Raw genomic sequence first — 115,343 nt, 5'->3', positions numbered from 1 at the left:
GTTGTAGGACATTCACTACTGAAATAACAAATAAGAGAATGGAATCTCGCAGTTACGTCCTGCTTATGTCCATAGACATTTACATACATCCTCCATTCCGTACAGCAAAAACGCAGCAACCTATGTAATTTCATCATTAGAAAAGGAAGCGACGCCTTCGCATCAGCATCGCTTCCTTTTCAGTCACTGCCATTCCCTACATTTACGTCACATACGTAATTCACAGCACATACGCAACTCACAACACATACGCAACTCACAGCTCATACGCAACTTACAGCATATACGTAATGGACTACTCTTACATCGTTTGGAGTTCATAGATGATTTACTGTTTCGTTGTCCACATCCAGGCATCTAGCGCCGCTTACTTAAACTCCGCTTTGATCAACGAAGGATCAACTTCTTTCAACAGACTCAGATCATGATAAGAAGCTGGAGCCGGAATCGATGTAATATTACCAACAGACAACAAATAGTTGCCAACCGCTGCGCCGTTACTTCCATTGACATACGAATCGTTTACTTCCATCGAGTACACATTACGCTTCATGATCTCGGTCAGCTCAGCTTCTGACAAATGCAGCTCTGGTGCCAAAATTTTGATCGCATCCGCACGGTTGTCATTGATGTACTTCGTCGCTTTGTCGAGTGCACGCAGGATCGCTTTGATCGTGTTCGGATTTTCTTGCAAATACTTATCTGTTACCTGCATGGTCGTATGTACGCTCATCCAGTTCACATCGCCTTTTTTGTCAGGCAGTTCGCTTTTGGTACCACTGAACAGGAACTTGCCGCCACCTTGAATCGCTTTGGTGATAAATGGTTCCCATGCTGCCATCGCATCGATAGAACCGTTTTGCAGTGCAGCTACTGCGTCACTTGGTGCCAGATTAACAAATTTGATTTTGCTCACGTCTACGCCAAGCTCTTTGCCCATATTGTCGATGGCAATTTTTACATCAGCCCCGTTCGGGATACCGATCGTTTTGCCTTCCAGATCTTTAGCTGAATTGAGCTGCAATTTAGCGGACCCTACAACTGCCTGTGTACCGGCAATCTGTGCGAGTGGCGCTACGATTTTCACATCGATATTGTTGGATTTCAAAATGATGTCCATAAAGTTCGTTTGTACACTGACCGGCGCACTGCCACCCGATACCATTGGACCGATATCCGGGCCGCTCTCGATCAGCTTACTTTCTACATTCAGACCTTCCTCTTTAAAATAACCCAGCTTGTCTGCGATGATCTGCTGAGAAGAAATTTGCGCATCCCGTACACCGACGAGCGTCACATCCGTTTGTTCCAAACCGCTGCTTGCGGAAGCGGATGAATTGGCCGCTGTATCTTTAGTGCTCGTTCCTCCGCCTGAACATGCTGTTGCTACGAGCGCTACCATCGCTACCCCTGTCATCATCTTGAACCAGTTTGTTTTCATATCCTTACCCCTTCCAAATGTCTTTTTATGTGTACATGTATATGGATACCGGCTGGGTGAGTTGGTGCATTCTGTGATGTGGGTATGCCTTTTAATTGTTGGTGTGAAACGTTGGAACATGAAATGCACTATGCCGGATCAGCCTTTTGTCGTTCTTACCTTTTCTACAGCTTGACCCATACCGCCTTTACGCCAGCCTAGAACGCGGCGTTCCAGTAGTTTGAGCAGCATAGCGAAGATACTATATTCGATGCCGATGAGGATGATGGCGACGAACATGTTAGTGACTTTAAAATAGTTACGAGCATCGACGATCATGTAGCCGAGACCGGAGTCGGCGCCCATCATTTCGGAGACGATCAGGGCGGAGAACGATAGACCTAGACTGATTTGTGCGCCGATCAGCAGATTAGGGACTGCCGATGGGATCATGACTCTGGTGAATACCTGGCGCTGGGAAGCACCGAGGCTAAGGGCGGAGCGGATCAATGTCGATGGTACAGATTTGAATCCGTCGACCGTGTTAACGAGCACGGGGACGAATGTTGTCCACGCGATAAGCATAATTTTAGGAAATTCGCCGATACCAAACCAGATGATGAACAATGGTAGTAACGCGAGCGATGGGATGGGACTAATCAGTGTCAAAATAGGGGATACCCAGCGTTCTAATGTAGCAAATTTGCTGATCAATACGGCTAATATAACGGCGGCAATCGAGCCGATGACAAAGCCTGCAAGAATGCGTCCAGAGCTGGCGATAATACTGTCCAAAATGACGCCTGTTTTGGCAAGTGCCCAACCGTCGTGTACAAGTGTAGACGGGGCAGGTAGAAATAATGGGTTGAACATTTCTATACGCATATTCAAGCGTGAGAAGGCTTCCCAGGCGACGAAGAACAATACGTAAGGGAGCGCGCTTTTTAGAAACGACCAGTCGGCATTTTTGTTGCTTTTCGGTGTAGACAGCAGTGCTGCTCCCGTAGCCGGCTTCGTTTTCGTTAATACGTTCGGTACTTCATTCATACTAATACCTCCTCTTCGTCTTCCATTAACAGTCGTTCGATCTTCGCCATCATCTCACCAAAGCCCGGTGTTTCGAATGTACGTGGATGCTGCAAGCCTACTTCAAAAATCTCAGCGATCACGCCATGCTTCATCACGACGATACGATCAGCCAGATAAACCGCTTCGCTAATACTATGGGTTACAAACAGAATCGTTGTTTTCAACTTTTCATAAATACGGCGGAGTTCGCGCTGCATTAGATCACGGGTAAGAATATCCAGTGCACCAAATGGCTCGTCCATTAATAACACTTCCGGATGACTTGCCAGTGCGCGAGCGATACCGACGCGCTGCTTCATACCGCCAGACAGATCGGCTGGATAATGAGAAGCATACGCATCCAGTCCGACCATTTTCAAAAAGTCCATCGCCATTTCACGTGCCTGCGCTTTCGGTGTGCCCTGTACTTCAGGCCCGAATGATACATTTTCGAGTACGGTACACCACGGGAACAAGGCATGATCCTGAAACACCATCCCGCGTTCTTTCGCCGGCCCTTCAATCGTCTTACCGTTCATTTGTAGTGTGCCTGCATCAGGGAACATGTAGCCGGCAACCATATTTAGCAGCGTCGACTTCCCACAACCACTATGACCTAAAATACAAATGAATTCATTGTCATTCACCGTCAAATCGATATCCTTCAAAATCGTCCGTTCCCCAAAACTTTTCTGTACATTATTAACGGTTAATTTCATAGTTCCACTCCTTTGTACTTGTTTATTTTTGCGATCCATCGATCGGCGACAATACTGAATCCAAGATTGTATACAATGTTGTGCACAACGCTTGTCGTCCTAAACATTCATATTTCTTTCGTTGATGTTCGTCCATCCTTTGTTGTGTTTATGACGGACAGGCTACGATCGGGTCATATGCGTTTGATGCTGTGCGATCATGAACGTGATGTTGTTCATATGATGAATGACTACCTGCGCTTTATGAATGTTCACATAAGCTTTACGAATGACGAACTACACTTTACGAATGGCTACCGCTACCTACACGGCTACGCCTATTGGCGAATATATCGGTTAACGATAGCGGACGTTCATATTGCTCTTCAAAATGTAATGCCTGTTCAATTTCATCCAGATGCTCAATCATTAGCCGTTCCGCGATATCCACATTCCCTTGCCGGATTGCATTTAAAATGAGCTGATGATCGTCGCAACACTTCGTTTTCTGCTCTCCATACAAAGCAATGATGACATAAGATAAGGAAACCAGTTCTTCCAAATAACGATGATAGTAACTATTACCAGAAGCTTCAGCCAATTGAAGATGAAAATCGCCAGTAATTCGAATCGCTTCAAAAATTCGTCCGCCATGCTGTGCCTGATGCTCCTCCTGAATGAGCCGGGCAAGCAATTGATATTGTTCATCTGTTAGATGGGTGCATACTTTGCGTACAACCGCTACTTCGATCACTCGCCTCATTTCGAATACCTGTCTCGCTTCATGAATGGTTGGACAGGACACGAATGCTCCTTTATAAGGAATGATCGTAACGAGCTTCTCGGCTGCTAGCCTTCGTACAACATTGCGAACCGGAGTCCGACTAACGCCAAATGATTCAGCCAACCCTTCCTCAACTAGCTGCATATTCGGGCGCATCTTCTGTTCCATGATCGCCTGCTTAATTGCTTGATATATTTCCTGTTCTTGTGGACTGGCCATATCGTATCCCTCACGATCCGGGTGCTTTTAATTGCGTAGTTGATAGTTATTCGCAGTTGATGATGAGTTGCATCGTTTTGATTCGATTTATTTTTCATGTTTGGTTTTGTTACATGAATTATAGAGTCATGTCATTTTATAAGTCAATATACTTCACATATATAATCGTTATTTTCTATAATCATGCACTAATGAAACGGATTCGTTTTGTTTATTTGCTAAAAATATCGTTAATGTTAGGTATTTTTACGTTAATTCCGTATGATGAATAGGTTTGTTTTGCGAAATAAACGGATATCGGTGGATAAAGGAATAGTCGAAGTTAAAGCGGAGTTGGGTTGTAATCTATTTATTGATGTCAGTTTATATTACATATAAAGGTTTTATATGATTAGCTGTGGCGATCAGATAGGTGATCATACGATTCTGTTTAAACATCATTTTTAATTTCAAATGTACTTTTGACTTGAACCACTAATACAATTCTATTAAATGTGCATACTATTATAGGTTCGATCTATATGTTGCATCTATATATTCCATCTAACCATCCGATAGCGATTCGGACATTAACAACGCATTGACTCTGTTCCGCTTCTACAATTTCGCTTACCAGCTTTACGTATGTAAAAATATGCTTATTTTTCTGACGATAAATTGACTAATTCCCATTCAAATCCAAACATTTTTTGATATACTAGAAGCTAATTTCCGGTTTTTGTTGCTGCATGTTTACATTACAGGCTCAGATTAAAGCTGTCTGCTGCTGATCCTATCTAACAGCACACAAGTACCGACCGTATCATTACATACTATACAAATAGCAAAGGAGTCCTGTACGTGTCTTCAAGCAGTTTGCCCAAAACGAGTGCCACGCCGCCGTCGGCGTCCACTTCTGATGATGCCAAACGCACGATATTTAGCGTGTTGCTGGCGATCTCACTAGTTCATTTATTTAACGATTCGATGCAGTCGGTTATTCCGGCAATTTTCCCGATTTTGAAGGAAACGATGCAGCTTAGTTACACGCAGATTGGCTGGATTGCATTCACGATCAATTTTACCGCTTCGATTATGCAGCCGTTTGTCGGATTATTTTCAGATAAGCGCCCGACTCCAGCCTTGCTACCGCTGGGGATGGCATTTACATTTACCGGGATGCTGTTGCTTGCTCTAGCGCCTAGCTATACAGCGGTGCTCGTCGCTGTTGTATTTGTCGGACTCGGCTCGGCTGCTTTTCACCCGGAAGGCTCCAAAGTATCCAATCTAGCCGCAGGCAATCGGCGCGGATTGGCGCAGTCGATCTTTCAAGTAGGTGGTAATGCCGGGCAATCACTTGCGCCACTGCTTACTTCGCTGATCTTTGTCCCATTTGGGCAATTTGGTGCGATTGGTTTTACCGGTGTTGCCGCGGCCGGGATTATTGTACAAATTTTCATTGCCAGATGGTACAGCGGAACATTGAAAAGTGGCGCGCTGAGCAAAAAAGCTCGCGTAGCGAGAACGATCAAGCCAGAGCTGAAACAACGGATTCGTTTTGCGATGGTTGTGCTCATTCTGCTCGTCTTTATTCGTTCATGGTATGTATCGTCAATCGGCAGTTACTATAGCTTCCTGCTCATTGATCAGTTCAAAGTCGGTGTCGGTGAAGCGCAGCTCTATGTATTTCTGTTCCTTGCTGCTGGTGCGGTAGGCACGTTCTTCGGTGGGCCACTTGCTGACCGATTCGGTAAACGAAATCTGATCTTTATCTCGATGGCAGCTGCGGCACCACTAGCATTGTTTCTGCCTTATGCCAATCTGTTATGGACAGGTATATTGCTCGCACTCGTAGGCTTTATCGTTACGTCTAGCTTCTCCGTTACTGTCGTATACGCGCAAATGCTCGTGCCCGGACGGATCGGAATGGTATCCGGTCTGATCACAGGACTTGCCTTTGGACTGGGCGGTATCGGTGCATTGGTACTCGGCAATATGATCGATGCGATCGGAATTTCGCCCGTGATGCAAATTTGTAGCTTCCTGCCGATGCTTGGCCTGCTTACCTTTCTGCTTCCTTCGGATCAGAAGCTGAGTGAATGGACGGATGGCGCTTCAGATTGATTATAAGACCAGGGAAAAAAGAAACATCGCTGCAATCGTGTAGGTATGATGATGCACATTCATATTTATATTTATATTCATATTTAAATTTAAACTTTTGCTCTAATAAGAGCATATGATACGTATTGCTATTGAACGCACGCCTAAGAAAGCAATGCTCCATGCAAGCAAGTACGATCCATATTTTAAATAATACCAACATCCCAAAATGCTAATATCCGCACCAAAAAGCCCCTCTCCATACGGACAGGGGCTTTTCATTATGGTTACGCTAACGCTAAGCACTGATCGATTCCTTCATCTGAAGTGACCCGTCATGCCAAACGTCGATAACTTATTTATTGTTGGGCAGATGCAGCAGATGCGCCGGAAGCGGAGCTGTTAGCGATATAGCCTTTGCCCATTGCGTCTACTTTTGCTTTTTGTACATAGTACTGCATGCCTGTCAGTTCAGCTTTTGCTTGAGAAGCATCTACCTGATACTGATATTTTTGCAGATCGTACTTCGTGACAACACCTGCATTGAAGCGGATTTGCATATTTACGCCATCCACCGCTGCATCCTGTGCCTGGCGTTGTGCTGTTTGTACCGCTTTGTACGCTGTATCCATATCTTGCAAGTTAGACTGGATCGCTTTCGCATACGTTACTTTACCTTGTTCCAGTTGTTGGGCTGCGATATCGGTTGTTGCTTTGTTTGCTTGCTCCTGGAAGCTATTGTCTGTGATCGCTTTTTCCTCGTCTTCACGCGCTTTGTTCAGGCTATTGCCCAGCGATTGGATCTGGTACGATTTGCCAAGCAGGGTGTCTGCATCTACTGTTGGTACTGGATCAAGTTTAATATCCAGTGGTTTCAGTTGGATATTCGGATCGTACACGATACCGAGATCATAACACAGTGTAGACAGTGTTTCTTGATACGAGTCTTTCAGCTTCGTCAGGTTATCCTGTTCTGCTTGCAGCGCACGATTCGCTTTGTCGATATCTTCCTGTGTGCCGGAGCCGAGACTTTGCAACGTTTGTGCACGTTGTACGTCACGTGTCAGCACTTGAATGTATTCTTCAGATAATGCGATTTGCTTTTGCGTGGACAGCAGTTGTACGTATTGTCCAGTCATCGCCAGACGCGTACCTTCTTTTGCTTCATCCACTTGCAATTGTGTGTTCAGCTTCTGGTTGTCCAGATCACGGATGTTGTTATCCAATGTCTGTCCTGTTTGAGAACCTTGAGACAGAGACACTTCATTGCTGCGATTTGTCGTTACATATTTTAGACCTGGAGATGCGTTCAGGTAATCGACATAGTTCAGACCGAGACTGGCATTTTGTTGATCCAGTACGCGGTATTTCAGTTGCAGCAATTGCAGATTGTATGAATCATTGATCGCCAGATCGATGACTTTATCAAGGTCAAGACTATCGACCTTTTCCGGTGTACGTACACCGGAAATTTGAGATTGTGGTGCTTCTACTCCTGTAGCATTTGCAGCAGGTGCTGCTGGATCTGTAGTAGCAGGTGTAGTAGTTGTAGCTGTTGGAGTTGCAGTTGTATTTGTGCTGTCCGCAGCGTGTACGAGTGCAGGCTGTGTTGAAGCCAGCAGCATGGCGAATACGGAGGCACCGACGATTCCTTTTTTCATTGTACTAATTCATTCCTTCCTATATTTCAATAAACCGATCACCGACAAATGAAGAACCTCATCAAAAAAAGTTAGTAATACTAATAAAATTAATTTAGCATTCCTAACAAAATAAATCAACCTTTAACCGCACACTCGTCTAATTAAAAACAAAATAAAAAGGCAGCTTATGATGCTACCTTCCATTATATAGAAGTATAATGTACAGAACCAGGTTTCATTGTATAATATTGGTATCTACTCACCATTGCCACTCGATGAACAGCACTGCCGTAACAACAAGCACAATAGCGGCAATCAACAACTGGGTACGCTCACTGGATATGGACGGCTTGACGGCAAAATCACTCGGCTGATGCTTCTCTGCATACGTTCCTTCCAGATCATGGTGCGGATCATCGCCTGTTTTCATTGGTCATCCCCTTCTTTCCATATTCTGTATACCAATTATACACGAATTGCCGCCCTCGTTCACAGTATTTTCACAAAATCATCGGCGCTGCTCGTTCATTCTTTTCTATATACATAGATACACTGCCAAAATGTTTTGCTTCGCAACGATAACTTTTTGTTGAACCTCGTGTTAGAAGATCACTAACACTGGAAAGGGTACGATATTTTGCTTTTGCAAAAATCACTTTTCGTTGAACCTCGTGTTAGAACATCACTAACACTAGAGCTATACACTATTTTATTTTACCAAATCACATTCTATTTCATCGGATGCTAGCCCAGCACCAACATGGTAAATAGAAAACGTCACGTGCTGTTATTTTCCAATTTATTCCTTCGCCTCCGCTTCAAGGCTGATTTGTTAGTTAAGCAATCTCCACCCGTGGATTGAGTACACTTTAAGTAAGTATTGTTACAATTGACAAGTAGTCTGAATTAATTCTATAATTCAGCCATGAACTAGAGAGTATAAAAAAAACTGGAGAGTTTAGAGGGGGAACCTGTAACATGAAAAGAAGTTGGCCTCTGGCCATTACAGCCATGTTGCTTGCTGGAAGTCTGACAGCATGTTCGACAGCGAACAATGCTGCTGTCGAGCCGGCAACGACGACAGTCGAAGTGACGACAGTCAAAGAACAACCGCTTGATGCGGTCTATGACCTGTCTGGCACACTTGCTGCTTATGATCAAACACCCGTATCTTTCCGCATCAACGGAACCGTCGCTTCGGTCAACGCTGATGTTGGGGATCGCGTCAATAAAGGAGCTACGCTGGCAAGATTGGATACTGCCGATCTACAACTTCAGGTTGAAAATGCCAATCAATCTGTCGCTGCTGCCGTTGCTTCGCTATCCAGCGCCAAAGCATCGCTGACCAATGCACGAGCAGGTCAACAAGCTGCTGCCGCCGGTGTCGCGTCTGCAAGGGCACAAGTCGAAAGTGCACAGGCCAGTCAGCAAGGTGTACTGGATGGTGCCCGTCCGCAAGAACGCGCACAAGCACAAAATGCAGTCAACAAAGCACAGATTGCCTACGATCAAGCGAAAACCGCTGCTACCCGCGCACAAACCCTTTTCGATAATGGTCTGCTCACTCAACAAGAGAACGAACAAGCACAAACCACACTTGAAAATGCACAGGCTAGTCTGAAAGATGCACAGGAGCAACTGTCACTCACGCTCGCTGGTGCGAAAAATTCGGATCGCGCTTCTGCCGCCGCTGCGGTAAAGCAGGCACAGGTTGGTATTGAAAATGCACAGGCAAGTGTAGCTCAAGCGAATGCTGCCGTCGAGCAAGCGAACGCTGGAGTAGAACAAGCGCAGGCTAGTTATGACCAGGCAGTCATTTCTCGCGATACCGCTCAATTGAATTTGACCCGTGCAGGCTTGCAAGCTCCTGTTTCCGGTACGATTTTGACTAAAGCGATTTCCGAAGGTCAGACGGTAAGCGCAGGTACAGAAATGTACACGATTGGTGAGATCAACCGTCTCAAAGTGATGTTGCCTGTACCGGATAGCGAAATTAATCAATGGCGTGTCGGTCAGCAGGTAAGTATTAGCCTGTATGACGAAGTACGCACAGGTAAAGTGACGCTGCTGTCTCCACAAACGAATGCAAATACAGGTTCGATCAGCGTTGAGGTTGCGATCAGCAATCCGAAGCTGGATTGGAAGCCCGGTCAAGTCGTGAACGCTTCCCGTCAAGCTTCTTCCGAAACAGGACTTCTCGTACCTGCACAGGCAGTCGTTAGCTCGGGCAGTGAGCCTTATGTATTCAAAGTCGTGAACAAAAAAGCTGTACAAACGACTGTGAAGCTTGGCAATCTGTACAACAATAACTATGAAGTGACCGGTGGTCTGAAGGTGGGCGATAAGATCGTAACCCGTGGTGCTGACCGTCTCTTTAATGGTGATGATCTGAAGGTAAGTGAAGCTGCGGCAACCAAAGCACAGGGTACAAGCGGTAATGCCCCGTCGGGTGCAGCTTCAACCGATGCAAACGGTGAGGCTAGCGCCAATGATTAAATATTTCGTCCAGAAACGCAAAATCACATTATTATTCTTTGTGATGCTTATTCTGTTCGGACTGGTACAGCTCGGGCAGATGCCGAAGCAACTGATGCCGGATATCGTGATCAAAACTGCCATTGTAACTACCACGTATGCCGGTGCCAGTCCAGAACTGATGGAGCAGACCGTTACCGAAGTGCTGGAGCAAAAGATCAAAGAGGTCACCAATCTGAAAACGATCGCCTCCACTTCAGGTAATGGCATTTCCTCCATTACGGTTCAAGCCGAAGACAATGCCGATGCGAAAGACACATGGAATGAGCTACGCCGGAAGGTTGAAGATGCACAGGCCGAGCTACCTGCCGATGCAGACAAGCCAACCGTCAATGACAATCTGACGCAAACCTTTGTGCAATCCTTCGCAATCTATGGCAAAACCAAAGAAGACATCTACGCACAAAGCGAACTCATGAACACATGGCGCGATCAATTGCGCTCGGTTCCAGGTATAACCAATGTGGATATCAAGGGGATTCCCGATCAGCAAGTACGTATCGATGCCAATATGTCGAAACTACAGCAATACGGTATTTCATGGGAAACGGTAAGACAGGCGATCCAATCGGAAAATAACCGCGTACCTACCGGTAATATTACGTATCAGGATCGTAACTATCAGCTTACCGTCGATAAAGCGACCGATTACAATACATTAAAAAATATCGTCGTTTCGCAGACTGATGCAGGTATTCCTGTTTATTTGAAGGATGTTGCTGATGTCGAGCTGACGAAAGAAACCGAATCATACTTAAGCTACTACAATGGCGTTCCCTCCATCTCGCTTGATGTGAGCAGTCAGACCGGTTCTGACGTACCTACGATGAATGAACGTTTGACCGCGAAGATGGATATTTTGAAAAAAACATTGCCTTCTAATGTCAAAATCGTCTCGCTGTTCGCACAAAACGATGAAGTTAATCGAATTTTCGGTGATTTGATTCGTGAGATGTTTATCGCGATCGCTGCCGTTATTTTGATCTGTACGCTCGGTATGAACTGGCTGACCGCTGGGTTTGTCGCACTGGCGATTCCGATCTCGATTGCACTAGGTGTCATCTTCTTGCCTGGACTGGGCATTTCGCTCAATCAGATTACGATTGTCGGTCTGATTATCGTACTCGGGATACTCGTCGATGACGCGGTCGTCGTCAACGACAATATCGAGCGAAGGCTATCCACACTTGGCGAGAGTCCGACTGAAGCTTCATTAAAAGGAACAAAAGAAGTCGCCATCTCGATCATTACTGCAACACTGGCAACGATCTCTGCCTTCCTGCCATTGATGGTATTGCAAGGCGATATGGGCGCATTTATTCGTCCGATTCCGACGATTATCTCGCTCTGTATGCTCGCTTCCATGATCATGTCCCTGACGATCATTCCTATCTTCCGTGAATGGTATGAAAATCGTCAGATCGAGCGTGGACGTCGCCGCAAAGATCGTCCGGCAGGTCTGCTTGGCAGACAAATTCAAGCGGTAAGCAACGGCTATGCGCATCGCCTGATGCCCAAAGTGTTAAAGCGTCCGTTATTGATTGCTTTGATCGGTCTGATCGTGAGTACATTTGCGTATGGACTGGCAGCATTCACACCGATCGAGCTGTTCCCAACTTCGGAAGATCCACAAATTACCGTTAATGTGCGTATGCCTTCCGGTACATCACTGGAAGAAACCGATAAGGTTGTACACGGCATCGCCGAATGGCTGAAAAAACAACCGGAAGTGGAAAATATGGCTTACGCTTCCGGTGGTGCTGCACCACAATTGTTCACCAACCTGAGCGTATTATCCGGCAGTGGTTCCAGTGTCGGACAGATTCTCATTACCGGTCAGCATGGTATGAATGTGAAACAAACGACCGATCGCTGGGCAGATCAAATTGATAAAGACTATCCAGGTATCCAGACGACAGTAAGCGGTACGGCTGTCGGGGTATCGGTTGGTAAAGCGGTATCTATTCGTATACTCGGTGACGATATCGAAGAAATCCGTTCCCTGTCGAACCAGATCAAACAGATCATTGGCGATACACCAGGAACATACGGCATTAGCGATAGCATGGGGATTGATAACTATGCACTCGACTTTGTTGTGAATAAACAGGCGATGGATCGTTATAAAGTCACCTATTCGAACCTGACGCAAACGCTCCTGATGATGGGTAGCGGCATGAACGTTGGTAACTTCGATAATGGCAAAGATCTCGTTGATATGAAGCTGTATATGAAAGGCTCACAAACGGTGAGTCCGACTACACTGCTACAACAGGTCAATGTGACGAACTCGGCAGGAACACAGATTCCGCTATCACAGTTAGTTGAACTCAAACCGACCTTTACGATTCAACAGATCAATCGCTATAACTTACAGCGTGTAAATACGATCGAAGCCGATGTGACGGGTCGTACCGCTACAGAAGTGATGCAGGATATTACGCCGAAACTGCAACAGATGAATTTCCCGGAAGGTTATACGTATGAGATTGGTGGCGAAACGTCCGACCAAGCAGATACGTTCGGCGATCTGGGTAAACTGTTCGTTGTCGCTGTCTTCCTGATCTTTATTCTGATCGTGATTCAGTTCTACTCGCTTTCGATTCCGTTGATCATTATGACTACGGTCTATCTGGCAGCAGCAGGTGGTATTCTCGGTCTATTCCTCACCCGTACACCGATCGGCTTTATGTCCGTGATGGGGATTATCGCGCTGGCAGGTATCGTCGTGCGGAACGGTATCGTATTGATCGAATTTATCGAAGATGCGCGTCATGAAGGCATGGAATTGAAAGAAGCTGTCATTCAGGCCGCTTCGGCTCGCTTCCGTCCGATCCTGCTCACATCGCTAACTGCGATTGTGGGTATGATCCCGATTGCAACGATTGGCGAGTTGCTGTTCCGTCCACTCGGCGTTGTCATTATTTTCGGTCTGATCTTCTCGACTATCCTGACCCTATTCGTCGTGCCATCGCTGTACATGGTTGTCGCACGCTGGAAAGAAAAACGTCAGGTACGCAAAATCGAACGTAAACAAAGACGACTGGACAAGCTGAATGCTGCTCCCAAACTGTAATTAAATAATCGATCGTGCTCCACGTAGCCGCTTTTTTCAGTCGCGGATTGCATCTGTGATAGACAGCATGCATAATACGGAGTAACGTATCAGTTAGCGAGCAAACGGACAGAATATTGTCCGTTTGCTCCATTTTCATCACCAAATGCAAGCTAGACAGCATGCGATTCGGATGGACATCGATATCGTAGAAAGCCAGGAGGAAGCGCCCTTGAAAACAAAGGAACAGGATATTATTGAAGCGGCGGTTCGGCTTTTCTCTGAAAAAGGATATACCGCAACCTCAGTTGATGAGATTGCTAAAGAAAGTGGCATGGCAAAAGCTTCGTTTTATAAGTTTTTCCAAAGTAAAGAAGATGTGCTCATTGCAACGGTGAAAGAGCACGGACGAACCATTAGCGAAACGATTGAACGACTGTATGCCGCAACTGATCAACCACCAGAGAAACGACTTGCCAGCTTTATCGATCTACAGCTCAACAGCGTACTGGAAAGCAAAATTCATTCCATTATGGTTTCGCTTCATGACAAAAGCATTTTGCAAAATGAGAAGCTATTGCATGCTTGCCTGCACATCGAATATCAAACGAACCAGTGGTGCACCGACTGCCTGAATCGGATCTATGGATCCAAAGTAGACCCTTTTGTGTATGATATTATTTTTATGGTGCGGGCAATGTTGATGCAGTTTATGTTTTTGCCGCTCATTGGTATTCGGCCACAAATTCCAACCCGTGAATTAGGCGACATGTTAACGAAGCTGGTTGATCAGATGATCCACAATATGATTCAGATGGATTATAAACCGGTCTGGGATTGGACAAGTGTAGAAATGTCACCGGATCGCATTGAGAAAAGCCCGGTTTTTCAAGGGATTCTTATCCATGAGCTGCTAATTGCTATCAAGCGTGCAATTCCTGGTATCGAGGTAGAAGAACAGGAACGCGAGGAATTATGGCAGGTGCTCGGCTCGCTTGAGGAAGAGATCACACGTATGGAGCGACGTTCCGGCATGATCCGTGCTTTGCTTGATTTTCTAACAGGATATGCAGCGCTGGAAGAATATACATTGAAGCTGCAACATGTACTTTCGTTGCGGTAAACGAAGCGTTGTCGAGTGTTATAGTATTATGTGTACTGGACTACAGTGCAAGTGCAGCCGTATGTGGAAGACGATACGATTGATAGTTATAGTGTTATGTGTACTGGACTACAGTGACTCGTTATCGCTATATCGTAGATGTGGTAGATGATCTGTCATCTGTGCCATCGTTAGCGATCGGCTGGACTATAACATACGAAAATATCACAAAAGGACGATTCTACTTCAGATTATTGAAGTGAGAGTCGTCCTTTTTGTGTATCTGCATCATCGGCATGAAGCGATTGCTGCATAGCCAGCTTTCAACATACTACACTTAAGTGATGCAGCAACGCTGTATGGCGATCGTTTATCATTTAATAGGTAGGGTGGTCGCCGCGTTGCTGCTCGTCCAAACGGGCCTTCATCTGAGCAATTGTACGTTCCAGACTGGTGATCGCTTCAGTAACAACTGCACGGTCTACCCCATTTTCCAGCGCACGGGCACGAGCAAATGCACGCTCCTGTTCCGCTGCCGCACGTTCACGCTCCAGTGAAGCACGTTCTTTCTCATGCGTCTGACGGCGCTGTAGCTCATTATATTTATCCAGCAGATCGGTAATGATTTTGTAAAAACGCTCGTAATCTTGAATGACATCATCGAGGAAATAATCGACTTCTTCCTGTGAATAGCCACGCATTTTGGTCGGAAAATCCTTTTCATGAATCGTAAGCGCATCAAACTTGATGCCTAGCTGCTTGAATAAACGCTTCTGGTCCTCCAGCTTGCGCTGATAATTTTCATCTACAGCCATTTTCATCAATCCCCTCATTCCTGTTCGCGTGCCTTGAGCCGCTACTTTATCTGTGTATTAATGTATCACAAACGATGCGTTTGGCAAAATATCGTGCTACCGTTTTAGTGCTGCCCTGTTCATTCGTGTATGTTTGCGGCACAATAGAAGCAGCTCATGTAGTCCTTAATAATAGGATGTAGTCCTTAACGATATAATATAATCTTTAATGAAAGTGGCTAGGAAGGGTGAAGGATAGTATGTTTTTGAAAAAACAATCTATGCAGCGTGCTGGTCGGAACTATACGTATTATCGACTGGTGGAATCGTATCGCGATACGGACGGTCATACACGTCATCGAACGATCCGCTATCTAGGGAAGCTTGATGATCAGCAAATCATGCTAATCCGTGAGCACTTGAACAAGGGACATGTAGATGAAGCGAGTATCGAGCGAATTGTGCAGGGGGAGTATAATGCGATAGCAGGTAGCGCAGAGCGCGTTGGCGATGCTGAGGATGGTGTTGCAGGTATAGCAAGTATAGACAATGAAGGCGAAGCTACTATTGCTGCGAACAATCGCCGCAGTAGCGGTCAGATAGATGGTGAGATGACCAATCATCATAATTGTAAGGAAAATGTGGGAGCGTATAATCGGGCGAGTGCTACTGCTGATCCGATTGCTGGTATTGGTACTGATACTGGTATCAGCTCTAGTGCTATCTCTAGTTCTGCTTCTGCTTCTACTTCTGCTTCTGCTTCTACTTCTACTTCTACTTCTACTTCTACTTCTACTTCTAGCTCTAGTTTACCTAAAAATTCAAGTTTCTGCTCCAGCTCAAATTCTAATTCTAGTCTGAACTTTAGCTCTACTTCGAATTTAAATATTGTTTCTACTTCTAAACCGAGCACGTCCACTCTATCCGCTTCTCTCCCCATCTGGATTCCCGTATCGTTTACGAGTTTACATTTCGAATCCATCAATGGGCAGGAATGGATTGTAGCGGATGAGGATACGTTATTTTTTGTACATCATGGTCAGGCGGAAGTAACGATTCATGGACGTCCTATACTGATGACATCGCAGCAGATCTTATTTTGCCCGCATCAGACAGGTGTGCATATAGGTAGTATGGATGGGCAGCCGCTAGTCGTATATCGGCTCGTTTTGCGCCAGACTGCTTCAGCAGCGGCTGCTTTTGGGCCTATGGATAATATACTGAGCGAATCGATAAGTACGGCGGTCATACTACCTATTCAGTCACCCGCTGAGATTTTGCGATTGTGTAAAGAGCTGGAAAGCTATCCTATGGATGCAGCGGATGCTCAGCAGCCTGTTGCGCTGCTGGCGATGTATCGCTGCTTTTATGAGCTATTGCATCTGCTGGCCGTGGAGACAGCAGCAGCGAAGCGTGATGAGCCATTGTCCTTTCAGCAAATGCTTCAGTATGTGCAAACTCATTTCCGCGAGGATTTACGGCGTGATGAGCTAGCACGCAAAATGGGTATGACACCGGAGCACTTTTCACGTATGTTTCGGAGCCGTCAAAATTGTTCATTTAGTGACTATGTATCGCAGTTGCGATTGCATCAGGCACGGCTGGAGCTGCAACTATCGCAGACAAGTTTGGAGGAGATTGCACGGCGTTGTGGGTATAGTGATGTACACTATTTTAGCCGTAAATTCAGGCAGCGATTCGGCATGCCGCCCGGACAGTATGTAACCGCGCCCAAACAATATGTGAGCTGGAATAGGCCATTTACTGCGATGCTATTGCAGCTGGGGATCGTGCCTGTTGCCGGGCAGATCGATATGGAGGTACTGCGCCATTTTCCCGAGCTGGTAAAGCTTGTAGAGCAGGCAGATTGGACGCTGTCGAGTGGTCATGCAGAATTAACAGGCACGCACACAACGACAAAAGATGCAACGAATGGAGTGGCTGCTCTACTCCCTGCACCTTCGCTTAGTTTACTACAGGAGCGACAGCCAGATCTTGTATTTGCTTATCATGATGATCCGCAAAGTGAACAATTGCATACTTATGCACCGGTACAACGATTGGAGATCGAGCAATATAACTGGCGGCGACAATGGCTCTGGCTAGCCGAGCGAGTGCAACGCAGGCAACAGGCGCAGGACTGGTTACAGCAATGGGATATGATGCTACAGCAGGCAAAACAGCAAATGCAGAGCTGGCTGGAGCGACACCAGACAGTGGGCATTTACAAGATCGTGTCAGAAAAGGTATACGTATATGGCAATCTGCGCAGTATGGGCGGGCCGCTCATTTATGATGGGCTTCATTGTGAGCCGCCTGCACACGTACAGCAACAGCTGATCGATACGGGGCGACTGAATATAGAGGTGCCATTAGAACAATTACATCATTATGCCGCTGATCATATGATCGTGATTCATTATCCAATGGAGCATCAGAACGGAAACGCATACGGAACAGAGCGACAGGCAGCAGCTTCGGTGATGACATCTTCATTCTGGCAGCAATTATCGGCTGTTCAATCTGGACAGCTACATGTTATGGATCGGCATCTCTTTTACGGATTCGACCCGCTATCTCAGCAATTACAGCTTAAAGCATGGTTGAACAGCATGGCATCATATTTGTGATAGCAAGTGATCATCATTGTCCATAGACGTTCCGGCAAGAGGTTGATATGATTCTATTTGATAATCATTATCAATTAGCAAATTGGAGGAATGAATATGAACAATCGGCTGTTTTCCAAATCAGCCTGTATGATAGCGTTGATAGTCGTGCTATGCATGCTGCTCGCTGCCTGTGGAACAGAGAATACTCCGGCATCATCCGGCTCAACTGCGACGACATCATCAAGTGAAGCAACGACAGACGCTTCTGCTACACACACGATCGATACGGCGAAAGGCCAGATTACGATCCCTACCCATCCACAGCGCATCGTATCTACCTATTATCATGGTACATTGATCGCGCTCGGTCTCAAGCCTGTTGGTGCCAACAAAGAATGGTGGATGGGCAGTCCATTCCTGAAGGAACAGGAGCAAGGCATTGAAGACATAGGGGCACCGACATCGATGGAAAAGGTGATTGCGCTCAATCCCGATCTGATCGTAATTAATGACTTTGATGTGAAAGCCTATGATGAATTAAGCCAAATCGCACCGACACTGTATGTTCCGTATACCGCCTACAAAAATCCGAAAGAAGAAATTGCACTGTTTGGCAAGCTGCTCGGACGCGAACAACAGGCGGAGGCATGGCTGAAGCAATACGATGAAGCCGCTACCGCTGCGCGTGCCAAAATAAAAGATGTTGTAAAGCCTGGCGAAACCGCAGTCTTAATCAATGTGCGTGAAAAAGACGTTGCGATTCTTGGCGACAACTATGGACGCGGTGGATATGCATTATACGATGGACTGCAATTCAAACCACTGGCTAATGTGAAAAAAGAAGTGATCGACAGCGGCAAGCAAATTTTACAAATTCAGCTTGAAAGCCTGCCGGACTATGCGAATGCCGATCATATCTTTATCTGCTTTAACGATGGCACGACCGAAGCGCAGAAAAATACGATCCTGAACAGCTCGATCTGGAAAAACCTGCCCGCTGTGAAAAAGGGGCAGGTGTATGATCTGCCCTATGATACCTTCTCCTATTATGATCCAGAATCGATTATAGGACAGATGGGCTTGCTGGCTGATATGATCGTAGCTAAAAGCAAATAATGATGCCGATTCGTAAGGATAAACCCTTTTATGAGTAGCGATTGCGTCTACTACTCTTCACTCTAAAATAGCCTGATCCCGCGCCTGGCTAGTCGCTGCGGGATCAGGCTATTTGAATATCGTTTATCCGCTCCAGATCATATGCCAATGAGCATATATAGTTAGCTTACTGCCGCTGCTTGCGCTGGAATTGGAGATAGATCGCGCATGAACAGCTGATCTTTGCATAGGATATACATGATCGCTACAGATTCCGTTTGATGATGTGCTTATTTTGGTTTATTACTTTTACTCTTACCCTCACTATTACTTTTACCCTTACTTTTAATTTTACTCTGACTCTTCCCCTTCTTAAACTGCACTATTTAGCTCGTGTACAAACGGAATACATGCGCGATTGGTGCTTCTGCTTCGGTTACGGCTGCTGGTAGCTCTACTTCAAGTCCTTGCTCGGTGGTGCGGAAGGTTAGATGACTTAGCACTGCTTCACCTAACAGATCAATCGATTGTACTTTGCCATGATACGGGATTAGATGTACGAGCGGTACAGATGTATGTTCGCTGGCATACAGGTAGCTGGCATATACGCGCTGTTCTGCGGCGCGTTTAGTAAATGCCCAATGATCCGCATACACAGGTTCGCAGCTACGTGTTTCATAGACGGCTTCACCATACGTATTCAGCCAGGCGCCCAGCCCTTTAATACGTGCAATAGCTCCAGCAGGTAATCGGCCGTCAGGTTGAGGGCCTACATTTAAAGCCAGATTGCCGCCCTTAGATACAATCTCCAGCAGCAGATGAACAAGTTCACGTACTGATTTGTATTCGTCTTCATAACGGAAGGAGAATGAGGTGCCCATCGTGACACAGCTTTCCCAAGGAATCGACATCGCGTGCTCTGGTACGGTCTGTTCAGGTGTGACGATATTTTCGTACGCACCGCCTACGGTACGGTCAGCAGCGAGTAGCCACGGCTGGTGCTGTCGCATCCGATCAACAATTTCACCGAGTCGAATATCCTGACCACCTTTGCCCGGACGAACCCAGCCTGCATCTAGCCAGAGCACGTCCACACGTCCGTATCGGGTTAATAATTCCTCGATCTGATCATGGGTAAACTGTACAAATTGCTCCCACAGCCACGGATATTGATGTGGATCATAGCTCGGTCCGCGCCAGCTATGATCGCCGCGCTCCATCCCATCTGTCCAGTAATATGGCGTATGCCAGTCTGCTTTGGAAAAGTAAGCCGAGATCGCCAGCCCTTGCTGCCGGAATGCTTCAAACAGATGACCTACAATATCTGCATAACGATGCTGGTGAAAAGGCGTGTCCCTGCCAGTAATTCGATAATCGGTCGTATGCGTATCCCACATACAGAAGCCGTCATGATGCTTGGTCGTAAAGTTCAAATAGCGAAAGCCGCCTTCCTTCGCCAGCTCTGCCCATACGTCCGGCTGAAAGCGAATCGGATTAAAGGTACGATTTAAGCTAAAGTATTCACGCTTGAGCTGCTGCGGATCGGATTGCCAGTCGATACCATCACGTGACCAGTCACCATCGTCATCGCTTAGTGCCCATGACTCGACTACACCGAGCTGAGAGTAAGGTCCCCAGTGCATCATGAGTCCGAGCTTCTGATCTTTGAACCATTCCAAGCGCTCTAGCAAATATGGATTTTCCGGCTTTACCCATGATTCTTCACTGCTGTAATTGTGAACCCCATCTTGCACTTCCAGCAGCTTGTCGGTCTGTGGCTGCTCCTTGTCTGGCACCTGCTGTTCGCTCATCGTATGACCTCCTTGTTCTTATTCATTCATCACTGTTGTACAAGGATAATGGACTATATGTTTCTTTCGCTCGGAAATAGGTGGCGATCCAATAGCCTATTGAGGAATAGATGCAAATAGGCGAACCTTTGCACCTATCTGTAGGCGTCCAGTGTAACATCATGCGTGCAGTGTCCATTATGCATCCAGCTTACATTGATCATCTGGCATACCGTTACACATTTAGCGTACCGTTGATTCCGTTAATTCAACATATCGTTCATCCAGCATCCTATTCCGCGTCCAGCAACCCTTTTTGTAGCGCTCGATAGACAAGATTAGCGAACAGACTATTCGACCAGGCAAACCATGGCCTTGTAAACGTATATGGATCATCCGCATGAAAGCCCTCATGCATGTAACCCGTATCTGCATCGGTCGCTTCCAGCGTATCGATCATAGACAACATTTCCTCGTCGCTGGATGCGGTCAAGCCCTGCATCGACAAGCCCATATGCCATACGTATTGTGGTGGTGTGTGTGGACTTCCCATCCCACTCGCTGCTTTGCCTTCAAAATAAAACGGATTTTCCGTACTCAAAATAAACTGACGGGTACGCAAATAGATCGGATCATCCGACGCACAATAACCGAGATACGGCATCGATAACAGACTCGGTGTACCCGCATCGTCCATTAAACAATAGTTGCCTAACCCGTCTGTCTCATACGCATAAATAAGTCCATGCTGAGGATGGCGATACATACCATATCGCTCAATCCCATGCTGCACTTCTTCCTCCATCACAGCCAGTTCCTCGGCAAATGCCATATCCCGATACACGAAGCGTACCATCTCCTGCATCTGCCGCAGACAGACGACAACAAACATATTAGCCGGAATATTGTAATGCAGCTCGCAAGCATCATCACTTGGACGAAAACCAGACCAGATCATCCCGGTATAGCTCACCGGCATGCCCATACCGCGATTGCGAATCGTATCAATCGCTGGACAATTGCGGCGGGTAAAACGGTACGGTGATTCCTCCATATGACGCTGCTCTGTCCGCCACAGTTCATAGATCGTGCGCAGTCCTTGCTTAAAGCCGCTATCAAAAATATCCGTATTTCCACTTGTTTTCCAGTAATGATACGCTAGTCTGATCGTAAAACAGAGCGAATCCAGCTCGAATTTACGTTCCCAAACCCACGGGCCCATATCGGTCTCATCGGCAGGGTCCCAGTGCCAGTCATTCGCCGTTTCATTAAATGCGTTGGCATATGGATCAATCGATACATAAAACATATGCCGCCGGATTAACCCGCCGATGATGCGTTGCAACTGCGGATCATCACCGCAAAGTGGTACATAATGCATCAATTGCTCGACCGAATCACGCAGCCATAGCGCTGGAATATCGCCGGTGATCACAAACGTCGTTCCATCATCGAGCAGCTTGGTCGTCGTTTCTAACGTGCTTGGAAAGCAATTGCGAAATTGCTGCGCCAGTTTGGGACGGTTCTGAAGGCGGCGATTCGCTTCCTCCAGCACCGCCTTGACCGCATCCGGCAGTTCAAACGATGTCATCGTAATATTCGCCATACTCTGAGTCATTGTTTATGCACTGCCTTTCCATTTCAGCGTTTTGATCTCATACGGTTTGAATGTCAGTTCCAGTCGCCCATCCTGCGTTTCCAGACGTTGCTGTTCGTCTTCCAGCAGATTGGTCAGCAGCCAGTGACCGTGTTCATGCTGGGCGGTTTCGGGTATCGTCAGTACCGCCTTACTGCGGCTACCGGATGATTCATACAGACGGAAAATCGTACCATCGCCATCTTCGGCAGGCTTGATCGTATCCAATACAACATGCTGACTGCTGTAATACAGCAACGAAACGCCTGCTGGCTTCGAATGCGATTCGCTAGTATCCTGTCCGAATGATACCGCTGCAGGAATCGTTGTAGACCGTTTCGCAACCGTAGACGACTGGAAAGAACTTGCGTTTGCTATGCCAGTTGCCTGCATGGTGTTGGCGATACTTGCTTTATTTGCCATGTTCGCTGTATTTGCATCCTTAGCCGTTTGAATGTGCATCGTGTCGTTATGTTGACTGTGTATACTACGTTTATCGTCGCTGCTCGATGTAAGCGAACGAGCATGTACACTTGTCGCAGAAGATGAAGCCTGATTGCTTTCACTGGTGTGAACCGGGGCAAGCAGTCGCACGGGCACCTGCTGATTCAGTTCAGCCGCTGCACGCACAATATGCGCTTCACGCCAGTTACCGCCATGTGGCAATAACGAATACGTGAATTCATGCTGACCGATATCTGCCGCATGATCCGGCCATTTGGGTGCGCGCAGCAGCGATAAGCGCATATGACCGTCCTTGATGTCATAGCCGTATTTGCAATCATTCAGCAGACTGACTCCATAGTCACCTTCTGACACATCGGCCCAGCGATGTCCACACACTTCAAATTGCGCCCGTTCCCATGAAGTATTGTTGTTCATCGTCCGCTCCAGTGCGCCAAATGGAATTTCATAGGTTGCCTGTTCAGCGATCAGATCAACCGGAAAGCTCACTTTGAGCAGCTTATGGCTTTCCTGCCAGTCTACTGTGGTGCGGAAATCGATGCGGCGGTGGGCAGTGTACAGGTATATGTCCTGCGTAATCGTCGAACCGCCTACCTCCCAGCGAAAGCGCAAAATATCTCCTGTCCCCCCACGCATGACTACCTGAGAAAAGAGCAGATTAGCACGTCCTGCCGACTGCGCAGCAAACTGTGGATCGATATCCCACGCATCCCACAACGTTGGACGGTCATGATAATAGCCAAATACGTTGCCGGCATGTTCTGGCTTGAGCACTTCACGTTCAAATTCCTTATCATACAGCGAAGCTATTTCACCCTGCTCATTAAAACGAATCGTATAAAATGGCGTCTCCCAAACGACCGGAACCTCCGCACCGAGCACAATATCTGCCGGACTGCTCACATCATCCTCGTGCTCATATTCCTGCGCTATAGGTGCGCTAACTTGCATCTGCTCCGCTTCACGCAGCCAGATGATCGTATACCCAAAGGCGGGAATCGATGGGATATGAATACGTAAGGCAAACTTTGAAGCTGACGGCTGTTGATTTGCTGATGAAGTCGGTGCTGCTAATTGTTCTGGTTGCTGTAGATGCTCTGATTGTTCTGATTGCTCTACTGGTTGTAATTGATCTACTCTTTCTAATGGAGTTGGCTGTTTTGCACTGCCATTAGCATGATAGATATGTGCTCCTACTGAAGCGGAATCCGATGATGACGATGATGCACTTTGCGATAATGCACCTTGTGATGATAATCCATGTTGCAGCGGAACGAGTCCGGGCAGTTTAGGCCGCGCCACGTTAAAACGGGCAGACGGTGCTGCGACAGGCGGTAGCTCTGGCTCGGCAAGCTCCAGCACAACGATATCGCAAGGTAGCGCTTGTCCATGTTCATCAAAGGCAGTCAATCCGCGCAGCTCATCCCCACCGCGAATTTCAATCCAGTCTCCACGTTCCCAACCAAGACTGTTGAATACAACATAAGGGATACCCGTGTGTGTATCTGTTACTGCTTCCGTCTCTGCTTCTATCTCTGTATCCTTTAACGAACTCGCGGCTAGCTTGCCGTTCATATCGTTTTGCAAAATAGACTGTGTCCATACATCGAGAGCCTGATGGAGCGCGGCTTGTCCGATACGCAAAATCTCTTCATATTCCACATCGGATGTACGATACACTTCATGGATCGCTGAACCTGGCACAATATCGTGAAATTGATTTAGCATCATGCCAAGCCAGCCCTGTTTGAACAATGCTGGTGTAATCGGTTGCTGATCTACGCCCTCTGCACGATGAAGCAGCAACGGACTGACAGAGTAAGTCGCTGCCTCCGCATCACGCGCTGCTGCCTGACCGGAAACGGAATAAGGTTGCTCTGATGAGACATACTTGCTTTCATTTGGACGAGAATCGCCATCTGTCAGGTGGTGTTGATCGTTATTCATTGCTTGCGCTTCTGTACTGTCCTTCTTTACGTTCGGTTCAGTCACATGATCGTCCGTATCGTCTGGAGCCAGACTGCTCACGCCCAGCCGCAGCATCGCAAGTCGCTCCCATATTTCAGCTTCACGGTACAAAATTTCGGCTTTGCGATTATAGCGTTTGTTCCATGCCTGCGTCGTATACGTACCGCGATGCAGTTCCAAATACAGATCGCCTCGCCAGACGGGTAGCTCTGGCTCCTGCTGGCTAATATGTTCAAAAAATTGCTTTGCCGTTCCAAATTCTGCTTTCGGCTGACCGATCATCCATTCAGCATGTTGTACATATTCCACCATCGGCTCGGTCACACCGCCTCCACCATCACCATGTCCGTACAGCAACATTTGCTCGGGATGCACTCCCTTTTGCCGAAACGATTGCCAGTGCTCGTCGATATCTTTGACCGTCGTCGACTCGTTCACCCCATGATTCAAATAGGACAGAACGGGCGTACCATCGATCCCTACCCACTGAAACAGATCATATGGAAACACATTGGTATCATTCCAGTTCAGCTTGGTCGTCATAAAATAATCGATCTCTGCCTGTCTGAGCAGCTGTGGCAATGAGGCGGCATAGCCGAACGTATCCGGTAACCATTCGATCGAGGACGTCTGCTGAAACTCCTCCCGATAAAAGCGCTGTCCATACAATAGCTGACGAGCTAGTGATTCGCCGCTTGGAATATTCAGATCCGGCTCGATCCACATGCCGCCGACTAGCTCCCAGCGTCCTGCGGCAACATATTGCTTAATTTTGGCATACAGTTCAGGATAGTGATCCTTCACATAAGCGAATAGCTGCGGCTGACTTTGGGTGTATATAAATTCAGGATAGTGCTCTAATAACGTGCACATCGTAGAAAAGGTACGACTCGTTTTGCGTACCGTCTCACGTACAGGCCATAACCACGCCAGATCGATATGTGATTGTCCGACCATGATCATGCGTCCATTCGTCTCTGCGTCCGGCGCATACGCACCGACACGCTGACGTAGCAATTGCTGAAGCTGCTCCCACGGCTTGGATAATTGCCATGATTCCTGGGGTAAATCATATGCCGTGCGCATACATTCTTCCAACGCCTCATAAATGTCATGACGGCGCCGTTCGCCTTCTGGCAAGCGCTGTGCCGCATCGACAAGCAGACGAATGCTGTGCATAAGACTCCGTAGTCCCTTATTGATCCGAACGATGCTTGATATAAAACCGCTCAGCGGTGCGACGAACTCCGGCTGTCCATTTAACGGATCACGCGGCTCTGGAATCGGATCATATAGCTCGATCTCGATCTGGAGCGGCTGTCCGATATGGCTGACACGTAGGGGAATAAAGGTATGATTTTTGTCCAGTCCATGATAATGCTCACCGTTGATGTTCAGCAGTCCCTCTCCGCCACCTGCATGAAACAAAAGGGCGGTCGGATTATCTTTCCAATCCGCTGGCACGGTAATTTCCGTTTCTAGCCTATACGTGATGCCATGTGTATTTTGGAGTGTGCGGTCACTGATTTTGCGCGGTGACAATAACTCATACTGTCCAGCAGTCACATAGCGTACTTCTTCTATCGTCCATCGTTCCAATTCCACCTGTTCCAACCACTGTCCATTGGCGAGATGCTTAAGAAATCGTTCCATCCGATGCATAACGAAATGAGCCTCCTGTGTACCTGCTATCAGGTATATTCGTAGTGTGCTGTGACGACAATGGGATGACATGTATGCTCTGATCAGACAGGCGCTATAAAGACCTGGATCGAGCGGTAAACTTAACGGCATTATGCTATAGCAGGGCTGGGGGCGCAATATGTGAGATATGATAGGGTATGTGTGATATGCGCTTTCAGAGCTGTAAAATAGTTTGCTTCGCAAAAATCGCTTTTTCATTGCACCCCGTGTTAGAAGATCGCTAACACTAGAAGTTGTTCTTTTCCTTTATTTTCTTGCCTGCGTTCTGTGCGGCTCGAAACATTTTTAAATACTGGTGTACATGATCAAGTTGCTTTTTCGATCTAGTTTAGTTATATGCTTCAAATCAATAAAATAAATAGCTAACCTGGATCGAGCAGTAAGCTGTACTCTATCACTTTGGATGTAGGCAATATGCAAAAGTGACCCACTCAACGATGTAGCCATCTTGTTTGGAAATCCTGGCACTGCGCTGTACACAATTAAAAGCTATGCCTTCACGGTCAACAAAATCGTCTTCCCCTCTGCGGAGTGGCTGCCAAGTTGGAGGCGGAATTCGCCGGGTTCTATCATACGTTCCAGATTACGGTCTAGCATTTCCAGGTGTTCGGCGGTGATTGGAAATGTGACGGTTTGGGTTTCGCCGGGTTGTAGATGAATTTTATGAAAGCCTTTTAGCTGTTTGGCAGGGCGTGTGGTCGATGCGACGACGTCGGTGATGTAGAGCTGGACAACTTCGTGTCCTGCTCGTTGGCCGATATTGGTAATCTGTATGCTGACCTCGGTTAATGTATCTGCATAGGCTGGAGTTGTTGGCTTGGCAATGCTGGCGATGTCGATTGTTGCTCGTTCGATGACAGGCTCGCTGTATTGGAAACGAGTATAGCTTAGTCCATAACCAAATGGGTAGGCAGGGGTCAGATCCATTTCCAGATAGCGTTTGCCTCGTGTTGCACGCGCATTGTAGTAGATCGGCAATTGACCGACATGGCGCGGCACGGACAGCGTAAGACGACCGGACGGATTCACATCTCCGAACAAAATATCAGCTAATGCATGTCCCCCCTCCTGGCCGGGATACCATGCTTCAATAATCGCATCCGCCTGCTCATCGATATATCGTTCAACAACAGGGCGACCGTTAATATAAACGATGATGATCGGTTTGCCCAGTCCGTGTAATTGACGGAACAGTTCAAGCTGTGCGCCTGCCAGTGTCAGATCGACGCGGTCAATGCCCTCGCCGCTCTCCATATCGCTTTCTTCGGATTCATGCACAAGCGATTGTCCAGTGCGTAGATCGATCGTACCTTCGCCAAAATCGCGTGCACTTGATCCGCCCAGCACGAGCACGATCGTATCTGCCTGTGCCGCCACTTCCAGTGCATATGGAATACCTTCCAGCGAGCCATCTTTGATGCGGCATCCCGGTGCATACAATAAGCGCTCTTCCTGACCCGCAGCAGCTAGATGTGCGCGAATGCCTTCCAGCGGCGTGACGATTTTGCCCGCAGGCTGGGGAGAGGTGTAATCGCCGAGCTGATTGTATGGCTTATTCGCATTTGGACCGATCACAGCGATTCGTCCGGATGCCGTCGCAGGGAGCGGTAATAGCTCAGCATCATTTTTCAGCAAAATCATACCTTCACGCGCTACTTCGCGCGCCAGATCGATATGTGCCTGTGAATGAATGACCTGTTCTGCTATCTGTGGATTGACATATGGACGATCAAATAAACCGAGCTTGAATTTCATGTCCAGCACACGTCCTGCCGCCCGATCGAGTTGTTCCATATGAACCAGACCTTGTTCCAATGCCGCAGATAAGTAACGGCTGAACATATAGCCAGACATTTCCAGATCAATCCCTGCTGATAGCGAAATGGCAGTCGCCTGCTCTCCCGTCTCGACTACATTATGCCCATGATCCTGCATCAGCATATTCATCGCACTGGCATCCGTAATCACAAATCCAGCAAAGCCCCATTGTTTGCGTAGCACCTCATCCAGCAAATAATCATTCGATGTGCACGGCACGCCATCGATCTCGTTATATGCAGTCATGACCGAAGCTGCTCCAGCTTCAACTGCTTTGCGAAACGGCAGTAAATCAATCTCGTGCAGCTCGCGCAAGCCCATATGTACCGGTGCCCCATTGCGTCCTCCCTCCGATGCACCATATCCGGCAAAATGCTTCAGTGTAGCAATCACACGATCCGGCGCCGCCAGCGATTCGCCTTGCAAACCACGTACCGCTGATACAGCCAGCTGTGCTGCCAGATACGGGTCTTCGCCATACGTTTCTTCCGTTCGTCCCCAGCGTGGGTCGCGCACGATATCCAGCACAGGCGAATACGTGGCTACGCCGCCCTGACTGCGCGTTTCCAGCGCTACCGCTGCACACATACGCTCATATAATTCCGGGTTCCATGTGCTTGCCGCCAGTAGCGGCACCGGATACACCGTTGCGCCAATCGCCATATGTCCATGTGAACATTCCTCGCCAAACATTATCGGAATGCCGAGCCGTGAATGCTCCATCGTGTATTGCTGTATCGTATTCAAAGCTTCCGCGCCTTCACGCGGAGATAGCCCGGTTTCCAGTGTCACTTCTGTCCACGGATCAGCACGAAGCGCCGCATAAAGCGCGCCAATCCGTCCCTCACGTACATCCTGCTGAAACGCCTCGGTTAGTGTGATGCTGCCATCTTCATTTTTCGTAAACATCTTCCAGCCAAACGGCTGTACCAGTTGCCCGATCTTCTCATCCGTCGTCATCTGTGCCAGCAGGTGTTGAACGCGCTCCTGCGGCGAAAGTGTTGCATCCTTGTAGCTCATAAATGAAGTCACCCTTTCCCTTTCGCGGCGCTATGCGCCAAAATGTACAGGCGGATTACTTAACGATTTAACGATTCACATCGTCCTCAGCACTCCGTCACAGTGTAGTAGTTCGTTTCTGTGCCACGGATACCTGTCCAGCGAGAATTAAAATTTTATTATTTTCTATAAAAATAATTTTCATAATTATCGAGAAAATAAGAAAAAATTATTTATTTATCACCTTATATGGATATAAATGGTTTTAATTAAAAAGAGACGGTTGTATATAGGAAGTTATGCTTCTGTTTTTATTGATTCTGTATCATTTAAACGAAGTTCTTTTCGCAAATTATTTCAAGCTTTTTCATACAACAGCCGAAAAAAATTTATTATGTAGAGGAATGTGAGCATAAAAAAGAAGCTGCGTATCCGAAGATCGCAGCTTCTTGCTAATATCGATAATAAGGGTATACTTTATATCCACTCTTATTTAGGGCATGTACGCCAACTCGTATACGTGTAAGCTGTGCTTCACTGCGAGAAGTAAATAAGGGTAAGGACGACTTACAGGGTTAGCGATGTTCTAACACATCGTTCAATGAACATGTGGTTCAATGAAAAATGACTTTTGCGAAAGCAAACTATCGTTATTCTTCCCAGCACGGGAATCTACACTATACTCCTAATCGATAGATTCCTGTGCGAGACGGGAGTCCGTCCCCTTATTCTTTCTCGGAGTGGTTGATGCCCCAGTAAAACAGTTTTCGTCGCCCCTGGTACCCAACGAGCACACAGCCAATGCACTGCTCGTATATACGTTTGGCGATGCATTCTGACATGGATACATATCTTATACAAATGTAAAAATTAACTTCATCGCTAGCTAACAACAACTTATTGAATGTACGATCCAGCTTGCTGCACTGTTTCCTTCGTCATGAGCTTATCCAACATTCATAGTCCGTACCTGTGTTACTCATCTCATGCTGATCTACCGCTCAGTACGCCCAGTTCCCTTTACGGAACACCGGCTCCAGCGTACCATCCGGCAGCTCACCATCAATATCCAGCTCTGCTGAACCGACCATAAAATCGACGTGCGTCAGACTCACATTGGCGCCATGTTGTAGCAGTTCCTCCTTGCTCATCTCGGTGCCACCGTCCAGATTGGTCGGGTACGCACTACCAAGTGCAAAGTGACACGACGCATTCTCATCGATACCGGTATTGTAGAAAATACGATTCAGATTGGAGATCGGAGAATCATGCGGTACAAGCGCCACTTCGCCCAGATACATTGCGCCTTCATCCGTTTCTAATAGTGAGGTCAGATGCTCCAAACCGGATACCGCATCATAAGCGGTCACTTTGCCTTCGCTAAATGTCAGCTGAATGCCCTCTACAAGCCGTCCATTCAAATTCAGCGGCATCGTACTCGTTACCGTACCGTTCACACCGGTACGATGTGGCATCGAATACACTTCTTCGGTCGGCATATTGGCGATAAAATATGTACCTTCCGCATTCGGACCGCCCGCACTTTTCCATAGATGCCCTGCCGGCAGTTCCACACGCAGATCGGTGCCTGGGGCGCGGTAGTGCAAGCTTTTATAACGTTTGCTGTTCAGACGTTCCTGTACTTTTTGCAGACGTGCTACATGTTCATGCCAGTCAGCTACGGGATCATTGTCCGGTTTTACACGGTTCATCATAAAGATCGCATCCCACATCGCTGTGATCCGCTGCTCTTCCGGCAGATCGGCGTATACTTTGTTTGCCCATGCCACAGTCGGTGCTTTAACAAGCGCCCAGCTGATGCGGCTGTTGCGTGTGTAGTCACTGTATTTTTCATTGGCGATCGCTGCTGCCTTTACCGACTTGGATACTTTCCACGAATCGATACCGCTAAACAGCTCTGGATTCGGGACTTTAATACGCAAAATCGCTCCGCCTTCGGCAGCGAACTTCTCCATCATATCCGCATGCCATGTCGGATAATAATCAAACGTATCGTCTGCCGCATGCTCGTAACGAATACGGGTGATCGCTTCATCATCCCAATCGACCATCACATATTTAGCTCCTGCGTCATACGCTTCGGCAACGATCAAACGTGTCAGTTCAGCCGTTTCCAGCGGTGCGTTAACGATCAGCACCTGTCCAGGCTGAATATTCACTCCGATCTGGACGACCAGACGGGCATATTTTTCAAGCATGTGTGTAAATGAGTTCATTGTGAGTCTCCTTTGGTGTCTGTTGATTTACGCGGTCTCTGTCATCGTGTCGTTCTACTCTATTTTACATAAAATAACGCGATATATAAAAAGGACGAACGATTCCGACATCAGCACGAACTCATCCAGTATACCGTGTAATGAATCACATGAACATGAAACCGTCTATTCACCGATTTCCGTAATGCCCGTATTTACAAAAGGAGGCACCTTCTGACCGTCTGTGATCGCAAGCAATGTGTTCATAATCGATTCGCCCCAATGCTGTTCATTCTGGGAGATGATCCGCGTAATCTGTCCGTTCACGAGTGATTCTTGCACCGCTGGTGTCAAACCGAGCGCGATATTGTACTGCTTTAAGCCTTTCGCTTTCCAGACAAGGATCGAACTGGAGCTGGATACCGGGTCCAAATTGATCAATGCACTAAAATGCGGATGAGCGCTAATCATCCGCTCTAACTGCTCGGTTGCATCTTCCTCTGTGCCATCATTGTTGCTAATCTCCAATATATCGATCGTCGTATGGCTACTCAAATATTGCTTCAATCCGTCTAATCTCTGGCTTAGCCCTAACATATGCGGCATGCCTGACTCTACAATGACCATCCCTTTACCATCTAATAGCTTGCTGACCGACTTCCCGATGGTTACCCCGGTTTCATAATTGTCTGCACCGATAAAAGCAACTCGTTTGCTGGTTGGAGCGTCCGATTCAAAGCAGACGACCGGAATGCCTTTGGCGACCGCTTTGTCGATCACATCAACAAGTGCCGCAGAATCGACCGGATCGATGGCAATACCATCCACCTCCTGCTTGATCATCATCTCCATGATGCGGATTTGTTGTTCCAGATTCGCTTCATCCGGCGCTTGAACGATCAATTTAACCGCATGATTTACGCTGGCTGTTTTCAGGTTTTCGGTAATGATTTCATACGTTGGATTCACCGTCGGATAAATAATACCAAACACGAGTGGAGCGTGAGCAACGGTAGTGGCAGGGGGCGCGGTTTCTTTCGTTTGCTTTGTACTATCAGGAATCATGTTGCTGGCCGTATTCCCTTCACATCCACTCGCTACTAGCAGGATCATAAGCAGCGCATATAAACGAAAAAGTGGCATGATCCGACTCATCGTTGCTTCTTCCCTTTTCCCACTTGTTCCGTCTGTTGTTCAAAGCTATGTTTTCTGTATTCGGTAGGGGTTAGACCGGTAACTTTTTTAAACAGATTAGAGAAATAATGCGGGTCTTTGTAGCCGACTTGAAAAGCGATTTCGAACGTTTTATGGCGCGTCAGCTTTAGCAGTTCTTTCGCTTTGTTGATGCGGATAAGCGTTAAGTAATCGGTCATCGTTTGCCCTGTTTCCTGGCTGAAAATTTTACTAAGATGACTGGAGCTGACAGCCATTTGCTTGGAAATATCAAACAGAGACAGCTGGTCATCCTCATAGTGCTGGCGAATGTAAAGTTTGGCGGCATGGATCAGCTCACTGTACTTGTCTGTACCTGCTTGCCGCCATGTCCATAATTGATCTAGCAAAGACAACAAATAATGCTGACAATCATCATGACTTTTAATATGCTTGATCTGCTGTTGCAGCGCTGGCAGCACATCGTCGGTAGGATGATTTCTCTGGAAATATTGCTTCGCAGCAGCGATCATTTCCACGGTTAAATCATGCATTAAGTAATACGCATACAGCGAATCCCAGTTAACATTATCCAGTCTGGACGTAAACGCACGCACAAAATCAGGAGCGTCTCTGGAACAACCAAGCTTTAGAAAATCAAGTAATTCATTTCTGTCCAGCAGTACGTTCTCATCGAAACCACCAGCAGAAGTGTGCAATAAAGCATCTTTATTTTGCCGCAACATTCTTCGTTCCAGATGGTCGGCTTCTGCTTCCAGGTAAGAGATATGAATGCCTTGCAGCCTTTCTTGCACACCGCCAACAGACAGGGTCAATTCGCATTGGAATTGGGCGTGTAGAAGGAGCTGTAGATCGTTTACTCGTGCTTGTAACTGAAGCGATGGTTCCTCCGACTGCTGGCATTTGATAATCAATACCGTTTCGGTACGGCTTCGTTTATACATAAAATAATCGATCTGTTCGCAAAGCTGCTCATGAATCCAGCGTCCAGCCTCTGTACATCTAGCTGGATCAAGCTCCGGCTTGGTCGGATCAGTAGACGATAACGTAAGGATCGCTACGGCATAGTAGGACGTCATTAATTGTAGTTTTAACTGGTCTGCTACTTTGATCGCAGCCGCTGTGCTGATCAGACCGCCGCACAGATCGGCAAAAAGCTTCTCGGCCGTATAGGTGTCTCTTTTCTTCTCATTTTCCTCCCTATCGATTGTATCGCTTACGGTACGAAGAAGTTGAAGTAAATCCGCCGCGCTAAATGGCTTCAGACAATAATCCGCTGCACCGAGTCGCAAAGCGGTCTGTGCATAATGAAAATCATCATGTCCGCTAAGAATAATGACTTTAATGTGCGGAAAACGCTCCCGAACGACAGAACATAGCTCCAGCCCGTCCATAAAAGGCATTTTAATATCGGTAATCAGAATGTCCGGCATATGCTGTTCAATTAACGGTAATGCCAGCTCACCATCGGCAGCGTCGCCACAATAGTGGAAGCCTTCTTTTTCCCAGTTCACACGCTCACGTATTGATTCACGGATCAGAATTTCATCATCAACCAACATAATTTTTTTCATGTACGCGACCTCCTATGCTTCGGAATACGGATCGAAATTTCCGTCCACTCTCCTGCTACACTGTTCAATTGCACACCATATTCTTCTCCAAAATATAGCCGCAAACGTTGATGTACATTCAACAATCCGAACCCTCCCTCATACGAATCATAATCTTCTGCGTGTAGGGGATGATCCAGCTCCTGTCGAAGAGCGACAAGTCGTTCAGTTGTGATACCTGCGCCATTATCCGTAACGGTTAATACGACGACAGCGTCATTTTCCTCATAACCGCTGATCGTAATCGTGCCTTTACCTCTTTTGTTTTTGATTCCGTGGTAGATGGCATTTTCGATCAACGGTTGCAACGTCATGTTCAAAATCGGATATTCTTGCAGCTCTTCGTCCACGTCGATGTCGTATTCCAAAATATCGTGGTATCTCATTTGTTGAATGATGAGATAGCTTTGCGCATGAGCAAGTTCAGTGCGAATCGTCACCCAGTCCCTGCCTTTGTTCAAGCTAAGTCGGAAAAATTGAGATAATGCTTTCACAAGCTGGATTACACTCTCATCCTTCCCTGCTTCCGCCATCCAGACAATCGAATCAAGTGTGTTATATAAAAAATGCGGATTGATCTGTGCCTGTAAGGTACGTAGCTCTGCTTTTTGTAATAGTTGCTGCTTCAAAATGCTCTGGTTTAACAGTTGTTTGATTTTCTCCACCATAATATTAAAGCTCTGACCGAGATCGGAAATTTCATCATTGCCAACAGGTTGAACTTTGGCTTCCAGATACCCTTCTGCGGTAAGCCTCATCTTATGTTTGAGTAACTGAATCGGTTGTGTCAGTCGGTACGTGAGAAAGAAATAAATAATGATCACAAATAAAATGCTCAAAATAACACTGAAAATAATAAGCTGCCGAATCCGATCGGCTTCCGACACAATTTCCTGTAATGGTGCAAGACCGACAATTTTCCAGCCGGTCGTGAGCGAAGAACTGAACACGACAAACCACGGCTTGCCCTGTGGGTACAGTACAAAACTGTCCGCGCCCGTTTGCTCGGCGGCAGGTAAACTTGCCAGTGCCAGCTCTTCCAGCTTCTGTTGATCGTCTGACAGCTTGTAAATCGGCTGACCGGACTGATCAATGACGCTAAAAAATCCGGTCTTGCCAATCCGAATATGGTCATCAAATTGTTTGATGAATGAAGCGTTCAAATCGATAATAATAAACCCGATCACTTCATGCGTAATTCGCTGCTGTACAGTCGCAATAATAGAAATAACTTCTTCCTGGGGATAAGTAAATCCATCAACATGGTCATAGTCGGATGCCATCGATGGTGGAATTCTCAGAACGATATCCGGGTGCTCGGTTAGTGTCTGGAAATGAGGATTGCGCAGAGGGTTAATATTAGACTGGAACACACCTTTTCGCTCGCTGATCCCTTTACCGTATAAATTAATAAAGCTAATATTCATCACATCTTCGTACTTGTACGTATCCCGATAAAGGGCAAATGTTTGCAAAATCTCTTTCGCTTCTGTATACGTTTCGGATTGGGAAAAGAGGAAATGAATGACCTGCGGATTATTACTCAGCTCCAGCAATCGCTCAGTGTCATCAAACAGATTGTTAATATTTCTGCTCAATTCTTCCGCCTGCAACATGCTTGCCGCTTTGCTATATTCCGCAATCGATTCATAGGATTTTTGATAGGAGATAATCCCGACCGTAATTAATGGGACGGTCGTTAATACGGTGAACAGGACAAGCAGTTTTATCCTCAGGCTGGCAGACATCAAACGGATCAACCTCATCGATCATCGCACCTCATCATCTAAAATAGGGTTCCACCTGTAAGATGTACAAACCGAAGCCTACTTGTCAAGCAAAAAGAAAGCGCTATCAAAAAATTACACCTTTTAACTAAAATTATACACCTTTTACCGCTAACTAGGCACTACCCTTCATCCAAAATGTGAAAAACCAAAAAAATTAAAATAAATGACCAAATGCGTCAATATCTTATCTTTTTGAAAGCGCTTTATAATTAACTCATCACCAAACGATGGTACACGATAAAGGGGAGGAATAAGGAATATGAAAAAGTTCGGCAAAATGGGAGCGGTTCTGGCACTGACACTGTGTATGACGGTACTGGGCGCATGCGCCAACAATGGAAACAATCAGGCAGGTACTGCAAGCGATGGTTCAGCAACAAAAGCAGGCAACAATATTACACTCGGCTTCTCACAGGTCGGGGCAGAAAGCGGCTGGCGTAGCGCAAACACCAAATCGATCCAAGATTCCGCCAAAGAAGCAGGCTATAATTTGAAATTTTCCGATGCACAGCAAAAGCAAGAAAATCAAATTAAAGCGATTCGTTCCTTTATCCAGCAAAAAGTAGATGTGATCGCCTTCTCTCCAGTTGTCGAATCCGGCTGGGATACCGTACTTAAAGAAGCTAAAGACGCTGGCATTCCGGTCGTGCTGACTGACCGTGCTGTCGATTCCAAAGATACATCGCTGTATGTGACATTCCTCGGTTCTGACTTTGTAGAAGAAGGTCGCAAAGCCGGTAAATGGCTGTCCGAACAATATAAAGATACAAAAGAAGATGTGAACATTGTCGAACTGCAAGGCACAACCGGTTCCGCACCAGCCAATGATCGGATGGCAGGCTTTGCCGAAGTGATTGCCGCGAATCCGCATCTGAAAGTGATCGCTTCACAAACAGGCGATTTTACACGTGCCAAAGGTAAAGAAGTGATGCAGGCGTTCTTGAAAGCGAATAAAGATATCGATGTGCTGTATGCACACAACGATGATATGGCGCTCGGAGCGATTCAAGCGATTGAAGCAGCAGGTTTGAAACCAGGTCAGGATATTAAGATCATCTCTGTCGATGCGGTCAAAGATGGCATGCAAGCTGCCAGCGAAGGCAAAATCAATTTTATCGTGGAGTGTAATCCGATGCTTGGACCTCAATTGATGGAAATCGTTAAAAATGTCGTTGACGGCAAATCGGTAGAGCCGCGAATCGTCACAGAAGAAACGACATTCACTTCCGAACAGGCGAAAGAAGCATTGCCGAATCGCGCGTATTAATCGGTCGTCGACTATCCATTTTGCCACTCCGGTCGCCTGGGTCGCTGCCGGAGTGTTTGATTTTCAACTTCAATCAGAGGAGTGAATACTGAAATGAACACGCAGAAGCCCGTGCTTCAGATGAAGCACATTCATAAACGGTTTCCAGGCGTCAACGCACTAACCAACGTAAGTCTGCGCCTATTTCCGGGCGAAGTTCATGCACTGATGGGCGAAAACGGCGCGGGCAAATCGACACTGATCAAAGTGCTTACCGGCGTCTATTCCATCGATGAAGGCGTTGTAGAAATGGACGATGTACAAGTTTCGATGCAAAGTCCGCTGGAGTCGCAGGCTGCCGGCATCAGCACGGTCTATCAAGAAGTGAATCTATGTCCGAACCTAACGGTAGCTGAAAATATTTTTATCGGCAGAGAACCAAGACGGTTTGGGCGTATTGTATGGAAAGAAATGAACAAACGTGCAGAGCAAATTCTGAGTGAGCGTTTGAATTTACGGATCGATGTGACCGAGCCGCTATTTATGTATTCGGTGGCTGTACAGCAACTCATCGCTATTGCCAGAGCGCTTAATATTTCAGCCAAAGTGCTGATCCTTGATGAACCAACCTCCAGTCTCGACAAAAACGAAGTACAGCAGCTATTTCGTGTCATTCAGAAATTAAAATCCGAAGGGCTGGCGATCTTATTTGTCACGCATTTTCTGGATCAGATGTATGAAATCTCGGAGCGGGTCACGATTTTGCGAAATGGTGAATTGATCGGCGAGTATATGGCTAAAGATCTACCGCGACTGGATCTGGTGCTCAAAATGATCGGCAAAGAGCTGAATTTGCTGGAACAATTGCCACAGCTCGTGGAAGATCATGAAATCGCTGCAAATGAAGTGCTGGTAACCGCAGCAGGACTCGGTCGTAAAGGCGCGATCGAACCGTTCGATCTGGCGATTCATCGAGGCGAAGTCGTTGGATTAGCCGGGTTGCTTGGCTCCGGTCGCACGGAAACGGCGCGCCTGTTCTTCGGTGCCGATAAAGCGGACTCCGGCAAATTAAAATTCGCCGATGGCGGATCAGGTGTACAAACGCCGCGTGAAGCAATTAGTCATCGGATTGCGTTCTGCTCGGAAAATCGCAAAACGGAAGGCATTATCGGCGATCTGAGTGTGCGGGAAAATATTATTCTCGCCTTGCAAGCGAAGCAGGGCATGTTCCGTACCATCTCTCGCAAGCAGCAGGAACAGTACGCGGATGAATACATTCGCATGTTAAATATCAATCCTCCGAATCCAGAGCATCTGATCAAAAACTTAAGCGGTGGCAATCAGCAAAAGGTTCTGCTCGCTCGCTGGCTGCTCACCTCCCCTCAACTGTTTATTTTGGATGAACCGACACGGGGCATTGACATTGGAGCCAAAGCAGAAATTCAGAAGCTTGTGCTCTCTTTATCCCGTCAGGGCATGTCATTCCTGTTCATTTCCTCTGAGCTAGAAGAAGTGCTGCGGGTAAGCGATCGGGTCGCCATCTTGCGTGATCGCCATAAAGTGACAGAGCTTACCGATACGAATATGAGCCAGCAGCAAATCATGCAGGCAATTGCAGGAGGTTGAGCAATATGAGCAAAGTGTATAAGCATCATCTATTCTGGCCGCTATGCGTACTGGCTGCATTGCTGCTATTTAACTTGCTGTATTCGCCAGATTTCTTCTCGATTACGCTGCATGACGGTCATTTGTACGGCAGTCTGATCGATATTCTTAATTTTGGCGCTCCGCTTATGCTGGTCGCCATCGGGATGACACTCGTCGTCGCGACTAAAGGAATTGACCTTTCGGTCGGCTCGATTGTGGCGATATCCGGAGCGATCGCCTGCCTGACGATCAGCAAAGGGGCAGATCAAAATGCGTTCGGATTGGTTACGTTCTCGATTCTGCTCGCTGTCGGTCTATCCGTTATTCTCGGTGCCTGGAACGGTCTGCTCGTATCGGTGGCAGGTATTCAACCGATTATCGCGACGCTCATTCTGATGGTGGCTGGACGCGGAATCGCGCAACTTGTAACCGATGGACAAATTATTACGGTAACGAGCAGCAGCTATTCGTATATCGGCTCCGGCTCATTGGCTACACTGCCATTTTCCATTTTCGTCGTGGCACTGGCATTGATTATTGCGCTCGTGTTAACACGTAAAACATCGCTAGGTTTGTTTATCGAATCGGTCGGCTGTAATCCGACGGCAAGTCGAATGGCAGGTATTCGAGCTACAGTGGTCATTTTCTCGGTCTATATCTTTTGCGGTGTGTGTGCAGGGGTAGCTGGATTGTTGCTCAGTTCCAATGTGTCCAGCGCGGATGGCAACAACGCAGGCCTCTGGTATGAGCTGGATGCGATTCTTGCGGTCGTGATCGGCGGAACTTCGTTGAACGGGGGTCGCTTTTATCTTGCCGGTACAGTGATTGGCGCATTAATTATTCAAACGCTAACGACAACGATTTATATGATCGGCGTTCCACCAGAAATCACGCTCGTTGTCAAAGCATTTGTCGTACTGGCAGTATGTCTAATTCAATCCGAGACATTCCGCTCGTCCATCCGATATCGTCGGCAGAAAAAACAGGGTTCAGTGAAAAAGGAGGTCGCCCGTCGTGTATCTTAATCGTAAATACATTCCGATCGTCGTTACGATCATGCTGTTTGTGCTCATGTTCGCTGTAGGGTCATTTCGATATACCGGGTTTTTCTCATTTCAGGTGCTGATGAATCTGCTGATCGATAATGCGTTTCTGTTCATTACTGCTGTCGGGATGTCGTTCGTCATTTTATCAGGTGGCATTGATCTGTCTGTTGGCTCTGTGATTGCACTTTCCACGATGATTTCCGCCAGTCTCGTCCAGCAGCATGGATGGTCACCCGCTATCGTTATTCCGCTCGTACTGATGATGGGTGCATGTTTTGGCAGTGTGATGGGCGCGATCATTCACTATTTTAAAATTCAGCCTTTTATCGTCACACTGGCAGGTATGTTTATGGCTAGAGGTCTTTGTTATGTGATCAGTATCGATACGATCACGATCGATCATCCGTTTTATACAGCGATGGCACAGACCAAAATCCCTTTGCCTGGCGGAAACTCGCTCTCCATTAGCGCTGTGATCGCGCTGATTGTCGTCGTGATCGCCATCTATGTTGCTCACTATACCCGTTTCGGTCGCAATGTATACGCACTCGGCGGTAATGAGCAGTCATCGCTGTTGATGGGACTTCCTGTAGCGCGCACGAAAATTTTGGTTTATACTCTGAGTGGATTCTGTTCGGCGCTCGCCGGAGTCGTATTCACCTTTTATATGCTGTCAGGCTACGGACTGCATGCGGTAGGGTTTGAACTGGATACGATTGCTGCGGTGGTCATTGGGGGCACATTGTTAACCGGTGGCGTAGGCTACCTGCTCGGAACGTTCTTCGGCGTTATGATTCAGGGCATTATTCAGACGATCATTAGCTTTGAAGGTACATTAAGCTCCTGGTGGACGAAGATTGCGATTGGCCTGCTGCTGTTCATCTTTATTTTGCTGCAACGGATGTTAAGCGCCAGGCGCTCGGCACAGAAACAATCGTAGATTGTACTTGTATTGGGAAAGGGTACACCTACGAAGTAATCATACACTACACTTACATTGGGAAACACATGAACGTGTTTCCCAATACTTTATGTTCATTTGTATTTTACCTGTGATGCTAATTCGATTTAATGTTTGATCATCCTTATTTTCTAAACAATACACACAAGCAACATCCCGTCGATCTGCATCTCAAAACCAGGTACACATCTATAACGAATGCAAGTCAGGGCAAATCTACCGATCAATAGAGAGGTTACTTTCTAAATTGGGATTTGGTCATGTTCATTTTGAACGTTTTTCTGGGCAAAGGCTATTTTACAACCAACATCCAGATATATTTTCCTTTTTTTGAAAACGCTATCATTAAGGAGGCTCTGTATGAGATGGGTGAACTGGTGTTTGCTGCTGGTGCTGTTCTTATCTGGCTGTGATGGGGGAAGCAGCGAATCGAAGCCAACGACGATGTCAGCGGATGAAGTGTCTGTCGTCACCGATTATGAGTCGCCCATCCATTCGACAACGACAAAGCCGATCGTGCTCGGCTTTTCCCAGCTCGGCTCCGAAAGTACATGGCGGCAGGCAAATACCGCCTCTATCAAAGAAGCGGCGAAAGAAGCGAATATTACGTTAATTATGACGAATGCGGAGCAGGATCAGAACAAGCAATTTGAAGCGATTCGCTCCTTTATTCGTCGCGATGTGGATATTATCGCGATTGCACCGGTCGTTCAAACGGGCTGGGAAGGGATTTTAAAAGAAGCGAAAGCTGCGGATATTCCGGTCATTATTATCGATCGATCATTACATATCAGCGATAGCTCGCTATATGTGACATTTATCGGTTCTAACTTTTATGAAGAAGGGGTTAAAGCGTCCAAATATATGATCGATCGCATGCGCCATCATGCAGGCACGATTCGTATCGCTGAACTACAAGGAACGGTCAGCTCCACGCCTTCGGTCAATCGAGGCTTAGGATTTCGAAAAATGATTGAATCGGACAAACGATTCCAAATTACGCAATCGAAACCAGGCAATTTCACCCAGAGTGGCGGTAAAGAAGCGATGCAAGAATTTTTGCGCCAGCCCCGGAAAAATTGGCCCCAGGTATTATTTGCCCACAATGACGATATGGCGATCGGAGCGATCGAAGCGATGCAGGAAGTTGGCTTGAAGCCGGGGAGCGACATCATTATCATTTCAGTAGATGGCACCCGTCGTGCATTTGAACAGATGGTACAGGGACATATTAATGCGGTCGTCGAATGCAATCCGCTTCTTGGCCCACTGGTGATGCAGGCAGCAAAAGAGATTATGGCTGGTCGCACATTGCCCAAACGAATGATCACACCGGAAGATATTTTCACACAGGAATTAGCTGCGAGGGAGTTAGCGAATCGTAAATATTAGGCGAATATTAGTAGGGTACATTGTGGTTCATCCTTTCTCCTTATTCCCTTCGTGCCGTAACGTGTGACTCAAACTATAAAGCGTTGCTTAAACTATAAAATGTTGCTTAAACGATGAGCTTTGATGTGCATGTGCCAGTATGTTCACCTACTCCAATGCAAATGCGGATAGATGGATGTAGCACAGGATAGAGGCAGGAAATAAGAGGTACGAACGAGCTTTGAACGCAGGAATTGACAACGTACTCCTTGCTTCCACTCCATAGACTCTTGTCCGAGACCGGCACGTATACTCTTATTGCTTGCCAGAGAGATGTCTATCCTAGCAAAAATAGTTTACGGACACGCCCTGGCATCCAACACAAAAAGCAGATGATCCACTTGATCCAAGTGAGAGCCATCTGCTTTTGATGTGTATAGATGAAAATTAAGCCGACTCACTCAATGGAGCGGTCGTCTGCTTCAGCCAGCTACCACGCCATTTGCTTTGCATAACCGCCAGCAAACCGAGTGCACAGAAAGCGACAATGCCCAGTACGATAAAACCGGATGTATACGAGCCTGTCGATTTGTACAGATTACCGAGAATCATCGGAAGCGCATAGCCACCCAATCCACCTGCCGCGCCGACAATTCCTGTCACGAGACCGATCTCATTGGAGAAACGTTGCGGCACTAGCTGGAACACCGATCCATTGCCTGCACCGAGACACATCATACCGACGAACAATAAGGAGACGACAATCGCAAGCGGTGGCAAAAATGATACGCAGATCAGCATAGCGCCAGCTCCGCCGTATAAATACATCAACATACGTGTACCACCAATTTTATCAGCCAGATAGCCACCAACTGGACGGAAAAAGCTGCCCGCGATCACACAAATGGTCGCGATATCCGCTGCATGCACCGCCGACAAACCGTATTGCGCATTAAAGAAAATCGTCAAATAATTCGCCAGACCTACAAAACCACCAAAGGTCACACAATAAAATGCACAGAACACCCATGTATCTCGTTGCTTCAGTACCGATGCATATTGCGTCATCGTCTTCGGCGCCGGACGATTCGGGCTATTTTTCGCAAAAATACTAAAGTAGATAAACACAATAATCATCGGAATCATCGCCAGACCAAACACGATTTCCCAGCTACCAAAATGCTGAGCGATCCGGTTCGCAAACAATGTCGCCAGCACCGTTCCGCTGTTACCCGCACCCGCAATGCCCATTGCCAAACCTTGATGCTCCTTCGGATACCACTGACTTGCCAGCGGCAACGCAGCCGCAAATGAAGCACCCGCAATACCGAGCAGCAGTGCAACAACATACAGCTGATCGAGCGATTGCACCCACTGCCAGCCAAGCAACAGCGGCAATAAGGTGAACAACATCCCCATCTGCGCCGTCCGTTTTGGCCCAATATGATCGGACAGGAAGCCAAGCAACAGACGCAGAATAGAACCGCCCAATACCGGCAAAGCGACAAGCTGTGCCTTCTGCACCGGATCCATCGGATAATCCTGTGCAATGACCACGCTCAGCGGCCCAATCATCCCCCAGATCATAAAGCTGATATCAAAATACAAAAACGACCCGAACAACGTAGGCTTATGCCCGCTCTTCCAAAAACTTTTTGCCTCCATCCATTCCACTCCCTCTTTGTCTTTACGATGATTCATAAGCACTTATGGACCACAATCCACAAAAAAGCCGCAACTCACCCTGGACTCCAGAGCGAAATTGCGGCATCTTTGCCTGCAACAAGCACATCATTGTGATTGTTGATGTTAGCTTATGAATCACCGAACAGTGAATTTGATTCAAATTATAGAAATAAGTTTGGATTGTGTCAACTTATTTTACTTAAAATTATGAAAATAAATTTTTGTGATTCGATTTCGTGGTTTGGATATGGCTTAAATACTGACTTTTGTATATTTTTTCATGAATATATTACATATTGAGTTATTTTATATAACATTTATTAAGTGGGTGTGTAAGTGTGACTGGATGTGCTGGAGCATACACCACTCCGTCAAGGAATAAGGGGACGGACTCCGGTCTCGCACAGGAATCTACGGAGTAGGAGAGAATGTAGATTCCCGTGCTCAAAGGTCGTCCTTTCCCCTTATTTCCTTGCCTCCGTTCTGCACGGATCGCAACCAAAGTATGAATACGAATATAGTGCAGGCTTTTATTGTACAGATGTTCAATTTAGGTGAGGTTGATTATTAGAACATGCAAAAAAAGGTCACTCTCGCACGGAGAGTGACAAAGGGATTCGATATTCAGCAAGATTTAAATACGATCTTTCAATCCACACTCTCGCACGGAGAGTGACATCGTTTTACTGTAGAGGAATATGAGTTTTCCGATGAACTTTCAATCCACACTCTCGCACGGAGAGTGACTCAAATTGAGGTTGATTTTGGTGATCCACAAGTACTTTCAATCCACACTCTCGCACGGAGAGTGACTCCATTCCCCATCGCGTGTAACACGTGGCTATGGGCACTTTCAATCCACACTCTCGCACGGAGAGTGACAAAGAAGGATCAAAGCTATTTGATCAATAATCACTTTCAATCCACACTCTCGCACGGAGAGTGACACGTTTTTGAAAATAATGAGCTGTTAGGAGCAATCTTTCAATCCACACTCTCGCACGGAGAGTGACGCAGATATGAACAGTACCTATGAAGCGCATACCGCTTTCAATCCACACTCTCGCACGGAGAGTGACACAGCCAGTCATGGAATGTGACAGCTTGGCAGATCCTTTCAATCCACACTCTCGCACGGAGAGTGACAATCATTCTGTTATTCTACTGTATTCCATATTCCTTTCAATCCACACTCTCGCACGGAGAGTGACGAAGTTGATCCCGTCTCCATTGCGATAGTATCTATAAATCTTTCAATCCACACTCTCGCACGGAGAGTGACAAAGTCAACATTAATTATTCGTTAAGTATTGACTCTTTCAATCCACACTCTCGCACGGAGAGTGACATGTGTACGCGGCAGAATTCAGCAAATCCTTCGTACTTTCAATCCACACTCTCGCACGGAGAGTGACCCGTGGTGCTCTTGGTTGTGACATGTTTGACAATCCTTTCAATCCACACTCTCGCACGGAGAGTGACGGATGATGAAGAAACAGACCATAAGTACGGTAGCCTTTCAATCCACACTCTCGCACGGAGAGTGACGGATGATGAAGAAACAGACCATAAGTACGGTAGCCTTTCAATCCACACTCTCGCACGGAGAGTGACGGATGATGAAGAAACAGACCATAAGTACGGTAGCCTTTCAATCCACACTCTCGCACGGAGAGTGACTTTTTAACCGTGGTAAGTGTCATACATTTACGCTCTTTCAATCCACACTCTCGCACGGAGAGTGACAATTTACTCGTTTACGATAGATAAAGTGCTGCGTACTTTCAATCCACACTCTCGCACGGAGAGTGACCGTACATTAGGTAAGCCGTTATTCGATGGGTTAAACTTTCAATCCACACTCTCGCACGGAGAGTGACGATGCTGACTTTACTGTAGATAGCTTCAAATATACACTTTCAATCCACACTCTCGCACGGAGAGTGACTCTCCTTTCACTTGTTCCTTTCACTTGGGTTGTTCTTCTTTCAATCCACACTCTCGCACGGAGAGTGACACAGATCGTACTCGAACGTGGTGCGGTCCATGTACTTTCAATCCACACTCTCGCACGGAGAGTGACCGGATGTGGCATATGATAATAACACCATTACCGATCTTTCAATCCACACTCTCGCACGGAGAGTGACTAAACCTTGGCATCAACGTAGGGTCATTTTGGAACTTTCAATCCACACTCTCGCACGGAGAGTGACTGCATACCTTTTCAGCCCTTTCATATCAAGGGAAAAACAGTTCAAAATCGCGAACCTCTTTTTCAGGGTACTGGAAGCAAGCATAAAATACAACAAAAACTCTCAAATCCCTTATGTAGCAAGGAGCGCGAACCTCCCAGGGATTTTATGTGAGCTTGGGGTTCGCACTTTATTATGAATGTTATTACGTATCTGCCCCTCTTTGCCTAATCGTCATTTCAAAAATTCCAAACGGCTACAACTACGAGCTTGCTCTAGTTCTTTAAAATATATTATTTCTTCACAAGCTCTACATGTTATTCAGGTCTATTCGAATTTGGTCTTTGTATTAAAATCCCCTGGTCACATATTGAGCACGGTTACACATCCAGCATGCAATTATTGCTGTCAACGATGCAACAAGCACAGAACGGAGGGAAGGAAATAAGGGGTAAAGGCGACTTTTGAGCACGGGAATCTACATTTTCTTCTACTCCGTAGATTCCTGTGCGAGACGGGAGCCTGTCCCCTTATTCCTTCACGGAGTGGTGTCCCTCTTCACCAAAACAGCTACATAATAGCATATACCACTCATTATAATGTCCAATATTGAACAAAATTCCACTAATGAATAAATTCCCCCACAAAATTCGTATTATTTTGAACATTTTTGTGTACATTTTATGATCATTTGGCTAGAATAAAGTTGAATTCAACAGCTTTTATGAAAAGAGGGATATTATGGAAGCGGTGCTTCGGAATCTGTTTCAATCCCTGGCGAAAAATCCGTCGGCGAATCGGATGGCGAAGAAGTATGGGCTGCGGTTTGGAGCGAAGCGGTTTGTGGCAGGGGTCACGATTAATGAAGCGGTGCAGGCGGTGCGGCAGTTGAATGTGGATGGACGGCTCGCCACGTTGGATCATCTGGGGGAATTTATTTCAACACGGGAGGAAGCACAGGAGTCGTTGGACATGTGTCTGGCTACACTGGATGCGATTTATGAGAGCGGTGTCAAATCGAATCTGTCGCTGAAATTGACCTCGCTTGGACTGGATATTGACCGTCAGCTCTGTCTGGATCATATGCGGCAAATTGTCGGGCGAGCGCAGCAATACGGCAACTTCGTTCGTATCGATATGGAGGATTATTCGCACTGTCAGCCTGCACTTGATCTGTATCGTGAGTTGCGAAAGTCATATGACAATGTAGGCATCGTGCTACAGGCGTACCTGTTCCGTACTTCACAGGATGTGGATGATCTGAATGAGCTACACGCCAATTTACGACTCGTTAAAGGTGCGTACAAAGAACCCGCTACCGTCGCTTTTCCAGCGAAAGAAGATGTGGATGCCAACTACCGCAAAATCATTCTCCAGCATCTGACGCACGGTAATTATACAGCGATCGCTACCCATGATGAACAGATTGTACAGTTTGTCAAACAAGAAGTAGCGCAGCGCGGCATTCCGCTAGAGCAATTTGAATTTCAAATGCTGTACGGCATCTGCGAAGATTTGCAAAAGCGGCTCGTTAAAGAAGGCTATAAAGTACGTGTGTACGTCCCCTACGGACGTGACTGGTTTGGCTACAATATGCGCCGTCTAGCAGAGCGTCCTGCCAATGTCTGGTTCGTGATGAAAAATCTATTTCGCTGAACATACAAAAAGCCATCTTTCCCCCATGTAAAAGCTTACTGCACAGGGCAAAGACGGCTGAACAAAACGCCATTGCATACTATAGTTACCTCATCCACTCATCATCCACTTCATTACAGGCAGCTGTACCGAAGCGTGCAACCACCTGAAGACTGTTGGACGATGATATATGACTACGCATTACGTAGATGAATAGCTATATGCACGAAGTAGGCTAGCATGGAATTACTGGATTCATGAAACCTATGACATGATGGTCTTCGATAAGCGAAGGGAATCCACAATGGTGCTTCCTGTAGCACAATACCACAGCTAGCCAATCGCATCTGTACTCTACGAGTTCATCCCGTGCTTGCTCATCTTGTTATACAGCGTACCACGCGAGATGCCGAGCATACGGGCAGCGATACTTTTGTTGCCGGATGCCTTACGAATCGCTTCTTCAATCCGTGCCTTCTCTTCTTCATCCGTAATGCGAGCTTTCAGTCCTTGATGCTGAATTACAGGCTGCTCGCTCTGACGAGGGTGAATGGGCAAATGAACGGGCGCTGAAGAAGGGAAATGCAGCAGCTTTTGAAAATTGTCCGGCAACAGCTCAGGATTCAATTCGTCGCCATCGCTCAAAATGACGCAGCGCTCAATCACTGCACGCAATTCGGCGACATTACCGGGCCAATCGTAACGGGCAAAGGCGAGCATCACATCTGGCGTGGGCTTCGGTAACGGTCGATGATATTGCATCGCAAATTCGCGTAAATACATGTGTACGAGTATCGCAATATCTTCTCTGCGTTCACGCAGCGGAGGTACAGCGATCGTTACGATGCCAAGCGCATAGTACAGCTCTGAGCTGAACTGTCCGCTGGTGACCCGTTGTTCCAGATCGTGGCGGCTGGCGGCGATCAGTCGGCAATGAAGCGGCAGTTCTTCCTGCCCACCATACCGACGGAATACACGTGTTTTCAGGGCACGGCAGAGCTTGTTTTGCATTTCAGGAGTCAGGCGATCGATCTCATTCAGGAATAGCGTACCCTCTCCTGCCTGCTCCAACTTGCCTGCTTCCTGAATATCCTGACCGGAATACGTGCCACCGATAAAGCCGAACAGTTCACTATCCAGCAAGCCCGGCGGAATAGCACCACAGTTTACACTTAAAAATGGCGCTTCCGCACCGCTACCAGCCAGATGAATCGCCCGTGCCAGTTGCTCTTTGCCAGAACCTGTCTCTCCATATAACAGCACAGGCGTATTCAGCTCAGCGACCTTTTTGCCGATACGTACCACTTTGCTAATGCTATGACTTTGTCCATCCAGCAAAGTGAATGGATCATCACCGCGCGGCAATGTCTCATGAATGTTTGCCTGGGCGGTCGATAGTTCCTGATTAAGCTTCACAAGATGGGTAATATCTTGCTCGGAAGCCAATCCGCCCACAATCGTACCGGATGCATCCATAATCGGTGAAGCGTTGATCAGCACATGGGTGCCTTCCGACGACTGATGGTACATGTTGCGCACTTTGCGACCTTTATCGAGCACATGGAGCAGCATCAGTGATTCTGGATCGAACAATTCGTCGATCGTACGACCGATAATGCGCTCATGCGGAATATGGTACATTTGCGCCGCTGTATCGTTCCAGCAAATGACCGTTCCGTTGCCATCGACAGCGGTTACCGCATCGGTCACGGTATCGAGTAATGCATCCAGATATAGCTCAGCACGTTGCTTCTGACGAAGAAGCTGAGCTGCTAGACGATCCGCAGTCAGCCAGCCCTGCGGTACGCCGTCTTCGTTCACCAGGATAACAGGACGATTCATAGGCTGGGGTACATGCTGTAGCACCATATACTCGTAAGCAGAATCGCTCCAGCCTGTCGGTTGAATGACGATCGACGGCTCAAAACAGCTCACACCAGCAGCCAGATCGCCATTCCATTGACGCCAAAATCGCAGATCCGCTTCTGTAAACACATAATGTTCAGCCCCATGCTGTAACCATACCGCTGGCTGGGATGCCAGCAATCGCAACAGGTCATCACGGTCTTGTTCCGGCTGTAAGTGCGTCCATTGTTTCTCTATTTGAATCTGTTCATTATTGAACATGACAACCTCTCACTTCATGTTATTTTGTATTCATTTTACATGAGCGCTTGTCGTGTTACAACCGATTTGATACTTGTCAGTCTAGCAAAATTGCCGTTTCTTATTTTTCGTCCATGCTTTGTTCACTTGCCGATCGAATTGAACAGTTTCGGTCGATGAGTCAGTTTACGTTTAGACGATTGGAGTTAGATAACGCTTGTTCTAATTTGAGAGGAGAACTGACGATGAATAAAATGACCGATATTAAACCTTTTGCTAATGAGCCATTTACCGATTTTAGCCAGCCTGCCCATCGTGAGGCGATGAAAGCTTCACTGGAACGTATTAAGCAGCAATTGGGACGTAAAATTCCGCTTCATATCGGCAAAGAGCACGTATTTACGGATGAGGTGATCACATCGATCAATCCGGGACAAACCGAGCAAACGATCGGGCTGGTAAGCAAAGCGAATCAACCACTTGCCGAGCAAGCGATGCAAACCGCACTGAACACATTTGAACAATGGAAAAAGGTGCCTGCTTCCGAACGGGCTGACTATCTGTTCAAAGCGGCTGCACTGATGCGCGAACGCAAGCATGATTTCTCTGCGATGATGATTATGGAAGCTGGTAAAAACTATGCGGAAGCAGATGCGGATACCGCCGAGGCTATTGATTTTATGGAGTTCTATGCACGTGAAATGCTGCGTCTGGCTCGTATTAACGAAACACAGCCGCTCACTCCGGTTGCAGGTGAGCAAAACCAACTGACCTACATTCCACTTGGTGTCGGCATCGTGATTCCACCGTGGAACTTCCCACTCGCGATCTGTGTCGGAATGACAACAGCTGCGATCGTATCCGGTAATACGGTACTGCTCAAACCAGCCTCAACTACACCGGTTATTGCGCATATGTTTGTAGAATTGATGGAGGAAATCGGATTGCCACCGGGTGTGATCAACTATGTACCGGGTAGTGGCGCGGAAGTTGGCGACTACTTGACTACACATCCAAAAACACGTTTTATTAGCTTTACCGGCTCCAAAGAGGTCGGTTTGCGTATAAGCAAGCTGTCCGCAGATACGGCAAAGGGTCAAATTTGGATTAAACGACTGGTCGCGGAAATGGGTGGCAAAGACGGTATCGTTGTGGATGAAACAGCCGATCTGGATGCAGCCGCTCAAGCGATCGTCGCATCGGCATTCGGCTTCCAGGGTCAGAAATGCTCTGCTGGATCACGCGCAATTATCGTGCAATCCGTCTACGATGAAGTAGTGCGTAAAGTTGCCGAGCTGACAGGCAAACTATCGATCGGGCTGCCCCAGGACAACTATCCGATTGGACCGGTTATCGATCAAGCCTCCTGCGACAAAATTATGAGTTATATCGAAATCGGCCAATCCGAAGGGCGCCTGCTCACTGGCGGACAACGTGCAGCTGGGAATGGCTACTACATTCAGCCGACGGTATTCGCAGACGTAAAGCGTGATGCACGTATTATGCAGGAAGAAATATTCGGCCCTGTACTGGCACTCTGTTCAGCGGCAGATTATCGTGAAGCGATCGACATTTATAATGATACCGAGTTCGGGCTGACCGGCTCCTTCTTTTCCAAAGATGAACAACGTATTACTGAAGCGCTGGAGATAATGCACTGCGGTAATATGTATATCAATCGTAAATGCACAGGCGCACTTGTAGGCGCGCATCCATTTGGCGGCTTTAATATGTCCGGAACGGATTCCAAAGCAGGCGGCCATGATTACTTGCTGCTGTTTACGCAGGCGAAATTGACTTCGCGCAAGCTGGGGTAAAGGTTGGAGTGATGCTAAACGGAGTGGCTGAACGGAGTGGGTAAAGTAAATGAATAAACTAAGTGACTAAGCGGAGTAGCTGAACTGAACGATGGATGAGAACACATTAGATTAAAAATAGCATAACGTATACAGGGCAGCGATGAATCCTATACTGTGTAGGAAGCATCGCTGCCTTTTTGAATCGAAGATGAGTATAGAAGAAGAGCCTATACGTATAGTTATGGCTGAAGCCATTTACAGTAATAATTCCATTGCAGTGCGTTCTTTGTCCGCAATTTCGATTAATAGCGCAGATGCCTGGCGTAAATATTGTTCATCCGCTGTTTGGCCTGCCTGTTCGATCGCTGTGGAAACAGCAATCCACAGTGGAGCGATCTGTACAAATAACTGATACGCTTGTTCGATTTGACGATCGGCTAACAGGTCGATACATTCTCGTAGAAAATCGCGGTACAAATTCCGAAATAAAGCTCCTCCTGTTCCTGCTCGCTCCATCAGCATAGCAGTCAGACCGAAGTGACCTTCTATATCGGTAGTGCGAGCAGGCCACGTTAAAATAGCTTTACTCATTTTGATTATGCCGTTGTTACCGATATTACGTATGGGCGCGTTCAAATACGTATGGGCATTACTCTTTAGTGCCTGACGAATCACTGGCGCAAGCGGTGGTAACGGATCGATCGGCTCAAGTGTAACCGAACGATTGCGCGAACTCATTAACCCTTTCGCACTTCTGGCCGCAGATAAGCTGGTGCGTCTCGTTTGTACGGAGCCACCCTGTTGCTTCGTGTCTGCCATATAAGCATAGTCATTGTCAAAACCGTAAATAACCGCATAGTGACCAGCAAAATGGACTTTGTTGGTAAAGTAATCCAGGTCATACGCATCTAATTTGAGTGCGACGGGTATTCCGCGTTCAAGCTGCGTCTGTACGTGTTGCCATGCTTTAGAAATCGATGACGTTTCTTGCACATGGATGATCAATCCAAGCCCTTCGGCAAGGTTCGTGATGACGGTATCCGGTTTACTGCGTCCTCCGATAAAAGGGAACGCCATCGCTTTCGAATCCCAATAAATAAATCCAAGTCCCTGTCCCAATCCGAATAGCATCGGCTCAGATAAATGAATGCCAGTATGTTGTAATAAATTACCGATCGCAGTCGTCTCGCAATGATTACCAGCATACGGTGTAAAGCCTTCAATCATGATATGAGCAGTATTGGCGGAGGTGTTCATCGATGTATGCCTCACCTTCATGTAGCTGTTCATTGCTACAATGCCGGCTGCAAGCCCTGTTCCATCCAATCTTCTCGTGTTGGCCCATAGATGCTCGGTACACGCAATCCAGCCTGACGCATCAGTATGGACATTTGTCCTCGATGATGGATTTCATGTACGATGACAGCGCGCAGGGTGAGTCCATTTGCCCATTGTTCACCATACATATGACTCATTTGAGTAAGATTGGCATCGGTCCATTGATGCTGAATCGCTTCCAGCATCGCATGCGATACCGATCGATACGCATCGGCAATTTGTGCTGCCGAGGATGGTGCTTTTTCCCCACCTTCGGGTGCAGCAAATTGCAGTCCGGTACGCGAAACCATTTCATGAATCGTGGTGGTGATATGCCATGCGATCTGTCCCAGTGGTCGGACGTTAGACTCCCTTCCCTGATCTAACGAATCATCGGTTAGTGTATCCAGTACATGCTGTGTAGTGCTGGACATACTGCTCCATTCGTCTGCAAAAGCTTGAATTGTTGTAAACATAATCGGCCTCCTCTGGGATCACGCCCTCTATCGGCGAGTAGTAACCCCATTGTAGACGATCTCCACTGACAACTGTGTGTCAGTGTTTTTCGGTATACAATTCTACGATTTGCCGGGCTTTTTGTTTGACGATATCGGCAATACGAATAGGCGCTACAATACGTAGACTCGGCCCGTAACTGAGCAACATATGATATAGCCATACTCCTTCCGGTTGTTGCGATGTAATAAGCAGAGTGCCATCCGACTGGGTAACGATCTGCTCAGCACCAAAATAATCTTCTGCCTGTGCACGGGCATCCGGCTGTAGCTGTAAAACCAGCCTGACGTAAGGGGATGAGGTTTTATTGTGCTGTTCATACCCGAGTGTAAGGACTGGCTCCGGTCGCCGTGTAAATAACGCGGGTAACACGTCCAGTTCTTTCATACGGGATAGACGAAAGATACGATACTCCTGCCTCAGCAAACAAAAGGCATGCAAATACCAGCTAAAACCTTTCATCACGATGGTCATCGGCTCTACGGTGCGCGTGGACACGTTACTGTATGAATCTGTATAGACAAAGCGTAGCAATTGCCGCTGACGAGTGGCATTACGAATGGAGTGAAGTTTATCTTTATCTGTAGTGCTACACCACGGGTTCGGATCAATGATCAACTGATTATTCAGCTCGGTGAGCATATTGTGCTCTGACTTGGCTATGAGCGCGCCCACCTTGTCCAGCAGCACTCCAATTTCCTGCTCGCCAACACCGACGGAAACTCCTTTGAGTCCGATCATAATAGACTGTAGCTCCTCAAGTGACAGAAACTGCCTGTCCAATCGATATTGATCCATAATTTCATAGCCGCCATTCGCGCCAGCATGGGACAAAATCGGAATACCTGCCTGCGTAATCGTTTCCACATCGCGGTATACGGTGCGAAGCGAAATCTCAAACCGTTCTGACAGCTCCCTGGCGCTAATACGTTTGCGATTTAGCAGCATCATTGTAATAGCAAGCAGGCGATATATTTTCATAAACGATGACTCCTTTCGTACATTTTATTCGTCTTGGATGATCGTTTTTTAAAATGCGAATAAACGACGGTGTGCTGCTTGCAGCCCGCATTATGTATGCAGTCTGTATAGGTTTTGTAAAGATTTTGTAAATGGTCTGTCGCTGCGTACAGTATGTGCTATGATCGGTGGGAAATGAGCTTGATTTATAAGGATTTATGTTTATTTTAGCGTGTGCAGATCTGTATGCAATACATAGTAAAGGAGTTACTGGATGAAACGTATGAATACATCTATACCAAACAATGAGCACGGACATATGAAACGTTTGTTAGAAATAGCCCTTGTGTCTACCCGGCTTGGGCTAACGTCATTTGGCGGGCCAATTGCGCATCTGGGGTATTTTCATGAGGAATATGTACGTCGTCGAAAATGGCTGAATGAGCAGCACTATGCCGATCTGGTGGCGCTATGTCAGTTTTTGCCGGGACCTGCAAGCAGTCAGGTAGGCATTGGTATTGGCGTAATACGTGGTGGTGTGCTGGGTGGGATTATTTCGTTTCTTGGATTTACGTTGCCTTCGGTTATAGCGCTGATCATATTCGCCTTGATTGTGCAGCATATGTCGGTAGACGGCGCGGGTTGGCTTCATGGATTGAAGCTCGTTGCTGTTGCTATCGTTGCTCAAGCTATTGTTAGTATGGCGCAAAAACTCACCCCTGATCTAAAACGTAAAACGATCGCTTTGCTCGCTATGGTCGGCACATTATTATGGCAAACCGCGTATTCACAGCTGGTCATTATCGTAGTTGCTGGCTTGATCGGTTATAGGCTCTACAGGCAGCGCGAAACACGCGAAACAATGGAAGACCGGCCAAATGTCCAGTTCCCTGTATCACGTCAAACAGGAGCGATCTGTCTGCTAGTGTTCTTCGCTTTGCTTGCTGGATTGCCTGTATTACGAGAGTTGACTTCGCTGCACTGGGTAGCGATGGTGGACAGCTTTTACCGTGCAGGCTCGCTTGTATTTGGTGGTGGACATGTTGTATTACCGCTACTGGAGCGTGAATTTGTACCGAATGGGCAGCTGAGTGCGCAAGCTTTTCTTGCCGGCTATGGAGCTACACAGGCAGTTCCCGGTCCTCTTTTTACATTTGCCGCCTATCTCGGTACGGTGATGGAGGGCTGGGCTGGCGGAATGATGGCAACGGTAGCGGTTTTCCTGCCTGCCTTTCTGCTTGTGCTCGGTGCATTGCCTTTTTGGAATGATTTACGCCGCAATATCGCGATTCAAGGAGCATTTATGGGCGTGAATGCAGCCGTAGTCGGGATGTTGATCGCTGCCTGGTATGATCCGATCTGGACTAGCTCGATCTTTAAGCCGATCGATTTTGCAATGGCAGCTATTTTGTTCAGTATGCTGGTGTATTGGAAGCTGTCACCGTGGATCGTTGTCGTCACAGGAGCGGTCGGCGGCTTGCTTCTAACGATGGTGACTGGGTAGGGTATTCCGTGAGCTTTAGGTAGCTGTGCTGACAAGCTGGCAAAGTCATTAGAGATGTAGGTGTAGGTGTAGGTGTAGGTGTAGGTGTAGGTGTAGGTGTAGGTGTATGTGTATGTGTATGTGTATGTGTATGTGTATGTGTATGTGTATGTGTATGTGTATGTGTATGTGTATCAAAGTTTAGCATTATAAATCGTCACGGTTACAAGAAATGTTCATGTTATTCTTTTTCCCAGTAGTCATGGCAGTTTACGATAAAAGAACAACCTGCTATGACTACTTTCGATAACCATCACTTACATAAGAGTTCGATTTCCTAACACGAAAAGCTCAATATCAGCTTATATTTAAATTTTACGTTAATATTATTGACATCAAACATTCAATCCGTTACTGTTAATGTAGATTTCGTGCACACAATGATGTGTGTGACGATCCATGCGGCAATGACGCCCTTTTTCCATCGGTATGCTATGCGCACCTGCGTAGACTACGGCTCTGGAAAAGGGGCTTTTTTGATATAGCCTATGCACTTACACACGATAGATAGAGATTCGGTTCAATAGCCGATTGGATAAAGGAGGTTTGCCTTATGACTGCCCGTTTAGTTGTGATTGGTAATGGTATGGCAGGCATGCGCTGTGTGGAGGAGATCATACGGATGGCGCCGGAGCGATATGAGATTACGGTATTTGGAGCTGAAAAGCGTCCGAATTATAACCGCATTTTGCTATCCGAAGTGCTGCATGGAGAGCGTGCGTTTGACGATATCGTACTGCATTCGCTCTCATGGTATGAACAGCATGATATCCAGCTATATATGGGCGAAATGGTCACATTGATCGATTCCGCTCGTCGTACCGTTCGTACTGCATCCGGTCTGGAAGTTGGCTATGACGTCCTGATCGTAGCAACCGGATCGGTGCCTTATATTCCGCCGCTTCCAGGTTCGGATAAAAAAGGCGTAATTGCCTTCCGCACGCTGGATGACTGCGAGCAAATGACTGCCTATGCCGAGCGTTATCGCAAAGCGGTTGTGCTGGGCGGTGGTCTGCTGGGGCTGGAAGCGGCACGCGGACTGCTTCAACTTGGCATGGAAACGCATGTCGTGCATAATGCACCGTATCTAATGAATCGCCAGCTGGATGAAATGTCCGCTACATTGTTGCGCCGTGAACTGGAAGAACAGGGAATGCGCTTTGCCTTGAATCGCCAGACTGTTCGCGTGACCGGTGCACATCGCGCGCAAGGGTTGCGATTCGCCAATGGTGAACGGCTGGCTGCCGACTTGATCGTTATGGCGGTCGGCATTCGTCCTAACATTCGGCTCGCTCAGCATAGCGGACTGGCGACCAATCGCGCCATTATCGTCGATGACTGGATGCGCACCAGCGTACCGGATGTGTATGCTGTAGGCGAATGCGCTGAACATCGCGGCATTAGCTACGGATTGGTCGCTCCACTGTATGAGCAAGCTAAAATTTTGGCCGCTCATCTGTGCGAACAGCCTGCTACTGCCTACGCTGGCTCACTCCCCTATTCCCAGCTCAAAATCTCCGGTGTACAAGTATTTTCTATCGGCGATATCCAGTCTCCCCATAGTGAGACACTTGTACAGCAATATGACGGCGTCGCTCGCACGTATCGTAAAATTACAGCCACACACGGACGCATCAACGGCGCTGTTTTGTACGGTAATACGGCTGAAGGCACAGCGCTGGTCGATATGATCAAACAGGGTCGATCGACAGCAGAATGGCTGGAGCGTGAGCAAGCTTTTTCTCCAGTTGGACAAACGCATGATCCTGCCGAAGCAGCAGCGATCGCTCTCGCTCCCACATCCATCATTTGTGCTTGCAATGCGGTTAGCAAGCAACAGATTTTGGATGTCATCCGTCAGCATGATTTGCAAACTGCCGATGAGGTAAAAGAGTATACTCGTGCTTCCGGCTCCTGCGGTGGCTGTCGCCCTACCGTCGAGGCACTCACTCGTTGTAGTGTTGCTTGTGAGCAGGAAGCTTTCAGCGGACGATCTACCGAAGCGCAAACGAAGCCTGCGGCGGTTACGGTGTGCGACTGTCTTCCTTATACCCATGCAGAACTACGAGAACAGGTGCTAACACTAACCGATACACCGCACTGGAAGCAAATTTTCGCAGAGGCTAACGGGTCATCGTCATCCGGTCATGACACAAAGTTCAGTACTAGCTATCGCTTACTAGAATCCAGCCCGTCCAGCGATAAGCAGCCTGCATTCAACCCAACTGGAATGTTCACAGGCAAACCTAATGACCAGCAGGTCTACGCTCGTATACCTTTATCCGCCATTCAGATGCTGCACTCAACACTCACTGCCGCATCTGATCCTACCACAACATCAGATTGTGCATCCGATCCGACTGGCTGTGAGCTATGTCTGAGCGCCATTCATCATTATGCCCATGTAGCGTCTATGCTATACACGGACGCTTCACCTTTAACAAATACGGCAACATCCATCATCGAAAATACGCCGCTGACTTCCTCCCATCGTTACTTGAACACCCCTACCGTTAATGTAACGGCTGAATGGTTGGCATCGATGAACACCGATTGGCAGCAGCATCTGCTACCTCATCCACTCCATATCGTTACGGAAGCGACAGGTATCACTGCGGAAGCAACGATTCGACTGGCTGATCTCGGCATCCTGCCTTCACCAGATGGCTGGGAGTTATACGCAGGCGGTTATGTACAGCCGTTGCAGACCGGTCAACTAATCGGAGAAATGGAACACTGGTCTGATGTGCTATCGTTGCTAGATGCCTGTCTTCATTATTATGTCAGCACCGCCTATTATGGCGAAGCGATGTATGAATGGCTGGAGCGCATTGGACTGCTGCATGTACGCGAGCATGTGCTGCATAGCCTGTACGAGCCTGCTGCCGGCACATCTGTTATGAAAGGAGTCGATCCCGATGCAAACTCAATGTCCATTTTGCAGCGTACAATGTAAAATCACCCTTCATCCACCACAGCCATCGTCTTCCTACACCACTCCCCTGCAAACGGGTGCGGCGGCAACAGCGATCGTTATGCAAGATTGGCAAGCGGAAGGGTTTCCTAATGCCGCCTCTCAGGGACGGTTATGTATCAAAGGGATGAATGCACATCAACATGCGATAAATGGCGATCGCCTGCTCTATCCGCTAATCCGTCGTGACGGCAAACTGGTGCGAGCGAGCTGGGACGAAGCGCTTGATCTGATGACAGCGCGTTTTCGTGAAGCGATGCAGCAACATGGGCCGGATACCATCGGCATCTACGGTGGCGGCTCACTTACGAATGAAACCGCGTATTTGCTTGGCAAATTTGCTCGTATCGGTATCGGCACACGCTACATCGACTATAATGGACGCTTTTGTATGTCCGCAGCAGCTTCCGCTGGCACGAAAGTGTTCGGCGTGGATCGTGGACTCACTTTCCGTTTGCAGGATATTCCGCTTGCTGGATGCATTATTCTGGCTGGGACGAATATTGCGGAATGTCAGCCGACACTACTTCCTTATTTTCATGAAGCACGTGCCAGAGGGGCACGTATCATTGTAATGGACCCGCGGCAGACCGCAACGGCAGCGATTGCCGATCTCCACCTTCAGCTCAAGCCCGGCACGGATGCACTGCTGGCACTCACGCTGCTGAAGCTGATCATCGATAATGGCTGGACTGATGCTGCCTTTATTGCTCAGCACACGAATGGTTATGATGAGCTGGCTGATTTGCTAGCTGATATCGAGCCAGAACAAACGGCGCAGCTATGCGGCATTCCAATGACACAGATCAAACAAGCAGCCGAATGGTATGGCACCGCGGAAACGGGTATGATTTTGACCGCACGCGGCATCGAACAGCAAACGGACGGTCATCTGGCGGTGCGCTATTTGCTCAACCTTGTGCTGGCAACTGGCAAAATCGGTCGTCCTGGCTGTGGCTATGGCGCTGTAACCGGACAGGCGAACGGTCAGGGCGGACGTGAACACGGGCAAAAAGCCGATCAATTACCCGGCTACCGCTCGATTGAAAATGATGCCGACCGCGCCTATGTTGCTTCCGTATGGGGCGTAGAGCCAGCTGCTATTCCAAGCAAAGGCGTATCTGCTTATGAAATGCTGGAGCTTGCCGATCAGGGTGAGCTGCGCATGCTATTCGTGATGGGATCGAATCCAGTCGTCTCTAATCCGAATATTCCGCTCGTGCGCCGTGCGCTGGAAGGACTGGATTTGCTCGTCGTTGCCGATCTGTTTCTATCCGAAACCGCACGCATGGCGGATATCGTACTGCCTGTCGCCTCTTTCCTTGAAAATACAGGCACACTGACAAATTTGGAAGGTCGCGTATTGCTGCGTGAAGCGGTGATGAAATCACCTGGTGAAGCAAGGCAGGACTGGTCGATTTTACATGCCATCGCAGATCGACTAGGCAGAGGAGATTATTTTAACTTCGATTCGTCCGAGGAAATTTTTAACGAGCTGCGTCTAGCCAGTCGTGGCGGTCTGGCCGACTATTCCGGCATGACGTATGATCGTTTACGCCATGAGGAAGGCATCTACTGGCCCTGTCCGGATGAAGCACATGCCGGCACGCCAACGATGTTCCAGCAACAATTCGCGCATCCGGATGGAAAAGCGCTGTTCACTTCTCTCCCGCACCGCTATGTGCGTGAACAGCCATCTGCCTCACGTCCGCTCATGCTAACGAACGGGCGCGTACTGTCCCATTATCTCACCGGCGTGCAAACACGTCGCAGTCCAGCACTTGCCGCACGCGAACTACAAAACTTCGTTGAAATTCACCCTGTGACCGCAAAACGCTATCGGCTGAAGGAAGGTCAATGGGCAGAGATCGAATCTGCACAAGGTCGGCTGATCGTGCGCTGTCGCTTGAGCGAGCAAATTCGGATGGACACTTTATTCGTACCGATGCACTGGGGCGGCAAGCAAAATGTAAATGAAGCGACACCGCCCGAACTGGACCCTTTTTGTAAAATGCCGGGCTTCAAGTTTACGCCCGTGACGGTTCGTCCGTGGCAGCCGGAATGCTCGCTACTGTAGCTAGAGGGCTACAGAGCTATAAGGCTAACAAGGCTAACAAGGCTACAAAGCTACAAAGCTACAAAGCTACAAAGCTACAAAGCTACAAAGCTACAAAGCTACAAAGAAATTATAATTAGTTTACGCAAATCGATTACTAGTACTTTGACCAGATTAAATATTAGTTTTGATTGTATGGTGAACAGTTTATATTTCAAGACTTAAACCATCTTCAATACTCAAATTAATCTCATTTCAAGTCCTAAAGTATAGCTATGCGAATACACAATCAAAGTTAAAATTTAACAGGATCAACGTACTGAGTGTGTACGCAAACTCGTATATGTGCACAGAGCACTTCACTGCGTGAAGAAAGTTTGCGTTTGCCTGTACATCCTAGCATCAATTACGACCACCAAAAAACAGACACCTGCGCATCATAAACGGTACCCTAGCAAGAGGGATATTTCGAAACAAGACATCTTGCAGGATACCGTTTAGAGCAGGGTCTGTTTTTTGGTGATGCGTAGTAATCGAATGGTGAAACAAAAGATATGACATGTATATAGTCATAACCGAGCATGTACAAGCAATTCTATGGCATCTAGCTAAATATAAAAACTAATCCAATAAAAAAACTAGCCAAATAAAAACAATTCCATTTATACCGCATCGTAATTTCAGCCTATTTCATGTATGCTAAAACTGTACATCAAAGTTATAGCGCTTTAATATTTAAGTTACTATACTATGTGCCGCATGTGTACAACATATGTGCGGCATGTATGCGACGTATCGCAGCAAAATATCCGACACAGCATAGCTATCTTTCAGGAGGACACACAATGGTGAACATTCGCAGAGTACATATCGACGAGCTGCCGATGGCGGCAGAGCTAGCTAATTATATTTTTTGCGAAACAGGGGAACAATATATGGGCACCGCCTTTCCTACTTTGTTTCGTCCGGGCATCGTTCATTCGTATGGGGCGTTCGATGATGCAGGCAAACTTGTATCCTTTATGGGGTTGGTGCCTGTCGTGATCACATCGGGTTCAGAGCAGATCAGTGCATTTTCGATCGGAGCGGTCTGTACACATCCGGATTATCGCGGACAACGACTGGCTGGACAGTTATTGGAACGATGTCGGCAACATGCAATTGAAGCAGGAGCTTCGCTGATGTTCATCTCCGGCGATCGCTCGCTGTACACCCGAGCAGGCAGCCAATTTTTCGGACGTGCTTATCAATTTGAATTAACAGAGCAACTTGCAGCTATTGAACCATCCGAATGGTTGGAATTGCGAGAACTGGAGCCGCGTGATCTGTTGGCAGTACATGCGCAGCTTCAGCGTTCAACAGCCCATGTGGAAATGAGCATTGGCGAAATGCAGCAGATGCTTGGCGCCGAAGCGATGGCACATGTGAATCAACAGCAACAAAAGGTACTGGTCGCTGCTACATCGAACGGCATTGCTGGTGTTGTCATTTTGTCGATTCCGCATGCTTCGTATAACGATAAATCGCAATCTAAACCGCCTGCGATCGAACGTGCTGGCTCAGTGATTGAATACGGAGGCAACGTTGATGCCGTGCGTCAGCTATGGCTGGAAGCGATTCGTCGGTTCGATCTTACAACCCTTACGGTCACGATTCCGTGGCAGGATCGCGATCTAGTAGCCGCAGCAGAGACGACCGGTGCTTCGTCGACAACGATACGCAATGGCGGCACCGTTATGATCGTAAACGGCGGTGCGCTCGTTGCGCAGACTGGACGGCTTGATTATTTAAACGAGGGTGCTCCCGTGCGTATCGCACTCGGTGAGGCAGGTAACTATATCCTACACACACCGGCTGGCGACTATACACTGGCGGACGATGCCGAGCTGTGTTCGCTGTTATTTGATCCTCACTCGGATGTACTGCCTGAGCCAAATGAAGCGTTCCAGGCGGTACCGCTGCCTTATATGTATGGACTTTATTTTATTTGATTGTATTTAATTTTATTTAACTTTATTGGGAATAAGCTTCACCTGCCGATCCAGTGTAAACCTATATCTAACACAAAAACTATCCATATAAAAAGTATCTATATGAGAAGTATCTGTATGACAAGTATCTATATGAAAACAGAACTTTTTTACTATCGAAAGTTCTGTTTTCACATGGACTGATCGAACGAGCATACCGACACAGATCAATCGTTGAAAAACTACATTTAAATCGTTTTCGCGAAAACAAATTATCGAAACTTATAATGGGCAGCAAACATATTAATTACTAACAAATCCGTCGTCTTCTCATAGGAAAATGCCTGATTGTTCTCATTTTTATCTTTCTCCCAAAACATAACAAACTGTCTGACCTTCGTAGCTGATATTTTAGCGACTCTAAATCGTACAGATGTAGCATTCCACTCCAATCTGCCCGTTCCATATTCGGAATTTTGAGCTTCTTCCTAGCTTCTTCCTGTGCGTGTTAGATCGATCGTTAGCTGATTCGGTTTGTAGCCTACTTCGTTTACTTCATTTAATATTTTATAAAATTCATTGCTGTACTCTTTGTTGTACTCCTCTGTATATAAAGATCCTGCTTGGACTAATAGATCATCTGCCATTATCGCTATGTATACATAAATGCGGCTAAAAAAATAAACTTTCTTCACTCTCTTCATTTTCTTCCCTTTCTACAACTTGTCCCGCTCTAGCTTCTTCCTCTAATGGCGCATTCCTCCCTTCCTCTCTCCATCTTCTGCTAAACTGAGACACTTCGTCCCATCCTAAAATGTATATTCTGACATAACAACGCTATAATAACAGTGAAAGAGTCACTCCATTTCTGGTTAAAACAATAATAGTGTAATGAAGCAACTAATTCAGCTGCGAAAAGAAGGAAGGAACGTCCATGACAAAGGACCGAAGCATTTTGACGGACTATGTGCGGGAGCACTGGTACTATTATTTGCTCGCTGTCGCTCTGATCATCGCCTCCAATATCGCACAGGCTGCTTTGCCGCGCGTGCTCGGGCAATTCACCGATGCGTTGCTGGCTGGCGGTATCCGCTACGATATGATCGTGCGCTACAGTCTGATTTTGGCGGCCATTGGAATTGCCTACAATGTGTTGTTCGGTGCAGGGCAGTTCTCCGTCATGCGGCTCGGACGTAAATTCGAATTCGCGATGCGGCAAAGTCTGTTCCGCAAATTTTCCACGCTCAGTGAGCATTATTTTTCAAGACAGGGAACGGGCAAGCTGCTCAGTTCGATGACGAATGATGTAAACTCTGTTCGTGAATCCATCTCTAACGGTGTCACTATGACGACCAATGCGGTATTTCTATTCCTCTCCTGTGTCGTCATGATGCTGCTCAGTCACATTCCACTGCATCTGATCGTCGTCTGTATCATTCCGATGATCGCGATTCCTTTTCTCGTCGTTTATTTTGGTCCTCGGATTCGCAAACGGTCGATGAGTGTGCAGGAGTCGCTGGCGGTCATGACGGATTCGGCAGAAGAGCAATTGCGCGGTATTCGGGTCACAAAGACGTTTGCGATTGAGCCGACAGCACGCGAGCGCTTTGGCAGTACAGTCGATCAGATCAAGGACAATCAATTGCATCTGGTGCGTATGTCGTCCTTATTTCAGGCGGCAGTGCCCTTTCTCGGTGCGCTGTCACTCGTCATCTCGCTGCTGTATGGCGGTTATCTGGCAGTACAGGGTGAGATTACGATCGGTAATTTTATCGCGTTAACTCTTTACCTGCGTATCATGTCCGGTCCATTACAGCAAATTGGTAACGTGATCAATATGATGCAACGTTCCGGTGCTTCGCTGGATCGGGTCAATCGTCTGCTCGGCGAACAGCCGGATATTCAGGATAGCGAGCAGGCACAACCGCTAGCCGCATCGCCAGATCTGAAGCTTAGCGGACTTTCATTTACGTATCCAGGCAGTGAGCGTCCCGCGTTAAAAGACATCCATCTGCATATTGCCAGCGGACAAACGCTCGGGATCGTCGGCAAAACCGGCAGTGGTAAAACGACACTCGTCAAGCTGCTGCTGCGCATCTATGATCCACCCACAGGCACCGTATGGCTGGGCGGCACGGATGTACGGGATATCTCGATCAACAGTCTGCGCTCGCGAATCGCCTATGTGCCCCAGGACGGCTTTCTGTTCAGCACGACGATTCGCGATAATATCGCCTTTAGCGATCGCAGCATTCCACTGGAAAAAGTCGAAAATCACGCGCGTCAGGCGATGATCTACGAACCGATTGTGCGGTTTCCCGACAAATTCGATACACGACTCGGTGAACGTGGTGTCACCCTTTCCGGTGGACAGCGACAACGTACCAGTCTTGCGCGTGGACTTGCGAAAACAGGACCCATTCTCATTCTCGATGACAGTATGAGTGCGGTCGATGCGGTCACTGAAACCGGTATTCTCGCTAATCTGGTACAGGAACGCAAACAGCGTACCACGCTCATTATTTCGCACCGGATCAGCGCTGTGAAGCAGGCAGACCGAATTATCGTACTGGATGAAGGTCGGATTGTGGAACAAGGTACGCACCAGCAATTGTTGGAACAACGGGGCATCTATGCATCCATGTACCAGCTACAGGAAGAAGGTTTGTACTATGAATGAGTCTCACAGCAATGACAAACAGACCAAATCATCGCCAACGCTGTCGACCGATTCCGCTGCACAATCAAGCAAACATCGTTCACATGATCAACAGCCTGCTTCCACTCCCAATTCATCCGATCCAAGCAATAAGGAGATGCCCAACGCTAACAAGCCCGCTGCGCCCCCCACTGCTTCGCCTTCGCGCTATGAAGCATTGCGGGCGATTATGCAATATGCACGTCCGCACAAACTCGCTTTTATCGGTTTGTTTTTTACGACGATGCTGGCGATTGCGGCTGATCTGTTACAACCGTATCTGGTCAGTATCGTCATTGACGATCATATTGCGGTTGGCCATAGCGGTTTATCCTTTCTGATCGGCATGGCGCTGATCTATCTGGGGCTGGCGGTGATCAGCTTGATCTTTACCTATGTACAGAGCAATTTACTGCAATATGCCGGACAGCATATTGTAGCTAGCATTCGTAAAGATTTGTTCGCGCACATCTCTAAACTGTCGATGAGCTTTTTCGATCGCTCCAGCAGTGGTGGTCTGGTAACAAATGTCTCAAGCGATACAGAGACGATTAGCCAGTTTTTCACCCAGGTGCTGCTCAGTCTGATTCGCGATGGCATGATGCTCGTATTTATTATTTATTTTATGTTCCGGCTTGATGCGACACTTGCGTGGTATTCGATGCTAACTTTACCGATTATCGCAACGCTGGCGATTCTGTTTCGCAAGCGATTGCGCCAGGTGTATCAGCTCGCTCGTAGCCGGCTGTCTCGACTGGTCGCTTTTACCGCAGAAAACTTATCAGGCATGGCATTAATCCAGATTTTTCATCAGGAAAAGGAACAGACTCGACGCTTTACCGAATTTAACAGCGATTACTGGGAAGCGAATGTGCAGCAACTCAAATCGAACGTCCTGTTCAACCGCACATTCGATGTGCTCGGTAATATCGCGCTTGTGCTTATGGTATGGCTGGGTGGTGTCGCTGTGTTTAATCGGCAAATGGAAGTCGGCGTGCTATACGCATTTATTAGCTATATCCGTCAATTTTTTCAGCCGATTAACCAGATTACGATGCAATGGAATACGTTTCAGTCGACTATCGTATCGATGGATCGCATCTGGCGCATTTTGCGATTGAAGCCAGACATCGCTGATCCCGCACCGGAGCAGATGAAGTCGCTTCAACCGGAGCAAGTACGTGGTAAAGTTGATTTTAACCGCATTACATTTGGCTATGATCGTGATCAACCGGTACTGGTTGAACTGGATCTGCATATTCGTCCGGGTGAAATGATCGGTGTTGTCGGCACGACAGGGGCAGGGAAAAGTACATTGATTTCGCTGCTCAATCGCTTTTATGACGTATGGGAAGGCTCGGTGATGATCGATGATATCGATCTGCGCCATATCCCACAGCAACAGCTACACCGAATTGTCGGCTTGATTCAGCAGGAGCCATTTCTGTTCTCCGGTTCGATTATCGATAATGTGCGTATGTTCCAGACTGATATTAGCCGTGAGCAGGTGATCGAAGCCTGCCGCTTTGTCGGTGCACATGAGATGATCGCACGACTGCCACAGCAGTATGACACATTGTTGTCAGAGCGCGGCAGCGGCCTGTCGGCAGGCGAACGGCAATTAATCTCCTTCGCGCGCATTGTCGTATTCCAGCCTAAAGTGCTCATTTTGGATGAAGCGACCGCCAATCTGGATTCGCATACCGAACAGCTTGTACAACAAGCGCTACAAACCGTTTCACATGGGCGCACGACGATCGTCATCGCCCATCGTTTGTCGACCATTATGCATGCAGATCGTATTCTCGTGATGGAACATGGTCAAATTGCTGAGCAAGGTACACATGCGAAATTACTAGCACAGGGCGGTATTTATGCCGAGCTATATCATCATGCACGTCATAGTGCTGGGACAGCGGCAGAGGCATAAATAGAATCGATAGCCTATCGTCTACTCCATAGATACAGGCTGCATAGATACAGACTGCTCTCATAAATATAGAATGTTAGCCTGGAGTCAGACTGTTAACATAGATGGCGACTGCGAATGATACAATATATTCATTCGTCTTTCGCCTCTGACCAAAAAAGCTGATGCTGCCACTCTACTAGAAATCGATACCGTTTCGATACCATAATTTTATTTATAACCAACCGTTTCAATACTATAATTCCGTTTATAACCAACAAAAAGCCTGCTTTTCTCGTATCCCCTCCTGTAGAACAATCATTCTTACAGGGAAGCGAGAAAAGCAGGCTTTATTTCATTATTTGCGTAATACGCCATTTACGGTTTTGTTCAAGCCTGTTACAACCGTTTCGATTACATTAGTAGTCGTTGGTGTTGTGGTGGCTGTACCGGTATTGGTCGTTCCTGTACTTGTCGATGTTGTTGACGTGCTTGGCGTTGTACTTGTTGGTGTTGTCGTACTGGTCGTACTTGATGTTGTCGTTGTACTTGCTGGCACTGTAGTGCTCGTCGTAGTGTTGCCTGTTGTTGTCGTTGCTGGTGCAGTAGCCGTTGTATTCGATGTTGTAGTCACTGGTGCTGGTGCGCTTACAGTCGATGTAGTGCTCGTCGGTGTTGTAGCGCTACCTGTTGTTACCGTACTGCCAGTCGATGATGTCGTTGTCGAAGCTGTCGTACTACCCGTTGGTGCTGTCGTTACAGGTGTTGCCGTTGTACCTGCTGTCGATACCGTGCTACCGGTCGTTGATGTGGACGTACCGCTAGTCGTCGATGTGCTCGTAGTTACAGTTGGTGTTGGGCTAGCTGTAGTCGTCCCTGTACCTGAAGCAGTCGTTGTCGCAGGTGCAGTTGTAGTCGTTGTAACTGGTGTTGGACTTCCTGTCGAAGTTGACGTGCTGGTTGAACCTGTCGGTGTTACGGTTGCTGAGCTACTAATCGTTGACGAACCATTTGTCGCTGTAGCTGTCGGTATAGTAGTAGTGCTCGGTACTGGCACGGCTACATTCGTATCGCCTGATGCAGAGCTAGCTGTACTACTCGTTGCCGGCGTTGTTGTCGGCGCTGGAGCTGATGTTGGACTTCCTGTTGTAGAAGTCGAAGAGCCGGTCGACGTCGTTGGAGTCGCAGCGACTGGACTGCCTGATGCTGGTGCAGGCGAAGTGTTCATGTCTGCTGGTGCAGTCGTGGATGTCACCGTGCCTGGTATCGGCGTGACTACACTAGCATCGCCAGTCGTCATTGTGCTTGTTGTTCCGGGCATCGGACTAGCAGGTGTACTACCTGTTCCGCTAGCAGGCTGTGTTGTTGATGTTGTTGAATGAAATTCTGTGCCTGTCGTCGGTGCTGCTGTTGAACCGACACTTACTGGAGTTTTCACTGCTGCTGTCTGTGTTCCGTTAGCTGTCTGGTTCGTCGGCACTTTATAAATGACTGTAGGGTTGGCTTTAGCTGTATCGGCTGGTTGACCAACACCCATTTGCTCTGCTAATTTTTTACCGTAAGTCATCTCTACATATTTGTCATATGATTGCTTGCTCATCTCTAATTTCAATTGATGAAGTTTGGACGATACCGTCATCTGCTGCTCGTTACGTTCCACTTGAAAGCCCTTTTGCATAAAACCCCGTACCGTCTCATCGAAGTTTTCTTTGGTCAAAGCAATCCCTTGACGCTGCCCAATTTGGAAAAAACCATGCCCGTTCAATGTCTGCTGCATTTGCTCACTTACAGCATCGGATCGCTTTTGCTGACGCTCATACAGTTTGTTCAAATCCTGTTCGCGCTGCTCTTTATCGAGCATTTCCTGCTTATACTTTTTGTTATCGGTGATCTTTTTCTCCGCTGGACTCTGGTTATCTGATGGATTGCCAGAGATCGAAGTTACAGAGTTAGAATCTGACTTTTCCTGCGACCGACTTGCACCTATTGGATAGGATGTGTACGCCTTGGAAGGGGTCTGATAAGTCGTTGCTGTGATATTCATCGCGGCTCGCTCCTCACGTGGTGAATGATCAGGCTGTTGAACTAGACGACAGAGAAGTAAACAGAACGAGGTATTTATTACTCATCATATTAATCATACATTTAAGGAATAATATACCAAATGATTATTGGTTATAATTTACTATTTATCCAGTTATCAAACAAGGGACTATTATACTATTAGAGGTAATTTTATCCATTTTATATTTATATGTGTTTTCTCGTTATTAGATGAACTTTGTGTATAGCTTTTTGATCGTGGTCATCTGCTCTATGCCTGAATGCGCAAAAAAAGCCTATCTCCGATAATCGGAAACAGACTTTTTCAGATGTGTACCGTTTGTATAAACGTTATGTGTTAACAGCAATACATTGTGTTTACTGCATATGTAGCAGTGTATTCATGCTGGGCTATCCACATTACACAATCTTTTGTATCACAACTCACATCAAGCTAATATTGTGACGATTTGACTTGTATCTATGCTTGATTCAGCGAAGAACGTCAAATGCGTGCTCATTCAACTACTTGCCATTCAGAACAGATGAAAATTCGTTAACATTCGAATCGACTTTGGACCATCGATCTTGTTGGGACTGTACGTATCGCATATACGAGTCCTTGCCAATTTCGAGCTTGAGCTGATGCACCTTAGAAGAAATCATCATCCGTTCCTCATCTGCGCTAACCTGAAAACCGCGATTGATCAAATTTTTGATCGCTTCTGTGGAATTCTCTTTCGTAATCACCAGCTGGGAGCTTTCACCGATCTGATTATACACGCTCTCCAATAAGATATCATGCGTAGTTTTGTCGCTACCTTGCTGTTGTTCCTTTTGTTTCTCAAACAGCGTATTCAAATCTTTTTGCCGTACTTCTTTGTCCTTGTCTTCCTTTTTGTACTCTTGCTTCTTTTGTAGCTTTTGCTCTTCTGCAAATTGATCATTTTGCTTCTGATCCTTGAGCTTCTGATCTTTAAGCTTTTGTTCTTTCGCTTTTTCCGCTTGCAGTTGCGGATTGTCACGGTCTTGTTCTGTTTTAGAACGGTCTGAAGGATCCGAATCGTTACCGTTGTTACCCGTATACATCGACTGGTTACTACTAAACGTATAGCTAGAGCTTGAACTGATATTCATTGCTGATCTTCCTTTCTAACGAAGTGAACAGTACACTGCTTTGAATCTTGCTGCATACTCCTCGGACTGCACACAAGTAATGACATCAAACGACAGTTTATGCTCTATTATTATAGTAAAAAGTTACTATCTAATATCCTATCCAACAAGGGTATTTAGACCTAGTTAAATACGCAAGTTAATTAATTTGCAACTTAATCATTAATAAACACAGAAAAAACCAGAATCTCGCCTTACAAGCGGGAGATTCTGGCTTTGTCTAAGCATCGTGATCCAGTTCATCTGAATCCTATGGTGATAAACGTAAAGTCGTGAGTTCGCTCCTTAGCGAACCGAGGAGCGTTCAACTTGCTGGTGCATCCAGTAGCGTATACGCTGTAGCACATCTTGCATATGCAGCGGCTTGCTCATATAGTCGGTTGCACCTGCCTGAATACTCTTCTCGCGATCTTCCTTCATCGCTTTGGCAGTTAACACGATAATCGGTACATCGCTATACCCGTACAGATTACGCACCGTTTTCATCGTTTCGTAGCCATCCAGTTCAGGCATCATAATATCCATCAAAATCAGATCGATATGTTGATCCATATGCAAAATTTCCAGTGCATCGCGTCCATTTTGCGAGATTACGATGTTCATATTGTAACGTTCCAGCATGCTCGTCAGTGCATACACATTACGAATATCGTCATCTACGATCAGAATCTTTCTGCCATTCAAAATATCCGTTCCGCCCGGTTGCACCGATAACGCCTGCTCCGCAGCGGCTTCCTGACCGAAAGCCGCAAAGGATGAACGTTCTCTGGACGAGGATGGCGTGAATGCTCCTTGTTCAGAGGAATTCATATATTCATAACTATCCGCCGAAGATACCGTTCCTTCTTCCATAAACACCGTTCGATTCAGATGCAGTGGTTCATTCATCTCAAAGATGGCATGCTCGGAATGCGGGTCTGTAACCATACATGGAATATAGAAGGTGAAGATGCTGCCTTCTCCATATTTACTTTCCAGATGGATCGTACCGCCTAGCAGATTCGCCAGCTGTGACGAGATCGACAGACCAAGACCAGTACCGCCATATTTCCGTGCGGTCGCTCCATCTGCCTGACGGAATGCCTCGAAGATCACTTCGCGATTCTCTGCCGAGATACCGATCCCTGTATCACTTACGCTAAACGCCAGCATCGGCTGCGAGCTTTCATAGCTGCTCGTTTGCACCCGATTGACCTTTTGTACCTGTAATGTGACGCCACCCGTCTGCGTGAATTTGAAGGCATTGGATAGCAAATTACGAAGCACTTGCTGAATACGCATCTCATCCGAATAGACCAGCTCAGGCACGTTTTCTTCCACTTCCACTTTGAAGAACAATTCACGCTGGGCTGCGGTCTCGCGGAAGCTGCGCTCCATCTGCTCTAGCATCGCTTCTATGCTGATCGGGTTAATCTCGATCTGCATTTTCCCAGCTTCGACTTTGGACAGATCAAGAATATCATTGATCAGATTCAGCAAATCTTTACCGGAGGAATGAATAATGGACGCATATTCCTGCTCCTTGGCTGTCAAATTGCCATTACCGTTCTCCGACAAAATCTGAGATAGAATCAGCATACTATTGAGCGGTGTACGCAATTCATGCGACATATTCGCCAGAAATTCTGATTTGTACCGCGAGCTAACCTGTAGTTGCTGCGCATATTTGTCCAGCTCGATTGCTGTGCTTTCGGCTGCCATCTTGCCCTGCTCCAAACGCTCGTTTAGCATTTGCAGCTCTTCGGTTTGCATTTGCAATTCTTCCGTCTGCGCCTGTAATTCCTCGGATTGGACTTGCAGCTCCTCGGATTGTACCTGTAGCTCATGATTCATCGCTTGCGATTCACGATACAGCTGTTCCACTTCCATGCGAGTCATGACCGAATGCATCGTCACTGCAAAAATATCAATTAATTGCTGCAACAGATGCTTTTGCTTGTCTGTCATCGGTTCCAGTAGTGCAAATTCAACGACAGCAATAACGCGACCTTCAAAAATGATCGGGGCAGCAACCATTGCCTTCAATCCCGTATGTCCCAGACCAGAACTGATCGTGCGTACATACTCGTCTGACAACGGGTGCAATTGCAGTATGCGACGCTCGATGATCGCCTGTCCGGTCAATCCTTCGCCCTGTTGCAATCGCGCAGAACCTAGCTCTGCATCGGCATCCGAAGCGGCAAAGGAAGCCGATTTGAGCCAATCACCTTCTGCCGTTCTACGATATACGACACCGTATGGCGTACCAAACCATTTGTTCCCTTTGGTCAACAATACCGCTGCCAGGCTATCTACGTCGGTTGCTTCTTGAAAACGTGTTGCCGCCTGAGCGATCTGATCTTTCACCCAGTTCTCATACTGTACATGATCAAGTAACTGATTCGCCGCCTCGCCCAGCTCGCCAACCTCGTCGCGAGACGTTACATCAATCCGTGTACGTAAATTACCGCCGGTAGCAATGCCGAGTAGCGTATCACTCACATCACGAATCGTACCGACAATCTGACGTGCAATGAGCAAAGCAGTCGCAATCGAGATTACCGCGAGCAAAATCCACACGCCGATCATCATCGCCAGCATACGCTCATTACTTTGCGCAGCTGCTTCGATACGAGTGGTCGTCAGCGCCTTCTCACTATTGCGGAATGCATCCATCTCCTGACGCAGTTGATCAATCTGCTGCTTGCCGGGATCACTGGCAAAAAAGCTTTTAAGGGCTGCATCTTCTCCGCGCTGCTTCATCGTAATCGCAGGCGTTCCCGCTTCCTTAATCCAACTGGCGATCCCTGTGCGAATCGTTTGCAAATTGTTCTGCTGTAGCTCATTACCACTAACCAGTGCATACAGCTCGTTATAGTCGCTCTCCCATTGGGAGACGGCTTGATTATAAGGTTCCAGATAGCTCTCTTCACCGGTGAGGACAAAACCGCGTTGCCCGGTTTCCATATCCAACACATGCTTTTCCAGCATATTGGTCAAGTTATGAACTTCCAGATCATGATCATTGATGTATCGACTTTCCTGTTCCAGCTGGTTCATACGCCCTGACATCATCGTCAGAACAATACCCAGACAGACAATGATCACGATATACCCGGCTACAATTTTAGTGCGTATTCCAAATTTTGCACCTTTCAGCACCAAAAGCCCTCCAGTATATAGTTAAATGCCAAGATTTCCATTCATCGATCCTATGCAATTTCATTTGGCTACCCAACTATTTTACTTCAAATGATCTCGTTTGCAAACGGAGAACGGGCGAAATGATACACAATTGTTTTACAGCATGCCTGAACGCAATTCCAACTGTGAACGGTATTCCTGTGGTGTAATCCCTTCCAGTTCGCGAAACACCCGTGAGAAGTGTCGACTGCTTTCAAAACCGACCTGCTCACCAATTTCGCTCAGACGATGATGCGGCTCTGCCAGCAATTGTTTGGCACGCTCAATACGTAGCTTTTTTAAATAAACGACAAAACTTTCGCCTGTGTACGCCTTAAATGCCTCGCTAAAATACGAATAATTCAGCGATACATGATTGCTCACCGTTGCCATATTAAGCGGACGTGCATAATGACTGTGCAAATACGCTACCGCTTCTTTTAAACGATGGTGTTCACTATGGACGAGCCGAAGTTGCCCGATATAGTCGTCCAGACTGAGCAGCAACCGTTCCAGATCACGGCAGTAATCGTGAAAATAACGATAATGCTCCAAACTGCACACACGCCGATACAGACGCAGCACCTCAATCGATGCTTCGCCAAAATGACGAAATACTTCATCCAGCACATTGTCATTAATGAGCCGCACGGTGCGCTGCACTTCCTCCAAGCTGCGCATTCCTGCGCCCGATAATCGGAACAGATGATGCACCATGCCGCTAATCTCGCTGCTGCGCCCTGTACCGAGCAGATTACCTAATCTGCGTACATCTTCTTCCAGCTGCGACTGCGAAACCTCAACCTCATGCAGCTGTGGCTCATGTACCAGATACATACCGGGACAAAAGAAACCGTATGCCAGCGCCCGACATGCTTGCTCATACGCTATTTGTAGTTCATTGTGCTCGATCATTGTACTGCTCACACCTGCCCACAAACCGGACACTTCACGACGAGCCGCCGATTGTGCCAGTGCTTGCAGTAGACCTAGCTGCTCCTGAGAAATGATCCAGATGCGCCGCCCTTCCCGATCCAGCAATTGCAGCTCATATCCAGACTGCGTATGATCGGCAAGCTGACGTAGCAGCAGATCCAGTTCCTGCACAGACACCGGATGTCCATCTGCTGTCACGCAATTCCAGACACAAACCAGATACGGTTTTGGCAACTCCAGCCATGTACAATCGGTAAGCTGGTGTCTGGCTTCATCCGCTGGCGCTTCCAGCCAGCGTGATAGCTGTTCCTCCTGCCACTGGCGCCGATAATGATCGGCATCTTCCAGACGGCGCGACAGTGATTCCTTGCGCAGAAGCTCTTTTTCCAGATTGTCCAGCGCAGTGAATAGATCATCCCGCCGAATCGGCTTGAGTAAATATTCCCGCACCTGATAACGGATCGCCGCCTTTGCATATTCAAAATCGTCATGACCGCTTAATACGATCACTTCCGGTTGCTGGATCAATTCATTGCTCGCACGTAATTGCTCCAACATCGCCATGCCATCCAGCACCGGCATACGAATATCGGTAATGATCATATCGGCTGGTTGCTCACGCAGTTTACATAGTCCTTCCTGACCATGTTTTGCACAACGAATGGCATATCGCTCTGGAAATTGACGCTCAATCATCACTTGAAGTCCATGCCGGATATTTTTCTCATCATCAATAATTAGTAGTTGTCTCATGCCGGATGTCTCCTCCTGCAACTATAATTTTGGGCAGACGAAGCGATACTTCGGTTCCTTCACCTGCGCTACTTTGCACCTGTAATCCGTATTCATTGCCAAAAAACAGCTGGATACGCTGCTGTACATTCAGCAGTCCGTAGCCGCTTGTTTCCGCTCTGGATGAAGAAGGAACCGACATCGAATCTGGACGTTCAGACCGCTCGGACAATTCGGCAGCTGACGCTTGCTGTAATCGCTCGTTCAATCTGACTATCCGCTCAGGTGGGATGCCTTGCCCGTTATCCTGTACAACAATCCGCACGCTTCGTTCGCCTTCATCGATGGCACGAATACGCAACTGGCGCTCTCCCTGTTCTTCCGTCCAGCCATGCTTGAACGCATTTTCTATAATCGGCTGTAACGACATTTTGAGTAGCTCTAGCTCCTGATACGCAGGTGAAATGTCCAGCTGTAGCTGTACCGGTTCATCAAAGCGAATATTCATCACTTCAATATAGTTGCGGATATGTCGCAGCTCCTGACCGAGTGTGACATACTCGCCGCCCCATTTGAAGTTATAACGCATCATTCCGCCCAGTGAAGTAAGGGCATCAGAAATTTGGCGCTGATCCTCGATCTCCGCCAGCATTTTAATATTTTCCAGCGTGTTATACAGAAAATGAGCATCGATCTGACTGTACAATGTACGCAGCTCGGCTTCCTTCATTAATGCCTGCTTGCGCACCGCCTGCGCGATCAATTCATTAATCGTGCCGCTCATCCGGTTAAAATGATACGCAAGCTCGCCGATCTCACCGCCATCCACCTGCACCATCGGCGGAAGCTCGCCCCTGCGCATCTGCTTCATCGCCTGCGTTAATTTACGCAAATTTTTCAAAATAAGCGAATTGGCTACATACGTAATGAGCGAGACGAGTACGATAAAAGCGATAGTTGCGACAATGATCAGATTACGCGCGCGTCCGGTATCCTGAAGCATTTTCTCCAGCGATACGACCTGTACAAGCTGCGCCCCAAGACGCTCAATCGGCATACTTGTCAACAGATATGATTGTCCGTCCGCTCGATATTGTGCGGACAGCTCGCCTGACTGCGCAGCAGGATCAGCCAGCAGTCGTTGCGCTAGCCGGGTATAACGGTCGGTCTCTATAGGAGGCGCGACATGGCCATCCCCTCCATCAAGCAGTAACAAGCGTGAGCTATCTTCCTGACTTTTGCCAAATGTTTGTGGAGCTAGATCAGCCAGCCGCATATCGATCTGAATCACACCTGCATGATATCCTTTCGGAAGTTCCAATTCACGAAGCAAAGATAGCTTGGGCGGATCAGGTTCCAATGGGCGACTGCTATCGCTCCGATCCAGTGCCAGATCGCTCCGCTGCATATACCATGCTTCCCGATCACCCAATCCGTGCACCTGGTTATACCACGGCGCATCGGTGATCCGGCTTTCATGCAAAATAATCGGCCAGATTTCATACGTTTTCGGACTATTGCTATACAGACGCAGATGCAAAATAGACGGATTATTAATCTGAATCTGGGCAAGACGCGCATACGAATTTTCATTAAACTCGATCAATTCGGCGGTCGGCTTATCCTGATTTTCCGTCAAATACTGGATCACTGCCTTATCGGATACGGCAAGCTGTGCGGCTCGTTCCATCGTCTCCAGCTGAGTTAAGATGGTCTGCTTCTCATTGTGCAGCGTGTCTATACTTTTCAGACGTGTGTCCTGTATATAGGTCGTATTGATCTGCTGATACGAATAATAGGACACCGCTACGGTCGGTAATAAAATCACGATAATGTAGGCAGCAATAAGCCGACTTTGCAGCGGTAATCGGTTCAGTCGTCGGAATACATCACGTACTCTGTTTTGCCATCGATCCACATGCACGTCTTCCTTTCCATGATATCCAACTAAATATAAACGCTTACATTTCCAATTCTATTGTATCGCAATTGGATCGCAATTGGATCGCATTTTTTTAGGAAAGCTTAAACATTTGGTGATGCTTTTTATAGTAATCGATAATAAAATCACGCAACCGTTGTGCGGATGAGGATAACCATTTATTTTTCAACCAGAACAGACTCACCGAGTAGGTCGGCGATTCACCTGCAATGCGAATATAGTGCAGCTTAAATTGCCGACAGACGGAGATCGGCAGCAGCGCAATGCCCTGATTAACACCGATGATCTCGGTCAGCAGATACGAATCCACTTCAAACACGCTATTCGGCACAAAGCCAGCACGCTCACACATTGCCCGGATAAACTCGCTATATTCCTGATTGTCCGCCAGTGAAATAAATGGCTCCTGTGCAACTTCAGACAATGACAATTCCTGCTCACTGGCATACCGATGATTTACAGGCACCACCAGCACGATATCCTCATCGATCAGCACATGGCTTTCGATCTCCTCGTCCTCCGCACGGTGGCTGGCAATTCCTAGCTCGATATCTCCCTGTTTCAGACTGGATATGATTTCATTACGCATTTTGATCCCTTGATGCACTTTCGCATCAGGATGCAGTCTAATATATTCCGTAATCAAGCGTGACAGAAAACGCGGATTGGAAATGGAAATTTTGATCGTATTGGATAACAATTGCTCCTGCGACTGAATTTCACGCTCTGCATTTTCCAGCTCGATAAAGATGCGATTGACATGCTTGAGCAAAATGTGACCGGAAGCGCTGAGCTGAATATGGCGCCCTTTGCGAAGGAATAGCTCTGTACCTAGCTCATCTTCCAGCCTTTTAATCGTTAGACTTAAAGACGGCTGAGCAATATGCAGCTGCTTGGCAGCATTAGACATATGTTCCAAATAGGCAACCGTTTGGAAGTATTTAAGCTGGAGTAATTCCATGGGTAGCTCCCCTTTCATTTATTACAGTAAATGTATATATACTTTATGATGTATTGGAAACTATGTAAATAAAGACGTAAAATAAAGATATACAAATAGTATACAGCTAGAGCGCGATCGTGAAGATGAAGATAAAGAGGATACAGAATAGCGCATCATGTCATCGCGTAGAGTATACAGCTGATGACGCATAGGTCACAACTGCTACTCATTCACAAACAATTAACAAACGGCTATGACACAATACGGATTGGTGAAAGGAAGGGTTTAAAGATGAAGATCGATATTAATAATACGTTCCAAAATTTTAACACACCACTCACTGCACCCGCTTATCCAGTTCCAACTTATAAATTTGTTAATCGTGAATATTTGAATATTATTTACCGTACCGATATGGAAGCACTGCGTGCCGCTGTACCGGAGCCACTGGAAATCAAAGACCCGCTCGTCAAATTCGAAGTGATGTGGATGCCGGATGTGTCCGGTTTAGGCGCGTATACCGAAGCAGGTCAGGTGATCCCGGTTCAGTTTAACGGTGAAGATGGCGACTATGTGCATTCGATGTATGTCGACAATTTTCCGGCGATCGCCAGCGGACGCGAACTGACCGCCTATCCAAAAAAACTAGGTGCACCGAAGCTGTATATCGATTCGGACACACTGGTCGGCACACTTGATTATGGCAGTTTGCGTGTAGCAACGGCAACGATGGGCTTTAAACATTTCGAAATGGACAAAGAGCAGGCGAAACAGGAAATTTGCCGTCCGACTTTCATGGTCAAGCTGGCCACCGATTATGAAGGCAATCTGCGTCTTTGCGATCTAGTACGCACACAAATTACCGACATTACCGTCAAATGGGCATGGTCTGGACCCGCGCGTCTGCAATTGTTTGAGCATGCACTTGCTCCGCTTGCCGATCTGCCTGTACGCGAGATCGTATCGGCTTCGCATATTTTGACCGATCTTACACTCCGTCCGGCAACACCGGTATATAACTATTTAGAACAGCAATAAATATTCGGAGCAGCAATAGTGGTTTAGAGCAATCCTAGCGATTTAGAGCCATGATAATGATTTAGAATCACACTATGGAATGGAAGCAACACGGCATAGAATCGTGGTCATCATAAGGAGGAAATCATCATGAGAATTGCAATTTTGGGAGCAGGTTCACTCGGAACGATCGTCGGCGCTTATTTGAGCGATGGCGGTATGGATGTCGAATTAATCGATACGTATCAGGAGCATGTGGAAGCGCTGAATCAACATGGTGCTAAGGTCGTCGGTACGACTGATTTTATAGCCCCTGTCAAAGCGATCACCCCGCAGCAGAAATCCGGCACTTATGATCTGGTGCTACTACTGACCAAGCAGCTATACAATGGAGCAGTGTTGGAAGAACTGTTGCCATTCCTGCATAAAGATAGCGTCGTCTGCTCTCTGCAAAATGGAATACCAGAGCAAAGTGTTGCCGCTGTCGTAGGCGAGCATCGCGTCATTGCCGGCTCGGTCGAATTTGGCGCTACGTTTATGGAACCCGGTGTATCCAAGCTAACGACAGCATATACCCAGTTTAAAAAATACGCTTTCCAAATTGGCGAGCTGAACGGCGCGATGACCGAACGGATTCAGCAGATCAAAACCGTGCTGGATCATGTGGGCGGTACGCATGTGTCCGACAATCTGGTCGGCACTAAATGGTCCAAACTGCTGATCAACAATGCCTTTAGCGGACTATCCGCAGCACTGAATGGAGAATACGGACATATTCTGGATGATGAAACAGGCATCGTTAGCGCGGTGCATATTGCCGATGAGACGATCAAAGTTGGACATGCCAATGGCATCCATTTTGCAACGATGGGCGGATTCGATATCGCTTCGCTGGAGCTGCATAGCTCCGATGATATCCCAGAACGTGTACACACACTGCGCACGATGATGGAACCATCTCGCCTGCTCAAAGCGAGTATGCTACAAGATTTGGAGAAGCAGCGGAAGACGGAAATTCAATATATTAATGGTGTCGTGCCACAGCATGCAGCAGGTACAGGCATTGCAACGCCGTTTAATGATCTGGTCGTGAAACTGGTACAGGCGGCAGAAGCACGTCAGGATGTGCCGGATTTTGCGGAGAATATTCAGTTGTTCCAGCGGTTGATTGAAGCGGAGAGTGTGAAGTGATGCGGAAATGAATCGTGATCATACGGGTGAGCATGGGTGTTTTAACAAAGCTTTTTAGAGCTATATAGTTACCGATGTGTCGGGACATCGATCATTTACAATAAGGAGCGTTCTCTGTGTCATGCTGCTTATAATAGGATAAAATAACGTAGGATCAATGATCATCCAGCACATGAAAGAATACCCTTATAAACTAGACCGATCCCCTCGCATGAGGTTGATCAAATTGCTACATTGTCTTTTAATTCGTAACTAGAGCTACTTTATGAGTGTAGTCATGGCAGAATGTACGCTAATCATTATGTTAACTATTAATCAAAACAGCAACTACCGCCACCCCAGAATTGGAGTCGGCGGTAGTTGCTGTTTAAGCTGCATCGTTGGATGGGATTGTGTATCGTTAGATGGTAGTTGCGCTGCAATAGTTCGTTCTGCAATAGTTCATTGTGCAGCTCTTGTACGTTATAAGCTTATATTAGATATTATTGTTGCACGCTTTTCAGCTTTTCTACATTTTTCTCATACTCTGCCTGACGATACGCTTGAACTTGATCAAAGCCGTATCCATTGCGTTTGGTCAGGTAGTTTTGGAAAATCTGATCAAATTCGCTATCCGATGAGGCGAGCAGCAGTTGTGGTAATGTTTTGCCCCATAGTTGTTCGATCTTGGTATTGATAATACCTTCCGGTGAGTTACCGGTTGGATCGAGCTGGTCAAACTCAGAACGACTGACCGTTTTACCTTTGGTCCAGTCTTCCATTTGTTTGAATGGCTCGACGCTCTCTGGCTTCCATTGGTCAGTGATGTTCGTATCCATCTCCATCCAATATTTATGAGAAGCCCCGTACTGGGTATCAAACGCAGAGCGGTCGCTGTTCAGCAGCTTCAACACTTCCGGTTTGAACACCGGTTTGTCATTAACCATATCATACGTTACGCCCGGCTCGCCCATGTACAGATCGCGCTGGCCTTCTTCGCTAATGATGTATTCCAGGAAACGAATCGCCCGCGCTTTATCCTTCACATTTTTGGAGATTAGCGTCAGCGTCCAACCGGAGATGACCGGACCGCTCAGTACAGGTGGGTCTAGCTTCTCATTGGATGGACCATCGACGGCGATGTAGACGGAATTCGGGTCTTTGGCATACAGTGCATTTTGCTGTGCGCTAAAGTCACTGCGTTGATACAGCATCGCAAAATAGCGGCCCTGCGCGATCTTTTCCTCCATCTGTGCACGTTTGTCGATAAAGATATCTTTGGCGAGCAACCCTTCCTGATTCGCCTGACGCAATGTTTTCAGCCATTTTACATATTCTGGATCGGTGGCGCGATCATACAGCTTGCCATCCTTTTCCATCGGTACATCCAGAAAATTTTGCAAATAGCTTTCCAGTGAGTAGTTCCCATTCTCGGTAAATTCGTGCAGACCGAGTGGGATGAGCGGCTGCCCATTCACCTGCGGATACTTCTGTTTGGCCATTTCCAGCGCTTTCAGGAATCCTTCCGGTGTGCGCATGTCCGGCTTGCCGAGCGCTTCGTACATATCTTTACGCACGACGAATACCTGGTTGGAAATATAGTTTTCGCCGTACTTTTTGAAATCGGCTGGTGAGGAAGAAGCGTTTGGATAGCCATACACATTATTGTCCGGCTGTTTATACCATGCCAGCTTAGCCGGATCGGTCACTTTGAAAAAGTAGGGATCATACTGATCTGCCAGCTCGTTCAGCGGCAGCACCAGCTTCCCTTCCATCATCTTCTTTACCGCATCCTCGCTCCATGCTAGCGTAATAAAGTCAGGCAGTTTCCCCGAAGCGATCATCGTATTGAGCTTCTCGTTTTCATTCCCAGCCGGTACGATAAAATTGATGTTGACACCGGTCTTTTTCGTTACATACTGGCTCGTTATATCTTTGCCCCAATCGGTGCCGGTGTACCAGGAAAAGTTCATGTACCAGTCAAATGTAATCGGCGACGTGTCCGCCTTCCAGCCCGGCTCATTAGCCGATGCCTGCTTGACTGGCGTCTGATTCTCACTGGCACTCTTGCTGCCGCCGCCAAAATAAGAGCACGCTGTCGTCAGCACCAGCAGCCCTGCCATAAGCGCTGCAATCGCGGGCTTGCGCCAGGATGCTGCGGAGCGCTTGGGAATGTTTCGTTCGGTATTGTGCATGAATGTGAACCCCTTTCAAAGTTAAGGTTGGTCTAAGGGAAGAGCTTTTGAGCTTTTGAGCTTTTGAGCTTTTGAGCTTTTGAGCTTTTGAGCTTTTGAGCTTTTGAGCTTTTGAGCTTTTGAGCTTTTGAGCTTTTGAGCTTTTGAGCTTTCGAGCTTTTCATGTCTTCCTTTGTTCCTTTCTTCTCTCGCTCTATAGGTTGAATCGTCGAAAAATACACTCTATACATTTTTATCCTGTAGTAATAAAAGGAGATGCCATAATGGATCTCTTCACTCATTTGAAACAGGTTATAGCTACGGCGTATACGCAAGCTCGAATACGTTTAACCTTCCGCAGTGGTATCTACCCCAGTACAAACCATTTAGTTTGCGCACATCCCCTGGCTCGCATGCTTCACTTGTTCTCATCGTTGGAACATAAAACGAAGTGCTGGATCAGCCCTTAATCGAGCCGATCATCATCCCTTTTACAAAATACTTTTGCAAGAACGGATAGACAAACACAATCGGCATCGTCGTCACTACCATTGTCGCCAGCTTAATCGATTGCGATGTGACCGAACGAGTAATACCGCCCGGCACGGCTGCCAGCATCTGGTTGGAGCTGGATTCTGCTACGACACGATACAGGTACGTCTGGATCGGTTGCAGGGACGTATCGTTCATATAGATCATTCCAGTAAAATAATCATTCCATTGATACACGCCATGGAACAATCCAATCGTAGCGACCACAGGCATCGATACCGGCAGTACAACACGCAGGAAAATCGACCAGTCATTCGCTCCATCGATACGTGCCGCTTCTTCCAGTCCATCCGGAATTTCGCGGAAGAACGTCATAAAAATGATCAGATCGAAAAAGCTAAACATGGCTGGAATGATGTACACCATGAAATTATCAAGTAACTGCAAATCCTTCATTAACAGAAACGTCGGAATCAAGCCACCGCTGAAAAACAGCGTGATCGTACCGATCCAGATGTACAGTTTACCGCCAATCAGACCACGGCGAGATAGCGCATACGCGACCATCGCGGTAAACAACACATGAATAACGGTGCCGATAATGGTCTTAGCGACGGTAATCCACATCGCCTGCATAATGCCTTCGCTCTGAAATACCGCTTTGAAGCTCTCCAGACTGAACAGGCGCGGCCACCAGTAAATGCCGCCACGCATCGCGTCCGTGCCTTCATTAAATGCGTTCACGAGCACGTACCAGATCGGGTATAACGTAATAAAGCAGATAAAGATCATAAAGATCGCATTGCATGTATCGAATATAATTTCGCCGCGGGTGCGGCGGGATGAAGTGATCATTGTCGGGTGCACTCCTTTCAATTGGTCGGTATTGAGTTTGGGCTACATGTAGCAAAAGTATATGTTGACCTCTCCAGCGAGCAGTCCGATCAGCACGGCAATGGTTGGCTGGAGCATCTCTTGTAGTGTAGGTTAGGAGCTAATCGCAAACCTTTTCCATAGCATGGTGTCAATAAAACAGAGGTTAAAGATCAAACTCAAGTTGTAACGACCTTTCTATAGGCAACTCTATAGGCAGGTCAGCGATTTTAAATTACTGGAGATACATCACCAGATACATCACTTTTCCATAAAGCGATCCTACACTATATGCCTTTACCTTCTTCATCAAATCCCTTGTATCTTCACCTAACTGATTGCCTAGAACAACGACGTATTATTCAATCGCTTGGTCACCTGATTCGCGATCAGGAGCAGAATTAACGCGATCACCGACTTGATCAAACCAATCGCTGTCGAATACGAAAACCGTCCGGATAATAGACCGGTCTGGTACACATAGATATCGATCACGTTACTGGCGCTTTCATTGAGTGAATTGCGCAGCACGAGAATCTGATCGAAATTAGAGTTGAGCACGCCGCTGACTGCGAGAATGAACAGGATCGCAATCGTGCTCTGGATGCCAGGTAAAGTGATGTACCACATTTTTTGAAAACGTCCAGCGCCATCGATCGTCGCTGCTTCGTACATTTCCGGTGATACGCTCGCCATCGCTGCCAGATAAATGATCGCTGACCAGCCGAGTTCTTTCCAAATGTCTGAAATGATGACGATCGCCCAGAAATATTGTGGTTCTGCCAAGTAAGAGATCGGCTGGTCGATCAGATGCAGTGCCAGCAAAATCTGGTTGATCACACCGACATCGGCAAGCCATGTGCTCAAAATACCGCCCAGAATAACCCATGACAGAAAATGAGGTAAGTAGGAGATCGTTTGGACTGACTTTTTGAAGCGGACAGAGCGAATTTCGTTAAGGAATAGGGCGAATAGAATCGGTAACGGGAACCCGATAAACAGTTTGATCAAGCTAATGCCAAGCGTGTTACGGATCACATCCCTTAAATTTTCATCTTCCATAAAGGCTCGAAAATGTTCCAGTCCTACCCACGGCGCCGCTCCGATGCTATCTACGATGTTAAATTCCTTGAACGCAATCACGATGCCGTACATTGGAATATAGTTAAAGATCAGCATCCAGACGACGCCCAATAGCGCCATCACTTGTAGATGCCGCTGCGTATACAACCGCCGAAACCAGCGCCGCATCCGCCCAGCCGCTGTCGTCTTCTCCTGCGGACGCGACTCCGACCCGGTCTTCATCCCGGTTTCCATCCTATCTCCCCCTTTTATATGTAAGCGATTACAATTATAGGTTTAATTATATCGATGGGTGGAGAAGACGTGAATGTCTCATTTTTCGTATTGGGTGTCTCATTTTTCGGGTTTGGGGTTTACTATGCGTAATAGGAAAGAAAGTGAGCTACAAACAAAAGATATAAAGGATTGATACCATATGATAGGATGCGTTTGAGGATCAATGATTTGTACGTGTCATGAGATCATGTGCACGTATAACGATTTGAGCATATGTATATAAAATAAAGCACTCCATTTAGTATGGAGCACCTTATTTTTATGATTACTTTTCTAAACATTTAATAAGCAGCTGTGGAAACCTTTATTTAACTAGGTCTGTTATTTCTATTAGCTCTATGTGCTACACCGTAAATAATTCCGCCTACAATCAGTGCAGAAATTAAGGCGAGAATGATGGCAGCTATAAAGGCTTGAATAATACTTCCCATCGGAAGATCATTGACCCTCACATTAAGCGTGTAGAGCAATAAGAAGACAATAAATGGGATTCCAAAAGATGGGGAAGAAAGAAATTTCCGCATTCATTCACCCCCTATTTGTTTTACTATATTCGTAAGTACAGCAAGATATAGTTCTCGTTTAAACTAGATGGGTATGCGGTTTTTCCCATACTCTTGTGTAAGGAGCGACTGTGGGCTTCTTCAGCCCAGTTGTGTCAAGGGAAGAACACTCCTTTTCGCAAATCTCCTAAGGATTTTATGTAAGCTTAGAGTTTGCACTTTTTCGTCCTTGCAGGTTACGACTTTCCACTAAAACTTTAAGTATTCTTCTGTATACATAAAAACGATTGTGGTAGTACTTCCACTACAGCCTTACAAACAACGTTCTCAATCTATGAACGGTGTCATTTGCAAGCGACACTTTTCGTTATATTTCATTCTATCTTGTAGCTAGTTCTAGTTCATGTCTTCTTACTAATGGGATCAGACTTCACTTTATAAAAATCCATTTCTAATTAAGTGTAATTCATTCTAGCAAGGTCAAGTATGAAGCGGTATCAGATAGCGCTCTATCAAAGTTGCTACCTCCTCAAAAGACATATGCCCCTGGGCAGAGTCTAATACTAGATTGTAATATTCATCTTTGCTCATCGACAAATGGTATCCATTCAGGTAGAGGAATGTATCACAGGCAAATGCAGCTGTTCTTTTGTTCGCATCAAAAAAAGCATGCGCTCTAGCGATCGATACTAAATAAACAGCGGCCTTCAGGGATAGTCCAGGGTACAGCTCTACTCCAAAGCTCTCCTGAAAGGGTTGCTCTGCAATAAAATGTAACCGACTACTATCTTTAATTCCCTGAAGACCGCCGTATTGTTCTAACATATTATCGTGTAAACATATTAGATCGTCGTATGAAAGTGTACTATAGTTGTTCAAGCGTCAGCCAACTTTCTATACACATCACCGTATTTTTGATTAGAAAGTGCCATTGCTTCTGCTAATGTCATTTTCTTTTGTGCTGTTTGTTTTTGTGTGGCTTGTTTTTGTTGCGCTTGATTTTCTGCTTTTTCCATAGTGCATCCTCCTTTTGCAGTAGTATATCACAATACTGAAAATGGGTGCTCATAAATCCTAATTTTGTGGCAGAAACTTAATGGAATCCCCTTTTTCGCGAACCTCTATAATCCATACTCTGATTTCACTCAAAACAATACTTGAATCCCCCTTCAGCCCTTATCTAGTAAGAAGCTATGATCTCGCAATACTCTGAAATCTGAATCTGTTTGGAACTTTTTCACTCTACATTCTTATGCAAGAAGTACCACTACCTATTAAAGTTTTATTGTGAATAACTGCTTTGTAATGCCATCAAAAAAAGAGCTATTCTCGGTCATACGAATAACCGGGAATAACTCTTTTCAGAAATCATTTTTAGAAAGAATGAATCAATAGTTTGAACCCATTTCTTATTATAGCAAGTAGTATGATCTAGTTTCTATCACTTCAAACTCGTACCTTTATTCTTATTATAAATATCAAACGCTACCGCCAGCAGCAATACTAGACCTTTAATCCCCTGCTGCCAGTCGATTCCGAGTCCGATCAGAGACATACCATTGTTCAATACCCCCATAACGAGACCACCGATAATTGCGCCGAATACCGTACCGATACCGCCGGCTGCGGATGCGCCGCCGATGAAGCAGGCTGCGATGGCGTCCAGCTCGAAGTTCGTACCTGCACGTGGCGTTGCTGCGTTCAGGCGAGCGGCGAAGATTAAGCCGGAAACTGCCGCCAGTACGCCCATGTTGACGAATACCCAGAACGTCACTTTTTTCGTTTTAACACCGGACAGTCCGGCTGCTTTTTCGTTACCACCGATCGCGTAGACGTGGCGACCCATCACCGTGCGGTTCATGACAAACGAATAGATGATGATGAGCAGGAACAGCAGCACCAGAATCGTTGGAATGCCGGCATAACTTGCCAGTACGAATGTAAACAGGTTGATGATCGCAATTACGAGCACCAGTTTACCGATAAACAGTCCTTGTGAACCGGTATCAAAATTGTATTTGCGCTGGGCGGCACGACCGCGCAGTTCGGTCCAGACGTACAGTACCGATAGTGCGATACCTGCGATAATCGCGACGATATTCGTTGCCGCATTTGTAAAATCAGGTACAAAGCCAGAGCTGATCTTCTGGAAACCGTTCGGGAATGGCGAGATCGATTGCCCTTCCAGCACGATCATAGTCAAACCGCGGAACAGCAGCATCCCGGCTAGTGTAACGATAAAGGCGGGAATACGCACATAGGCGACCCAGAAGCCCTGCCATGCGCCGATCAGACCACCGATGACGATCGATAGAATGACTGCCAGCACCGGGTTCATTTGCCAGTTAACCATAAAGATCGCGGAGATCGCTCCGACAAAGGCGGCGATAGAGCCGACGGACAGATCGATATGTCCAGTAATAATGACGAGTACCATCCCGATCGCGAGCACGAGAATGTAGCTATTTTGCAGGATCAGGTTGGTAATGTTGATCGGTTTGAGCAACAATCCTCCGGTTAAAACCTGGAATAGCAGCATGATGAAAATGAGGGCGATGATCATACCATATTGGCGAATATTGCCTTTGAACAGACGGCTGAGTCCGCCCTGTTTGTCTTTGTCTTTGACAGGCTTGCTTAATGTGGACATGGGTGTAGCTCCTTTCAATTGTTGTGTTGGGTGGGGGGGATTGGAGGCTTCGCGCGTTAGAGGCGCTCCGGGAAGGGATGGGGAACAGGCTCGGGTGGAGCACCGAGAATCTACGGATTAAGAGTGAGTGTAGATTCTCGCTGCTCCAAAGTCGCCCTTTTCCCCATTCCCTTCCCTCCGCTTTGTACGAGCGAAGAAGTACCAAGTCCCCTCCAAACATGGGTGTGGCATTGGGTGTGTATGGGTGGTTGAAAAGTCCTGCTATGTTTTAGTGTTTACGTTTGGGTTGATGAGTTTAAATTGATGAGTTTGGTTTAGAGTTTGGTTTAGAGTTTGGTTTAGAGTTTCCTTTAAAGTTTAGTTTTAAGTGCGTTGTATTGAGATTTGACGCTTTAATTATTGAATGTTTGGATGCTGCGCGTTTTGCGGTTGTATGAATTTTACAAGCTTGGGTCACCTGAAAACAGTTGAACCCGTTATACTTTTGCTTTATCGCGGGTCATGTAGGTCATTAATTTTTCCTGGGTTGCTTCTTCGCGGGTGACTTCGCCGGTGATTTGGCCGGCGTTCATGACGTAGATGCGGTCGCAGATGCCCAGGATTTCGGGTAGTTCGGATGAGATGACGATGATGCTTTTGCCCTCATCGGCGAGCTGGTTGATGATGGTGTAGATTTCGTATTTGGCGCCGACGTCGATGCCTCGGGTAGGTTCGTCGAGGATCAGGATGTCGGGATTGGAGAAGATCCATTTGCCGAGTACGACTTTCTGCTGGTTACCACCGCTCAGATTGCCTGTTTTTTGCAGAATGCTAGGTGTTTTGATTTTCATTCGTTTGCGCATATCTTCGGCGACGAGCACTTCTTCATGTTCGTTAACGACGGTGCCGCGTGATAAGCGTTCCAGTCCGGTCAGGGAAATATTGCGTTTAATATCGTCCATCAGTACAAGGCCGTAATGCTTGCGATCTTCCGTCACATAGGCGAAGCCATTGTCGATCGCCTGTGTGACATTGTTGTTGCGGATTTCTTTGCCGTCTTTGATGATGGTGCCGGAAATGTTTTTGCCATAGGAACGACCGAAGATGCTCATCGCCAGTTCGGTACGTCCAGAACCCATCAGTCCAGCAATGCCAACGATTTCGCCGCGGCGCACGTTCAGGTTAGCGTTGTGGATCATTTTGCGATCAGCATGTTGTTCGTGATACACGTTCCAATCGCGAATTTCCAGCGTCACGTCACCGATACGCGGTGTACGCTGCGGGTAACGGTGGGTCAGGTCGCGACCGACCATACCGCTAATGATGCGATCTTCGGTTACCGCATCCTTTTTCATATCCAGCGTCTCAATCGTCTGTCCGTCACGCAAAATGGTGACCGAATCGGCGACTTTGGCGATTTCATTCAATTTATGCGAGATGATAATACAGGAGATGCCCTGACTTTTAAAACCGAGCAGCAGCTCCAGCAGGTTCTCGCTGTCGTCTTCATTCAGTGCGGCTGTCGGCTCATCAAGGATAAGCAGTTTCACCCGTTTGGAAAATGCTTTGGCGATCTCGACCAGTTGCTGTTTGCCGACACCGATGTTGGTCACCAGTGTGCCCGGCGGTTCGCTGAGACCGACTTTATCCAGTAGTTCACGAGTGCGCTGCATCGTTTCGTTCCAGTCGATCACGCCGCCTTTTTTGCGTTCGTTACCGAGGAAAATATTTTCGGCAATGGACAGATAGGGAATCAGCGCTAGCTCCTGGTGAATGATGACGATCCCGAGTTCTTCGCTGTCTTTAATGTTGCGAAACTGGCAGGTTTGGCCTTCAAAAATGATGTCGCCGTCATAGCTGCCATAGCCGTATACGCCGCTTAGCACTTTCATGAGCGTTGATTTACCAGCGCCATTTTCGCCGCAGAGGGCATGGATTTCGCCTTTGCGTACTTTCAGATTTACGTTTTCCAGTGCTTTGACGCCGGGAAATGTTTTGGTGATGCCTTTCATTTCCAAAATGATGTTGTCGCGCATGGTGCAATCAATCTCCTTTCATTGGCTTGAAATGGGTGGCAGGGGGTGCGGGTTGCACGGGACCGCTTCGGGAAGGGATGGGGAACGGGCTAGGGTGGAGCACCGAGAATCTACGGATTAGGAGTGAATGTAGATTCTCGGTGCTCCAAAGTCGCCCTTTTCCCCATTCCCTTCCCTCCGCTCTGTGCAAAGGCATCCATGCCGTTTTCTGCGCGGGGGCAGGGAAGTTCAAAGGATTTAGAGATTTAGAGATTTGAGATTTTAAAGACTTATCAATTTTAAAGTTTGAAAAATTAAAGATTTATAGACTTTGATGTTTTAGAGACTTTAGAGACTTTAGAGACTTTAGAGACTTTAGAGACTTTAGAGACTTTAGAGACTTTAGAGACTTTAGAGACTTCAAAAATTTTAGGAGTTTCAGCATTTTTGAAATCTTGTATATTGTGTGAATTGTATCTGCTACTCTGACCGAGATTAATTTTAAATTGGCCTCAAGCTCTGAACGATAGAGACATGCCAGTACATGATCAAAGTTGAAATTTTGCATGGTCAACATATTAGCCAGGATATGTCTGTTACGGGCTTGGATGTGCGAGACATAGGTCATGTATTGGAAAAGAATAGCGTTCTTTTTACCAGTGAAAGTGTGAGTGAGCTTTCGACTTGTGCTACCTGGTTACAGGCATCATCTAAAGCGCGTTGTTCTCTCTTCTCTTTATTTTGCTGGTGCGTTGTTGCCGTATACTTCTTGTTCGGTATAGTAGTTGCTGCCGATGATTTGTTCTTTGACGTTTTCTTTGTCGACGGATACTGGGTCGAGCAAGTAGGCTGGGACAACCATGACGTTGTTGTTGTACGTTTTGGTGTCGTTTACTTCGGCTTTTTTGCCTTGCAGGATGCTATCGACCATGCCGACTGTTTTTTCGGCGAGTTTGCGTGTATCTTTGAAAATCGTCTGCGTTTGTTCACCGGCTACGATCGATTTGATCGATGCGAGTTCGGCATCCTGTCCGGTGATGATCGGTAGGGGCTTGTCGGCAGAGCCGTAGCCTACGCCTTTCAAGGACGAGATGATCCCGATGCTGATGCCGTCATATGGTGAAAGCACGGCGTCTAGTTTGTCGCTGCCATAGTAGGCACTGAGTAAATTATCCATCCTTGACTGAGCGAGTGAGCCGTCCCAGCGCAAGGTGGCAATCTGTGCCATCGTAGTCTGCTTACTGCGGACGACGAGTTTGCCGGAATCGATGTAAGGTTGCAGTACAGACATTGCACCGTTAAAGAAGAAATAGGCGTTGTTATCATCTGGCGAGCCGCCGAATAGTTCGATGTTGAACGGGCCTTTGCCTTTGTCGAGTCCGAGACGCTTCTCAATGTACGATGCTTGCAGTACGCCGACCTTGAAGTTATCGAAGGTCGCATAGTAGCTTAAGTAAGGTGTGTTCATAATTAGGCGGTCATATGAGATGACCTGAATGCCCTGTGCATGCGCTTTGCCGATCACGTCAGTTAATGTGTTGCCGTCGATCGCAGCGACGACGATTACGTCGACCTGCTTGGTGATCATATTCTCAATCTGGGAAATCTGGTTTTCGACGACATCCTCGGCATATTGGAGATCGGTTTTGTAGCCTTTGGACTGAAACAGCTGAACCATATTATTTCCGTCTGCTACCCAGCGTGCCGATGATTTGGTCGGCATGGCGATGCCAACATAGCCTTTCTCTCTGCTACCTGCACTGCTTTCCGCCAGATTGCAGGCACTGAGGGTGATCATCATCGCAGCGATTAGCAGCAGGATAAGTCCCCTTTTCATTACGGATGCTCCTTTCGTGAATATGCTGCAAGCAGCATGTTTTGGGAATGGATAGGAGGCGTTGGCAGAAGCTCGTTGATGCTGTAGGGTAGGATGTGTGTAGCTTCTGTTTTGCCGTTTGAGATGTTTTGGTAACGCTTTCGTAAATTAGGATAGCATTGGGATGGAAGTGGTGTCTTTGCGTTTATTTGACCTTTTTTATAAAAATCGGACTTAAGTTTAGTAGAGTATATTTTCTGTGCTTCTATGTGGTGTGTTAAAATGACCTGCACGTGACTGGAATGATATGTAGCAAAAATAGCCGTTAGCGAGTATACCTGTAGCTCGTTAATGGCTATTTTAAAAGGGTGCCTATATATGTGTTCATGATGACTATCATTCTTCATAACCTATTGAGATTACATATGATCCAACTTAAACTCTTTTCGATGACCATGTCCCCAGCTTAACGTAAACGTACCCGATAACTTCTTCTCCATCCATTGTGAATAAGCTTCATTGTTCATCGCAATCGACAATCCATATTCACTATAAGATCGTCGATCAATATTAATAAGCACTGCTTCATTCGTATAATACAAATAATCGCTCGCATCCGATGGCGCAGGTTTAAACGTTACCTGAACATTACGCATACTTCGAATCCATGTATGATTTTGGATATCCAACGAAAGATGGACAATTTTATAGTTTGAATAGTCGATAGGTTTGGAATACGCTTGGAGCACGTAATAATTACTGTCCATAACACGCTGAGCGTCTGCTCTGACATATTCGCTAAATTCCGAGCTACCTTCCAGTCGATCCGCTGCCAATGAAGTTAGTTTTATAGATGGAGGAAACAAAGCAAATATAGTGAATCCCATTACAGATTCGATGATTAAATAGCATAATACAACTGACAACATCATTTTTTTGAACATGAGTATCTCGTCATATCGCAAAATAGTGTATATAAACATGCGATTACTGTTCTTTTTAAAACAACAGTTTCACCCTGTACAATCAACTTGATCATGCCTACCCTACAATGATGATACAAATGGAGGACTTTCCCATGAAGCTAGAACGTCTCATCTCCATCATTTATAAACTGCTCAATCATAATGTGCTATCTGCGACTAAGCTGGCAGAGGAATACGGTGTGTCACCGCGCACGATTTATCGCGATATGGACACGATTGGTGCCGCTGGATTTCCGGTCGTATCGCATCAGGGAAGTCAGGGCGGTTATGGGCTGATGGACGGCTATAAGCTCGATAAAAGCCTGCTCGGTTCGCATGATGTCGCTTCGCTCATTACCGTGCTGCACAGTCTGTCCACGATGTTCGACGATACTGTCGTACAGGAAACGATTGAACGGCTGCAAAGTATCGAGCATGTGCAGCAGCTTCCACGATTGGACATTAATTTTCAATCGTATCATACAGATGTGACATTGTTACAGCTACTTCGGCAGGCGATTGCTGAGCAGTATGTTGTACATTTCCATTACATTAATGCGAGCAATACGCGTACTGCTCGCGAACTGGAGCCAGATCGGATTTATTTTAAATATGGGGCATGGTATGTGGCCGGTTATTGTCGATCGCGACAGAGTATGCGCGAATTTCGATTGTCACGCATGCTGGATACGGTGCTACGGAACCAGCATTTTAGCAAACGAGCGCAAGTAGCTACATCATATACCACTGGGAACGAACAACAACCCCCATCTGCCTCACCATCGGAGCGACTACGTTCTGATATCTATACAGAGATCGTTATTCGGGTCAGCAACGAAGCGCTAGCTAATGCACTGGATCAATTTCAGCATGCAAAACGGCAATTCCATGAGGATGGAAGCATGACTATTCGTCTCGTCATCACGTTGCAGCATCCAGCACAGTCCAAATGGCTGTACGGTACGCTGCTCAGTTTTGGTACGCATGCAGAAGTGCTTCATCCACCAGAAGTACGCACTATGCTGCACCACAAACTTCGTCAAATGCTAAGTAGTTATGAAAATGACCCTACTTAAATATTCCCAAAAAAAACGCCCCTACCCTGCGGAAGTATGACAGACTGTTGTCATACTTGCTTTGTTATACTCGGTTTGTCAATCATGATGTACATTACATATCCGAAGGAGTGCTAATTCATGAACAACACAACTCGCAACATGCTACGTTATCATCACTGGGCAAACGAGACGATGCTGACCCGTTTACAGGAACTGCCTGCGTCCGTATTTCATGAGGAGACGCTAAGTTCGTACCCGACCCTTTCAGCTACGCTCGGGCATATGTATGTAGTCGACCATATGTGGTATTTGGTACTTACTGGCACAGACATGTCCGCAGCATTGGAGCAGAGCATGCCGCTACTCCCATTAGGGAGCGAGTGGGATTTATCCCAATGTAGCGCTCGCTTTGAGGAGCAAAAGCAGCAGTATACAGAGTGGATCGAACAAGCTGATCTGACGCAAACTATGATGCTGAACAACCCTTACGCTGGTGTACGTGAACTAGCGCTGGAAGAAATGGTATTACAGGTCGTGAATCATGGCACCTATCATCGGGGGAATATGACGACGATGTTGCGGCAGCTAGGCTATCCATCGGTGATGAACGACTATATTTTGTATCTGTATCAGCAGTCGGAACCATCCCCATCTGGCTCGCTTGATTCGGTTAGATCATCTGATTGTAATCCGTCATGAACTATGGATACTAAACAATAGGAAAAAACGTGCTTGCGTAGCGTCTAACGTTTGTGATTTCGATGCTCAAGCTAATTCAACATCTAACTAGCAGCGATCTGTTTTCGAACGATACGACTCGGACTCAGATCGCGAAAGGAGCCGCATGTCGACACAACCTATTCTCCCAATCACCTCACGAGCAGCGTGGCGCGAATGGCTACAACAACATCATCAGGATACCGCCTCTTGCTGGATTGCGGTCAGTATCAAATCAGTAGATGACGTACTCCTTTATCTGGATGCTGTAGAGGAAGCACTCTGCTTCGGCTGGATTGATGGTATGAAAAAGAAAACGCCAGACGGTGTACTTGCCCAGCGCATGTCACCGAGAAAGCGTAACAGCTCATGGACAGAGCTGAATAAAGAGCGCGTACGCCGGCTGGAACGGCTTGGGCTAATGACTGCTGCTGGACGACATGTATTGCCGGATATGGACATTGAGCATTTCACGATCGATGATGAGATTATGGAGCAACTACAGCGTGAAGGAAATGGATATGCTCATTTTATAGCTTTTCCGGAGTTGTATCGAAGAATACGTATCGACACGATTCAAAGTGTGCGCCACCAGCCTGATTTGTTTGCCAGCCGACTGAATAAATTGATCGAGCATACACAAGCTAATCGCATGTATGGACAGTGGCATGATGGTGGGCGTTTGTGGACTGACGCGGATGGCAAACATTCTTAATGGCGCAATAGTGTAACTTTTGTAGATTCTATATATTTTACACAAATGATTGTATAGATGTTGTAAGCAGTCGATCAGCTTCTGAACAAGCGCCAACTTTAGCTCAAGCTGGCAATTTCCTTAAATTCAGTCTGATGATCCAGCGGACAGGACAACTCGTAGCAACGCCGTATCTTGTCGCCGTCTAGCTCAAAAATAGCGATTAGCTCCACCTGTCCACGTTTGCGGTCTTTCTTTGCCACATCGACTGTATAGCGTAAAGTTGCCGTTTGTAACGGCTCATCATACACATAATGGGTAAATGGCGAAATTTGTATAGATTGTACCTCCTGTCGCAGCATACGAATATGATGCTTGAATTGTGCCAGATCGCTACGTACACCATCGGTAACCTGTACGTATTCCGGTACAAAATACCGATCAATACACGTATCGTCCATACCGATAACGACATCACGATACATGGCATTTAACAAAGTCAGTGCTTCGGATTTGCTTAGTTGTCTGGTCATAGTCTAACCCTCCAGTTAATATGTCGGTGTAAAAGTGAGCTGGGCTGCATTTCATACGACGTGCGCGTTGGCTTACATTTTGCTCAGCAGATTCAGATGCTACTGATCTGAATCTGCAAATCTCGTCTCCGTTTGCGAATCTGCTAGGCGGTACCATTCATCTAGACAGTAAGTACAGAGACGGTAGCCCTTTCACCTGCTATATTCTCGCAAGTTCAAAGTTCAAAGTGATTATACATACTCTGCCCATGTATGCAAAAAGCGAATAATCGTCGTCAATTCCGCCTCGTCAAACTGACTGAACAGTTGCTCATACTGCTCCAATAAGCGATTATGCAATCGTTCATGGATCGTAGCAAGCTGCTCTCCTGCTGGTGTAAGTGCATAATACACTTCTCTTAAATTATGCAGTCGGCGCACTTCGCGAATTAGTTCGTGCTTTAGCAATATGGCGGTCGCTTTCGTAACGGCTGGTCGTGAAATGCGCAATTGCTCTGCCAGATGCATATTGTTGACTTCGCCCTGTGTGTGCAAAATAGACAACAGGTGTAGTTGTGTAATCGTCCATTTGCGAGCAGGCGCTTCCATCTCGGCTGCCATTTGCTCAGCCAGTTGTTGTTGTCGTTGTACATTGTCTTCGCGCTTGAGCAATAGCTGCTCTACCGCTTGAAATGCCTGTTGTTGCGTTGGGTTCATAGCGTAAACTCCTTTTTATAGTTAACCGGTTAATAATTATAGTTTACTGGTTAACTATATAATAGTCAATGATACCTTTTTGCTATACTGTCCTGTCTGCATCAGGGCATATCTTTAAACTATCCACCTCGTCATTTGAGCAATCAAACCAATTACCTTGTAAATGAACGGAATCAACTATATTGAAGTCTGAAGCAAACCAACCTCAGCGAACGGTTATAAAGCAGCTTGAAGACACGCCTTCGTAACTGGCAAGCTGATGTTTTCACGCCCTGCCATTACCGAGAAGCAGATGCATAACAAGTTCAGCAACGATCTGTCTACCGCGTATCAACCAATTCAAGCCAGCTCTCCTGTCCAGCTGCTTACGCAAGGCAGTGGATAGAAAAGCTGGCTTGCTATGATCGAGTAGCTGTGAAATGGCTAAGCAATAAAGCAACATATTTTACCGAATCTGTTCTATATTCGTTCTATATTAGCTCCATACTCATGTACCGCTCCCCATTATCCGGCGCAATACAGAGTACCTTTTTCCCTGCTCCAAGCCGCTTTGCTTCCTGCACGGCTGTCCATACTGTTGCCGCCGATGATGGGCCGAGCAGCAAGCCTTCCTGCATTGCTAGCTCTTTCATCATTGACAACGCATCCTCATCCGCAACCTGTACAATCTCATTATAGATCGATGTATTCAAAATCGCTGGCACAAAGCCAGGACTGGTGCCGACTAGCTTGTGTGGGCCGGGCTGACCGCCGGATAAAACAGGCGAGCCTTTTGGCTCCACTACGACAATACGTAAATAGGGCAAATGATCGCGCAGCGTCTCTCCTGTACCTGTGATCGTGCCGCCGGTTCCTGCCGAAGCGACAAATGTATCCAGCTGCCCTTCCATCTGTTCCAAAATCTCCAGTGCTGTCGTATGCCGATGTGCATCTGCATTCGCAGGATTATCGAATTGACGCGGCATATAACTGTTCGGGATTTCGTCCAGCAACTGCTCGGCTTTGCGAATGGCGCCGGGCATTTTCTCAGCGGCAGGCGTAAGCACGACCTGTGCTCCATACGCTTTTAAAATGCTAATGCGTTCCTGTGACATATTGTCCGGCATGATCAAAATCGCACCGTATCCGCGTGCTGCGGCATTCATCGCCAGCCCGATGCCGGTATTGCCACTGGTCGGCTCAATAATCGTGCTGCCCGGCTGTAGCTCGCCAGATTTCTCTGCCTGCACGATCAGATTGAGTGCCGCACGGTCTTTAACACTGCCGCTCGGGTTAAAATATTCCAATTTCACATATACATCTGCCCATTCCGGTGAGGTCACACGGTTTAATTTTAAGACCGGTGTATCGCCAACAAGCTCACTAATATGTTGTACTACTTTGCTGTTCATGAATGATGCTCCTTTGATGTGTAACATCGCATTTTTGATCGATTATATACGTAGAAATGAGCGCTAGTTATCATTGATCCTATGCGTAAATTAATTAGAAAGTGAACTAGCTGTAATCGATCATACGCTTAAATCAATTAGAAAGTGGACTAGCTGCAATTGATCATACGCGCAAATTGATTAGAAAGTGAACTAGCTGTAATCGATCATATTCGTCGTTCAAACCGCAACTAGCGTTAATTGCTCATTGTTCACGCCGCCCCCTACAATAGGGTCGTCTTCTTCTCCAACTCCCGATAATATTCGATCTTGTCGCTAATATTATGAAGATGTGTGTGCAACTGCGCTAGCTGTTGTTCTAGCTGTAAGTGATGCTGCTCAAGCATTTCTCTGCGTGCTGATGCGGTCGTATCGCCCTGACTGCGTAGCTCAGCAAATTGCTGCATGCCTGCAATCGGCATGCCTGTATCACGTAAACGCAGCAAAAATTGTACCCAGCTCACATCCTGTTCGCTATATACGCGGTAGCCCTGCTCATTGCGCTGCACGTCACGTAACAAGCCAATTCGCTCATAATAGCGGAGCGTATGTGCACTAAGTCCAGTCATCCCCGTCATTTCCTGTATCGATCGTGTGTTTTCCATACGTTTACTATAGCATATTGTCGATCTTAGCAAAGCGTATGCCCATGCCAAAATGGATTCAGCTTCAATGATCGGCAAAATGGTCTTAGCACATTTCAATAAACTTCTAACTTCTAATTCATGCTTTAAAGTTTGTGCTTGCCTTTGAGCGCACTCTAAGCTTTATGCTGAATACAGAAAGGCATATGGTCATCAGCACATCGTATAAAACAGTTTGCGGTACGGCGATGTATGCCTTAATATGTTCACCACTTTTATTGGAGCAGGAGGTTTACCCCTATGACTGAACACACACAGCAGGCTACAGGCAATGAGCAAAGTCGGTATGATCGAGGATGGGACAAATTGAAGACAATAGACGGACAGGCAGGAGAGCGGGTAATCGCTTCGCTTCAGGATATTGCACCTGATCTGGGACGGTATGTGATCGAGTATGCATTTGGCGACATTTATTCACGTCCGACGCTGGATAGTCGGCAACGCCAGCTCGTTACGCTTGCCACACTAACGACGCAAGGTGGCTGTGAAGCGCAACTTCATGTACACGTTAATGCTTCGCTTAATGTGGGTCTAACGACAGCGGAAATTGTAGAAGCGATTATGCACTGCTCGCCGTATACGGGATTCCCTCGTGTACTCAATGCGATGACGGTAGCTAAGCAGGTGTTTCAGGAGCGTGGATTGTTACCGCTCGTTTAAATCAACTATAGATTGATGCGGCAAGCGTATAGGAACCTATTTCATAAGTGAGCTTACACAGAGACGCTCATACTAGAAATTAATGAGACAGGTAGACTACACATTAAAATGCAGTAACATAATTGGTTGTACGATACGCTATATAAGCTAAAATGATACTCTGTTCAAATGGACAATCAAAGTATTTCATATCGCGTTTACCGTTTATATCTAAAAGCTTTAAACAACGTATAGACAAATCCGATTGTATTCAGCCTTTAGTGTTGGATACAATCGGATTCTTTTTTATATCGATTTTTTACGTACACGCCTCAAAAGACGTAGGTATTTCTCACGTTTTTCAATACACGATTAAATTCGTATTTCCCTGCCAACTGTACTTTTGACTATTCTTTTACGATGCTCATCATAAATAAGTTTACAGGTTGATCAAAAACTGTCTATAATCATTTACATATCGTTATCCTTTACACTATGTTAATGATTATAATCGTGTTGAATGTCTACTCTATTTATCATCCATGCACATCAATAATGATTCCTACAGCTAAATGCTATGATCATTACGCTTTAGTAGAATCATTTTAGTAAACGCACCACATAGGATCTTACGCCTCATCTCCAACACCTTCCACACCAAAGGAGCTTTTACCCATGACAGATTCATCTGTACTTCGTTCCGGGCGGGGCTTTCCGCTCGGTATTTTAATGCTTAATTTATTTATTGCCCTGCTCGGTCAGGGGATGGTCATTCCGATTTTGCCGCAATATTTACAGCAGTTCGATGCAGCAGGAACGGCGGCAGGATATCTAGTAGCTGCGTTTGGTGCAGCACAGTTTATTTTTTCACCGATTGGCGGACGCATGTCTGATCGTTTCGGGCGCAAACGGATGATTCTGGCAGGGTTATTTTTAACAGTCATCTCCGATTATATCTTTGCTGTATCGTATAATCTGCCTGCCCTGTATATCGCGCGCTTTATCGGTGGGATTGGGCTGGGCATTATGGTGCCTTCTGTGCTCGCATATGTAGCAGATGTGACCACATCACATACACGCGCCAAAGGGATGGGTTATCTTAGCGCAGCGATGAATCTTGGCATGGTGCTTGGTCCCGGACTGGGCGGTTTGATCGCTACCTATGGCATTCGTGTTCCCTATCTGGTTGCCGCAGCGCTCGGTCTGGTCGCAACGATCATGACGCTATGGCTCAAAGAAACGTTGCCACCGGAACGTCGTACCTCTGCCATCCAGGGTAGCAACAAACCGCAGACGTCCATGATCCGCCAGCTGGGGCAATCGTTCCATCGTCCGTATTTCCGCTATTTGCTGCTCATTCTGGTGATGACTTTTGGATTGATGACGTATGAAACGGTCTATTCCCTCTATGTTGAGCAAAAGTATGGCTTTACCGCCTCCGAGATCGCGATCATTATCACACTAGGTGCCATTGTGGGGATTGTCGTACAAATCTGGGCGCTAGATCGCGTCATTCGCTGGCTGGGCGAATACCGACTGATTCGGCTCTCGCTCGTTATTACGGCTGTAGCGTTACTGCTCATGCTAGTTCCGGTCAATCTAGCATATTTACTAGCGGTATCGGCATTGTTTTTCGCGTTTAATGCCTTTTTGCGGCCAACGGTGAATACACTGCTTGCCAATCATGCAGGTGATGATGAGCAGGGCTTTGTCGCTGGACTGAATACGACGTATGGTAGCATCGGCAGTATTATCGGACCTGTCGTGGCAGGGACGTTGTTTGACAAACATATCGAGCTTCCGTATATTGTGGGTGCTATTATTCTTATCGCTACGCTTGCGCTCGTGCGCGAAACGTCTGCATCAACAGCCAAGCGTAACCCAATACCGACGGACGATCATACGTCTTAATCGTCTGCTACCAAAGGAAGGTTTATGATGAATGAACAGGAATCGTGGCACCAGCATGTGCGCAGTCAACATCGTGAGGAGCTGATCGGAGCAGGACAACAGCTATTTATGCAGCGCAATTTTCCCGATATTCGAGTGAATGATATTTGTAAGCTTGCCGGGATGAGCCGCGTGACATTTTATAAGCATTTTAACGATATCAATGAAGTGGTGTTTGAAGTACAAATGCGTATTTTAACCCATATGACCGACTGGCTTGTCGCTGCCGATCGCCCAGAACGTACTGGATACGAGCGGTTGAAAGCGATCTTGCATAGCTGGGTCGATTATGCACGCCAGCATGGCAACGAGCTGCGTTTTATCGTGTTATTTGATCTGTATTATGACGGCATGCCGATCAATGATGAGCTTCGTCAGCGATATGAGCAATTCGTTTATGATGGGCAAAAAAGTGGCTTTCTGCTCCATCCGTTACAAGCAGGTATCGCGGACGGCTCGTTGTTTGCAGAGCTTGATCCTGATCGCGCCGGTACGCTTATTTTCCAGACAATTATGGGGGTGTTACAGCGGCTTATTCTTAGCAACCATCATTATCGTTTTCAGTCCAATGCACTGGATGAGATGGACTTGCCTGTAATTACGATGTTGCTCCACTATGTTGCTTCATCGCCAGATGCGCGTTGACTGTGATGACTGCGAGATGTGATCACACGCCCGACCAATTGGCTACTCTATTAGACGACTGAGCGGGTACAGGTGCAGAATATGAAGCAATCAGGTTCCACTTGACCGAATGTGATTATGAAATAGGAAGTATGGAATGTGCGATATAAAGTATGTGATATGGAGTATGGAAGCCAAGACCTTGACGTTTTGCACAATGAAGCAATATATCTTCAAGTTAGACATGAAAAAAAGACCACATGCTACGATGAGGTCTTTTTCTTATTTTATAAATATACTGCTTCTTATTTGTAACTATACTGCCCTTTATTCAGGTGCAAGCAGATACTGGTGGTACATCACCAGCAAGCGCATTCTGCTCAATCTCAAAGCCCAGGTCTTCAATCATCTGATAGTCCAGCGTCGCTTCCTGTCCCGGTGTAGTGAGATAATCGCCGACAAAAATGGAATTGGCAGCATACAGCGCTAGCGGCTGCAATGTACGCAAATTCAACTCTCGTCCACCAGCAACGCGGATTTCTTTTGTAGGGCAGATCAGGCGTAACAACGCAACAATACGCAATCCGCGCATCGCCGGTGTACGTCCCTGATGTTCCAGCGGCGTACCTGCGATGGGATTGAGAAAATTGACTGGAATCGAATCGGCATCCAGTTTCCGTAACGCAAAAGCAAGCCTGACAAGCTGCTCATCCGTCTCACCCATGCCCGCAATAAAACCAGAACATGGCGACATGCCGCTCTGTTTTACATGTTCTACGGTCTGCTCGCGCTGTTCATAGCTATGTGTCGTTGTAATGTTGTCATAATGATCGCGGCTTGTATTCAAATTGTGATTGTATCGATGGACACCGGCAGTAGCGAGCTGAGAAGCCTGCTCATCGTTTAACAAACCAAGACAGGCGCAGATTTTGAGTGGCATCGTGGCGCGAATTTCTTGTACAGCCTCGATCACCTGCTCCAGCTCACGACCGCTCGGACGTCTGCCAGAAGCAACGATGCAATAGGTACCAGCCTGGCGATTCATCGCTTCACACGCTCCGGCAAGCAATGTTTCTTTATCCAGCAAGCTATACTTTTGCACAGGTGCAGTCGAAACGATCGACTGTGAGCAGTAGCCACAATCTTCGGGACAAAGACCGCTTTTGGCGTTGATGATCATGTTGAGTTTAACGCGTTTACCATAGTAGTGGCGGCGGACTCGAAATGCAGCCTGAAGCAATGGCAGCAATTGATCGTCATCGGCTTGTAGTACGGATAAGGCTTGCTCATATGTGAGCTGGTGTCCGTTTAGCGCGAGATCGGCGAGCTGCTCCCAGTTGGTAGTGAGGGTAGATGAATTCATAAATTAGATTCTCCTTTCAATTGTTAACCTTATATTATAAAATAGGTTAACAATTAATTTGCGATTCGTCCAGTTCGTTTTCATAAGAACGTCATACCAAATGTTAAAAAATACGATGCTGATCCAGTAGATGATTTATGATGAATGTAGGTGCCCCGTCATATAGTTACACAATTAGCAGCACAATGGACAGCTAGGGGCACAAGCTCCAATGTAGATCTACATAGTCGGTACATAGGCAATTTTATAAATGAAGGAGATTTACTATGAAGACTGTACATCGTTCTCGAACAAAGAAAATACGCGGTTGGAAAAGACGCAAACGAAGTATTCAACTCTGGCGAGAACAGATGATCGAGCTGGATATAGAGACGATGCGAAGTGAAGATTTCGATTATGCGAAGCTATGGATTTATCCGTTTTACTCCATAGCTCCCATCAATCCACCGCACTGGTTTCAGCGCTTGTTGTTGAGTGAGATGATCGACGTGTATGCCCACTGGCAGAAACGTATGGAGCAGGAACAGGAGCCTTTTTATTTGAAAATATGGTTGTATGAGCCGAACTTTATTTTATCGCAAATTGTAGTGGCGTATCGAAGCAGGCTGAACTTTTATGATCACCATTTTCAGCCCGTTTCAACAAGTCAGCCTTTTCCATTTGCCTCGACAGGTAAACTTGGTGAGCAGCTGCAACAACTGGATTGGCAGTTATGTATCCAGGAAGAGCTGTATTGGAGTAAGGAGTTGCAACACAATGTAGCCAAAGGAGTACAAACGGAAGCCGAAGTGCAATGTTTGATCGATCGTGCGTACGCTACCGAAACTGTGCAATATGGTGGCGAGGAGCAGACGGTGTATAACGTGCGGACGGGCAATGTGTGGTTAGGGACTTGGAAAACGAACTAGATTATAGATTAACATCCTATCTGGTATCGTTAGCTCTCCCCTTTCATCAAAAATCTACTCCGCTAAATAATCAACATAAACAGCAAAAAGTCACTCCTCTGGTAACTCCCTTTCATCCACAAATACAATTCGGCATCCAGCTGCCTAATCTATTGCTAATGCTAAAGGTAGTCTAGCCATCGTTAGAGTGACTTTTATACTTGGTTTATTTACAGGCTATTCGTCAGATGGATTGTGATATCGTTATGATGAAACTAATTACTATAGATCTAATTACTATAGATCTAATTACCCTGAATCTAATTACCGTATATCTAATTACTGTGTATCTACAAGTTCATCCCCATCGCAATTTCCCCATCATACTAAACATCTAAACACGACTGTTATCCATCAATTCAACGGCTCCCGTTCCGCCTGCTCCCGATCAATCCCCTTCTCCTTAAGTGCCGGCTTCAGCTCATCCTTCGCCAGCTTCCACAGCGGCACACCGGTACGATACGCCGCGCGTGCGTTCAAATGCCCTGCAATCGGTGCCGTCACAAACACGAACAGGATCGCCAGCAAGATGCGCATACTCGGATACCCATCATAAATCCAGAAGAACAGGAAGGCGCCGACGAGCACGAACAATACGCCGAGCGTAGCGCTTTTGGTCGCTGCGTGCGCACGTAAATACACGTCGGGGAAACGGATGATCCCGAATGCGCTCAGTACACTGAGTACCGCCCCGGCTACGATCAGAATCGCAATTAGCGGCTCACCGATCGTCTGTATGATCCCCATCATCCCGGTCGTCTCCGCTCTCGTATTCATGCTCGATCACCACCCCTCGTTCGATATATTTGGCAAAGGCTACCGTTCCGATAAAAGCGAGAATGGCTACCAGCAGCATGACTTCCAGAAATGCCTGCGTATCCAGCATCATCGATAGCACGGCGATCATCGCGATCAGATTCACACCAATCGTATCCAGCGCGGTAATCCGGTCGGTCATCGAAGGCCCTTTGAGTACCCGGTACATACAGCCTGCGATCGCCAGTGATAGCAGTACGAGTGTGATCGTCATTGCCATTTGTAGTATGGACATTACCGGGTCACCTCCTTGATCGCTCGTTCGAATGTATTGCGGATATTATGCGACAGCTCTTCCTCATCCTTAATGTCAATCGCATGGATATAAGCTAAATGCTGCTCACGCGATACTTCGATCAATACCGTACCCGGTGTGAGCGAGACGAGCGTAGACAGCAGCGTCAGCTCCCAGTCTGAGTTCAGATCAGTCTCATACGTCAAAATGCCGGGATTGATATCCAGCTTCGGACTAATAATGTATCGCAGTACAACCATACTTGATTTGAACAGCTCGGAGAAAAAGAGCAAGATCAGCTTGAATGCCGCCCATAGCTTCCGTCCGTAAAAAGGCTGTGGGAAAAATCGCTTTAATCCGAAGATAAGCAGCAAGCCGATCAGATAACCGATCATAAAGTTAAGTCCGTTCCATGTCGTATTGAGCGCCATCCATACAAGTGCAATGACCAGATTCAATATAATTTGAAATCCCATCGCTTAACCGCCCCCCAGTACAGCTTGCACATACACGGCTGGTTGTACTAGCACCGATGCCGCGTCAGCAATATAGGTTTGAATCCAGCCTGCGCCGAGTCCGATGACAATCACGAGCACGAATAATACGGAAGCCGATGCCATCAGCGGCTTGGGACGGAACGTGCCCCAGTGATGATCCAGCACGTTCTCGCTAGCATCCGATAGCAAGCTTGGATTACCTGCTTCGGCAATCCACTCCCGATACACTTCATCGGGCACATGTCGCTGATCATCCGCAAGAGGACGCTCCTTGCCCCAGAAGCCGAGCATGAAAATACGCATCACCGAGTACAGCATCACCAGACTGGTCACCAGACTTAGAATCGTCAGTGTATACCAGCCCCGTTCAAATCCACCCTGCACAATCAGTAGCTTACCGACGAAACCGCTCAGCGGCGGTACGCCAGCCAGCGCGAGTGCAGAGACGAAGAACATCCAGCCTGTCAGCGGAATACGCTTGATCAGACCGCTCATCTGCTGTAAGCGAGCTGTGCCCGCAGCTCCGATCATCACCCCTGCCAGCATGAACAGCAGCGCCTTGATGATCATATCGTGCAACATATAAAAAATAGCACCTTCCAGTCCTGCACGATTCGCTGTTGCCAGGCCGAAAGCAATCAAACCGACACCTGCGATTACGTTATACGCCAGAATGCGATTCACCTCACGGTACGCAATCGCGCCAACGACACCGAGAATCATCGTTGCAATACCGAGCCAGCCGATCAATGTGTACACAAACCCTATATCCTGATAAAAGATCAATGTGAATGTACGCATAATCGCATACAGACCTACTTTGGTCAGCAGTGCGGCGAAGATCGCCGTAACGACGGTTGGTGGCGCTGTGTATGGCCCTGGCAACCAGTAGAATAAGAATAATCCTGCCTTTAAGCTGAATACCGTCAATAACATCAGTGCAATGACGCTCAAAATGCCATTTTGCCCGACTTCTGTAATACGTTCAGATAAATGCGCCATATTGAGCGTACCTGTTGCCGCATACAGATAGGCCATCGTTGCGACGAACAGAGACGAGGATACGATATTGATCAAAATATATTTTAGTGTCTCCCGTAACTGACGCTTCGTTCCACCCAGCACAACGAGTGCATAGGATGAAATCAGCATCACCTCAAAGCAGACAAACAGATTAAACAAATCGCCCGTCAAAAACGATCCATTAACCCCTACCAGCAAAAATTGAAAAAACGGATAAAAGTGATGTTGCTCTCGTTCTTCCCCAATGCTGGCAAATGCATAAAATAAACAAACCGTTCCGAGAATCGAGCTGGTCAGTACGAGCAGCGCTGCAAACATATCGGCAACGAGCACGATACCATATGGAGCGATCCAACCGCCCATAGGTAGTAACTGAATCCCTCCTGCATGAACCTCACCGACGAGCACAAGCGCTACACCGACACAGAGCAGCATCGAGATCGCTCCAACGATACGCTGGAAGCGAATATGACTGCGTCCGAATATTTGTAATACCGCTGCAAGCAGTGGAATAAGCAGCGGGAAAATCAATACATTATTGGCCACCTTTGCGCTTCACCTCCTCCATATCATCCGTTTTCAGACGTAGATAGGAGCGATACGCCAGTACGAAGAAAAAGGCGGTAACTCCAAAGTTAATCACAATCGAAGTCAAAATGAGCGCCTGTGGCAACGGATCGACATATGAACCGGACTCTTCGCCTAATAGTGGCGGCGCTCCCGTTTTCAATCCCGACATCGTCATCAGCAGCATATGCACAGCATGCGTCAAAATCGAAGTACCGAGAATAATCCGCAATAAGCTGCGTGACAGAATCAAATATACCGCTACCGCAAACAGTATGCCTACAGCAATCGACATCCATATTTCCATATTATCGATCCTCCCCTATTTGCAAAATAATCGTCATCGTCACGCCAATTACTGTCAGGAACACGCCCAGATCGAAGATCATCGCCGTCGCCAGCTCGGTTTTACCGAGCAGTGGCAGCTCCACATAAGCAAACGTATGACTGAGGAAAGGAACACCGAACAGGAAAGAGCCAATGCCCGTTATATACGCAATGCCAAGCCCGGTGGCGATCAGATCGCGATAATCGATCGGAATGACGCGCCGCGCTAGCTCTACATTGAAGGAGAGGGCCAGCAGCACCAATGCCGAAGCTGCCATCAGACCGCCGATAAAGCCACCGCCTGGATTGTTATGTCCAGCGAAGAACAAATACAATGCAAACGTAAGAATGACAAACACAATGACTTTGGTGCCTGTAGCGAGAATGACGTCATTACTTTTAAACAAATTCATATTTTTGGAAATCGTATGGGCTTCCTTACGTGTACGTCCTACCGGAACACTTGGCGCAGGTTCCAGCTTCGGCTTCACGTATAACACGCGTGCACCCGTATCACGCACTTTCATTTGCAACTGAATCATCGCATAAATGCCAAGTGCTGCAATGCCCAGCACGGTAATTTCAAGAAATGTATCAAAGCCACGGAAATCGACCAGAATAACGTTAACCACATTGTCGCCGCCGCCAAGATCATGACTATTTTGTACAAAATAACCCGAAATGCTTTCAAACTTACTGCTTCCACTGGCGGCAAGCGCCACAAATGTCATCACCACACCTACACCGACCGCAATCACGCCATTTAACCAGCGCGAACGCTTCGTACTCACCTCACGCCGCAATTCAGGCATATGGTAGAAACAGAGCAGGAATAGCACAACTGATACGGTTTCTACAATCATCTGGGTGAGCGCAAGATCAGGTGCGCGGAACAAGACAAAGAACATCGTAATAATGTAGCCAACAGCACCCGTCATAATGACCGCAATCAGACGCTGACGAGCAAGTGGCACCGCTACTGCTGCCCCAACGAGTAGCAGCAACAATACCGCTTCATAGATCGTAATCGGCGCCGAGCCTTCGGTGTTGAGCGAGATGCCCTGCGCGCGAATTAATCCGACGCCAATCAACCCGATAAAGAAGATGAAAATATACACTAAATAATGGTGCACCGATCCGCTCATATAACGAGTTGTTAAGCCTTTGGACAGTCGTTCACTGTAATGAAGCAGACTATCATACAAATGATTGAGCGTCAGCCGAGCCGGGTAGCGACCATAGATGCCTTTCCAGCGTGGCAATAGTTTATACAGCAATATACCGAGTACAATAATACCGATCGTCATCCAGAGTGCCGGCGTAAAGCCATGCCAGAACGAAATATGCACATCAAAATGTCCACTTGCTGGCACAATGCCCGGCAATATCGCTCTCATTGCAGGTTCGATGAGACTGTTGGATAGCACATTAGGTACAAAACCAAATCCGATCACGAGCAGCGCCAGTACCGCAGGCGGCAGCAGCATTCCCCAGGCTGGTTCATGTGGCTTCGCATCGAGTTTGTCTGGCTGATAGCGTCCGCCAAATGTTTTGAAAATAAAGATCATACAGTAAACGAACGTGAACACACTACCGAGAAACGCAAGGATTGGGAATAAAATCCCCCATGTACTGAGGCTGAAAAAGTTCGCATGGGTTAGCTCCACCATCGCCTCCAAAAACATCTCTTTGCTCAAGTAGCCATTAAATGGTGGTACACCTGCCATCGAGAAGCCGCTAATACACGCGATCGTGAACGTGATCGGCATCATCGTCATAATTCCGCCCAGCTTACGCATATCCCGTGTGCCGGTCTCATGGTCAACAATCCCTGCGACCATAAACAGCGCGCCTTTAAACGTAGCATGGTTGATCAAATGGAATATAGCCGCAGTCGTTGCCCCAGCATATAGCAGCGATTCCTCACCTATTCCAACATGCACAGCCGCCGATCCAGCGCCGAGTAGTGACATGATCAGACCGAGCTGTGATACGGTCGAATACGCAAGCAGCGCCTTCAAGTCGGTTTGTCGTACCGCCATAATTGAGCCATAACACATCGTAATTATACCGCCCAGCGATACGATCCAGAACCATTCCACCTGTCCGGCAAAAATCGGACTAAAACGAGCGACCAGATACAAGCCTGCTTTGACCATCGTTGCCGAGTGCAAATATGCACTGACCGGCGTCGGTGCTTCCATCGCATCCGGTAACCAGATATGAAATGGAAACTGAGCTGATTTGGTAAATGCACCGATCAGCACGAGCACCATTGCAAGTAAGAACAATGGATGATCGCTAATATTGCCCAGCAGCGAAATCGTTTCGCGAATACTCCACGTATCGGTCAAACTATGCAGCAACACAAAGCCTGCCAGCATGGCAAATCCGCCAAACACAGTAATCAACATCGACTTGAGTGCTCCATAGCGTGACCGATCCCGTTCATACCAGAACGCGATTAACAGGAAGGACGATATACTCGTCAGCTCCCAAAAGGTGTACAGTACGATCATATTATCCGATAGTACAATACCGAGCATCGCGCCCATGAACAGCAGCAAATACAAATAAAATCGATGGATGGCTTCCTGCTCCGGGTCAAGATAATAAATGGAATACAGCACGACGAGCGCACCGATCCCGGTAATCATTAGCGCAAACAACAGCGCTAGCCCATCCATATACACGGTAAAATGTATACCGAGCGACGGTATCCACGGCAATGTAGATACGTTCGCTGATGTCTCACGAACAACAGGCAAATACGTCAAAAGCAATCCGAACAACACCACTGGTAAAATCAATACGAACCAGCCGGTATGTATATTCCTGAACCGTTTACGAATGACAGGAACGAATGCAGCAAATAGAAATGGCGCCATAATGGCAGCATGCAGTACAGACACTCTCCTAAGCACCCCCATATTCAGATGGTTAGTCAGCAAGCAACGTCAAACGTCACCTGTGCGATAAAACCGCGCGCAGCTATGAAAAACAAAGTCCCTCATTTTATAGTACCCATAAATACACCCTAACGAATTATAAAGCGCTAAAATGACTAAATATGGCGAAATTTCGAAAAAAAGACAAAGAGGAGCCTATGTTGACAGGCTCCTCCGAGTGTATCGCAATATATAATTTAGGGTTACTTGCGCACGAATTTGATTGGATCAAACACCATCACTTTAGCAAAAAAACGTAGTATTGGCAAGTACACTGCCATCAAACGCGTCCCCATTCCGACTCAACGGCTCTCGATCAGGCGTTTCGCATAGTCTGATCAACTCGCCTATATGTACGACACCATCATCACTGGCATTGTGAATGACAGGATGCTTTAATTCGCATCATACATATAGATCGAGTGTACGTATAACCCTCCCTCTACCCTTGTGATTTTCCATAGCTGATGGTGTGCTGGTACTGTTTTTCTACTGGCTCACCGCGCTGCGCAGATTCACCGACTTCCGTTTTCAGCTTTATGACTACGGCGACTACCACATCCGATCGTTCATCGCCTATTTATTACTAATCGTCGCCGTTCTCCACAATGCCGAGCCTTCTGGACTGAATTTCACACTGACCCGCGAATTAAGCAGATAGGAGCGCCCATCCTGATAGATCGGGAAAATGGCAGCATCGTCGAGCAATACTTTTTCCGCTTTAATATACGCATCCAGTCGTTTCTCCGGCGAAGCGATCCACTGCTGGGAGGCGCCGTTTACCAGTTTGTCGTATTGTGGATTCACCCAGTGACCGAAGTTATAACCGGAACGCTTGGTGAACAGATCAAAGTAGGTGGATGGATCATCATAGTCAGCGCCCCAGCGGGTGATAATGATCTGGAAGTCGCCTTTACCTGCGAGGGCGACGCGGTTTTTCTTCGGCTGGGCTTTCAGATTGATCGTGATGCCGGGCAATGTATTTTGAATTTCGGATTGATAAAATTGCGCAATTTGCTTCGTCGTATCGTCATCATCATATAATAGCTCAAATGTAAATTTATTCTGCTTCAGCTCGGTTTTCGCTTTGTTGAAATATTCAACTGCTTTCGCTTTGTCCGGTTCCAGATAGGTCGTTTGGGCAGCATCACGGAATGTTTTGCCTGCTACGCCAGAAGCAAGCGTATCCACGATCAGGAAATTCGCCGGGATGGAGCCGTCTTTTAAAATATTATCGACAATCGAATTTTTATCGTACGCCAGTGCCAGCGCAAGTCGCAGATTCACATTGTTCAGTTGTTTGACTTTCAGATTCGGTTGAAAATAATACAGCATTCGGGCGAGATGCGTATGATAATCTTTGGAATCTTTATAAGCTGCGCCTTCCTCCCCATTGATCTCCACATAATCCAGCTGCTGTGATTGATAAGCCAGAATGCCGGATTGTGAATCTTTGACGGTTTTGTAGGTGAGTGTGTTCAACTTGATATTACTCTGATCCCAGTATTGTGTATTTTTGGACAGTACAACGGAATCGCCGCCAACAGTCCAGTCGGAAACAACGAACGGTCCGTTAGCCAGTACATGATCTTTAGACAGTCCGTATTGATCGCCCTGGGCGGTCGCGAATTTCTCATTAATCGGCGCAAAATATGTACCTGCAATCAAGGAATCAAAATACGGCACGACCCGATCCAGCTGCACGACTAACGTCCTGTCATCGGTCGCTTTAACGCCCAGTGTATCCAGTGCAGCACCGTTATACAGGACATTCTCAGCATTTTTCACACCAGCTACGAGCAGCATATACGAATATTCTGCTTTCGTGTCCGGGTTCGCCAGTCGTTTCCAGGCATATTCGAAGTCATGTGCTGTGACCGGTGTACCGTCCGACCACTTCTCGTCACGAATCGTAAAAGTGTACGTTTTTTTGTCGTCGCTAATCTTCACATCGCTTGCCGCTGCCAGTTCTACGCCTGTCTCACTTTGGCGATATAATCCTTCCACCAGCTTGTTGATCACATTTAAATCTTCCGCCGATGTGGCGAGATTGGAATCCAATGTCGATACATCCGCCGTATTGGCTACGATCAGATCCTGACTGCCGGTAGACGAAGCGGCATTCGAGCTTTCAGAGCCTTTGCCGCAGGCGCTCAGCACCCCCGCTACTAGCGCTAGCGTTAACAGTACTACCATCGTTTTTTTGCTCATCATTTCGTCTCCTTTTCTGATTCGGTATAGTGGATCAAACTTGTTGATGCGTAGATGTATCCATAACACGTGCCTGCATCTGCCGCAGCCGCTGTGCCAAAATCGGATGGACATCCAGCTTTGGTGCTTCTTCATGCAGTAGCCATGAACGAACGGTATGGGTATCGCTAATCCGGTATTCCGGCGGCTCCTGCTCAAAATCGATATTCAGCGCATATTCATTCCGCGGCGCAAAGGCATCGCCTGAAATCGGCTGCACCAGATCGGGCGGAATGCCCGGAATCGAATACAAATGATTCGAGTCGATCCCAGCATCCGGGACGCAGGACAACAGTGCACAGGTATACGGATGAACCGGATGGTAAAAAATATCGTCGGCAGTTCCCTTTTCTACCAGCTGTCCGGCATACATAATCGCCACCTCATCTGCCACCCGTGCGACTACACCAAAGTCATGCGTAATGTAAATGACAGACAGATTTTTCTCACGCTGAATGCGGGCGATCAGTTCCAATATACGCGCCTGAATCGTCACATCCAGCGCTGTCGTCGGCTCGTCACAGATTAAAATCTGCGGATTGCAAGCAAGCGCGATCGCAATCACGATCCGCTGACGCATGCCGCCGGACAACTGATGCGGATACTGCTTGTATGTATGCGCCGCCTGTCGAATGCCGACCTCTTCCAGCAACTGAAGCGCCAGCTCACGACTCGCCTTGCGATTTAACCGCTGATGTTTGCGAATCGCTTCTACAATCTGACGCCCGATACTCATCGTCGGATTGAGCGTACTCATCGGGTCCTGAAAGATCATTGCAATCTTCTGGCCGCAAATGTCGGAAATCAATTTTTTCCTGCTTAATGTAAGCAGATCAATCGGCTGATCGTCAGCAGCATCGGTATTATGAAAGTAAATATGTCCGCTATCGATCTGCTGCTGCGATCCGCCTAGCCCCATAATCGTCCGTGCTGTCGCTGATTTGCCACTACCAGATTCTCCAACAATCGCCAGTGTACTTCCTCGCTTTAATTCAAAATCAACGCCACGTACCGCCCGCAGCAAACCACGCGCCGTGCGAAAGCTGACCGCCAGATTGGATACGGACAGGATCGGCTGTGAATCGGACGATCCGGTTAGCGCATCGGACAATCCAGATTGTGCAACAGCGGATAATCGATTGATAACGGATGTTTGATCATGGTGTATCACTGGTTCGCTCACATTGGCTCCTCCTTTCGGATCGTCGGATGATAGCTGTGCTATATCGGGTTCATCATATCCACTCGCTTGAATCTCGATTTGTGCTTACTTTTAGCTTTACCTTTGTGTTAGGTCACCGCTGATTCGCAATTTCCAGAGCATGGTCGATACACTGCTTTAGCCTTACCTTTGTGTTACGTTCACCTCCTGTTGCCATTGCGCCAGCTGCTCCGGCGTAGCCAGTACCCTATGATCTTCGCCCAGACGATGCTCTACGGCATCACCATAATCCGCTGCACTCGCCTGATAGTGAAAGCTGTGCCGATTTTTTTCTATCCGTGGATCAGGCACTGGAATCGCTG

The 115,343-nt window shown here is 47.0% G+C and carries 78 protein-coding genes, 1 pseudogene and 1 CRISPR repeat array (1 of these 80 only partly in view); of the genes and pseudogenes, 28 read left to right on the top strand and 51 right to left on the bottom strand.

What is annotated here, in order from left to right:
• Positions 1-367: 367 nt before the first annotated feature.
• From AAHF22_RS09750 to AAHF22_RS09735, 4 genes are all read right to left on the bottom strand, one after another.
• Positions 368-1,441: an ABC transporter substrate-binding protein gene (locus AAHF22_RS09750; protein ID WP_347324808.1), complete on the bottom strand. Its 1,074-nt coding sequence runs from the start codon at positions 1,439-1,441 to the stop codon at positions 368-370.
• Positions 1,442-1,579: 138 nt separating this feature from the next.
• The gene (locus tag AAHF22_RS09745) at positions 1,580-2,467 is read right to left on the bottom strand and encodes an ABC transporter permease (protein ID WP_347324807.1); all 888 of its coding nucleotides are present in this window, start codon (positions 2,465-2,467) and stop codon (positions 1,580-1,582) included.
• Positions 2,464-3,207: an ABC transporter ATP-binding protein gene (locus AAHF22_RS09740; RefSeq protein ID WP_347324806.1), complete on the bottom strand. Its 744-nt coding sequence runs from the start codon at positions 3,205-3,207 to the stop codon at positions 2,464-2,466. The genes AAHF22_RS09745 and AAHF22_RS09740 overlap by 4 nt, the downstream gene beginning before the upstream one ends.
• A gap of 283 nt (positions 3,208-3,490) precedes the next feature.
• A complete protein-coding gene (locus tag AAHF22_RS09735; protein ID WP_347324805.1) occupies positions 3,491-4,189 on the bottom strand; it encodes a GntR family transcriptional regulator in 699 nt (232 codons plus the stop codon).
• A gap of 855 nt (positions 4,190-5,044) precedes the next feature.
• Here AAHF22_RS09735 and AAHF22_RS09730 point away from each other — a divergent pair.
• Positions 5,045-6,292, top strand: a complete 1,248-nt coding sequence (locus AAHF22_RS09730; protein WP_347324997.1) for an MFS transporter — start codon at positions 5,045-5,047, stop codon at positions 6,290-6,292.
• A gap of 338 nt (positions 6,293-6,630) precedes the next feature.
• Here AAHF22_RS09730 and AAHF22_RS09725 read toward each other — a convergent pair whose 3' ends face one another.
• Together AAHF22_RS09725 and AAHF22_RS09720 are read right to left on the bottom strand one after the other, a co-directional pair.
• Positions 6,631-7,932, bottom strand: a complete 1,302-nt coding sequence (locus AAHF22_RS09725) for a TolC family protein (RefSeq protein ID WP_347324804.1) — start codon at positions 7,930-7,932, stop codon at positions 6,631-6,633.
• A gap of 241 nt (positions 7,933-8,173) precedes the next feature.
• Entirely contained in the window at positions 8,174-8,344 is a 171-nt protein-coding gene (locus AAHF22_RS09720; protein WP_347324803.1) for a hypothetical protein, read from the bottom strand.
• 548 nt (positions 8,345-8,892) lie between these two features.
• Here AAHF22_RS09720 and AAHF22_RS09715 point away from each other — a divergent pair.
• From AAHF22_RS09715 to AAHF22_RS09705, 3 genes are all read left to right on the top strand, one after another.
• Positions 8,893-10,410 (top strand): efflux RND transporter periplasmic adaptor subunit, encoded by a 1,518-nt coding sequence (locus AAHF22_RS09715; RefSeq protein ID WP_347324802.1) that lies wholly within the window; start codon positions 8,893-8,895, stop codon positions 10,408-10,410.
• On the top strand, positions 10,403-13,525 hold the full coding sequence (locus AAHF22_RS09710) for an efflux RND transporter permease subunit (RefSeq protein ID WP_347324801.1): 3,123 nt from the start codon (positions 10,403-10,405) through the stop codon (positions 13,523-13,525). Before AAHF22_RS09715 ends, AAHF22_RS09710 begins: the two co-directional genes overlap by 8 nt.
• Before the next feature lie 211 nt (positions 13,526-13,736).
• The gene (locus AAHF22_RS09705) at positions 13,737-14,627 is read left to right on the top strand and encodes a TetR/AcrR family transcriptional regulator (RefSeq protein WP_347324800.1); all 891 of its coding nucleotides are present in this window, start codon (positions 13,737-13,739) and stop codon (positions 14,625-14,627) included.
• Positions 14,628-14,983: 356 nt separating this feature from the next.
• Here the strand turns inward: AAHF22_RS09705 and AAHF22_RS09700 are convergent, their stop codons facing one another.
• Positions 14,984-15,421: a DivIVA domain-containing protein gene (locus AAHF22_RS09700; protein WP_347324799.1), complete on the bottom strand. Its 438-nt coding sequence runs from the start codon at positions 15,419-15,421 to the stop codon at positions 14,984-14,986.
• A 245-nt stretch (positions 15,422-15,666) separates the two neighbouring features.
• Between AAHF22_RS09700 and AAHF22_RS09695 the strand changes: the two genes are divergently transcribed.
• Entirely contained in the window at positions 15,667-18,030 is a 2,364-nt protein-coding gene (locus tag AAHF22_RS09695) for a helix-turn-helix domain-containing protein (protein ID WP_347324798.1), read from the top strand.
• 96 nt (positions 18,031-18,126) lie between these two features.
• Positions 18,127-19,128 (top strand): ABC transporter substrate-binding protein, encoded by a 1,002-nt coding sequence (locus AAHF22_RS09690; RefSeq protein ID WP_347324797.1) that lies wholly within the window; start codon positions 18,127-18,129, stop codon positions 19,126-19,128.
• A 365-nt stretch (positions 19,129-19,493) separates the two neighbouring features.
• Here the strand turns inward: AAHF22_RS09690 and AAHF22_RS09685 are convergent, their stop codons facing one another.
• The 8 genes from AAHF22_RS09685 to AAHF22_RS09650 all read right to left on the bottom strand — a co-directional run bounded on the left by AAHF22_RS09685 (position 19,494) and on the right by AAHF22_RS09650 (position 36,255).
• Entirely contained in the window at positions 19,494-20,918 is a 1,425-nt protein-coding gene (locus AAHF22_RS09685) for an alpha-L-fucosidase (RefSeq protein ID WP_347324796.1), read from the bottom strand.
• Positions 20,919-21,189: 271 nt separating this feature from the next.
• Entirely contained in the window at positions 21,190-22,515 is a 1,326-nt protein-coding gene (locus AAHF22_RS09680) for a glycoside hydrolase family 125 protein (RefSeq protein WP_347324795.1), read from the bottom strand.
• A 3-nt stretch (positions 22,516-22,518) separates the two neighbouring features.
• Entirely contained in the window at positions 22,519-26,628 is a 4,110-nt protein-coding gene (locus AAHF22_RS09675; RefSeq protein WP_347324794.1) for an alpha-mannosidase, read from the bottom strand.
• 531 nt (positions 26,629-27,159) lie between these two features.
• Positions 27,160-29,508, bottom strand: a complete 2,349-nt coding sequence (locus AAHF22_RS09670; RefSeq protein WP_347324793.1) for a glycoside hydrolase family 3 N-terminal domain-containing protein — start codon at positions 29,506-29,508, stop codon at positions 27,160-27,162.
• Between the two features lie 980 nt (positions 29,509-30,488).
• Positions 30,489-31,724, bottom strand: a complete 1,236-nt coding sequence (locus tag AAHF22_RS09665; protein WP_347324792.1) for an aminopeptidase — start codon at positions 31,722-31,724, stop codon at positions 30,489-30,491.
• A 165-nt stretch (positions 31,725-31,889) separates the two neighbouring features.
• The gene (locus AAHF22_RS09660) at positions 31,890-32,858 is read right to left on the bottom strand and encodes a sugar ABC transporter substrate-binding protein (protein WP_347324791.1); all 969 of its coding nucleotides are present in this window, start codon (positions 32,856-32,858) and stop codon (positions 31,890-31,892) included.
• A complete protein-coding gene (locus AAHF22_RS09655; protein WP_347324790.1) occupies positions 32,855-34,450 on the bottom strand; it encodes a response regulator transcription factor in 1,596 nt (531 codons plus the stop codon). Before AAHF22_RS09655 ends, AAHF22_RS09660 begins: the two co-directional genes overlap by 4 nt.
• Positions 34,447-36,255 (bottom strand): sensor histidine kinase, encoded by a 1,809-nt coding sequence (locus AAHF22_RS09650; protein WP_347324789.1) that lies wholly within the window; start codon positions 36,253-36,255, stop codon positions 34,447-34,449. Before AAHF22_RS09650 ends, AAHF22_RS09655 begins: the two co-directional genes overlap by 4 nt.
• 283 nt (positions 36,256-36,538) lie before the next feature.
• On the opposite strand from AAHF22_RS09650, the gene AAHF22_RS09645 reads away from it, so the two are divergent.
• The 5 genes from AAHF22_RS09645 (at position 36,539) to AAHF22_RS09625 (ending at position 42,571) form a co-directional block, all read left to right on the top strand.
• Positions 36,539-37,546, top strand: coding sequence for an ABC transporter substrate-binding protein (locus AAHF22_RS09645; protein ID WP_347324788.1), 1,008 nt, complete (start codon positions 36,539-36,541; stop codon positions 37,544-37,546).
• A gap of 93 nt (positions 37,547-37,639) precedes the next feature.
• Positions 37,640-39,151 carry a sugar ABC transporter ATP-binding protein gene (locus AAHF22_RS09640; RefSeq protein ID WP_347324787.1) on the top strand — a complete coding sequence of 504 codons (1,512 nt, stop codon included), beginning with the start codon at positions 37,640-37,642 and terminating at the stop codon, positions 39,149-39,151.
• Positions 39,152-39,156: 5 nt separating this feature from the next.
• Positions 39,157-40,197 (top strand): ABC transporter permease, encoded by a 1,041-nt coding sequence (locus AAHF22_RS09635; protein ID WP_347324786.1) that lies wholly within the window; start codon positions 39,157-39,159, stop codon positions 40,195-40,197.
• Positions 40,187-41,158 carry a galactofuranose ABC transporter, permease protein YjfF gene (yjfF, locus tag AAHF22_RS09630; RefSeq protein WP_347324785.1) on the top strand — a complete coding sequence of 324 codons (972 nt, stop codon included), beginning with the start codon at positions 40,187-40,189 and terminating at the stop codon, positions 41,156-41,158. Before AAHF22_RS09635 ends, yjfF begins: the two co-directional genes overlap by 11 nt.
• A 381-nt stretch (positions 41,159-41,539) precedes the next feature.
• Positions 41,540-42,571 (top strand): ABC transporter substrate-binding protein, encoded by a 1,032-nt coding sequence (locus AAHF22_RS09625; RefSeq protein WP_347324784.1) that lies wholly within the window; start codon positions 41,540-41,542, stop codon positions 42,569-42,571.
• Positions 42,572-42,997: 426 nt separating this feature from the next.
• On the opposite strand, the gene AAHF22_RS09620 is transcribed toward AAHF22_RS09625, so the two are convergent.
• Positions 42,998-44,215: a nitrate/nitrite transporter gene (locus tag AAHF22_RS09620; RefSeq protein ID WP_347324783.1), complete on the bottom strand. Its 1,218-nt coding sequence runs from the start codon at positions 44,213-44,215 to the stop codon at positions 42,998-43,000.
• Between the two features lie 666 nt (positions 44,216-44,881).
• Positions 44,882-46,452: a CRISPR direct-repeat array (repeat unit 32 nt; unit sequence CTTTCAATCCACACTCTCGCACGGAGAGTGAC).
• Positions 46,453-47,172: 720 nt separating this feature from the next.
• Here AAHF22_RS09620 and AAHF22_RS09615 point away from each other — a divergent pair.
• On the top strand, positions 47,173-48,087 hold the full coding sequence (locus AAHF22_RS09615) for a proline dehydrogenase family protein (protein ID WP_347324782.1): 915 nt from the start codon (positions 47,173-47,175) through the stop codon (positions 48,085-48,087).
• Positions 48,088-48,420: 333 nt separating this feature from the next.
• Here AAHF22_RS09615 and AAHF22_RS09610 read toward each other — a convergent pair whose 3' ends face one another.
• Positions 48,421-50,193, bottom strand: coding sequence for a sigma-54 interaction domain-containing protein (locus AAHF22_RS09610; protein ID WP_347324781.1), 1,773 nt, complete (start codon positions 50,191-50,193; stop codon positions 48,421-48,423).
• A 224-nt stretch (positions 50,194-50,417) separates the two neighbouring features.
• On the opposite strand from AAHF22_RS09610, the gene pruA reads away from it, so the two are divergent.
• Entirely contained in the window at positions 50,418-51,989 is a 1,572-nt protein-coding gene (pruA, locus tag AAHF22_RS09605) for an L-glutamate gamma-semialdehyde dehydrogenase (protein ID WP_347324780.1), read from the top strand.
• Positions 51,990-52,226: 237 nt separating this feature from the next.
• Here the strand turns inward: pruA and AAHF22_RS09600 are convergent, their stop codons facing one another.
• The 3 genes from AAHF22_RS09600 to AAHF22_RS09590 all read right to left on the bottom strand — a co-directional run bounded on the left by AAHF22_RS09600 (position 52,227) and on the right by AAHF22_RS09590 (position 54,785).
• On the bottom strand, positions 52,227-53,228 hold the full coding sequence (locus tag AAHF22_RS09600) for a BtrH N-terminal domain-containing protein (protein ID WP_347324779.1): 1,002 nt from the start codon (positions 53,226-53,228) through the stop codon (positions 52,227-52,229).
• A 35-nt stretch (positions 53,229-53,263) separates the two neighbouring features.
• Positions 53,264-53,764, bottom strand: coding sequence for a DinB family protein (locus AAHF22_RS09595; RefSeq protein WP_347324778.1), 501 nt, complete (start codon positions 53,762-53,764; stop codon positions 53,264-53,266).
• A 79-nt stretch (positions 53,765-53,843) separates the two neighbouring features.
• Complete coding sequence (locus AAHF22_RS09590) at positions 53,844-54,785, bottom strand: helix-turn-helix transcriptional regulator (RefSeq protein WP_347324777.1); 942 nt, start codon at positions 54,783-54,785, stop codon at positions 53,844-53,846.
• Positions 54,786-55,038: 253 nt separating this feature from the next.
• Between AAHF22_RS09590 and AAHF22_RS09585 the strand changes: the two genes are divergently transcribed.
• From AAHF22_RS09585 to AAHF22_RS09570, 4 genes are all read left to right on the top strand, one after another.
• Positions 55,039-56,268: a chromate transporter gene (locus tag AAHF22_RS09585; protein WP_347324776.1), complete on the top strand. Its 1,230-nt coding sequence runs from the start codon at positions 55,039-55,041 to the stop codon at positions 56,266-56,268.
• Positions 56,269-56,860: 592 nt separating this feature from the next.
• A complete protein-coding gene (locus tag AAHF22_RS09580) occupies positions 56,861-59,263 on the top strand; it encodes an FAD-dependent oxidoreductase (RefSeq protein WP_347324775.1) in 2,403 nt (800 codons plus the stop codon).
• Positions 59,226-61,358: a molybdopterin oxidoreductase family protein gene (locus tag AAHF22_RS09575; RefSeq protein WP_347324774.1), complete on the top strand. Its 2,133-nt coding sequence runs from the start codon at positions 59,226-59,228 to the stop codon at positions 61,356-61,358. The genes AAHF22_RS09580 and AAHF22_RS09575 overlap by 38 nt, the downstream gene beginning before the upstream one ends.
• Before the next feature lie 824 nt (positions 61,359-62,182).
• Positions 62,183-63,328: a GNAT family N-acetyltransferase gene (locus AAHF22_RS09570; protein ID WP_347324773.1), complete on the top strand. Its 1,146-nt coding sequence runs from the start codon at positions 62,183-62,185 to the stop codon at positions 63,326-63,328.
• Positions 63,329-63,579: 251 nt separating this feature from the next.
• Here the strand turns inward: AAHF22_RS09570 and AAHF22_RS09565 are convergent.
• A pseudogene (locus AAHF22_RS09565) lies at positions 63,580-63,780 on the bottom strand (MepB family protein); the annotation flags it as partial.
• Positions 63,781-64,241: 461 nt separating this feature from the next.
• Between AAHF22_RS09565 and AAHF22_RS09560 the strand changes: the two are divergent.
• The gene (locus AAHF22_RS09560) at positions 64,242-65,987 is read left to right on the top strand and encodes an ABC transporter ATP-binding protein (RefSeq protein WP_347324772.1); all 1,746 of its coding nucleotides are present in this window, start codon (positions 64,242-64,244) and stop codon (positions 65,985-65,987) included.
• Between the two features lie 136 nt (positions 65,988-66,123).
• Positions 66,124-67,935 (top strand): ABC transporter ATP-binding protein, encoded by a 1,812-nt coding sequence (locus tag AAHF22_RS09555; protein WP_347324996.1) that lies wholly within the window; start codon positions 66,124-66,126, stop codon positions 67,933-67,935.
• 337 nt (positions 67,936-68,272) lie between these two features.
• On the opposite strand, the gene AAHF22_RS09550 is transcribed toward AAHF22_RS09555, so the two are convergent.
• From AAHF22_RS09550 to AAHF22_RS09525, 6 genes are all read right to left on the bottom strand, one after another.
• The gene (locus AAHF22_RS09550; RefSeq protein WP_347324771.1) at positions 68,273-69,958 is read right to left on the bottom strand and encodes a hypothetical protein; all 1,686 of its coding nucleotides are present in this window, start codon (positions 69,956-69,958) and stop codon (positions 68,273-68,275) included.
• A gap of 524 nt (positions 69,959-70,482) precedes the next feature.
• Positions 70,483-71,094, bottom strand: a complete 612-nt coding sequence (locus AAHF22_RS09545; protein ID WP_347324770.1) for a hypothetical protein — start codon at positions 71,092-71,094, stop codon at positions 70,483-70,485.
• 324 nt (positions 71,095-71,418) lie between these two features.
• Positions 71,419-74,274: a CHASE3 domain-containing protein gene (locus AAHF22_RS09540; protein WP_347324769.1), complete on the bottom strand. Its 2,856-nt coding sequence runs from the start codon at positions 74,272-74,274 to the stop codon at positions 71,419-71,421.
• Between the two features lie 138 nt (positions 74,275-74,412).
• The gene (locus AAHF22_RS09535) at positions 74,413-75,984 is read right to left on the bottom strand and encodes a response regulator (protein WP_347324768.1); all 1,572 of its coding nucleotides are present in this window, start codon (positions 75,982-75,984) and stop codon (positions 74,413-74,415) included.
• The gene (locus tag AAHF22_RS09530) at positions 75,962-77,881 is read right to left on the bottom strand and encodes a cache domain-containing sensor histidine kinase (protein ID WP_347324767.1); all 1,920 of its coding nucleotides are present in this window, start codon (positions 77,879-77,881) and stop codon (positions 75,962-75,964) included. Before AAHF22_RS09530 ends, AAHF22_RS09535 begins: the two co-directional genes overlap by 23 nt.
• 97 nt (positions 77,882-77,978) lie before the next feature.
• Positions 77,979-78,866, bottom strand: a complete 888-nt coding sequence (locus tag AAHF22_RS09525) for a LysR family transcriptional regulator (RefSeq protein ID WP_347324766.1) — start codon at positions 78,864-78,866, stop codon at positions 77,979-77,981.
• A gap of 273 nt (positions 78,867-79,139) precedes the next feature.
• On the opposite strand from AAHF22_RS09525, the gene AAHF22_RS09520 reads away from it, so the two are divergent.
• Positions 79,140-79,886 (top strand): acetoacetate decarboxylase, encoded by a 747-nt coding sequence (locus AAHF22_RS09520; protein WP_347324765.1) that lies wholly within the window; start codon positions 79,140-79,142, stop codon positions 79,884-79,886.
• 129 nt (positions 79,887-80,015) lie between these two features.
• Positions 80,016-81,056, top strand: a complete 1,041-nt coding sequence (locus tag AAHF22_RS09515) for a ketopantoate reductase family protein (protein ID WP_347324764.1) — start codon at positions 80,016-80,018, stop codon at positions 81,054-81,056.
• 482 nt (positions 81,057-81,538) lie between these two features.
• On the opposite strand, the gene AAHF22_RS09510 is transcribed toward AAHF22_RS09515, so the two are convergent.
• The 10 genes from AAHF22_RS09510 to AAHF22_RS09465 all read right to left on the bottom strand — a co-directional run bounded on the left by AAHF22_RS09510 (position 81,539) and on the right by AAHF22_RS09465 (position 93,552).
• The gene (locus tag AAHF22_RS09510) at positions 81,539-83,158 is read right to left on the bottom strand and encodes an extracellular solute-binding protein (RefSeq protein ID WP_347324995.1); all 1,620 of its coding nucleotides are present in this window, start codon (positions 83,156-83,158) and stop codon (positions 81,539-81,541) included.
• Between the two features lie 510 nt (positions 83,159-83,668).
• Positions 83,669-84,556, bottom strand: coding sequence for a carbohydrate ABC transporter permease (locus AAHF22_RS09505; RefSeq protein ID WP_347324763.1), 888 nt, complete (start codon positions 84,554-84,556; stop codon positions 83,669-83,671).
• Between the two features lie 360 nt (positions 84,557-84,916).
• A complete protein-coding gene (locus AAHF22_RS09500) occupies positions 84,917-85,891 on the bottom strand; it encodes an ABC transporter permease (RefSeq protein ID WP_371834043.1) in 975 nt (324 codons plus the stop codon).
• A gap of 350 nt (positions 85,892-86,241) precedes the next feature.
• On the bottom strand, positions 86,242-86,457 hold the full coding sequence (locus AAHF22_RS09495) for a hypothetical protein (protein ID WP_347324762.1): 216 nt from the start codon (positions 86,455-86,457) through the stop codon (positions 86,242-86,244).
• A 459-nt stretch (positions 86,458-86,916) separates the two neighbouring features.
• Positions 86,917-87,261, bottom strand: coding sequence for a type II toxin-antitoxin system death-on-curing family toxin (locus AAHF22_RS09490; protein ID WP_371834042.1), 345 nt, complete (start codon positions 87,259-87,261; stop codon positions 86,917-86,919).
• Between the two features lie 50 nt (positions 87,262-87,311).
• Positions 87,312-87,452, bottom strand: coding sequence for a hypothetical protein (locus AAHF22_RS09485; RefSeq protein WP_347324760.1), 141 nt, complete (start codon positions 87,450-87,452; stop codon positions 87,312-87,314).
• 425 nt (positions 87,453-87,877) lie between these two features.
• Positions 87,878-89,086 carry a multiple monosaccharide ABC transporter permease gene (mmsB, locus tag AAHF22_RS09480; RefSeq protein ID WP_347324759.1) on the bottom strand — a complete coding sequence of 403 codons (1,209 nt, stop codon included), beginning with the start codon at positions 89,084-89,086 and terminating at the stop codon, positions 87,878-87,880.
• 476 nt (positions 89,087-89,562) lie between these two features.
• Complete coding sequence (mmsA, locus tag AAHF22_RS09475; protein WP_347324758.1) at positions 89,563-91,101, bottom strand: multiple monosaccharide ABC transporter ATP-binding protein; 1,539 nt, start codon at positions 91,099-91,101, stop codon at positions 89,563-89,565.
• Positions 91,102-91,816: 715 nt separating this feature from the next.
• Positions 91,817-92,917 (bottom strand): multiple monosaccharide ABC transporter substrate-binding protein, encoded by a 1,101-nt coding sequence (gene chvE, locus AAHF22_RS09470; protein WP_347324757.1) that lies wholly within the window; start codon positions 92,915-92,917, stop codon positions 91,817-91,819.
• A 398-nt stretch (positions 92,918-93,315) separates the two neighbouring features.
• Entirely contained in the window at positions 93,316-93,552 is a 237-nt protein-coding gene (locus AAHF22_RS09465; protein WP_347324756.1) for a hypothetical protein, read from the bottom strand.
• A gap of 422 nt (positions 93,553-93,974) precedes the next feature.
• Here AAHF22_RS09465 and AAHF22_RS09460 point away from each other — a divergent pair, with 422 nt between their 5' ends.
• The 3 genes from AAHF22_RS09460 to AAHF22_RS09450 all read left to right on the top strand — a co-directional run bounded on the left by AAHF22_RS09460 (position 93,975) and on the right by AAHF22_RS09450 (position 96,351).
• On the top strand, positions 93,975-94,937 hold the full coding sequence (locus AAHF22_RS09460) for a helix-turn-helix transcriptional regulator (protein WP_347324755.1): 963 nt from the start codon (positions 93,975-93,977) through the stop codon (positions 94,935-94,937).
• Between the two features lie 120 nt (positions 94,938-95,057).
• A complete protein-coding gene (locus tag AAHF22_RS09455) occupies positions 95,058-95,618 on the top strand; it encodes a DinB family protein (RefSeq protein WP_347324754.1) in 561 nt (186 codons plus the stop codon).
• Between the two features lie 145 nt (positions 95,619-95,763).
• Positions 95,764-96,351, top strand: coding sequence for a YdeI/OmpD-associated family protein (locus tag AAHF22_RS09450; protein WP_347324753.1), 588 nt, complete (start codon positions 95,764-95,766; stop codon positions 96,349-96,351).
• 98 nt (positions 96,352-96,449) lie between these two features.
• Here AAHF22_RS09450 and AAHF22_RS09445 read toward each other — a convergent pair whose 3' ends face one another.
• The 4 genes from AAHF22_RS09445 to AAHF22_RS09430 form a co-directional block, all read right to left on the bottom strand.
• Entirely contained in the window at positions 96,450-96,863 is a 414-nt protein-coding gene (locus AAHF22_RS09445; protein ID WP_347324752.1) for a nuclear transport factor 2 family protein, read from the bottom strand.
• A 231-nt stretch (positions 96,864-97,094) separates the two neighbouring features.
• Positions 97,095-97,559 (bottom strand): MarR family transcriptional regulator, encoded by a 465-nt coding sequence (locus AAHF22_RS09440; protein WP_347324751.1) that lies wholly within the window; start codon positions 97,557-97,559, stop codon positions 97,095-97,097.
• Between the two features lie 470 nt (positions 97,560-98,029).
• Positions 98,030-98,950 (bottom strand): cysteine synthase A, encoded by a 921-nt coding sequence (gene cysK, locus AAHF22_RS09435; RefSeq protein ID WP_347324750.1) that lies wholly within the window; start codon positions 98,948-98,950, stop codon positions 98,030-98,032.
• A 263-nt stretch (positions 98,951-99,213) separates the two neighbouring features.
• Positions 99,214-99,594 (bottom strand): MerR family transcriptional regulator, encoded by a 381-nt coding sequence (locus AAHF22_RS09430; protein ID WP_347324749.1) that lies wholly within the window; start codon positions 99,592-99,594, stop codon positions 99,214-99,216.
• A 279-nt stretch (positions 99,595-99,873) separates the two neighbouring features.
• Between AAHF22_RS09430 and AAHF22_RS09425 the strand changes: the two genes are divergently transcribed.
• The 3 genes from AAHF22_RS09425 to AAHF22_RS09415 all read left to right on the top strand — a co-directional run bounded on the left by AAHF22_RS09425 (position 99,874) and on the right by AAHF22_RS09415 (position 102,867).
• Positions 99,874-100,293 (top strand): carboxymuconolactone decarboxylase family protein, encoded by a 420-nt coding sequence (locus AAHF22_RS09425; RefSeq protein ID WP_347324748.1) that lies wholly within the window; start codon positions 99,874-99,876, stop codon positions 100,291-100,293.
• Positions 100,294-100,947: 654 nt separating this feature from the next.
• Complete coding sequence (locus AAHF22_RS09420) at positions 100,948-102,183, top strand: MFS transporter (RefSeq protein ID WP_347324747.1); 1,236 nt, start codon at positions 100,948-100,950, stop codon at positions 102,181-102,183.
• A gap of 27 nt (positions 102,184-102,210) precedes the next feature.
• Positions 102,211-102,867, top strand: coding sequence for a TetR/AcrR family transcriptional regulator (locus tag AAHF22_RS09415; RefSeq protein ID WP_347324746.1), 657 nt, complete (start codon positions 102,211-102,213; stop codon positions 102,865-102,867).
• A 310-nt stretch (positions 102,868-103,177) separates the two neighbouring features.
• On the opposite strand, the gene bioB is transcribed toward AAHF22_RS09415, so the two are convergent.
• Complete coding sequence (gene bioB, locus AAHF22_RS09410) at positions 103,178-104,209, bottom strand: biotin synthase BioB (protein ID WP_347324745.1); 1,032 nt, start codon at positions 104,207-104,209, stop codon at positions 103,178-103,180.
• 266 nt (positions 104,210-104,475) lie between these two features.
• On the opposite strand from bioB, the gene AAHF22_RS09405 reads away from it, so the two are divergent.
• The gene (locus AAHF22_RS09405; protein WP_347324744.1) at positions 104,476-105,117 is read left to right on the top strand and encodes a hypothetical protein; all 642 of its coding nucleotides are present in this window, start codon (positions 104,476-104,478) and stop codon (positions 105,115-105,117) included.
• 393 nt (positions 105,118-105,510) lie between these two features.
• On the opposite strand, the gene mnhG is transcribed toward AAHF22_RS09405, so the two are convergent.
• The 9 genes from mnhG to AAHF22_RS09360 all read right to left on the bottom strand — a co-directional run.
• Entirely contained in the window at positions 105,511-105,933 is a 423-nt protein-coding gene (gene mnhG, locus AAHF22_RS09400) for a monovalent cation/H(+) antiporter subunit G (protein WP_371834041.1), read from the bottom strand.
• Entirely contained in the window at positions 105,878-106,207 is a 330-nt protein-coding gene (locus AAHF22_RS09395) for a Na(+)/H(+) antiporter subunit F1 (protein WP_371834040.1), read from the bottom strand. The genes mnhG and AAHF22_RS09395 overlap by 56 nt, the downstream gene beginning before the upstream one ends.
• A complete protein-coding gene (locus AAHF22_RS09390; RefSeq protein WP_347324743.1) occupies positions 106,207-106,683 on the bottom strand; it encodes a Na+/H+ antiporter subunit E in 477 nt (158 codons plus the stop codon). The genes AAHF22_RS09395 and AAHF22_RS09390 overlap by 1 nt, the downstream gene beginning before the upstream one ends.
• Before the next feature lie 3 nt (positions 106,684-106,686).
• On the bottom strand, positions 106,687-108,273 hold the full coding sequence (locus tag AAHF22_RS09385; protein ID WP_347324742.1) for a Na+/H+ antiporter subunit D: 1,587 nt from the start codon (positions 108,271-108,273) through the stop codon (positions 106,687-106,689).
• A complete protein-coding gene (locus AAHF22_RS09380; RefSeq protein ID WP_188773450.1) occupies positions 108,263-108,601 on the bottom strand; it encodes a Na(+)/H(+) antiporter subunit C in 339 nt (112 codons plus the stop codon). Before AAHF22_RS09380 ends, AAHF22_RS09385 begins: the two co-directional genes overlap by 11 nt.
• A gap of 1 nt (position 108,602) precedes the next feature.
• Positions 108,603-111,533 carry a Na+/H+ antiporter subunit A gene (locus AAHF22_RS09375; protein WP_347324741.1) on the bottom strand — a complete coding sequence of 977 codons (2,931 nt, stop codon included), beginning with the start codon at positions 111,531-111,533 and terminating at the stop codon, positions 108,603-108,605.
• Positions 111,534-112,145: 612 nt separating this feature from the next.
• Complete coding sequence (locus tag AAHF22_RS09370; RefSeq protein ID WP_347324740.1) at positions 112,146-113,780, bottom strand: peptide ABC transporter substrate-binding protein; 1,635 nt, start codon at positions 113,778-113,780, stop codon at positions 112,146-112,148.
• Positions 113,781-113,814: 34 nt separating this feature from the next.
• Complete coding sequence (locus tag AAHF22_RS09365) at positions 113,815-114,930, bottom strand: ABC transporter ATP-binding protein (RefSeq protein WP_347324991.1); 1,116 nt, start codon at positions 114,928-114,930, stop codon at positions 113,815-113,817.
• Between the two features lie 234 nt (positions 114,931-115,164).
• On the bottom strand, positions 115,165-115,343 hold the final stretch of the coding sequence (locus AAHF22_RS09360; protein ID WP_442956383.1) for an ATP-binding cassette domain-containing protein. 781 nt of this gene lie beyond the right edge of the window; only the last 179 of its 960 coding nucleotides appear in the window; its start codon lies off the right edge, out of view; the stop codon is at positions 115,165-115,167.

Source organism: Paenibacillus wenxiniae (genome assembly GCF_039822605.1).
Classification (GTDB): Bacteria; Bacillota; Bacilli; order Paenibacillales; family Paenibacillaceae; genus Saccharibacillus; species Saccharibacillus wenxiniae.
Note: the sequence above shows the minus strand (reverse complement) of the source record. Positions and strands in the feature narration are given on the sequence as shown.

Bases quoted from the DNA above. Each gene is read 5' to 3' on its own strand.
- AAHF22_RS09440 (WP_347324751.1), bottom strand. From the start codon at position 97,559: ATGAACCCAACGCAACAACAGGCATTTCAAGCGGTAGAGCAGCTATTG.
- AAHF22_RS09645 (WP_347324788.1), top strand. From the start codon at position 36,539: ATGAAAAAGTTCGGCAAAATGGGAGCGGTTCTGGCACTGACACTGTGT.
- AAHF22_RS09520 (WP_347324765.1), top strand. From the start codon at position 79,140: ATGAAGATCGATATTAATAATACGTTCCAAAATTTTAACACACCACTC.
- AAHF22_RS09735 (WP_347324805.1), bottom strand. From the start codon at position 4,189: ATGGCCAGTCCACAAGAACAGGAAATATATCAAGCAATTAAGCAGGCG.
- AAHF22_RS09550 (WP_347324771.1), bottom strand. From the start codon at position 69,958: ATGAATATCACAGCAACGACTTATCAGACCCCTTCCAAGGCGTACACA.
- AAHF22_RS09725 (WP_347324804.1), bottom strand. From the start codon at position 7,932: ATGAAAAAAGGAATCGTCGGTGCCTCCGTATTCGCCATGCTGCTGGCT.
- AAHF22_RS09655 (WP_347324790.1), bottom strand. From the start codon at position 34,450: ATGAAAAAAATTATGTTGGTTGATGATGAAATTCTGATCCGTGAATCA.
- AAHF22_RS09600 (WP_347324779.1), bottom strand. From the start codon at position 53,228: ATGAACACCTCCGCCAATACTGCTCATATCATGATTGAAGGCTTTACA.
- AAHF22_RS09380 (WP_188773450.1), bottom strand. From the start codon at position 108,601: ATGGAAATATGGATGTCGATTGCTGTAGGCATACTGTTTGCGGTAGCG.
- chvE (WP_347324757.1), bottom strand. From the start codon at position 92,917: ATGAAAAGGGGACTTATCCTGCTGCTAATCGCTGCGATGATGATCACC.
- AAHF22_RS09485 (WP_347324760.1), bottom strand. From the start codon at position 87,452: ATGGAAAAAGCAGAAAATCAAGCGCAACAAAAACAAGCCACACAAAAA.
- AAHF22_RS09620 (WP_347324783.1), bottom strand. From the start codon at position 44,215: ATGGAGGCAAAAAGTTTTTGGAAGAGCGGGCATAAGCCTACGTTGTTC.
- AAHF22_RS09545 (WP_347324770.1), bottom strand. From the start codon at position 71,094: ATGAATATCAGTTCAAGCTCTAGCTATACGTTTAGTAGTAACCAGTCG.
- AAHF22_RS09370 (WP_347324740.1), bottom strand. From the start codon at position 113,780: ATGAGCAAAAAAACGATGGTAGTACTGTTAACGCTAGCGCTAGTAGCG.
- AAHF22_RS09415 (WP_347324746.1), top strand. From the start codon at position 102,211: ATGAATGAACAGGAATCGTGGCACCAGCATGTGCGCAGTCAACATCGT.
- AAHF22_RS09555 (WP_347324996.1), top strand. From the start codon at position 66,124: ATGCCCAACGCTAACAAGCCCGCTGCGCCCCCCACTGCTTCGCCTTCG.
- AAHF22_RS09525 (WP_347324766.1), bottom strand. From the start codon at position 78,866: ATGGAATTACTCCAGCTTAAATACTTCCAAACGGTTGCCTATTTGGAA.
- AAHF22_RS09580 (WP_347324775.1), top strand. From the start codon at position 56,861: ATGACTGCCCGTTTAGTTGTGATTGGTAATGGTATGGCAGGCATGCGC.
- AAHF22_RS09460 (WP_347324755.1), top strand. From the start codon at position 93,975: ATGAAGCTAGAACGTCTCATCTCCATCATTTATAAACTGCTCAATCAT.
- AAHF22_RS09575 (WP_347324774.1), top strand. From the start codon at position 59,226: ATGCAAACTCAATGTCCATTTTGCAGCGTACAATGTAAAATCACCCTT.
- AAHF22_RS09625 (WP_347324784.1), top strand. From the start codon at position 41,540: ATGAGATGGGTGAACTGGTGTTTGCTGCTGGTGCTGTTCTTATCTGGC.
- AAHF22_RS09405 (WP_347324744.1), top strand. From the start codon at position 104,476: ATGAAGACTGTACATCGTTCTCGAACAAAGAAAATACGCGGTTGGAAA.
- mnhG (WP_371834041.1), bottom strand. From the start codon at position 105,933: ATGAATACGAGAGCGGAGACGACCGGGATGATGGGGATCATACAGACG.
- AAHF22_RS09700 (WP_347324799.1), bottom strand. From the start codon at position 15,421: ATGGCTGTAGATGAAAATTATCAGCGCAAGCTGGAGGACCAGAAGCGT.
- pruA (WP_347324780.1), top strand. From the start codon at position 50,418: ATGAATAAAATGACCGATATTAAACCTTTTGCTAATGAGCCATTTACC.
- AAHF22_RS09425 (WP_347324748.1), top strand. From the start codon at position 99,874: ATGACTGAACACACACAGCAGGCTACAGGCAATGAGCAAAGTCGGTAT.
- AAHF22_RS09750 (WP_347324808.1), bottom strand. From the start codon at position 1,441: ATGAAAACAAACTGGTTCAAGATGATGACAGGGGTAGCGATGGTAGCG.
- AAHF22_RS09450 (WP_347324753.1), top strand. From the start codon at position 95,764: ATGTCGACACAACCTATTCTCCCAATCACCTCACGAGCAGCGTGGCGC.
- AAHF22_RS09570 (WP_347324773.1), top strand. From the start codon at position 62,183: ATGGTGAACATTCGCAGAGTACATATCGACGAGCTGCCGATGGCGGCA.
- AAHF22_RS09660 (WP_347324791.1), bottom strand. From the start codon at position 32,858: ATGAGTCGGATCATGCCACTTTTTCGTTTATATGCGCTGCTTATGATC.
- AAHF22_RS09675 (WP_347324794.1), bottom strand. From the start codon at position 26,628: ATGCATCGGATGGAACGATTTCTTAAGCATCTCGCCAATGGACAGTGG.
- AAHF22_RS09505 (WP_347324763.1), bottom strand. From the start codon at position 84,556: ATGATCACTTCATCCCGCCGCACCCGCGGCGAAATTATATTCGATACA.
- AAHF22_RS09665 (WP_347324792.1), bottom strand. From the start codon at position 31,724: ATGAACTCATTTACACACATGCTTGAAAAATATGCCCGTCTGGTCGTC.
- AAHF22_RS09640 (WP_347324787.1), top strand. From the start codon at position 37,640: ATGAACACGCAGAAGCCCGTGCTTCAGATGAAGCACATTCATAAACGG.
- AAHF22_RS09615 (WP_347324782.1), top strand. From the start codon at position 47,173: ATGGAAGCGGTGCTTCGGAATCTGTTTCAATCCCTGGCGAAAAATCCG.
- AAHF22_RS09510 (WP_347324995.1), bottom strand. From the start codon at position 83,158: ATGGCAGGGCTGCTGGTGCTGACGACAGCGTGCTCTTATTTTGGCGGC.
- AAHF22_RS09690 (WP_347324797.1), top strand. From the start codon at position 18,127: ATGAACAATCGGCTGTTTTCCAAATCAGCCTGTATGATAGCGTTGATA.
- AAHF22_RS09465 (WP_347324756.1), bottom strand. From the start codon at position 93,552: ATGCGTAATGTTCAGGTAACGTTTAAACCTGCGCCATCGGATGCGAGC.
- AAHF22_RS09500 (WP_371834043.1), bottom strand. From the start codon at position 85,891: ATGGAAACCGGGATGAAGACCGGGTCGGAGTCGCGTCCGCAGGAGAAG.
- AAHF22_RS09535 (WP_347324768.1), bottom strand. From the start codon at position 75,984: ATGAGACAACTACTAATTATTGATGATGAGAAAAATATCCGGCATGGA.
- AAHF22_RS09430 (WP_347324749.1), bottom strand. From the start codon at position 99,594: ATGGAAAACACACGATCGATACAGGAAATGACGGGGATGACTGGACTT.
- AAHF22_RS09495 (WP_347324762.1), bottom strand. From the start codon at position 86,457: ATGCGGAAATTTCTTTCTTCCCCATCTTTTGGAATCCCATTTATTGTC.
- AAHF22_RS09455 (WP_347324754.1), top strand. From the start codon at position 95,058: ATGAACAACACAACTCGCAACATGCTACGTTATCATCACTGGGCAAAC.
- AAHF22_RS09585 (WP_347324776.1), top strand. From the start codon at position 55,039: ATGAAACGTATGAATACATCTATACCAAACAATGAGCACGGACATATG.
- AAHF22_RS09560 (WP_347324772.1), top strand. From the start codon at position 64,242: ATGACAAAGGACCGAAGCATTTTGACGGACTATGTGCGGGAGCACTGG.
- cysK (WP_347324750.1), bottom strand. From the start codon at position 98,950: ATGAACAGCAAAGTAGTACAACATATTAGTGAGCTTGTTGGCGATACA.
- AAHF22_RS09395 (WP_371834040.1), bottom strand. From the start codon at position 106,207: ATGTCCATACTACAAATGGCAATGACGATCACACTCGTACTGCTATCA.
- AAHF22_RS09710 (WP_347324801.1), top strand. From the start codon at position 10,403: ATGATTAAATATTTCGTCCAGAAACGCAAAATCACATTATTATTCTTT.
- AAHF22_RS09650 (WP_347324789.1), bottom strand. From the start codon at position 36,255: ATGAGGTTGATCCGTTTGATGTCTGCCAGCCTGAGGATAAAACTGCTT.
- AAHF22_RS09720 (WP_347324803.1), bottom strand. From the start codon at position 8,344: ATGAAAACAGGCGATGATCCGCACCATGATCTGGAAGGAACGTATGCA.
- AAHF22_RS09715 (WP_347324802.1), top strand. From the start codon at position 8,893: ATGAAAAGAAGTTGGCCTCTGGCCATTACAGCCATGTTGCTTGCTGGA.
- AAHF22_RS09635 (WP_347324786.1), top strand. From the start codon at position 39,157: ATGAGCAAAGTGTATAAGCATCATCTATTCTGGCCGCTATGCGTACTG.
- mmsA (WP_347324758.1), bottom strand. From the start codon at position 91,101: ATGCGCGACAACATCATTTTGGAAATGAAAGGCATCACCAAAACATTT.
- AAHF22_RS09445 (WP_347324752.1), bottom strand. From the start codon at position 96,863: ATGACCAGACAACTAAGCAAATCCGAAGCACTGACTTTGTTAAATGCC.
- AAHF22_RS09745 (WP_347324807.1), bottom strand. From the start codon at position 2,467: ATGAATGAAGTACCGAACGTATTAACGAAAACGAAGCCGGCTACGGGA.
- AAHF22_RS09670 (WP_347324793.1), bottom strand. From the start codon at position 29,508: ATGAGCTACAAGGATGCAACACTTTCGCCGCAGGAGCGCGTTCAACAC.
- AAHF22_RS09680 (WP_347324795.1), bottom strand. From the start codon at position 22,515: ATGACTCAGAGTATGGCGAATATTACGATGACATCGTTTGAACTGCCG.
- bioB (WP_347324745.1), bottom strand. From the start codon at position 104,209: ATGAATTCATCTACCCTCACTACCAACTGGGAGCAGCTCGCCGATCTC.
- AAHF22_RS09515 (WP_347324764.1), top strand. From the start codon at position 80,016: ATGAGAATTGCAATTTTGGGAGCAGGTTCACTCGGAACGATCGTCGGC.
- AAHF22_RS09390 (WP_347324743.1), bottom strand. From the start codon at position 106,683: ATGGGATTTCAAATTATATTGAATCTGGTCATTGCACTTGTATGGATG.
- mmsB (WP_347324759.1), bottom strand. From the start codon at position 89,086: ATGTCCACATTAAGCAAGCCTGTCAAAGACAAAGACAAACAGGGCGGA.
- AAHF22_RS09595 (WP_347324778.1), bottom strand. From the start codon at position 53,764: ATGTTTACAACAATTCAAGCTTTTGCAGACGAATGGAGCAGTATGTCC.
- AAHF22_RS09610 (WP_347324781.1), bottom strand. From the start codon at position 50,193: ATGTTCAATAATGAACAGATTCAAATAGAGAAACAATGGACGCACTTA.
- AAHF22_RS09590 (WP_347324777.1), bottom strand. From the start codon at position 54,785: ATGAAAATATATCGCCTGCTTGCTATTACAATGATGCTGCTAAATCGC.
- AAHF22_RS09740 (WP_347324806.1), bottom strand. From the start codon at position 3,207: ATGAAATTAACCGTTAATAATGTACAGAAAAGTTTTGGGGAACGGACG.
- AAHF22_RS09490 (WP_371834042.1), bottom strand. From the start codon at position 87,261: ATGTTAGAACAATACGGCGGTCTTCAGGGAATTAAAGATAGTAGTCGG.
- AAHF22_RS09420 (WP_347324747.1), top strand. From the start codon at position 100,948: ATGACAGATTCATCTGTACTTCGTTCCGGGCGGGGCTTTCCGCTCGGT.
- AAHF22_RS09685 (WP_347324796.1), bottom strand. From the start codon at position 20,918: ATGAGCGAACAGCAGGTGCCAGACAAGGAGCAGCCACAGACCGACAAG.